We start from the raw sequence: 115,343 nt of genomic DNA on the forward strand, positions 1-115,343 counted from the left end.
TAATTCTGCCAGCGAATAAATTTCATGCATCAGAATTTCTTGGTGCAGAACTTTATCCGGATTAAAAAAAACGTGGTCCATCCCTATAGCTTTAGCACCTGCCATATCTGCTTCTATACTGTCGCCAATAAAAACGCTGTTTAGAATGAAAGCATTTGTCTTATCAAGAGCATATTTGAAAATTTCACGGTTAGGCTTTTGACTTCCTGCCATTTCCGAGGTAATAACATATTTAAAGAAAGAGATGATTTTGGAATGGTGAAGCTTTTTATTCTGTACTTCCTCGAACCCATTAGTAATAATATGTAAAGAATACTTCAGCCTTAAGTATTCCAGTATTTCAATAGCTCCGGTATGCAGATGGGTTTTTGTAGGCAGAATTTCGAGGTATTTTTCAGAAAGATTTTTGATTAGAATTTCATCCTGCACTTCAAATTCTTTGAGGGTGCTTCTAAAACGTATGATGCGTAAATGTTCCCGCTCAATCAGCCCGTTCCGATATTGATCCCAATAAATAGTATTGTGATGATAATACCTGGAGAGAAATTCATCCCGGCCAATACCCTTTTTATCCAGCCGGAACTCCTCATAAATATCGGTCAGCGTTTCTAAAGAATTTTTTTTAAAATCCCACAACGTCTCATCTAAATCAAAAAAAATATGCTTGTATTCTCTCTGGTTCAAAGCCTTAAATAAGTTATAAAAGTATGGGAATAGAATATCACGGCAGAAAAAATAGTACATCTATGTACCTTCCTATTATCTGGAACCGATACGTAATAATTTACACTATCATATATATTTGGGCGACGGTATTGCATAGTGCTTAATATCGTTTCTTATTATCTTCATAAATTATCAGGCAATCTAATTTTATTATTTTTGCGCTTTAAATGGTCAGATGGCCGAGTGGCTAGGCAGAGCTCTGCAAAAGCTCATACAGCGGTTCGAATCCGCTTCTGACCTCTTAGAAGTCTCGCATTTAAACAATTCTCCCAGGGTTAGCTGGGTTTAAACGATTCCATGGGCAGGTATAACCTTAATCTACCATCAATGGTTATTTCATCAATATGGCCGGATACTTTTCTATCATCACTAATAAAGTGAAGGTGCATTTTGGTATCATGTTCTGCGAGAACGCGATACTGTTTCGTACAATAAAAACCAACAACAGTAGTAGTTACATTTTCGCTTCGCCCTTTCAACCCTGAATTTTTTACTTTCTTATTGGTTATTTCCTTATCGCCAGGGCTCCAATCGCTCACGCGCCAGTTAAGAGAAGACACCGTTCCTTTCAATAGAAAAGGAAAAGCTACCTCAGTATTCAAGCCGCTCTTAACAGAAGCATCATTTATAAATTTTTCCAACTGCGTGTATGTTTTTACGGCAGCCGGAATTTCTATTTCATTCCAATTTTGCACCTGGGCGTAAACCAGAAGTGTAGCAGTCGTATTCCAGGATGAATCAATATTTACCTGGTTATTTGTAATATAAGAAGTAAATGGTCTGCTGTTTTCAATTACAATAAATCCCTTTAAGTTCGTAACTGAACCCAATGCATAAACATTAGGCTTATCCTGCAATTCTTTTAATGCAATATGCTCCGCCATATTACCCTTCTTAATTAAATCCTCGATTTCACCTACTGTTGTAGCATTGTAACTTTTAGAAGTGTTACAATTAATGTGAATCAGTACAACGAAAGTTATCAATAAGTAAATCTTCACCTGGCTGCAATTCATGAATAAAATTTGAGTCAAAGATGTCACGATTTTTTAAAAAATAGGATTTCGGCAGGCACGAAAAATCATTTGATTTCCAACTTCTTATTCTTGTTACTTACCCTTACACTTTCTTACTTATATTCGCCAGAAGCATTATTTTATGGAGTATAAAAGATTGGGTAATTCGGGACTTCCTGTCAGCATATTATCATTTGGATCATGGCTAACGTTTGGACAACAAATTGACGATAGTGTAGCAGAAAAGTGCATGAAAATAGCCTATGATCATGGCATCAATTTTTTTGACAATGCAGAAGTATATGCGAGGGGTGAATCGGAAAAGGTGATGGGTAAGATTCTGAAAAATATGAACTGGAACCGGGATTCATATATGGTGTCCAGCAAGGTTTTTTTTGGAACAGGAAATCTTCCTACTCAGAAAGGACTGCACCGTAAACATATAATGGAGGCATGCCACGCTGCTATGAAGCGTTTAAAAGTAAATTACCTCGATCTGTTTTTTTGCCATAGGCCTGATCCTCAAACTCCGATTGAAGAAACAGTGTGGGCAATGCATTCGCTTATCCAACAGGGTAAGGTTTTCTATTGGGGCACATCAGAATGGAGTGCAGAACAAATCATAGAGGCTCATACAGTGGCAGAAAAGCACCATTTAATGGCTCCCACCATGGAACAACCCCAATACAATATGCTTCACCGTCAGCGCTTTGAAGCAGAATATGCTCCTTTATATGAGCGCTATGGCATGGGAACTACCATTTGGTCTCCTCTCGCTTCAGGAATTTTAACAGGCAAATACAACAATAGCAAACCTGGTAGCACACGTCTTTTTATGAAAGGCCTGGAATGGCTGAAGGAACAAAAGCTGAATGACGAAAATGTTTTGGGGAAAATTAAGCTACTTAGCGCTTTTGCGCTGGAAATTGGAATCAGGATGCCTCATCTTGCAATAGGTTGGTGCCTGAAAAATTCTAATGTAAGCACCGTAATCCTTGGCGCTTCAAAAACAAGCCAGCTTAAAGAAAATCTGGATGCCCTGGAAATACTTCCTAAACTTACCGATGATGTAATGGCCCGGATTGAGACAATTTTACAGAATAAGCCTTAGTCATTATAGAAAAAAAACATAATTTAATAATTACAAGGAGAATTTCAGCACTACTAAAATCCTCAAGCAATCTCAATACTTTTTGAAAAAGATACTTCTCTTCCATGCTCTTATCCTTTGCACCTTTTCAGTTTTTGGACAGGTAACTGATGATTTCTCCGACGGCAATTTCAGCTTTAATCCGGCTTGGGCAGGTGATACGGATAAATTTATAATTAACTCTCTTTTTCAACTACAACTGAGTGCACCTCCTCCTACTTCTACTTACGATACGGCTTACCTGCAAACTTCCAACAGCAGGCTTTTGGGTACTGAATGGCAATTTTTCACAGCCTTTAATTTTGCACCTTCCGATCAAAATTATTTAAGAGTATACCTGGCAAGCGATCAGAGTAATTTAAAAGATTCATTAAATGGTTATTTTCTTCAGTTTGGGTCACGACTGGATACAGATGCCATTGACCTTTATTTGCAAGACGGAACTATTGAAAAATTGATTGCCCATGGCATAGATGGTCATGTCGCCAATCCTGTTTCTATTACGGTTAAGGTTGTTCGCGATGAATCGGGTAACTGGTCGGTCTATTCTGATCTTTCAGGTGGAACAATTTTTTCATTAGAGGCAACCGGAACTGATACCACCTTTATTACTACTAATTACTTTGGATTTTTGTGCCGTTATTCAAGCACCCGGGCAAGTGGTTTTTATTTTGATAACGTTTATATAGGTCCACCTGTGAGCGATACAATAGCTCCTTCAGTGTCCTCGCTTATCGTGCAATCTTCTAACCAACTGGATGTCATCTTCAGTGAACCAGTAGATACAGCATCTTCAGAAAATTTATTCAACTATATCGTAAATAATGGGGTAGGAAATCCGATTTCTGCAGCAGGCGATTCTTCTAACCCGGATGTAGTGCACCTTACTTTTGGTATTAATTTCCCTAATGGTTTAATTGATACGCTGGTGATATCAGGTGTTAAGGATTTTGCAGGAAATATAATTAATGACACCGCTGTAGGTTTTTCTTTTTACACTCCTAAGCAGAATGATATCATCATTAATGAGATTATGGCTGATCCTGATCCACCTATCGGACTACCAAATTCAGAATATACTGAATTATATAACCGAACATCTTATCCAGTTAACCTTGCAGGCTGGTCATTTAGTGATTCTACTTCATCCGTAATACTTCCACCCTTTGTTTTGCCGCCAAACGGATATGTTCTTCTCTGCAGTCAGAGCTATGTTTCAGCATTTTCCGTTTATGGTGCCGTAATTGGACTTTCTTCTGCTATAAGTCTGAATAATGAAGGTGATGTGTTAACACTTTCTGATGCCAGTGGATTAAAGATAAATTCCGTAAGTTATAATGCAACATGGTATCACGACGCAACTACTACAGGAGGAAGATCTTTAGAATTGATCGATCCGGGAAATTTTTGCGGAGGCTTTACCAACTGGAGTGAGTCAAAAGATTTGAGCGGGGGAACTCCTGACCGGCAAAATTCTATTTATGCTAGTAATCCGGATACTGTGGCTCCACAGCTTCTGGAAGCGGTTATAGTCAGTTTAACGGAGATAGATCTGTTTTTCAGTGAGGCATTGGATAATTCAAGTGCCTCGGATCTCACCCATTATTCTATTAGTCCATCGGAAACTCTAATAAGCGTAATTGCAGGAAATACTGATTTTTCTCTTGTAAAGCTTTTTCTGGGAACTCCCTTAGACTCCAGCACTATATATACAATTTCCATACACAACATTTCCGATCTGTGTGGAAATATAAACGATGGAATTTCCAATGCATCGCTTGAGCTGGCAATACCTGCTTCAATTTCCATTGGAGATTTAATTATAAATGAGATTCTTTTCAATCCGAAAACGGGCGGATATGATTACGTGGAAATTTATAATAAGAGCAATAAAATTTTTGATCTTAAGGATTTGCGTATTGCCACTACGGATGCTAATGATTCGCTTCTTGATATAATATCGCCTGTTCCCAACGGATATTCGTTTTTCCCTCAGCAATACGTGGTATTTACAGAAAATCCTGACGCAGTGAAACTACAGTATGCAGCACAAAACCCGGAATGGTTCATTAAAACTCCAATACCATCATTAAGCAATACAGAAGGAGTAATGGTACTTTTAAATTCTTCTTTGCAGAGAATAGATCAGCTGCATTACTATGAAAGCTGGCAGTTTCCTCTACTGGCCAGCGATGATGGAGTTGCACTTGAACGCATAAGCTTTAACGCTCCCACTCAAGATTCTTCAAACTGGCATTCGGCAGCATCAACTGCAGGTTACGGCACCCCATCGTATAAGAATTCAGAATATTATTCTCCGGAAGCAACTAATGCAATTTCGATTACACCGCAAGTTTTTTCTCCGGATAATGATGGGTTTAATGATATAGTATCTGTAAATTATCAATTTGATAAACCTGGGTATACTGCTAATGCTACTGTTTATGATGCGCAGGGGAGAAAAATAATTGATATTGTTAAAAATCAAATAGTTGGGCAATCAGGCAATTTTACATGGGATGGTATTGATAACAATGGTGAAAAATCGAGGTTAGGTATCTATATAATATATTTAGAAGTTTTTGACTTGAATGGTAACGTGAAGCATTATAAAAAAGCGTGCGCGTTAGGAGGTAAAAAGAATTAAAAAATATTAGTTATATATATTATATATTATTGTCATAGTACTATCAGGTTTTGCAAACAATTGATCAAATACAACTTTAATCCCTCCTTTGCGTAAAACAAATTATTTATTTTCTAAATCATTGTATTTAATTAACTATCCTTGATTCATTCACTACTTGTTGTCGATGATGACATTCCTTTTACTACGGTCGTCAAAGATTCTCTGGAAAAGGAAGGTTATAAAGTTCATGCTGTTCATCATGCCAATGCGGCTCTTAGTATGTTGGATGATAATTCAAACAACATTGAAGTAATGGTGCTCGATTGGAGCATGCCGGATATTTCAGGAATCGAATTGCTAAAAAGAATAAAAAAACAAAAGCGGTTTGAAAACCTTCAGGTGATCATGCAAACGGTTATGGATAGCCCTGAAAATATACAACAGGGTGTAGAGGCGGGGGCCTTTTTTTACCTCGTAAAACCTGTAAAAACCGAATTGCTTCATTCCACCATACGCGCGGCTCTTTTGGATTATAATAGAAATAAAAACTTGCTTCAGCATCTTCGTGAAACAGAGACGGCGCTTCACTTCATGGAAGAAGGGGTTTTTCGGTTGCGTACGGTTTCAGAAGGAGATAGCCTTGCTGCTCTTATAGCCAGGCAATGTCAACGGCCTGAGGAAGCTATTTATATATCTGAATTATTTGCAAACGGGGTGGAGCATGGGAACCTTGGAATCACCTACGATGAAAAAACGGCACTTATAGCAAAAAATCAGCTTGCTGCCGAAGTGAATCACAGACTTTCTCTCCGGGAAAATCTGAATAAATTTGTGAACGTAACCCTCAAACGTCGGGATGGAAAACTTTCTATTTTAATTGAAGATGCGGGAAATGGATTTTATTTCGATAAATTTCTTGTCTTTGATGACGCACGTGTATTTGATAACCATGGGCGAGGAATAGCCATCCTTAACTCGCTTTTATCTCTTCACTATATCGGCAAAGGAAATAAGGTTGTTGTAGAATTACCGCTTGCAGAACACCTGCAGGAACAGTAATAATAAAGCCTTTTTCTACTTTTGGATGTTTTTGCAATTATATCTCCATAGTCATTCCAGGGTATTTTATTGCAATACATTAAATAACACATAGGCACCGATTCTATTATTATCGAAAATTTTTTTTGGCCTACCTGAATAACTTAACGCTGATATGCCGGTGAACAATACCCTATGAAACGCATTGCTATATTAGCTTCAGGTGCCGGGTCTAATGCAAATACCATCATTGATTATTTTCGTTACCATCAGGATATTAAAGTTCAGTGCATTATTTGCAATAATTCAAAGGCCGGGGTAATTGACATAGCCGTTAAAAATAAAATTCCTTATTATGTTATTTTGAGAACAGACTTATATGAAACAGACACTGTAATAAATCTGCTTACAGAATTAAAAATAGATTTAATAGTGCTTGCCGGATTTTTATGGTTGATTCCCGATAAAATTATTAAAAGGTTTAAAGCAGAAATTATAAATATTCACCCGGCCTTACTTCCAAAATATGGAGGTAAAGGATTATATGGATCACGGGTGCATGAAGCGGTAATAAACGCAGGAGAGAAACAAACAGGCATTACAATCCATTTTGTCAATGAGCAATATGATGAAGGGGAAATTATTTTTCAGGAGCATTTTCCAATTACTGAATCAGATAATATTCATTCGGTTCAAATGAAAATACATGAACTTGAACATATATGGTATCCCAAAATTATTGAGCAGTTACTTTCAAAAAAAATTAAATTTAAGCCTTGCACCTAGCCTGTATATGCCTGTTAAATAGAGTATATCTTACTGTAATGATTTACCGCTTTGTATCTTTGTAGTTTAGCTTCCTCCCATAAATAAAACAACCATGATTTTATTACTTCGGAAATTACTTATAGCATTTTTATATTTTTTAGGTATTGGAATTACCGGGGCAAATGCTTTTACAGTAAACCAGCTTCAATCCTTATATCAGGATGGGCAGGTATTTCTTACATGGAAATCTCCTGATAAGACCAATTTAAGGTATAATGTATACCGATCTTCTACTCCGATAAACACAAAAAATGATCTGAAACATTCGCAATACATTGGCGATGTGCGTGACAGTTCATCCAGAAATGTTCGTCTTTCATCAGTTAAAGGAAAAACTGTTTTTATTAAGTTGAAGGCAGATGCAGCACCTCTTAAATCCAACAATGGGTTATATGTTATTACGTGCACTTCTTCCGGGTCTTTTTATTATGCAGTAACTGTTATCACTTTGTCAGATAACTTTGAAGATAAAACCATTAATCCCGGATCTAATAGCTTATCGGTTGGTGTAATGGAAATGGTAGCAGACCCGCAACCAATTTACCAGGATTCAGCAATTTGGAAAACAGGAGATGTTGCAAAGTACTATGCTCAATTTGCCACTAATCAAAATACACCTCATTACCCTGCAATGTGTAACCAGGGTTCTTATGTTTATAATTTTTATGTAATTAAACGGGGAAATTTCATCCATCAACCGTTATTTGTTTTTTATGAAGGATTGCTGGAAAATTCTATAAAAGGTAATGGACTGGGTCAGTTTGAAAATAAGACGATTACCAATTGCACTATTATGGGATGCGATGATTGGTTACCGGGCCCGGATAATGGTACCGGCCCGCAATCCGGTGATAAAACTTTCTGGATTGGTTATCATGAAAACTTCGATATGTATACGGACAGCAACCCGACTTCGAAGACAGGAACTATCCGAACGTATACACAAACCAGGCTCATTCACACCATACTCTGGGCTGATAAATATTTGTCTGTTGATAGCAATAAAGTATACCTGGTTGGGGTATCGGCAGGCGGATTTGGAGTGCTGATAACGGCCAACATAATTCCTGATAAAATTGCTGCAGTATATGCAGTAGTTCCTCCCGTACATGGTGGAACATCCACTGATGAAGACACACAGCTTTATGGTACTGCTGAAGCAAACCTGCCCACTGATGTTTTAAATCCCGATACAGGTGATTCAATCCGCATATGGGATCTAATGGAGCTGCGACATATGGTAGATGTAAATAAGAGAAGAGGTCTACCCATATTATTTACGGTTCATGGAAAAAATGATGAGACTATTACCTGGACAACTAAACCATCATTTTACGATTCACTGAAGGTCAGCCATCAGGGTACTACTTTTTTTTGGGATCAGAGAGATCATGATGGAAAAGGTGCTAATTTTTTAGATAATGAAACTACTCCAGCCTTCTATTTATACAATAGCACAAAATCGTTCCCGGTTTTTTCAAACTGTTCTATAAATCAAAATCCAGGCTCTGGTGATCCTGCGAATGGTGATCCTTACGGTGCCATCAATGGCTACCTTGATTTTGATTCCAGCATAGTAGATCAGCCCTGCACGTGGTCCGGCAGAATATTTTTAAAAAAAATGTATGTTAATGGTGTAGTCCAGCCTGCTTATAAAAATTGCACAGCAGATATTACTTTACGGAGGCTGCAGTATTTTGTACCAATTGAGGGTTCAACGGTAAAGTGGTCCAATTATAATTCTGTTAATAAAAGAGTACAGCACGGCTCTCTGGTATATGCGGGGGGGGCGATTACAATTACAGGCATTAAAATTACAGATGCCGGAAATAAGATAGAGTTTGATATTTCAAATTGCAGTCGAAATTCTGAACCTAAAAGAAGCGTTAACCTTAAAGATTATAATACACCAAGCAATTTAATAGGAGAAAATACTTCATCTTTTTATATTATTCCTATTATAACAGGTGCTGTAATCCGGTTTAACATTTCAGACGCGGACAATCTTGAATTTAGGATGTATGATGTTATGGGAACATTGTTGTGGAATAAATCCCTTTATGTTGTTCCCGGTAAGGGGGAATTGACGTTACCGCGCCCCGGTTCAGGAATGTATTTCATTGAAATAAAGGGAACTTCAATTGCATTGGTACAAAAAGTGATTTTTTAAAGAGGTACCATAAATGCACAGGTTTAATTCAAAGTTCTGCTATACTTTCGCCGCCGGATTCTAAATGCTGAAACAAAGTTTTATTAAGCATATTCCTAATCTTTTTACCCTCGGAAATCTTTTCCTGGGCTGCCTCGGTATCATCTTCACATTCAATGATCACATTTTTCCTTTGCAGGTAAATGAATTGGATGAAGGCGGAAAAAATGTTTCAATCATCTTTGGATTCAATAATCGTTTGTACTTAAGCTCTTTTATGATATTCGGAGCCGTGGTACTTGATTTCCTTGATGGATTTTCAGCCCGAATATTAAAGGTACAGTCTCCAGTAGGAGCACAGCTCGATTCACTTGCAGATATGATAACATTTGGCCTTCTGCCTGCGTGTATTTACTACCAGTTGCTGAATGCCGCCTTTCAGCTTAGGCCAAACGCTTTATTTATTCCGGAACTTTATATGATGCCGGCATTTTTAATTGCTATTTGTGCTGCGCTCAGGCTTGCCCGGTTTAATGTGGATGAGCGGCAGGAAATTGAATTTCTGGGCCTTGCTACTCCTGCATGTGCATTGTTTACTGCTGCTTTGCCTCTTATCATTTTTACCAATGCATTTAACCTGTCTGTTATCATCCTTAACCCGTGGCTATTGTATACCCTGATTATTATCTTTTCCTGGCTAATGGTTTCAAATATTCCTATGTTTTCTCTTAAGGTAAAATCATATACATGGAGAGGAAATGAAGTAAGGATAATTTATTTACTGATCAGTATAATAATGATAATCGTTTTTAAATATGCAGGCTTGGCAGCCTCTATTGTATTCTATATTCTTACGTGCATTGTTCAATACTTTTTTACTAAAAAACCAGGCATGAAATATTTTTAACGTATAACAGTAATTTTACTATAATATGATTTACAGGGCCGACATAAATATAATGCCATTGAAAGAGCTTCTTGATCCACAGGGCAAAGCCGTTCACCATGGCTTAAATAATCTGGGCATAAGCGAAATAAATGATGTTCGGATTGGCAAACACATCCAGCTAAATATGGATGCTGATAATTTGGACAAGGCAAAGGAACTAACAGAAGTTGCCTGTAAAAAATTATTAGCAAATCCTGTTATGGAGTATTTTGAGTTTACAGTGCATGAGTAACTTCGGCCGAATAATTATTGGTGCATTTGCAGGCTGCTTTTTTACCTTAAGTGTACATCCGCAATCAGCACTTATACTACGGGCACATGCTATTATTGATACACTTACCTCATCAGGCATGCATGGTAGAGGATACGTTGATTCGGGTGAATGGAAGGCAGCTCAGTACATCAGTACCCAATACAGGGAGCTGAGTCTTTTGGAATTTAATAAGGATTATTTTCAAAAGTTTTCTCTGGACGCAAATACTTTTCCGGGCACAGCATCTGTTACTATCAACCATCAAAAATTATTTCCTGCCAGGGATTTCCTGATTGATCCGGTATCATCAGGTACTTATGGAAAGTATAAGACATTAGCCATTAAAAATAATTCTGCTGATACATCTGATGCTGTGGTCAAAAGGTTAATATTAAATCTTAAACATAAAAGATTAAAAAATAGGGTTGTTACATTTCAAAAAGAAGATTTTACTTCAGATCAATTTATTAGTCTCAAGAAGAACCTGGTTGGGGCAAATTGCCTGGGAGCAAGGGGCTGCATTGAGTTCTCCAATGAAAAGCTTACCTGGGATGCCTCTCAAAAAGTGCTTCCCTTTTTTTATCTGCAGGTAAAAGAGAATCAGCCGGAGCAAACAAAGGTTTGTGTAAAAGCAAATTTTGAAAATAAATTTCTGAATGATTATCCAACACAGAATGTAATTGCATATGTAAAGGGCACATACTATTCCGATTCTTTTCTTGTCTTCACAGCACATTATGATCATCTGGGTGAAATGGGCCACGGTACCTATTTTCCGGGAGCAAACGATAATGCCAGTGGTATTGCGATGTTATTGTGCCTGGCTAATTATTTTTCAATACAGCCACCCAGATACTCGGTTGTTTTTATGGCATTTAGCGGTGAGGAGAGCGGCTTAGTGGGTTCACATTTTTATGTTAATCATCCACTGTTTCCCCTAAGCAAAATCAAGTTTTTAATTAACCTCGACATTGTTGGAACTGGAGGAGAAGGTATTAAAGTCGTAAATGCTACACTTTTTGAAGATCAATTTAACAAGCTCGTAAGCCTTAACGACAGTCTTCAATTCTTAAAGGTAATTTCACCCCGCGGTAAAGCTGCCAACAGCGATCAATATTTTTTTTCTGAAGCCGGCGTGCCCTCTTTTTTTATTTATACCATGGGAGGCATTTCGGCTTATCATGATATCAATGATCGCCCGGAAACGTTACCACTTACTAAGTTTGAGGAGCTTTATAATTTACTAATTGTTTTTGCAGGGTCCTTTTAATACCATAAATATTTACGAAATATAGAAGTCAGAAATGCTTTTTATCGTTCCTACCCCTATTGGTAACCTAAATGATATTACACTTCGTTCCATACAGGTTTTAAAAGATGCAGATGTAATATTAGCAGAAGATATGCGCAAATCAGGAATTTTGCTCAGGCACTTTGCTATTGAAACAAAAATGTTTTCCTATCATCAGCACAATGAACATGAGGTAACGCCCCTGGTAATTGAAAGAATGAAGAACGGTGAAAATTTTGCCCTGATCAGTGATGCGGGTACTCCAGGAATTTCTGACGCAGCTTATCTCTTAGTTCGGGCATCGCTTAAAGAAAATATAGAAGTAAGCTGTTTGCCGGGGGCCACTGCATTATTACCGGCGCTTATTTTATCAGGCCTGATAACAAATGAATTTACCTTTATCGGATTTCTTCCTCAAAAAAAAGGCAGGCAGACTAAGCTTAAAGAATTATCTGAGGAGAAGAGAACTTTAATTATTTATGAATCGCCAAACCGGTTACAAAATTTGCTCCTTGGTTTAATGGAATACTGTGGAGGTGACCGCAGGGTTAGTGTATCACGTGAGCTTACTAAAAAATTTGAAGAAACAAAACGCGGATCGCTACATGAGCTTAGCAAATATTATAGCACAAAAAATGTAAAAGGAGAAATAGTAGTGGTAGTAGAGGGAATTCAGAAGTAACAAATAAACAGGCTTGATAAAATTGAATAATTATTACTTCCGAAATTTAAAATAATATACTTGTCAAGGATTCAGAAACTTTTACTCTCCATATCGTGTGGAGTATTGCTCTCACTGGCCTGGCCGCCTCTTCCATGCTTTCCATTTTTGTTCCTGGGCCTCATTCCAATTTTATGGCTGGAAGAAATCTGTGCTGATTCTGCAAACGGCCATTGGAGTTTCTTTGGATATAGTTACCTGGCATTATTAATCTGGAACGTATTGACCACATGGTGGGTAGGTAATACTATTATTGGAACCGGAGATATTTCAAGTGTATTTGCCGGTGTATTTGCTAATACGGCAAATCCTTTTCTTATGTGTATTCCATTAATTGGCTACCAGCAAACAAAAAAACATCTGGGTGAAAAGTTTGGATGGATTGCTTTAGCTGGTTATTGGATGACCTTTGAATTCATTCATCTCAGGTGGGATTTAACCTGGCCCTGGCTTAATCTCGGAAACGGATTTTCCCAATATCCGCAAGTTGTACAGTGGTATGAATACACTGGAACTTTTGGAGGAACTTTATGGATTTGGATTATGAATATCTCAGGTTACGTTATTTTACGTGATTTTCTTTTGAAAAGAAATGTATCGATCAGGCGGAAAAATATAACAGGTTATTGCCTGCTGCTGTTTTTACCTTTATCTATTTCTGTTCTTCTCTATTTTTCATATCGGGAAAAAGGAAAGCCGCAGCATGTGGTAGTGGTGCAACCAAACATAGATCCCTACAATGAAAAATTTGATTTTACCACACTTAATAAGCAGCTTCTTACGCTGATTGAACTTTCACGAAAAAAGATAAGTCCGCAAACAGACTACCTGGTATGGCCTGAAACAGCTATTCCCCAGGGAATCTTTATTACAGATATAAAGGATGATCCCAGCATTCACACAGCGCAGCAATTTTTAAATGCTTATCCCAGGATTAAATTAATAACCGGCATTAGTGCATATGCAAAATACACCTCCGCTACAACATCTACTGCGAGATACTCTTCTGAAGGAAATTTTTATTGGGATGCCTTCAACTCTGCCATACAGCTAGATACGTCAAAAAAATATCCCATCTATCATAAATCAAAGCTGGTACCAGGGGTAGAAAAGATGCCATATCCTCAGATATTTAAATTTCTCGAACCTCTCGCTATTTCTATGGGTGGAGCCAGCGGAAGCTTGGGAGAACAAAAAGACCGGGGTGTTTTTTTTTCAACAGATTCTGTTGGCGTAGGACCAGAAATTTGTTATGAATCCATCTATGGTGAATATTCAACAGAATATATTCGTAGAGGCGCTAATTTACTATTTATAATTACGAATGATGGCTGGTGGGGAAACTCAGCAGGACATAAACAACATTTGGAATATGCACGGTTGCTAGCAGTAGAAACCAGGAGGGATATTGCACAATCAGCAAATACAGGAACTTCTGCTTTTATCAACCAGCGGGGAGATGTGTCACAACAAACAGCATGGTGGAAACCTGCAGTAATTGAATCGACCTTATTTGCAAGTGATGAACAAACGTTTTACGTAAAAAATGGAGATTATATTGGACGAGCAGCCATAGTTATAACAACTATTTTTATACTTACAGGCTTGTTTAAAAAAATAAAAAAATATAATATTTTTTCGCATTCTCATGATCTTTAAAGATTGGAACCCCTGTTCTGATTATCGGTAACAAATAAATTTTCCATTTCTTTCACTCCTTTATGAACCTGGAAGCGATTTGCAAAAAAGCAATTGAGGTTGCCCTTACGGCAGGTAAATTTATTGCTGCAGAGAAAAAAAAGTTTAAGCGAAGCAATATTGTAGAAAAAGGCGATCGCAACCTGGTTTCTTATGTTGATCTGGAAGCAGAAAAAATAATTGTGAATGGATTAAGACCGATTTTACCTGATGCAGATTTTATTACGGAAGAGAAAACAATAGTAACCGGAAGCGAATCACTGCGGTGGATCATAGATCCTCTCGATGGTACAACTAATTTCATTCATGGTGTACCAGTATTTTGCGTAAGCATTGCCTTGCAGCAAAATAATGATTTGCTGATAGGTGTAGTATATGAAATTAATCTGGATGAATGCTTCTACGCCTGGAGAAATGGAGGGGCGTTTCTAAACGGAAATAAAATAGCAGTCACGGAGACCAACCTTCTTCGTAATGCGCTTACAGCAACCGGTTTTCCGTATGAAGGATTTGCCGAAATGGACCGCTATTTTTTAACTCTCAAATCTTTGTTTAGCAACAGCCGTGGAGTCCGGCGTATTGGATCCGCAGCAATCGATCTCTGTTATGTTGCATGTGGTCGTTTTGATGCGTTTTTTGAATACAATCTAAACGCCTGGGATGTGGCGGGAGGGGCTCTAATTGTGAGGGAAGCCGGAGGAATGGTAACAGATTTTAGTGGGGGATCAAATTATATTTTTGGAAAAGAAATCATTGCAACAAACCAAAAACTGTACGAGGCATTTAAAAAAGAAGTGACTTTTCCTCCTTCCTAAAATAGCTGCAATACTCAGGCATCGCCTTATCCTATAAATATTTTTATTCTGAAGAATTGCAATTCCTGTAGTGGCAGCCCCTGATGTATTCAGAAATTATACACCATAGAAATACCACTTTCTTTTCCCAGAATCGGAGATAAGACAAGTCGCTCATCACTTACTTTATGAAGGGCAGGAACCAGGTAACCTACTGTGGCACCTACTACATAACCTGCAACTACATCACTGGGAAAATGTTCCCCTGCTTTATAACGTGAGAACGCCACAAAGGCCGGTACTACTGCAGCAGCAGTCCATACATAAGGGGTTAACTTTGAATAAGGCCGGAAATCAGTAAAAATCCTTGCGCCAAAAAAACAGGCTGTGGCAGCAATGGTAGTATGGCCACTAAAAAAGGAATTTTGCTGCCGGTTGCCAAGGCGAACTGAATTCGGAACAGAATCATTAAACGTTAGGGGACGACGGCGATTAATTGCACCGGATGTTATTGAGTAAAGACCGGCTCCAATTGAAAGTGTTTCAAAATACATAGCCAGAATGGTAGGAGCATGACCACTGACCCGCTTATCTATAAATGAAATGAGAGGCAATGACATTGACGTGTACAGTAATACATCACTGGCTACCAAAAAACTTTTATCATGCTGATGAATGGCACTTTTATCGAAAGATGGAATATGATCTATTACCGATTGATTGTTTAAATCCGAAACAATAAGTTTTGCTTTATTTCCATTTAGAACTTGCCCAACAATAATAAGGGCAAAAGAACCTGCAATTACTCCTCCATCAGAGGCTAAATGCATTCGATACAGATTCGGAATAGAAACCTTAGTGTTTCGAATAATTACCGGAACCGAAACTTGTTGTGCAAAGGAAAGATGGAAACCAAGCAGCTCAAAACAGACTATCCATCCAAAGAAAATTTTGTACAATGAGTTTTTAATTTATTGAATAATAGATGATGCAATTTAGCGCTAAGCAATTAACTATAACTAAAAAGTTCAGAGAAACTGCAGTATCTGTCGCAGCTTAATTTCTTTTATTTGTTAATAATTGAAAATGGTCAATTACGAGTCAATTCGACCTGCAGGGTAAGAGAATATGACATGAATTAATCCTTTTCTTCTTTCAAAAAGTTACCGTTAGAATCGAAGACAATATCTTTTCCCTTAACTTCTGCCTCATAGCTTTTCATGCCATTCGCATCGGTAATTTCTGACGCTTCTTTAATTTCTGTTCCGGAATAATTGGCTGAGATATAGGAGGCAACTGCCGCAGGTAACTCTTTAACAGCAATCTCCCTTTCTGTTTCCATCAAAGTTCCATTTGCGTCATATGTAACTGCTGCTTCCATTTTATTAATCTTGTATTCTGCTTCGTAGTTTCCGTCTTCGTTGAACCAAACATAATCTTTCAGGTTTGGATACATTTTATGAAGATTTGAAACAACTGTAGCCGGAACCTGACTTTCTTTTATTTTTTGTGCATCGGCACAACCAGCGAAGCCTGCAACAATTAAAAGCGATAAAATCATTCTCATAATGTAAATTTTTTAGTGTGTAAAATTCAAATATAATTCTGAAGGAATTTTGTATTGCAGAAATATCTTAACAAAATTAAGGCAATGCAAAAGCACTTTTCAAAAGTTCTGTACCTCTTTTAAGAACGAAGAATCAAATAACTTCACTGATAGTATTCACCCCGGCTTACCAGAGGTACAGACCACAACAAACTAAAAAAGTCAGGAAAAAATTACTACTTATTTGTCCCAATCAATTCTTCGCGCTCATTCCCGCCTTGAGTTACAGTAGTCAATATTTGTCCGATACCGGGAGCATACCATTTGTTTTCAACTACTCCCTTTTCCAGCATAGTGATCTCCTGAGTATGGAGGCAGTTATTGTATGTACCAAGGCCAATTGTTACCGTTTCATTAGTGCTTATCACTTTTGCCTGATCTTCGGCCTGGCCAGGAAGCCATTCCTGCCGGTAGGTCTGTCCGATATTGGCAGAAGGATTACTCAACATAGTAACACCTGCTTTTGCGCCATCAACACCAGCAGTAAATGAGCCTGCTGTACTAAAGGTTCCATCTTCCTGAAGGCTTTTAGTGTCTTCTCCAAAATACCACACGTCACCGTTTATATCTTGTGCATAATAGTCGTAGGTGTCTTCAGTAAGCGTCCCTTTTGTGGTAACCACATCATGTATTACTTCACAGCTAATTCCCTCAACAACCTTTACATCATGCGTCGTTGTTACATAGATGTCTTCAACAACGGTGTCATCTACTACGTTTTGATAAAAAAAAGTATCACCTGGTGTTAGCGGAAAATATTGGTTATTAATTCCGACAACAAAGTTCTTAGGATCAATCCAGAACTCCGGGTAGCCTGAAAAACCCGGAGCTAAGGTTCGGGCAGCGGTTTCTGATACAGCATTCGTTGAATCACTTCCTGGAATTAAACTATTTTTTTGACATGATGCCATGATGGCTGTAAGGAAAACCACGATAGCCAGGGTTTTAAAGTTTTGCATGTTGATTAATTTTGCTTTAGTTAAATTATTATTAATTATCCTTCTCTCTTTATCATTTTATAAATGAGACTACTGTTGCAAATTTTAGATGAGATTATGAAGAAATCCTGTAGCCGATTCTTAAGTGAAAAATTGCACTATTATAACTTCACAAAACCATATCTAACCAGTTTTGCATTTTCATCCTGCAACAAGCCAATTTCCGGAGCATATACCTTATACTCTATTTCTCCAGGTTCGAGTGGTGTTGTTTCCTGAATGCGCAAACAGCTTTTAAAATTTCCTGCTGGCACTTCATACGACTCACCTATGCTGATAACTTCTTTTCTATCCATTGCCACTTCAGGAGCAATTTCCTGGAAAAATCGTGAACCGAGTAGAGGTAAGCCAGGCATTTCCAGCCCTGCTTTGTTTTGTTCCCCTGCAATCCACTGTCCTTCGTGATCAGTGATCTTTCCATCTTTGTAAATGTCCACTTCTTCACCGAAGTAATAGATGCTTCCGGTCTCTTTGCAGAACGCAAAGAAGTTTCTTGATTTTTCAATTAAGCTCCCGTTCACTGATTCATCTTCTGTTACAATTCTTGTTTCTACGCTCCCGACCCTTCTTGTTTGGTTGGTTACGGTAATAATGAGGTCCACTTTGTCTTTACCATCCATTCCCTGATACACCATTTGATATCCCGGCTCCAGAATGCTGTAAGTATTTCTTCCCGATGAAACAAATGTGCATTGATCCTGCTGCAGCGTTGTGGTGAACGGTTTCGGATTGTCCTTATCCGGCTGTTGCGCCAAGGTTGTGACTATTGCAGCAAAATTCAACAGGCATGTAAAGAAGATTTTCATGGTTGCTTTCATAGTTTAAAATTTTAGCTGTTAAATGATGGGGGTAAATTTGAAATCTCATTCTAAAGAAATCCTGTCTGCTCTATCTGCTGAATATTTTTTTTTACTTCAAGATTTCTTCAGAATTCCGGATAACCTTTAAACTATTAGTCAAAAAGCCCCTGAACAAATGAGCCGATGAACACCTTGAAAATCTTTGTATTGATATTGTTGCTACCGATAGTAGCCTGGTCTCAATCAGAAGATAATGAGGTAGAGTTAAAAGGTCCTGTTGCTGTGGCGCCCGTTGTTCTTGATTCATTTCAGAAAGCATATCCCGGAATGAAAAATCCTGTATGGGATTATGGTGATGGCTTTTTTGAAGTAGTGTTCAATAAAAACGGAGTTGATATGACAGTGGATTATGATGTATACGGGAGGGTGCAGGAAACAGAATCAGAAATTGGTATTGAATCATTGCCGCAGCAGGCACGGGACTACATTTTTAAAAATTACAGCGCTTTTAAATTGACCAGCGCGTCAAAAATTGTAAGTGCTAACTACGATCTTAATTATGTGGCCCAAATAGGAAAGGAAGGAAAATTCTGGGACATCACCTTTGATCGCAACGGCAAGTTTATGAAGGAGGAAATAGCAGACTAAGATATAAATGCTGAATAGTGAACTTCCAAACTATCAACTAAGCCAATGAAAAAAATGCAAACGTTGTTGCTAAGCATTCTCATAATTTCAGCTACAAAATCATTCGCGCAAACAAGTGGCACTGACTCCACTTCACACTCAATCAACACTGATTCAACTTTACATTCCAGCTATCTCAAAATTTTTATTGATGGAATTCCCGACTGGCAGGATTATGTGAAAGTAAAAATGTGGTACGCTGATTACGTGCGCGATCCAAAACTTTCTCAAGTGCAGGTTGTGATTTCACTTCAACCTACAGCTTCAGGCGGACAGCGCTACTCATTGTTTTTTCTTGGCAGAGAAAGATTCGACGGGAAGAATGACACGCTCTCTTATACAGCCGCGTTGGAGAATACCAAGCGACAAACGCGCGATGAACTTACCAACGTGATCATGATGGGGTTGATGCCCTACTTCGCATTGAATGGTCAGGGAAAATATTTTGGCTTTGAATATACAGATATGCAACAGCGTGCACAGAAATCATTTGACAAGTGGAACTATTGGATTTTTACGCTCGAAGTCAACCCCGACATTGCTGTGGATGCAAGTGGGACCGGCATTGCCGGAGATGCAGTGGTAAGTGCGGCACGTGTTACTGACGACTGGAAAATTCGTTTCACCGGTGATGCAATTATCGATTACAATAGCTTCAAAACCGATACGCTGACTTACAAAAGCACGGAACTTATCAAGCTATTGAATTCTCTTGTGGTGAAAAGCGTGAATGATCATTGGTCCCTTGGTGCTGAAGCCGGATATTACTCTTCCAGTTTCAGCAATATCAGCTCGCAGTTTCAAGCTGCAGTTGGAGGAGAGTACGATCTGTTCCCCTATAATCAATCAGTGAATCACCTGCTCACCTTTCGTTACCGGCTTCAACCGTTCTATACTCTTTATAATGATACTACCATTTACAACAAAACAGGTGAGTTTCTCCTCAACCACATTTTTGACGCAACATATACGAGAGTAGAGCGGTGGGGCAATTTCATATTTGATTTCACTGCCAAGGAATACGTAAACCATCCTGATCAATTTCGTCTCGATATAGTTGGAGCGATAGAAGTTCGCCTTGCGCAGGGTTTATTTCTGAATCTGCTTGGCAACTATTCCTATATCAGGAATCAACGCGACATCAGCAATGTAGGGTTATCACCTGAAGAAATTGTTTTGCAGCACCGGGAACTGCAAACCAATTACAGCTATGGTTTAACAGTTGGTATCAGCTATACTTTTGGAGCCATCTATAATAACATTGTGAACCCGCGTTACGAAAGCGGTATCATCATTGATCCGGAGATAGCTAATATTTTAAACCTCAATCTCCTCGGTCAGAAATAGATTCAAGGTTACCTACTTTTTCGTGCGAGATAATCAGCCATAGCTTCAGCTGATATTTTTATTCTTTTACAGGTATGCCGTCTTCCTTGAATGCCACTCCTTTTTTAAGTTTCCCGTTTTTTATTGCTGCTTCATAAATAGTTCCATTTTTTTCGGTCTGGGTTATATCTGCTTCGGTAATGATCCAACCGGGATATTGTTTCTGAATTGCTTCCGCCACAGCTTTTGGAAATTCACTGGCTTTAATTTCTTTTTCTGTTTCTACCCATTTTCCATCAGAAGTAAAATTTGCAGAAATATTTTCTCCTTTAAATACAAATTCTGCTTCCCACTCTTTTAAACTTTCTTTCCCCCAGTGTAGGTTGGTTGCATTTGGAAATTTTTGCTCAAATGCCTTTTCAACCGGCGCCGGAGCCAGAAGTGGTTTCTTTGCCGGGGGCACAGCTGGTGTTTGTGCAGTGACCGCGCTTGCGAAGCAAGTAACAAAAAGGATATTAATCACTTTTTTCATTTTAGTTAATTGGTTTATAAAATACTATTAAATTATCATTGGTTTTTCACTGAATCTTCATTTAGCAGTCCTCTTTAGGCTGTTGTCCCTGCCTCCGAACTTCCATTCAATACCAGGTCGAAAGAGAACTGCATTGTTATTATCATAGCTTACACCAAAGGACAGGAGAAGTTCTTTTTTTATATAATATCCGTAACCTATTGCACCCACCGTTTCACCTCCTGAAAGTTCTGAGTTACTTGTATTTTGGATTATTCCAACTCCTTCCGGAATATCGGCGCCGCCAAAGGCAGAAGTGTTTCCATATACTTCAGCAAACAGTATGCTCTTTGGTGAAGCTGTGAAAATGGATCCAAATGCATAGTTAAACAGATCTGTTGCACTAACTCCAGGAGGCTTTCCTAGAAATGTATAACTAAGATTGAGGCTGGTAAAAAATTTCCCGGTTGTCTTACTCAAAATTATAAATGGAGTGTAATCAGTTTTTCCAGTTCCAATCAAATTGTTTTTTGCAGTTGGAATTTTCACTTCCCCTGAGATAGAGATAGAAGGTAAAATTCTTTTCTCTGAAACTATTTGATAAAACAATGTTATCTCCAAATCACCAATTCCTTTAGAATGCGGTCCTGTTTTAGGAAGAATACTTGTGAAGCCTACAGGTTCTACCAACAATGTAAATTTTTTAAAGAGCCCATATTCAATTGCCAGAGGTAATGCGGTTTCTGTTCCTTCTTTAGAAGTTTGAAATTCTAAACCCGTTCCCACTTCAAATTGACCAGGTTGTAAGGGTTTTGATTCTTCAGTTTCCAGAACTTGTGCGTGTAGTTTTCCTGGCAGCAATCGAATTACGATTGCAAAACCTAAAATTATATTTCTTGTGGTCATGGCCGTGTTCTGAACAGAGTGCGAAGATTAGACCGTTTACAACGTTAAAAGTTGTATACTGCCAAAATAGAAATTAAAAATAGCTTAGAATTCTGGAGAAAATCTGGAGTATAGTCTCCACTCTTTCTAATACAAATTGTTGAAATACTCGGGGAGATAAACTGTTTTTTTTGACAAGAAGTCATCCACACAGAATATGATGGCTAAAGTTTCAAAGTATTATTTGATCTTCTGTAAAAAAGAAGCAGACTTAAAAAACTAAAAACATGCTTAAAATGATATGGTAATGGTATGAATGTTTTTATTTGAGATAAATTCTATATCCATATTGTAGCTCATGCAAATCTTTTTTACTAAGGCAAGGCCCAAACCCAGTGAATCTGAAGCCGGATTGTTTTTAACAAAGCGTTCAAATAATTTTTCAGGAGAAATTTGTAATGCTGATCCTGAATTACATATTTTAAATTGTTTCTGCTGAATAGCAATAGTTATAAAGCCGCCTTCATTATTATGCTTGATGGCATTGCTCAGTAAATTATCAAATAGCAAATCAGCCAACGAAGCGTTCATATCCAGACAGGCTTTATTATCAAACTGCATGGTAACTGTAATTTTTCTTTGTTGAATTAACTCCTCCAGAGAACTTAGTTTATTTTCTAATAAAGATGTAAGATCAATGTGTTCGGATCCGGTAAACTGATAGTTTTCAATTTTGGTGAGGGTGAGCAAAACAAAGTTTAACCTTGAAAGGCGTGAGACTGCCTCATTAATTTGCTGTAATGAATGCATTTGATCTTCAGAAATAGTATCAGACTGAATAAGTGTTTCAATCTTTCCGCGAATAATAGAAAGTGGTGTTTGAATTTCATGAGAAGCATTCTCCGTAAATTGTTTTAACCGGCTGTAATCACTGTAAATTCTTTTCGTCATTGTATTTAAGGACTGGTTGAGCTCTTCAAATTCCTTAATACCTGTATGTGAGAATGACGGCCTGGTTTCCTTAATCAGATTAAAAGATTTCAGCTTATCGAGGGTATCATTAAAAGAAGACCATATATTTTTTGCTGTAAGGCGGTTTATAAAATAAAAGACTGCAAACAGAGTAGTAATAAAAATGAGCATATATATTAAGATGCTGGTGATTAAATCATCAGCTTCAAACTGCGACTGGCTTACAGAAATGCAATATGGTTCATCTTTAAAAGGCAGCAAAAATGAAAGCTGGCGATAGGGTACATTTTCCTGTTCTTCAATGTCATAGATAAGCGTGTCTTTTAATTGTTCTGTAACTTTTTCTCCCGGTTTCACTTTTCTTACTTCAAGACGATTACCTGCAAATGATTGTGCAACCGGTAATTCACCATTTTGCTGCACAAATTCGATAATCCTCGTTTTTGCATCAGTCACATTTTCATCAACCTGGCAATAAATAACATATCTCAGTAAAAAATAAAAGAGATAGCTGCACAAAACAAACAGGATAACTGAGGTGAATAAAAAATTACGGTTGATCTTTGTAAGCAGCTTCATATGTGAAATTTATAGCCGATGCCATAAATAGTTTCTATATAGTCTTTCCCTTCTCTGTCCAGTATTTTTTTTCTCAGATTTTTTAAATGAGTGTAGATAAAATCGTATGAGTCAACCGAATCAATCTGGTCACCCCACAGATGCTCTGCAATCGCTTCTTTTGTAAGTACGCGGTTCTTATTGGATATAAAAAACAACAGTAAATCATACTCCTTCTTAGTGAGGGTGATCACGTCTTCATTTACCGTAACGGTAAATTTTTCCGGAAAGATTTTTATTTCTCCTGCGGTAATTTCTTTTTCTCCTTCAAAATTTCTCCTTCTTATAAGAGATTTAATGCGGGCATTTAATTCAGAAAGATGAAATGGCTTGGTTATGTAATCATCTGCGCCCAGATCTAAACCGGAGATTTTATCGTCCAGTGAATTTTTAGCAGAAATAATGATGATACCAGTTTTTGTATTCGTTTTCCTGAAGTCCTTTATAAGACTTAAACCGCTGCCCCCTGGCAATGTAATATCCACAACAATGCAGTCATATTGATGAAGGCTAATTTTTTCATCACCGCTATAGAAATCGGTGGAAGCGGCTACTACGAACCCTTCCTTGCTTAAATACTGAACAATGGATTCAAGCAGTGCTTTTTCATCTTCAATAACCAAAACCTTCATATACACAAGAATTTTTAATGGTTTATGAAAGTCACTTAAAATTTAAGACCGGTCTTCTTCAACCAAAAGGCTGGTATAGGTTTTTATAGCTTTCAATGCCAGCGCTGCGGAAGCAACTAAAACAAATGCTATCAGTACAGGCTTATCTGCACCAAATTTTCCGTATCGTTTATAGAATATAAGACTGTCTATATAAAGGTAGCTGATACTTGCAGAAAGCCATCCGGAATATTCACGCCTCAGAACTGTTTTCAAGGAAAATCCTGTATCGGGTTTTGTGTAATGATGGCTTGAAGGAAGGAATGCCGGTACACGGCTTGCCCAGGTAATAAACTGATCTCCGAATTTTTTTTCCAGAAACTGTTCTTCTGCATACATAATTCTTTCATAGTACATCCAGAAAATGCAGATTGAAATTACTATTAACGCAATATTCACAGAATAAATCATAAGGCCGCACCAAACTAAAAAATTAGCAACATATAGGGGATGCCTTACACAGGAGTACATACCGGAGGTATTAAGATGTTCCGCAATCTGGCATTCTATATTTCTGCCTGACGTACCCTTTGGAGTGGTAGCCACCACCTGGGCACGTATTACAAATCCTGCCACTGTAAATAGCAGAGATACAAGATCAATAATGGTGAGTTCTATATCACTTTTATAATTATAACTTGTGGTGAGAATAAACGGAGTAGCAATTATTAAAAGAAGGATAGGAAGCTGACCACGGTGCCTGAAAAGCCAGTCACCCTCTGACTTCAATTGATTCCTAAGGTTCAAAATGGAAATTTAATAACTGATCTTTTTGATCAGGGACAAGATATATTGAGATTCTGAAGGAAAACTGAAGGATGTGCAGCGACTTTGCAAGCTCTAATTAAGCCGCTCATCGTCCACCTGCTCCAGCCAGTTTTTGACATCACTTACCACTTCATTTAGGGTAGCCTCTTCAAATGGTGATTTCAAATTTGCAACTTTAACCAATTCAAGAAAAGATTTGCTTCCGCCTTCCCTGCACAAGCGAATATAATCACTCATTGCAGCTTCCTTGTCTTCCTCAGATTTTTTCCAAAATTGGTATGCACAAATCTGAGCAAGGGTATAATCGATGTAATAAAAAGGATGTTTGTAGATATGTGCCTGGCGATGCCAAAAACCACCTCCCTCTAAATACCTGCTCCCATCGTAATCACGGTGAGGCAGATATTTTTTTTCAATTGCCCTCCAGGCAGCATTACGCTCTAGAGGCGTGGCTTCCGGATTCTCGTAAACAAAATGCTGAAATTCATCTACAGAAACCCCATAAGGTAAAAAGAGCAATGAATGACTCAAGTGTGCAAACTTATATTTATCGGTCTGCCCATCGAAAAATAAATTCATCCATGGCCAGGTAATAAACTCCATGCTCATAGAATGGATTTCAGCAGCCTCAGATGTAGGAAAAAAATATTCTTCCAGTGCTAAATGTCGGCTGCAAAAGGTTTGGAATGCATGACCTGCCTCATGCGTCAGTACATCGATGTCCTGTGAGGTACCATTAAAGTTGGAGAAGATGAAAGGTGCACGCATTTCGCTAAGGAAAGTGCAATAACCTCCGCCCGCCTTATTAGGTTTATTAACAAGATCCATCAACTCATTATCCATCATAAAACGGAAAAACTCCCCGGTCTCGTCCGAGAGCTCAGAATACATTTTTTCTGCATTCCCGATAATCCAATCAGGCGATCCCTTGGGTTTTGCATTTCCTGTAGTAAAATCGAGCGGCTCATCATAATGCAGAAGTTTATCCAGATTTAACCGCTTACGCTGCCGTTCCTTAAGATCGCTTGCTATCGGGACAATTTTTTTCTCTATTAAGTTACGAAAATGCTCCACCATGCCCGCATCATAATCTGTCCGATACATTCGCATATACCCAACCGTCAGAAAATTTTTATAGCCAAGCTTCAATGCTATTGTATGCCGAACCTTGACAAGCTGATCAAAAATATTATCTAACTGCGAGGCGTGTTCAATAAAAAATTCCTCCGTCTTGTGGTGTGCAGCTTTTCGTATGTGCCGGAATGTAGAAACCTTATAGGGAACCATTCCTGACAGGTTCAATTCTTTTCCGTCGAAATCAATAGAAGCGGACGCAATTAATTTTGTATATTCAGTCGAAAGTTCATTTTCTCTCTGAAGTTCTTCAATAATAGAAGTGCTGAAAATCTTCGTAGTCAGGTTTGCAATTTGGAAAAGCTGCTTTCCATATTTTTCTTCCAGCAATGTCCGAAATTTCGAGTTCAGTAAGCTTTTATAAAATTCCGTTACCAGGTTAAGATATAATGGTTGGTGGTTGTCAAAATAGTTCTGCTCCTGCTCATAAAAAGAATCTGAAGTATCGATGGTGTTTCGAATGCTTGCAACATTGCTCATGGTTTCGAAACGTGATCTAAGAACGTATATCTGATTAATAATATCTATCTGTTCTTCAACTGCCCCGGAATGGTTAAACCGCGCTAAGAGGGTTTCCATTTTTCCCTTTAACTCCACTAAATCAGGCCGTTCATAGCTGATCTGACTGAATTTTGTACCAGAACTATTCATACGGCAAAATTAGATGGTTCCACGGGCATTTTTGTACAATAATTTCTATTCTCTTACCCATTCTTTTTGAACATAGACTTTTTCAATAATACCATGGATGGAGGGATGTAGTTTACCTACACGTACCTTTAATGCATTTATTGCAGGAAAGGTTTTATTTAACGTATTAATAATACGGTTGCAAACTGTTTCAAGCAGTTCCATTCTTAGCAGCATTATTTCCTTTACTAAAAAATACACTTGTTCATAATTGATGGTACTCTCTAATGCTTCTTCATGAAAGGTGCTGTCTGAAATTTCCAAATAAATATCCACCATTATTGTATTTTTTAGTACCTGCTCTTCCTGATAATGGCCAATAGCAGCATTAAACCTTAAACCTTCCAGGGCAATTAGAGTCATTAGAATAAAACATCAAATATAGCTACATCCTGCTATGGGATTAATTACTCGGCAATGTAAGCAGGGGATGTATTAAGATTGTAATTGTCAGATGTCCGCAAATAGTTCATTCTCAATTGCACATATAGTTAAATCCATACACCTAATAATTAAACTTTCTGCGGTTAAATTTCAGAATCACACGATTGCATTCTACTTTTGCACACCCAAATACCTATTTGTTAGCTTCCTTGTTATACATTAATATATCCCTAAAGTTTTTACAACATGCGTGACGATCAGTTCCAGCATCCGGATTATTTTTTAGTTGATGAGTTATTGAGTGAGGAACAAAAGTTAATCCGGGATAGTGTGCGTTTATGGGTGAAAAAACAACTTTCTCCAATTATTGAGGAATATGCACAGCGATCCGAGTTTCCTAAGCAACTGATAAAAGGATTGGCGGAACTTGGTTGCTTTGGCCCTACCATTCCGGTTGAATATGGAGGCGCCGGTTTGGATTATATCTCGTATGGCTTGATGATGCAGGAGATTGAGCGTGGCGATTCAGGCATTCGTTCTGCGGCATCTGTGCAGGGTTCGCTGGTTATGTTTCCCATTTACGCATACGGAAGCGAAGAACAGAAAAAAAAATATCTTCCAAAACTAGCCAAAGGAGAGTGGATGGGTTGCTTTGGATTAACGGAACCGGATTATGGTTCCAACCCTTCTGACATGATTTCCAATTTTAAGGATGCGGGTGATCATGTAGTTCTTAACGGGGCAAAAATGTGGATCAGCAATGCACCCTTTGCCGACATAGCAGTTGTATGGGCAAAGGATGAAAGCGGAGAAATCAGGGGATTGGTGGTAGAGCGGGGCATGCGCGGTTATACTACTCCTGAAACGCATGGCAAATGGTCACTCCGTGCATCAGCAACCGGTGAGCTGGTTTTCGACAATGTACAGGTGCCAAAGGAAAATATTTTTCCTAATGTAAAAGGTTTAAAGGGCCCTCTGGGCTGCCTTACTAAGGCGCGATATGGAATTGCCTGGGGTGCCCTGGGAGCAGCAATGGATTGCTATGATTCTGCTTTAAGGTATTCAAAAGAAAGAATTCAATTTGGAAAGCCCATCGGTGGATTTCAGCTGATTCAAAAAAAATTAGCTGAAATGATAACGGAGATTACGAAAGCGCAATTGCTGGTTTGGCGCCTCGGAGTATTAATGAATGAAGACAGGGTTACCCCTCAGCAGGTTTCTATGGCAAAGAGAAACAGCGTTGAGATTGCAGTCAATATTGCCCGTGAAGCTCGTCAGATTCACGGCGGTATGGGAATTACCGGAGAATATCCGATCATGCGCCATATGATGAACCTTGAATCTGTTCTCACTTATGAAGGAACACATGATATTCATCTTTTAATTACGGGAATGGATGTAACCGGGTTCAATGCCTTTAAGTGATTACCCCAGATTTAAACTGAAAATTACTCCATTACCAGTAGCACCTACACCGAATGCTATTCCATACAATAAGCACAAGATTTCCAAATGCAATGAAACCTGTTGCAAAAGGTGAGGTCATGAACATCACTGAAGAGGCTGTTTGAAATATCATAGCTGAATATCAATCCGCCACCATCAATCCCGCAGACGATGCCATTCCATACAGTTTATTATTAGAAGCCTGCATTACACTTGACGTAGGATATTAGCCGGTAATCGTATCAAATTCATGAAGTTTTATACAGATATTACCAGAAGATTAAAGCTTAATAAAACTCCCACTCCGTAGGTGCTCACCATTAGTGGTTAAACCATATAGCTTACCATCCTTAGCTTTTATAAGGCTGCCACAAATATTCCCCTAAAGCATATTGGCCACCGGAAACTGTGATGCCATATACTAAGGAACCATCATCAGGCAACAAATTGCAAGAGGAGAACCACTGCTAAAGGAATAAATTTTTTCAAACTCCCTGCCATCCCCGTTGATTTTGATAATAGTACCTATTCCATAAGCGCCTCCCAGTTGCATGGTTCTGTAGGCTTCCCCATAATTGAGGGGTTTGCCCATGTAAAGAAGCTGATAAAGCCAATAGTGTAAAAACATGGAAAGATTTCTTCATTATTAAAATATTAAAAATGAATTCTTAAAACTTCTTATGATGCTTGCAAAAAATAAGAACATTTCTAATTATATAAATTCAATAAAGATTATGCTGACCAATTTCTAATCTGTGATTCTAACAATTGCATTTAATTCTTTTTACCAGGCAGCATTGGTACGAATTTGAATTGATCAAAGACTTCTTCTTTGATTTCAGAGGAAGAAATCTTAATAAGCCTGGTCATGCTTTGAATATCTCCGCTCCCGATCGGGATCACCAGGATACCGCCAACATTTAGCTGTTGAATCAATTTTTCAGGTACAAACGGAGCTGCAGCAGTAACAAGGATCTTATCAAATGGAGCAAAGGTTGGCAATCCCTCATATCCATCACCATAAAAACATTTAATGTGAGAATAGCCAAGCGCCTTAAGAATTATTTTTGATCTTTCATATAAGGGCCTCAATCTTTCTATGGTAAGAATTCGGGCCTGCATCTCTGAAAGAATGCAAGCTTGGTATCCGGAACCGGTTCCCACTTCAAGAATTTTATCCCCTTTTTGCACTCTAAGGAGCTGTGTCTGGTATGCTACCGTATAAGGTTGAGAGATGGTCTGTCCCTGGCCAATCGGAAAGGCATTATCCTCATAGGCCCGTTCAATAAAAGCACTATCAAAAGCAAACAAATGCCGCGGTACATTTTCCATAGCCTGCAGTACTGCTGTATCGCTTATGCCACGACTCCTTATTACTTCCATTAATTTTTTTCGCATGCCTTTGTGACGAAAGGTATCTGCCTGATTAATCATTACTTCTTCTGATGTAGAAAGCAAAGTTATAAGGAATATAGAGCTTCTGATTTACTGTAACGGTCTGTTAATTAATTTAGAATAACCTGATGAAATCCAGTTAAATTGCCGATGACTCATTATTGAATCTGTATATCTTCGCCATCATCATTTATAAAATAATCCACCATCAACCTTATGACACCTATCAAATTCGGAACAGACGGATGGAGAGCCATTATTGCCCTCGACTATACGGTTGAAAACGTGATGCGGGTCTCACAGGCTACCGCGCTATGGCTAAAAAAAAATTATGAGCAACCTAAAATAGTGATCGGTCACGATTGCCGTTTCGGCGGCGATCTGTTTGCAAAAGCTGTGGCGCGCATTATGTGTGCGAACGGTATAAAAACTTTTCTTGCAGAAGGGTTTGTATCAACGCCTATGGTTTCTATGGGCGCAAAAGTTTTTGGGGCTGGAATAGGCGTAGTGATCACAGCAAGTCATAATCCCCCGTCTTATAATGGGTTTAAGTTGAAAAGTGAGCATGGCGGACCGAGCTCTCCGGCTATAATTTCCGAAGTGGAAACAATGATACCGGCTTTAGTTGATATTCCTTTGGTTTCTATAGATGATTACGAAACGGATGGATTATTGGAATACGTGGATTTGGAAACCATGTATGTAGATGCAGTACGAAAAAGTTTTGATCTGGATGCCATAAATAACAGCAGCGTAATGGTCGCTTACGATGCCATGTATGGTGCAGGTCAAAGAGTAATTCCCCAAATCCTGAAAAGTCCCATATTGCTTCATTGCGATTACAATCCCTCTTTTAAAGGTATTGCGCCTGAACCGCTGGACCGCAACCTGGCCGAACTGGCCTCACTGATCCGTAACAGCCCGAATAACGTATGCGGCTGGGCAACAGACGGCGATGCAGATCGAATTGGGATGTATGATGAAGACGGCAATTTTGTGGATGCCCATCACATTATCCTCCTTTTGATCCATTACCTCCATAAATACAAGGGCATGACCGGTAAAGTGGTTGTTGCATTTTCTGTTTCTGATAAGGTAAAAAAGATGTGCATGAAATATGGTCTGCCGGTGGAGGTTACCCGGATTGGTTTTAAATACATCAGCGATAAAATGGTACAGGACGATGTATTGGTTGGAGGCGAAGAGTCGGGAGGCATCGCCGTTAAAGGCCACATCCCGGAGCGCGATGGTATCTGGGATGGATTGATCCTTTTGGAATTTATGGCGAAGACCGGTAAAACCATGAAGCAGATTATCGGTGAAGTATACGACGTAGTAGGCAGCTTTTCTTTCGACCGGCTTGATCTTCATCTCGATGAATCACTTAAGCAGCAGATTATACAGAACTGCAGGGAAAATAAATATGCTTCCTTTGGAAGTTACCAGGTGCGGCGTATAGAAGACATTGACGGCTTTAAATATCATTTCGATAACGATCAATGGATCATGATACGCGCCTCAGGAACAGAACCTTTGCTTCGTGTTTATGGTGAAGCCGCTACGCGCGAAGAGGTGACAGAGCTTTTACAAACAGCAAAGAAAGAATTGCTGGGGTAAAGATTATTCTATTTTTTAACCTTTTTTAAAATTATTTATGAAGAATTCTTTACTTTATTTTTCTCTATTCCTGATACACAATGCTTCCTTTTCACAAGGCATAATGACCCCTGAGCTAATGTGGAAACTGGGAAGAGTTGCAGGTGAAGCCCTGAGCCCTGATGGTAATAATGTGATCTATGGCGTCACCTATTATGATATGGCTGCTAATAAGAGCGAGCGGAACCTCTATACAATATCTCTTAACGGAGGCGAGGCCAGACAGATTACCACCACAATGGGAAGTGAATCTGGTGTACAGGTAACTCCATCTGGTAAAATGGGATATATATATAAAGGGCAATGGTGGGAATCAAACTGGGATGGCAGTGCACCTAAACAGATCAGCAATGTGGAAGGAGATATTGATAATGTAAAATTTACCACTGACGGTAAATATGTTTTGTATACCAAAGAGGTTAAGGTCATTAGTAATTACCACGACCGGTATTCTGATCTTCCAAAAGCAGAAGCTCACGAGGCCGATGATTTAATGTATCGCCATTGGGATGAGTGGGAAGATGGCAGCTACAGTCATATTTTTTACGCCTCTTATTATGACGGTCAATTCAGTGACGATAAGGATATCCTGCAGGGTGAACCCTATGATTCACCTCAAAAGCCCGATGGCGGGCCAGAAGATATTATATGGGATGGTTTGGGCCAGGGAATCATTTATGTATGCAAGAAAAAAAAACTGGTAAAGAATATGCATTGAGCACCAACACCGATCTGTATTATTACAATCTCTCAACAGGTAAAACAACAGATCTCACCTTAGAAGGAAAAGGGTATGATACTAACCCCGCAATGTCGCCAAAAGGTACCTGGATCGCGTATACGAGCATGGCAAAAGAAGGCTTTGAAGCAGATAAGAATGATCTGATAATTGCCAATCTTTTATCAGGAATGCGCATTAACGTAACAAAAGACTGGGACGGTACCGTAGGATCCATTCAATGGAGCAATGATGCGAAGAAGATTTATTTCCTTGCTGTAACTGAAGGCACTGAACAAATCTTTGAAGCGACATTACAGCCGGATGCTACAAAAAATTCCGTAAAAGATATAAGGCAGGTTACCAAAGGTGATCATGATATCACAGATTTTACAGGAGAATTAAATTCAGTTATGGTCGCCTCGAAGCAGGATATGAACCATGCGGCGGAATTAGTCAGGATAGATTTAAAGTCAGGAGAAATATCTCCTCTTACACAGGTTAATAAGTCAGCTTATGAAGGGATAAAGACAAGCCGCATAGATAAGGTATGGGTAACCACTTCCGATAATAAAAAAATGCTCACATGGGTCATCTACCCACCTGATTATGATGCCGGTAAAAGGTATCCTGCATTACTGTACTGTCAGGGTGGGCCACAATCCGCACTTTCACAATTCTATTCTTTCCGCTGGAATTTTCAGGTTATGGCTGCCAACGGATATATTGTAATAGCCCCCAATAGAAGAGGAATGCCGGGATATGGAGTACAATGGAATTCTGCTATCAGCGGAGATTGGGGTGGCCAGCCTATCCGTGATTATTTATCTGCGGTAGATTCAATTTCAAAGTGGCCTTCAGTAGATAAATCAAGAATTGGGGCAGTAGGAGCAAGCTATGGCGGCTATTCCGTTTATATGCTGGAAGGTGCAGGAAACGGCCGGTTTAAAACGTGTATCGCTCACTGTGGATTATTTAATCTGGAGAGCTGGTATGGATCTACAGAAGAGCTGTGGTTTGCAAACTGGGATGTGGGTGGACCGTACTGGAAAAACCCGGAGCCAAAAAGTTACCTCGAATCCAATCCTGTAAAATCTGTTGACAAATGGAATACACCCATTATGATTATAGAGGGTGAAAGGGATTACCGGGTTCCTTATAACCAGGGATTGGAGGCTTTCCAGGCAGCACAGCTTAAAGGTATTAAAAGCCGCCTGCTGGTTTTCCCGGATGAAACTCATTATGTATTGCAACCGCAGAATAGCTTGCTTTGGTATCGTGAATTCTACAGGTGGCTTGATGAAACATTAAAACAGTAAAAAATATAACTTCCCTGGAATTAATTTTAATAAATATTGTTTAAGACTTCCAACAGTGTATAAAAAACATGCTCCATTTTTAGATTTCAACCATTAAACTATATTACTTTTCTATTGTCTGTAAACGCTTATCACAAATTAACTGAACACTCATGTTCGGTTCTCATTTTAACTTCTTTCAAACTAAAATTATTGTAATGACTTTGAAAAATTTCTCCCGAATAATGTCTCTAAGTGTGGCGCTCCTTTTATGCAGCCATTCTATATGGGCTCAATTTCAATATGTTAATCCCAAACCCGGGTCTTCGATGCACCATGTTGAGACAGGGATTATCTTGCGAAATGGCGCCTTAATTGATCCTTCATCTCTGCAGGCTTCCCTTTTTTCTGTAGTTGGTTCTAAGAGCGGGAACCATGCAGTAAAAATTATTTTAGCAGACGACAGTAAGACTGTGCTCCTTAATCCAATTGTGGTTTTTAAGCCTGGTGAAACCGTAACCGTAACGGTAAAAAGTGGCATGAAAACGCTGCAGGGATTGACGATTACAGGCACTACTTTCACTTTTAAAATAGGAGATACCGGAAACCCGGAAACTCAGGCAAGAATTCAAAATGCTTTAGCCCAAATTCATACAGAAGAAATGGGAGCTCCACCGGTAATTTCACGCACTAATTCACCTGCTGATTGGCATCATGCCTTACCACCTTTTGATATCTGGGTTAACAACAATCCCGCACCCGGTCAGATTTTCTTCCACAATTTTAGTTTTTTCCTAACAGGTACATCTCATTACTGTATTATAGAAAATAACGGAGATTCTGTATATGGAAAGTGGGATACCATCAAGGGAAACAATTTTACACTCAATGGTAATAACTACCTCACGTTATATAATGATACATTAATGGCATTCCAGGTTTTGGATTCAAATTATAACTCTATTGATACTTTTCAGATGGGGAATGGCTATAAAGCGGATGTCCACGAATTCCTAATTTATTCAAACGGTCACTCTTTTCTTGAAAGCTACGATGCGGAACCATTTGATATGACTATTTACAATCCTACCTATAATCCGGACGCAATAGTGACCGGGGCCGTAGTTCAGGAATTGGATAAAAATAAAAATGTGATTTTTCAGTGGAGAAGCTGGGACTACTTCCAGGTAACAGATGATACACATGATCCGCTAACTACGAGTACTATCGATTATGTACACCTCAATTCAATTTATCCGGATACGGATGGAAATATAATTGTTTCATGCCGGTCAATGGATGAGGTAACCAAGATTAATCATACTACCGGAGGACTTGTATGGAGATGGGGTGGGAAAAATAATCAGTTCACCTTTGTTTCGGATGCGGAAAAATTTTCACATCAGCACGATGTAATTCGAATCACTAATGGACATATTACCATGTTTGACAATGGTAATTACCACAGTCCGCCACAATCATTTGCAAAAGAGTATCAGTTGGATGAAGTAAATAAAGTAGCTACTCTTGTGTGGAAATATTCACGTAATACTTCTGCAGGACCTGTTTATGGTAATGCCATGGGAAGTATGCAGCGGTTAGCAAATGGCAACACCTTAATTAGCTGGGGCCTGATATATGTCCCTGAATTTCCTACCGCAACGGAAGTTGATATAAATCAAAACGTGGTTTGGGAAATGCGCCTGGATGATACTTATACAGATGCTATTTACCGCATTCATAAATTTACCTGGGATCCCTGTTCCCGCCCTACTACAAGTACTATGAGAGCCACGAATATTACAGCTACAAAGGCTCAGCTTTCATGGGGTGCCGCTACGAACGCTTCCAGCTATTCTTTAAACTACCGGCTTCAGGGTGCTACAAACTGGATTGTAAAGAGCCCTAGCAGTCCTAATAAAACGGTTAAAAAACTTACCCCCGGAAGCACCTACGAATGGAGAGTAAGATCAACCTGTACCAATCCGTCTGCACAATCAGGATATACGGGCATAAAGACTTTTAATACATTAGCCGGCAGAGATGTTGTTCTTACAGAAAATAAAGAAAGTAACGTTTATATTTATCCTAACCCGGCTGCAGGACTTTTTACGATTCATTTTAATGTAGATCAGGATGGTCCTGTACAAATAAAAATTTATGATATAACGGGTCGCATAATTTATTTTATTAATAAAGATATGAACGTTGGAGAGCAGGCACTCAAAGTAAATCTTGATGGTGTAACTGCGGGGATGTATGTGGCTGAAATCAGAACAGCGTCAGGTAAGTTTACACAGAAACTTGTTATTGAATAGTCTTAACGTGATACAAAGAAAAAGGGGCCCTGCTGCCCCTTTTTTTTGTGTGAATATTTTCGGTGAGAGAATCTTTTTCCTTATTATTTACGTCTACTGATAACCCGGGATTGATCATCAGTATTCTAAATTAATTTAATATTAAATTGAATTAACTAAATGAAATTGGTTTTTTTATGTATGCTATTAAGCGTCTGGAAACCCATTGAGTTTCAATCAAATGATTTGTACTTCCCCCGGAATGTTCAGCAAGCATTTGAAAAAGGCACGCGTTCTTCTGATGGCAGACCTGGTGAAAATTACTGGCAAAATAGTGGGGACTATAACATCAATATTTCTTTCGATCCCAAAACACTTTTACTTAGCGGAAAAGAAACCATAGTATATCACAACAACAGTCCTGATACACTCCATAAAATAGTAATACATCTTTATCCTGATTATTATAAAAAAGGCCTGCTCCATAATTATCCCATTGACGAAAAAGATGAAAATGAGGGTGTAACAGTAGAACAGTTATCCATAAATGGAGAAGAATTTGATTTGGGCCTGAAGGGAAACTCGGAAAGACTCGGCACTAACCTGACCATTTTTCCTGTTAAGAAAATAGTGCCAGAGAGCACAGCAAGCGTTCAAATTACATGGCATTATACGGTGAATAAAGGTTCCCATAACCGGACCGGCGAAGTTGATTCATCTTCCTTTTTTTTGGCGTACACCTTTCCGCGCATAGCTGTTTATGATGATATTGATGGCTGGGATACCTGGAGCTACATTGGTTTGCAGGAATTTTATAACGACTGGGGAAACTTTCAGGTCGAAATCTCAATGCCCGCTGGTTTTGTAGTTTGGGGTACGGGCGAACTGATGAATGCAGGGGAAGTTTTTGATAAAAAGATCTTTGATAAATACCAGGCTGCTCTTCACAGTGACCGGGAAATAGATATAATAAATGCAGCCGACTATAAAAACGGACCGGTTACCGGAACAAACCAGCAACTTACCTGGAAATTTTCTGCAAAAGATGTAACTGACTTTGCCTTTGCATTGAGTGACCATTATTTGTGGGACGGTAGTTCTTTAGTGGTAGATAAAAGATCAGGCCGAAGGGTCTTTATCGATGCAGCTTATAACAAAGATTCAAAAGATTTTAAAGAGGTGGCAAGCGTTTCCAGAAAGTGCATAGACATTATGAGCAACACTTATCCCGCTGTTCCCTTTCCCTTTCAACACGAAACGATATTTAACGGTCTTGATGAGATGGAATACCCAATGATGGTAAATGATAATTCTACTGATTCCCGTAAGGATATGGTTCAGCTGACCTCACATGAAATATTCCATTCTTATTTTCCATTCTATATGGGTATTAATGAAACAAAATATGCATGGATGGATGAAGGGTGGGCAACTATAGGAGAGTCCATAATTTCTCCAATGCTGAATGAACCTGAGGACGAAGGAATTTTTATGCGTGAAAAATATGAGACTATTGCGGGCACTGATGATGAAGTTCCAATGATTACGAATTCTGAACTCCAAACTCAAGTTTCCTATAGTACCAATTCTTATGGAAAACCAGGAATTTTCTATTGGACACTTCAAAACCTGCTCGGAGATGAAATCTTTTTTAGGGCATTACATGAATACATTAATCGATGGCATGGAAAACATCCGGTACCTTATGATTTTTTCAATACATTCAATGATGTTTCGGCACAGGATTTAAGTTGGTTTTTTAAGCCCTGGTTCTTTGAATCAGGATATCCTGACCTGACCATAAAGGAAGTATCGAAGATTGAATCAGGTTCCTTAAATGCTTCTGAAAAATGGAATGTATTGATAGAGCGAAAAGGCAGCATTCCGGTACCAGTGTATTTAGAGTTCATCCTGCAGAACAATGCGATTGTTAAATTTAATAGTACCGCTGCAATATGGCAAGATGGTAAAAAAGAATTTACGGTGGAAGAACAGTTACCAGGCAAACTAAAAGAGATAAAACTTGGCAATTCATTTATTCCGGATACGAATAAAAAGGATAATGACCGGATAATAAATAATAAATAAAGTAGTACTATTCAATAGTCATAAAACGATACTTTAAAAAATTCTGAAACTTAATCCACGCTATGGTGACTAATTTAATTGCAAAAACAAGCAGAACTATCAATGCATCCACCAATAAAGTTTGGCAGGCATTAACCGATCCGGCGCTTATAAAACAATATCTTTTTGGCACAGATACAACATCTGACTGGAAGAAGGGAAGCAGCATTACTTATTCAGGAATATGGAAGGATAAGCCTTATACAGATAAAGGAAGGATAGTTGATATAGTCCCGGAAAAATTATTGCATACCACTTATTTAAGCGGAATGAGTGGTAAAGAAGACAAGCCAGAGAATTATGCAAATGTGATCTATGAAATTGAATCGAAAAATGAAGGTACCTTTATTACTATTTCGCAGGATAATATCGACAATGAGGATCAGCTAAAGCACATGCAGGAAAACTGGACAATGGTGCTGGACGGAATGAAAAAACTTCTTGAAAAATGATTTTCCCCAATCAATAAAAGCCCGTTCTATCGCAATTTAAATAACGGTTAAATACCGCTCAGGTTATGCAGCCATCCAGCACTTCTTTTTTGCAATCACCACTGAAAACTATCTTAACATCAGGCTTTTTAGCAGGTACTCTGGATTTAACAACTGCTTTAGTAGTTTATTCTGTTATGCTTCAAAAAGTAACAGCGACCAGGCTATTGCAATCCATTGCAAGTGGTGTATTTGGAAAAACAGCATATGATGGCGGAAGTGAAATGGTGATTTTTGGCATTGTCCTGCATTTTATGATTGCATTTTCTTTTGCCATCTTTTATTTTTTTATATATCCCCACATTCCATTTCTGAAAAAACAAAAAATTATTAGTGGTTTGTTATATGGATTGTTTGCGTGGATTATTATGAACCTGATAATTCTTCCTTTGGTATTCTCTCATTTATCTGTAATGACACCCAATTCCATAGTTATCGGAGCCACTATACTGATGATTATGATTGGTTTACCCATATCAATTGTTACAAGCAAGTATTATAATGCTAAATCTGAACCGGGATTAGAGAGTTGATCTTTTAGTATTTTAATTATCCTCAATAATCCGTATCTAAAATTCTTTTGCTTCTTAATCGTATATCTGATAAAGATATATTGGTTTCTATTTTCTTTGCATTCTCTTAATCCAAAAAAAAAAATTCTATGGAAATTATTCCCTTGCTTCTGAAAGAATTTGATCAGGAAGCACAAACAACCCGTAAAATGCTGGAGCGGGTGCCAAATGATAAGTACAGTTGGAAACCTCATGAAAAAAGCATGACCATCCAACAACTCGCTACCCACGTTGCTGAATTGCCCTCATGGGTTACGATGGCACTTAACACAGAGGAGCTGGACTTTGCCAAAACTCCCTATCAGCAATCTGGTATAGATAATACGGAGGACCTGCTGAAGCATTTTGAAACTGCCCTCGCCAGCGGCAAAGCTTCACTAAGCAGCGCTTCCGAAGATCAATTGCTCCCGAAATGGACACTGCGCAATGGCGAACAAGTATATACTGTTCTTACTAAGTATGAGGTGATACGGCATGCACTTGCCCAAACCATTCATCACCGTGCTCAATTAGGAGTTTTTCTTCGTCTCTTAAACGTACCGATACCGGGAACATATGGACCCAGTGCAGATGAACAGCTTTTTTAAAAGACAGTAAGAGGGACTTTTGATTTTGTAAAGTCCCTCTTATTCAAAAGTTAAATTAAAGTACCATTTATTTATTCATCCATAAAAATGGATTTGATATTTGTGAATTCATGCATTCCATATTTGCTTAATTCACGGCCATAGCCTGATTTTTTTATCCCTCCGAAAGGCAACCTTGGATCACTCTTAACCAATGCATTTATAAATACATTTCCTGCATTAATATCCCGGGCCAATTTTAATCCCCGATCCTGATCTTTAGTCCATATTGAAGCGCCAAGGCCATATCGGTTTCTGTTGGCTAAGCTTACAGCTTCTCTTTCGTTTTTTGCTTCTATAATTGAAGCAATGGGCCCAAAGAGCTCTTCATCAAAAGAAGGCATTCCAGGCTGCACATGATCCAGTAATGTGGGTTGAAAATTATTTAGTTGACGTGTTCCGCCTGTTATAACAATAGCTCCATCCTGAATAGACACTTTTTGCTGGTTTTCCAATTTTTCTGCGAGGTCTTGCCTGGCAATAGGTCCCATGGTAGTGGATTCTTCCAATGGATTACCCTGGTTAATATTCTGAACGCCCTCAATAAGTTTTTGTAAGAAGGCATCTTTTATTTTTCCCAGTACAATAAAGCGTTTTGCGGCGATGCACGATTGACCGGCATTTTGCATGCGGGATTGCAAAGCAATTTTTGCAGCTTTACTCAGGTCTGCGTCCTCTAAAACAATCAGAGGGTCGCTTCCACCCAGCTCCATCACAGATTTCTTAATATGCTTTCCAGCAAGTGAAGCGACTGACGATCCAGCAAATTCACTGCCTGTTAATGTAATACCCTGAACAATGTTGTGAGCAATAATTTTTTCTGTCACGTCAATATCCACAATCAGACACTGAAATAAACCCTCAACAGCTCCGCATTCCTTAAAGATTTTTTCAATTTCTATAGCACAGCATGTTACGTTAGGCGCATGCTTCAACAAAATCACATTACCCGTCATAGTAGCTGGTGCAGCAAATCTGAAGACCTGCCAGAAAGGAAAGTTCCAGGGCATTATAGCGAAAATGGCTCCTATGGGTTGAAAACTAACCAGGCTTTTTCTTGCGGATGAAGCAATGAGTTCATCCTTTAAAAAACCTTCACCATGATCTGCATAATAGTCGCACGTCAATGCACATTTTTCAATTTCCGCTCTTGATTCATTTAATATTTTTCCCATTTCGAGCGAAATAATGCTTGCATAGTATTCCTTATTTTCACGAAGTTTTGTTGCCACACGGTGAAGTAATTCTGACCGATTTGAAAAAGGGCTGATTTTCCAAACTTCAAATGCTTGTTCTGCCCTTTCTAATTTATTTTCAATTTGCCCATTATTGATTAATTCATGTTCCGCAATTAAGGACTGATTGAATGGATTTATAGATTTAAATATTCTCATGCTCTTCGAAATATAAAAAATTAAAGGTTTGGATAAGCTTATTAAAATTTGGGTTAACCTGTTGCTCAGCCTAAAAAAATAGAATGAGGAATTATTGCTTTTTATATGCAATAATTCCTCAGGAATGATTATACAAGTAAGACTGAAGTTATTTCAACCAGGCCCCAACTTCTGTTTTAATTTCATCAGCTGTTTTGCCTGTTTTTTGCTGAAGTCTTCCCCACATTTGCTCGTCTTTACCTTCTTCATATAGAAGATCATCATCTGTTAAATTAGCATACTTTTCTTTTAGTTTGCCCTTGATTAGATGCCATTTGCCTTTTAATTCAAGATTTTCCATAATTAATAATTTAAAAGTGAAATTAAATTTTGAAAGATTACTAATGAATATTCCATAGCCATTTTTACAAACATTACAAAGCTAATAATCAGTAGCTAAAATAATATATTCTATACTAATAAAAGCAGCACAGAACGAACTTCGTGATTAAAAGATTGTATAAGTATAAGTAGATAAATATGAGGTCAATTCTTTTTAATAATAAATCATTGCTTTATTCATTCCGGATTCTTTTAGGGAGCCTTATCGTATGGTGGTCACTAAATTGCTTACACGATAATAAAAAAATATGGGCTGTTATTTCTGTTATTGTAGTATCGGATCCGGACTTTGATACATTGCGCGTTTCAGCTATTTCAAGAATTGTAAATACATTAATGGGCTGTTTGATTGGTCTTCTGTTTATGTATATAGCAGGAATTAATCTATGGTCATTAATGACGGCTATTACTGTTTCGGTGCTGATAAGTACTTCCTTTAAAAAATACCCCTCCAGTTGGAAACTGGCGCCTGCAACAGTAGCAATACTGATGGTGCCTGCAATAACAGATAAGGAAAACTGGTTGCTTGCAATGCAGGTGGCTATGGACCGGACAGGTGAAATCTTATACGGCTGTTTTGTTGCATTAATGCTTGGCATTATTTTAACATCAATACGGAAACGATTAGAAGAAAAGTATACTTCTTAAAACTTTCTTCTTCTGATTTATGTTATGAATTACATACTACGTTCGATAGTGAGCATATGGAAATAATTCATTGCGGCAAAAGTGGATGGAGGATGAATGAAATAATGGATAAAGGATTGATAAAAGCTATTGGTGAAGAAATTTAGCTTTGGTATGAATAAAATGTTTGAGGTTAGCTAAAACCAATGTATTATTTATCATTTTCTTTAAGTAAATCTTCGAGGTCGAGACTGTGAGTGAACATGTGCAGAGAACCGTCCAGGTGTTTAGGCCATTCATCTCCTGGGCGATCCCAATATAATTCCACACCATTCTTATCAGGATCATTAAGATACAATGCTTCAGAAACCCCGTGATCTGCTACACCTGTAAAAGGGTAATTTGCCATTAGCAATCTGTTATAAATTATTGCCAGATCTTTTCGGGTAGGATATAAGATAGCTGTATGAAATAAACCTACTGAATTAACCGGCGAGGAAGGGGAATTTTTACTGTACCAGGTATTTAACCCGATATGATGGTGGTATCCTCCTGCAGAAATAAAAGCAGCGTCGCCACCATAAGTTGCCATTAATTCAAATCCCAGTAAGTCACAGTAAAATTGCAGGGAACGCTTTAAATCAGCCACTTTGAGATGGACATGACCTATATGGGTTTGATCAGGAATTTTGTAATTATCCATTGAATATTTACATCTGCAAGTACTGTATAATTATACTACCATTGAATTAATATCTGGTCATTCTTATTTTTAATAACAGCAGACAAGGTGTTTAATAGTGGCTTGTCTTTTATATTCACTTCCATCATGGGGAAATTGCCTGTCTTTACACCTGTTTCGGTTCCATTTATCTTTACCGTGTTTTTCATTTCCTGAAAGCCATGAAAAATCAGCTTCAGATTTTTGAACTGAGAAGAATAGGAGCCCTGTACTTTATCCAATACTATTTGATGCTTTAAAGGATCGAATACCATATTACGTTTAACAAAAACACCATTTTCATAATCGAATCTATCGCCTGCATCTTCATAATAAATAAAACTGCTTGTGTTTTGAGAATAATAAATGTGAAGGAAAAGAGTATCGGATGGTAATTGAACCGTTGTTTGAACTGGAGATTGCATGGGAATAAAACTTCCCGCTTTTACAAATACCGGTAATTTTTCAATCGGTGATTCATAATACATTTCATTATTGCCAGTGTATTTCATGTTATTGTAGAAGTCATACCATTCACCTGCAGGCAGATAAACCTTCTCAGAAAAATGGGAACTTGGGCATGGAACTACCAGCAATGACGATCCGAATAAGTATTGATTTTCGTAATTGCCCTGATAAATTTTTTCATCATTGGTATAGTTAATTGCAAGGCTGCGCTGCACCGGCATACCTGTTACAGTTGATTCATAAAATGCGGAATAAATATAAGGAAGCAGGTTATAGCGAAGTTGTACGTAGCTGCGAACCACTTGTTCCATGTCCTCACCGTAGCTCCACGGTTCAGAGTCCCGGGCTCCGTACATCTTATGGCTTCGGTAAAATGGGCAGAAGGCTCCAACACTCATCCAGCGGGTATATAATTGCGGTGTTGCATCACCACCAAAGCCGCTTACATCGTCACCTGCGAAAGATACTCCGCTTAGTCCAAGAGAATTTACCATCCGGACTCCAAGAAGCATGTGCTCATCTGTAGGCAGGTTATCTCCGGTCCAGATAGCAGTGTAACGCTGCAGGCCAGCATAACCTGCGCGGGTAAGCACAAAAGGGCGCTTGCCGGAGAGTAATTTTTTCTCCCCTTCATATGTCGCACGTGACATCTGGAACCCATAAAGATTGCGATCCATTTTATGGGTGGTAGAAATGCCATCATTATTGAAGACAATATTATTGGGTATCAGCTGCCCCCAGGTAGCTATCTCGTTCATATCACACCATACCCCGTCAATCCCTTCATCAATATTTTCTTTGAAAAGTTTGCCCCACCATATTCTTGCTGAAGGTTTCGTGAAATCAGTAAAAACACACCATCCCGGCCATACCTCGCCACTATAAACAGTTCCATCAGGATATTTAATGAATGCGTCATTTTTTAATCCGTCCTCATATGGAGCGTAGTTTTTTTCTACTTTAATACCGGGATCGACAATCACAATATTTTTAAAGCCCAGCTTATCCATTCTATCCAGCATCCTTTTTGGATTTGGAAAACGGATGGAATCCCAGGTAAAAACTTTATAGTTCTGCATGTAATGAATATCGAACCAGATAACATCGCACGGAATTTTTTTATCCCGAAATGTTTGTGCAAGACTTAATACTTCGCTCTCAGGAAAATAGCTGTACCTGCATTGCTGAAAGCCTAACGACCATAAAGGAGGCATTGGCATTCTCCCGGTTAACCACGTATATGATTCAATAATTTTAGATACATTAGAATTGCAGATCATGAAATAATTCATATCTCCTGCTTCGGTAGAAAAAAAAGAAAAACGGTTCTGCGAGGCACCAAAGTTAAAGTGGGTTTTAGATGAATTATCGAGGAAAATGCCATACACCAGGGAATCATGGTTGCCTATATAAAAAGGTATTGTGGAATAGAGTGGATCGTTACGGCTGTCGTATCCAAAAAAATCAGTGTTCCAGTTTTCGTAACCCCGGCCCCGGCGGTCAAGGTCTCCTGTTTTCTCCCCCAATCCTAAAAAGCGCTCTGAAGGAAATAGTTTTTTGTAAGTTGTAATTTCATTGTCTATCCACGAAGTTCCAAAAGCATCATCATCCGCATTTATCAGTTTCCCTTCTATGTTATACAACGCTAACCTTACAGGTCTTTTAGTGATAATTAATTTAATTGAATCCGTTTCCAGAGCGTAGTTGTCATTATTTTCAACCATGGAATATTTTACTCCTGATTCGGGATTTGCTATTACGGCATAGGAAAAATCGCTGAACTGTTCATTCCTTGTAATATCAATTTTTATAACATTGGCTGAATAAACAATGACTTTGACATTCCCATTATCCGTGTGAATAATGATACCATTCTCTGTTTTTACAGAAGAATTACTATTGCCAAGGCTTTGACTTAAAGACTGTGCTTCTGCAATGGTGAAAATGGAAGTAAAAGAAATAAGGAGAATGGCAAACTTCATAGTAACGTGTTTGCTCAAACCTACATGATTAAGGTAAAAAAACAAAAGGTTATAGATTGACTTTTTAAATACTAATTAGCTATAATCATTTTAAATGGATATCCTATGACATCATAGAAATATAAAATATAAGTGTTTATTTATTATTTACCATTCAAAATCAATAGTGATATTTTTCTTATAATTGATGTTCAAAATAAATTTAAAAATCTAATACTCTTTCAGCATGGAACATAAATTTTACACAAGATTTATTCCCTTACTGTTAATCATTTTTTTGTCATTGTTTAATCCTGCATTTGCACAATACGCAAGTATCAGCGGGAAAGTAATAGATGAAAAGGGATCCTCTGTATCGTTTGCCACGGTTCAATTGGAAGGCACTCAATACGGTTCAAATACAGATGATGCTGGGAACTATGAACTCAACAGTGTACCACCCGGCAGCTACACACTTAAAATAACTTATGTTGGATATGCCGATTATACGCAACCTTTAACAGTAGGGAACAGCAGGCAAGCCATCAATATTACCATGAAAGCTGATTATCTTTCACTAAATGAGGTGGTAGTGGTTGGCTATGGAACCAGGCAGGTGAGAGACCTTACCGGTTCAGTCGCATCTGTATCATCCACAGATTTTCAAAAAGGAAATGTTTCTACGCCTGAGCAATTAATACTGGGTAAGGTGCCAGGTATAGAAATTACTTCCACCGGAGGTGCACCTGGTGCGGCTAACAGGATACGCATTCGCGGAGGAGCTTCTTTAAATGCAAGCAATGATCCATTGATTGTTATCGATGGTGTACCTGTAGACAATACCACAAAATCTGATGGCACCTCCTCTATATCGGGTTCGGCAAATCCCTTAAACCTGATTAACCCGAATGAGATTGAAAATATTACAGTCTTGAAAGATGCTTCTGCAGCTGCAATTTACGGATCCAGAGCAGCCAATGGTGTTATCATTATTACTACAAAAAAAGGTGCTTCGAACTCCCGGTTTGGCATTCAATTTAACTCCAATAGCTCTGTATCTCATTGGACCAATCTGGTACCCGTTTTCTCCGCTGAGGAGTTGCGTAATCTTATCAATGCAGGCGGTAACGAAAAACAAATATCCTTTCTAGGAGATGCATCTACCAATTGGCAGAAAGAGATCTACCGGACAGGTTTCAGTGCGGATAACAATCTCACGTTTACCGGAGGCATAAAATTTTTGCCTTATCGACTTACAGCAGGCTTCCTGCATAATGAGGGTATTTTACAAAGGTCTCAATTGGAGCGAACAAGCGTTTCGCTTAATCTGAGTCCTTCCTTTTTACAGGACCATTTAAAAATTGAATTGAACTCTAAATTTGGTTACACCAGCAATTTCTTTACTGACCAGGGTGCTATAGGCTCAGCCATTACATTCAACCCAACTGAGCCGGTCTATTCAGGAAATAACTTTTACGGCGGATACTTCGAATGGCTCGATCCAGTCACTTTACAGCCGAATGTGCTTGCACCTAAAAACCCGGTAGGGTTAATTTATCAAAAAGATGACAAAAGCAATGTTTACCGTTTTATAGGCAATTTAAATGTTAACTATAAATTTCATTTTTTACCGGAGCTTAAGGCAAACCTAAACCTGGGTACTGATTTATCCCGCAGCAATGGAACCGTATTAGTTCCTGATTCTGCAGCTTCATCTTTTTACAGCCACGGTTCAAGCACCAGGTATAAACAGGAAAAGGACAACAAGCTGTTGGAGTTTTATTTAAACTATGCGAAAGATTTAAAAAGCATCTACAGCAACATTGACTTTACTGCAGGATATTCATACCAGGATTTTATAACCAGCAACCCTTCTTATGCATCTCTTAATGCTTTGGGTGATACCGTTACTCCAGCTGGAATACCCTTTAAGACTCAGAATACCCTAATCTCATTCTATGGCAGGCTGAATTATACGTTATTGGACCGATACTTATTAACTCTAACCCTGCGCGATGATGGTTCATCTCGTTTTAGTCCTTCTAACCGTTGGGGTCTGTTTCCTTCCGCGGCACTGGCCTGGAGAATAAGTGATGAATCTTTCTTCAAAAACTCAGCAGTGCTTTCAAATTTAAAATTACGGCTGGGTTATGGTGTTACCGGGCAGCAGGATATTTTTGTTGACTACCCTTATATTGCGAATTATCAGCAGGGTACCAGCACGGCCCAATATCAATTTGGAGATCAGTTTTATTATGTGTTACGCCCCGATGGCTTTGACGCAAATATTAAATGGGAGCAAACAGTAACCTATAATGCGGGACTGGATTTTGGATTTGGGAAAGGGAGAATAAACGGAAGCGTGGATTTGTACGATAAGCGTACATCAGATCTTTTAGCAATAATTCCTATTCCGGCCGGTACTAACTTCACCAATAACATCTTAACAAATGTGGGCAACTTAAAGAATAGGGGAGTAGAGGTTGCTCTGAACTTTGTTCCATCAGATTCAAGGAATTTTACCTGGGAAATTGGCGGTAATGCTACCTTTAATAAAAATGAGATTACAAAGCTTACAAAGGTTAAGGATTCCACAGATATTGGAATTCTTGTTGGAGGAATATCAGGTACAGGAATAGGAAACACAATACAAATTCAATCGGTTGGATATGCCATTAATACATTTTACGTCTACAGACAGAAATATAATGCGGATGGAACCCCGGTAATTCCTACAGGTAATGCCGCTACTGATACCCTGGCCTTTGTAGATAAGAATCACGATGGAAAAATAACGCCTGATGACAGGTTCCAATTAAAGAATCCGGAACCAAAAGTTTATCTGGGATTTTATTCCAACTTTAATTACAAAAACTGGAGCGCAGGCATTCAGCTACGGGCTGAACTGGGAAATTATGTCTACAACAATGTAAATTCTACCAATGGAGATTCGGCAAACTTTGATGTGTCAAAAAATTATTTAAACAATGTGGTCGAAAATTACAACGAAACACATTTCAGAAAGGCCTTAATATCTCAAATTGAGTCGGACTATTATCTCGAAAAAGCTTCTTTCCTCAGATGCGATAACATCAATTTAGGCTATGAATTCAGAAACATAGTGAAGAACGGCTCTTTAAGAATCTCAGCTATTGTTCAGAATGTATTTGTAATTTCGAAATATTCAGGTCTTGATCCTGAAGCATCTGGTGGTATTGATAATAATATTTACCCGCGCCCCCGAATTTTTTCTCTTAACTTTCTTCTTAACCTTTAAAAATTCAGGATATGAAACTAATTTTTTCAAAAGGTTTTATCTTTTTTTCAATAGCTGTATTTTCTTTTACATCCTGTACAAAGGATTTAAACCGCGAGCCTTTTTACGGTTTAAATACGGCCACTGTTTATGACGATCCTGCAAACTACATTCATGTACTGGCAAAGTGCTATGCAGGGTTAGCAATCTCAGGTGACCAGGGTCCGGCGGGAAAGCCTGATATCCTGGGAATTGATGAAGGGTTTTCACAATATTTGAGAGTTCTTTATAACCTGCAGGAATTGCCTACCGATGAAGCAGTATGCGCCTGGAACGATCCCGGGATACCTGAGTTGCATAATATGAGCTGGAACTCAGATAATCCTTTTACAAAAGCAATGTATTATCGCATATACTTTCAGATTCCTCTTTGTAATGAATTGATTAGACAATCGGACCCTGCTACACTTAAGAGCCGTAGTTTTTCAGAGACTGATATTAGTGCGATATCACTTTACCATTCAGAAGCACGCTTCCTTAGAGCATTGAGTTATTATCACGCCATGGATTTATTTGGGAACGTTCCTTTTATAACGGAAGAAGATCAGCCGGGTGCATTTTTCCCCAAACAAATTTTGAGAGCCGATCTTTTTAAATATATAGAAAGTGAATTGAAAGATATAGAAGAGACATTGGCAGATCCTATGCAAAATGCATATGGGCGTGCTGATAAAGCTGCTGCATGGTCACTTCTTGCCAGGCTGTATCTGAATGCAGAAGTATACACCGGTCAGGCCAGGTATGCAGATTGTATAACCTATTGCAATAAGGTTATCAACGCAGGTTACACCCTGGAACCTAAATATCAAAACCTTTTCCTGGCTGATAATAACCTCTCCCGCGAGATTATTTTCCCGATTACTTTTGACGGATTAAATACACAGACTTATGGAGGTACCACCTTTTTAGTTCATGCTCCTGTAGGTGGAAAAATGGACCCTAAAGCCTTTGGCATAAATGGAGGATGGGGAGGGTATCGCACTACCAGTGCTTTTGTAGCTCAATTTCCGGATACCCTGGATCAGCGCAATACCTTTTTTACAAACGGTCAAACTTTAGAAATAAACAGCATATCTGCCTTCACAGACGGCTATGCAATTGCGAAGTGGAAAAATGTGACTTCAACGGGAGTACCGGGCTCCGATCCTACAGGAAATTATGTAGATACTAATTTTCCATTATTCAGGCTGGCAGATATTTATTTAATGTATGCGGAATCAGTTGCACGGGGTGGAGGAGGTGATATGGCCACTGCAATAAATTTGGTAAACCAGCTGCGGGAACGTGCGTATGGAGATGCCACACATGATGTTGCTTCTATTGACCCGCTTTTCATTTTAGATGAACGTGCAAGAGAATTATATTGGGAAGCAACACGCCGGACTGATTTAATACGGTTTGGGCGCTTTACAGGTGGCACTTATATATGGCCATGGAAGGGCGGTGTTAAAGAAGGAACATCTGTACCCGATTATCTGAGTCTTTTCCCATTACCTGCTGCAGATATAATAGCCAACAACAACCTGCAGCAAAACTTCGGTTATTAATAAATACAATGATTAGAAAAAACATAGGAAACCGGCATGTTGCCGGTTTTTTTTATCTTAATGGTTAACGATTTACTTATTTTCTACGAAAATGAGAACTGTTTTATTGCTGCTACTTTGTCTTTTTATGTGGTTTAAAAAATCCGTTGCACAACCCACTCTAAACACCTCCGATATATTTTATGAGATCTTTGTTCGTTCGTTTTATGATTCAAATGGCGACGGAATTGGAGACCTGAATGGAATCACTAAAAAACTTGATTACCTGGCTGAGCTGGGCATCACCGGGATCTGGATTACTCCGGTTAACCCCTCACCATCCTACCATAAATACGATGTTACAAATTACTATGACATAGATCCGGAATATGGAACGCTGAGCGATTTTAAAAACTTTATAATTCAGGCCCACCGCCGGAATATTAAGGTAGTGATGGATTTAGTCTTAAATCATACAAGCGTAAAGCATCCATGGTTTTTAGCTTCCGGTAAAAATGATCCACTTTATAAGGATTATTATATATGGTCTTCCGATACAGGAATCACTTCAAAACCAAATTGGTTTATAGCACCGCAGGATTCACCTATTTTGGGAACGAAACAGGAAAAATATTTTGGATTTTTTTCCAGGGGAATGCCTGATTTGAATTTTGACAATCCCAAAGTGCGAGATGAATTAATTAAAGTGGGGGAATGGTGGCTTACGAATACCGGCATTGATGGATTTCGTTTAGATGCGGCCCAACACATTTACGAATCTGAAAAGCCTGCAAAAAATAATGAATGGTGGCTGCAATTCACCGATTCATTAAAGAAGATAAAACCAGATGTAATCACCATCGGTGAAATATGGAACAGGAAATCTCTAGTCGCGACCTATTTAAAGCCTCTTACAGGTGCATTTAATTTTGAGTGCTCCTGGAACATTTTGCGAAGTCTTATAATGGAAAAAAATGATTCTCTTATTGAAAACCTTTTAGAGACCTATAAGATCTATTCAAAATATTCTAATACCTACATGGATCCGGTATTTCTCAGCAATCATGATAATAATCGTGTCCAAAGCGATTTAAAAGATAATATTGAAAAAGCTAAACTGGCTGCTGCCATCTATCTTACATTGCCTGGAACTCCCTTTATTTATTATGGTGAAGAATTAGGCATGCGCGGAAGGAAACCCGATGAGCTTATTCGGGAACCATTTCTATGGGATGATCAAAACCAAGATCCCGGCGAAACCGCATGGGAGACACCGGTATATTCTATACCTGATAATGTAAAACCTCTGACCAGTCAGCGCGATGATGCTTCGTCAATGTACAATCACTATAAAAAGTTGCTTGACCTGAGAAAAAAGATAAATGCATTAAGTTCCTCGTCATTAAAAAATATAACTACTGATTCTGCAAAATTTTTAATTTATTACCGAGGCCAAAACAAAGACCAGGTGATAATTATTCATAATTTATCTTCGTCTGTATTAACACTTTCCCTTTCGGAGCTCTCTCATTATCCCCTGCTTTTATATCAGTCAAAACAGATTAAAAATAAATCGTCTGCCAGGCTTACCTTATTTCCTTATTCAACCGTAATACTGGGTCAGAAATAATTTGGATATTTTTGCGGCTATTTGCCAGTGTTCATGAAGGCTCCTTAGTTCAATGGATAGAATGTGAGTTTCCGGAACTCAAGATATAGGTTCGATTCCTATAGGAGCTACTTAGTTAGAAGATTATATAGTATCCACTTATTTTTAAGGCGACTGCTTTCCACAGATTGTGGTGAATATTTCTCAAAACACTGACAGCGCTATCAATGCACCTATCTTGTTTTTGGCATACTATTGCCAGATTCAGATTTCTGTTTAATTATTTTTTTCATACTAAACCGAACGATCATGAATAGTCTTCTTTATGTCATCGCAGTGATTTTAATCATTGGATGGGTAATTGGTTTTTTTGCATACAGTGCAGGATATTTAATTCACATCCTGCTGGTTTTAGCTGTAATAGCAATCCTGATCAATGTTATTCGCGGAAGAAATCCGGTTGATTGATTAAAGTTTAGACACTTCCTCATATTATTTAATATTCATAATGAGCAGGAGTAAATTCTGCTCATTATTTTAGTATGCCTGCTAACAGCATTTAGCTTTTAAGAAGATTAAATTCGCGCAGTTTATTGTATAAAGTTTTACGGTCAATATTTAATATTTCCGCAGCCTTGGTTTTATTATAGTTTACCTGTTTAAGGATTTTCTTTATGGTTTGATATTCGGCTTCCCTGGCTGCTGATTTCAATGAAGTTTTGTCTGTTATAATATGGTCGCTTTCTCCTTCAGGAATTAGGGTATTTACATTCTTGAGCGCGATCTCAAAAGGAAGGCTTTTTATATGGACCATCCCGCTGCCTGTAAGCAAAACCGCACGGCGAACCATATTACGCAATTCTCTTAGATTCCCTGGCCACGAATAATTCAGAAATATTTCTTTTACTTCATCATCAAATCCTTCAATATTTTTTCCCAATTCTCTGTTGGCCTTCCGCAGGAAAAAATGCGCAAAATCCATAATGTCTTTTTTTCTTAAACGAAGGGGAGGCAAATCGATGCTGAATTCATTGAAGCGATGATAAAGATCTTCCCGGAATTTTCCTTTTTTAAAGGCTTCCTGAAGGTTTTCATTGGATGCGATTATAATACGAATGTCTACTTCAATTTCTTTTATACCTCCGATCCGTTTGATCCTTCTTTCCTGCATTACGCGCAGCAGAGTGGCCTGAACATCATAAGGCAAATTGGCAACCTCATCAAGAAAAAGAGTCCCTTTATTAGCCAATTCAAAATGCCCGGCCTTACTCATAATAGCCCCGGTAAAAGATCCCTTTTCATGGCCAAATAGTTCACTACCGGCTAATTCTTTTGTAAGGGTTCCGCAGTCCATTGCAATAAAGGGATGCGAACCTCTGCTGCTCATGGTATGAATCATTCTTGCCAGAACCTCTTTACCGGTTCCGCTTTCTCCGTAGAGAATTACACTATAATTGGTTGGGGCCACCAATTCAATCTGCTTGTAAATAGCATTGGATTCAGGGCTGGAGCTTTTTAAATATTCTTCATCAAGGACTACAATACCGTCTGTCTTTTCTTTCTTTTCTTCTTTAGCACCTGTGAGAATGGTTCCGTTCTTTTTTTCAATATCTTCCGAAGGCCTGATTTCCAGAGCCTTTTTTACCAGGTTCAATACTTCCTCCGGAATTAAAGGTTTTGTGATATAATCAAAAGCCCCTAGTTTCATTACATCTACTGCAATTTTTATGTCGGAATATCCGGTAATAATAATAACTGGTACGGCAGGTCGTATTTCTTTAATCTTTTCCAATATTTGTCTTCCGTCCATATCTCCTAATCTGAAATCACTTAAAACCACATCGTAGGGCTGGAGGGTCAATTTTTCTATTCCTGTTGCACCGCGCTGAGCAGTTTCAACCTGATAGCTATTTTTAGTAAGAAAACGGCTTAATAACAAGCAGATTTCCACGTCATCATCTATAATCAGAATTGAATTCATGATCGGCAAAATAACTTTAAAAATTATAAATAGACGTTTTGAAAAAAACTACAGTGTATAGATCTGTATAAGCTGCTGCACATAAATTAATTTATGTTAATTATTAATAACCATTCAGGCGATGTAATTGCAGCAATGACTTCATTTAACACAAAATAATGGTTTTTGTTAAACGACTGAAAGCTTGTTTACAAAAAGCTGGTTAAAGCTTGTGAGGACTAAATTCTATAGTAATAATAAAAGACGTTCCTTTTTGTGAACGGCTCTCAACGTTAATGGTTCCTTTGTGATTATAAATAATAGTTTGTGTGGTTGTAAGTCCCAGGCCCATTCCACCTTCCTTGTTAGTAAAGTAAGGTTCAAAAATCATATTTAACTGCTCTGAATCTATGCCTTTACCATTATCCTTTATAATTACTTCACATTTTCCGTCTTTTGGCCTTGTGGTGACTGTGATAATTCCCTTATCTTTTTCCACAGCTTCAACAGCATTTAGAATTATATTCAGAAATGCAATTTCAATTTTTTCCTTGTCAATATATACATCACAGATTTCGGGAGAAAACCTTTTAATAATCTTTACCCCTTTCAATTCAATACGGTCAGAAGCAAGGTCTAAAGCCTGTTCCACTATTTTATTAATCGATATATCTTCGAATTTAAGCTCTGAAAATTTAGTGGATTCAAGCAAATTGGTGATAAGATGATTGATACGATCGCAATTTCTTTCCGCAATATTGAACAGGAGAGAAATAGATTCATTAGCTTCTTTAATTTCATCGCGTAGCTGGTACAATGCTAACTTTACATTTGTTAATGGATTTCTTACTTCATGGGCAATTACCAGGGCAATACGACCTGTAATTGCAAATTTTTCTATTTCTCTCAGATTTTTTTCCTGATCAATAAGCTGTTGCTGTGTCTTCAGCTTATTAATTGAATAGCGTATACTTCTTTCAATAAGGTTCGAATCAATTTTTCCTTTTATCAGGTAATCTGAAGCTCCGGCTTTCATAGCTTCTATATCTACTCTTGAATCACCCTGCCCTGTAAAAAGAATAATAGGCAGATTAGGATTATAATCGTGAATGTATTTAAGCAAATCAAGCCCCGTATAAATTCCCAGGCGGTAATCAATAATACATATATCGTAACTGGAGAGAGGTGAGGAAATTTTCTCTATTGCTTTTTCATAGGAAGGTGCCCAATCAATAGCGTAGTGCTGTTCCGTAATTTCATTTAAAAGATCTTGCAGTAAAATTAATTCATCCTCATCATCATCCACAAACAAGATCCTGATTACATCATTCATAATATTACTATAAATCAGGCTGCAGGCGCTTTACTTACCCGTTAAGGTCGCTTGTTTCTTCCATATGGCTAATGGCTTCAGAAGAAACTAAATGGTGAAGGGGAAGAGTAATAATAAATACCGCACCCTCGCCGGGCTTACCCTCTGCAACGATGGTGCCGTGATGAAGTGATACAATTTTTTTACATATGGCTAATCCTATGCCGGTACCTTCATATTCACTTCTGCCATGAAGCCGCTGAAATAGCTGAAAGATTTTTTGAGCATATTGATTATTAAATCCAATACCATTATCCTCCACATAAATACGGCAACTGGAGTCATTATTTAATTGATCTTTAGTAATTATATTGCCGGTTATGCTTTTCAGGTATTCTGACCGGATAAGTACTTTTACCAACCGGTTCGGGCTACTGAATTTAATTGCATTGATAATAAGATTTTGAAATAACTGACGCATTTGAGTTTCTATGGCATCCAGTACAGGCAAAGATTCCAGGGTTATGGTAGCTTGTTTTTGCTGGATAATTACTTCTAAGTCAGATAGGATCTGAGGCAGTAAAACATTCAGATTAATTTCTTTTAATTCAGCTTCTTCTTTTCCAGATCGGGAATAGGTAAGCAAGTCATTAATAAGAGTCCGCATCCGGTCTGCGGCAATGCTGATCCTGTCCATATAGCTTATTGATTCTTCATTTAAGGAAGACAGTGCCTTGCTGCGGAGCCGATCTATAAAAGCTAAAATTTTTCTTAAGGGTTCCTGCAGGTCGTGTGAAGCCACATAAGCAAACTGTTCCAATTCCTTATTATTCCTGCGCAGCGCATTCATTGAATTTTCCAGATCATTCTTCATCTTTTTAGATTCGGTAATATTTGTAATAGTAATTGTAAAGCCATCACCCAGCTTAGCACCGATTATGTGATACCATTTTTTTCTTTTTTCTGATTGGGAGCTGTGCTCGATATTGATAGGAACTCCCGTCTCGACCACATTTACATATTTGTCAAATAATCCATCTTTCAAATTTTCAGGATAGAGCTGCAACATTGTTTTACCTTCCAAAGCGCGGGGTAAGGAGGGTAATAAGTCATAAGATGTTTTATTGGCCTGTAGCAGACGAAAATCAATTATTTTACCGGTATGGTTACGGAGAGATTGAAAGGATTGAATACCACTTGGGGAGGCATCAAGAACACTTTTAAGCAATTCTTCCAGCGCCGCTCTTTTATTTAATTCTGAAATTATTGTAACCAAAGCAACCAGTAATATAGATAACACCATTATCGTAAATATAATTATGGTAATGCGTGTTTGATGAGTTGCTGCTTCCTGTTCTTTATTCCGCTGTTTCATCAATACATTTTCTTCCTTTTCAGCGCTGTCTATTATTGCTCCCATTTGGTCAAGCAATCTTTGACTTTGATATATTATAGCATAACTTTCTTTTGATGATGCTTGTGAAGTTTCCTGATCCAGAGATTGGGAAAAAGCATTCACTCTTTTTTGTATATCCTTTTTTAACGTATCCAGTAAAAGCAGTTGCCTGGGATTATCGCTTACTATGGTATCTAATTGCTTCACCCGGTGCTCCATAGAGTCCCGTGAAGCCTTAAATGCACTCATAAAGCTAGTATCGCCCGTGATCAGGAATCCCCTGTAATTTGTTTCAGCATCAATCAGGTTCGATCTGAGTATTTCAAAATTTCGTAGAGCCAAGTGTGTATGCTGAACCATTTTTTCATTAGCCTCCATTTTATTAAAGCTATCCCAGCTAAGGAAGATGATTACATTTATTACTGTCAGCACAAATAAAAAAGCAATCAAAACCCTGCGGATAAGACTATACTTGTCTTTTGTGAGATCAGCAAATAAAGTCTTATAGATAGCCATTAATAAAATAAGTAATTAAAAATCTCAAAATACCGCTTCCTGTGAAGTAAAAAATTATTCTGATTGATTATTAAATAATCAATTGAGAAATTCAGAATAAATGTAAAAAGGAGGCGATAGGGGTATTAAGGTTGGGAGAGGAGAGTTGATAAATGCCTCTGAATTGATTAAATCAAATTTAGCTATTCACATCAGGCACTTGCGGACTATTGGTGTTATTTTCTCCAGCGAATTTAGGATTTGTGTTCTTCATAATTTCTTCTACGCGTGCCATAAATTTCATAATCTTATTATCACCGTAAGCCCCATAAGCATCTGATACCATGCCTTTAACGCCATCTCTGGTTTCTAAGGCATAAAGAATTGAGTTATCAGCCGGATCACTTTCTCCTTCAAAGCGGTAAAAATCCGTTATTTTAACTTCCTCAGGTGTATAATACTTTTCGGAATTTAAAGCACGCAAACCGTACTCATTGATCATAAAATTTTCAGTAAAGCCCTGTATATGTAATTTATTCATACACGAAGCCATTGAACGCATTTCCGTTTTTTCTATTTCAGAATCCATAATGTGATTTTTGGAAAAGGCATCTCCTAAGCTACGAAAGGAGATGCCTTTAAAAATTATATAATGGTTGAGCCAGAGCTTGAATTACCTTCCGTATCATCTTGGTTGCTATCATCATCATCATCCTCTTCTTCTTCAATATCCTCTTCTTCAGTGTCTGTATCATCTTCACGTGTTTCATTGTATATAGAATTCCTGCTTTCATTTCCTATACCGGGATTTTCTTTCCGTGAACCGGTGTTTTTATCTTCAGGATCTCCCATAGTGGATTTATTATCTGCAGTAACATCATTTTGTTTTTCACGGGTGGGATCATTTTGTTTTTCTTTTGTGAAATCATTATCACGTTCCTTCTTTATTGGCTGTTCCGTATAGGAAGACTGTTGACTATTTTCCTGTTGGTTTGTACCTTGTTGACTTTGGGAATTCGTCTTTGAATCATTATTTTGGTTCATATTTTTAGATTTAGGTTAAGATTATTAATGAAGAGAAATATCGTGCCTCCTTTATTGTATTCTGATTACAGGAAAGTTAGAAAAAAATCCATCCTATATTGAAAGGACGGGGAAATGTTTTCCTCACCAATGGGAAAAGCATTACCGGACTAAGATCAAATAAAGCATTACTTATTTATTATCAGCATATCCTGAATGTCGTATGCTTCATTGGTTACAATTAAATCTAATCCTTTAATATGCCTTATGAACTCATCCCATACAATATTGAGCTTAAATTTTCTAACCGGAAGTTTATCTTTGGGATAATTGGATTGTTCCTGCTTTAATTTATCAATCGCAAATAAAGTAAGAATTAATTTTCCTTTTTGCACAAATACCTTTAATGCCATAGCTTCATATCTGTCCGGATTATAGTTAGCCAGCTTTGAAGCAAACATATTGAAATCATGGTTCAACAGATCGAGCGAACCAACACCTGTAAGGTCATGTTCTTTAGTTTCGATTGGCTGCCTTTTCTTCATATTATAATTTATTTAGGGTTTTGCAAACACAGAACCACACAATATGTTAATATTTCAATTTGAAATATTTTACTGATTACTGCTAATAATTTATATGGCATGTAAAAATAAACTCAAGTTGGGAAAATTTTTCCCTTTATTTATTTTAACAAGATAAATTGATAAATACGAAAGTATATTTAATACCGATACAGTCAATATGCGTGTAATCAGAATAAATGGGAAATCTGAATTTCATTTCTGGCAAGACTTTTACATAAGGTATTGACTAACTTTAATCTAAAACCACTTAACTATGAAGAATTCAAATGCATTGGCAGGAATACTCATCGGCATGATTGCCGGCGCTGCCATAGGGATTTTATTTGCACCCGATAAAGGTACAGAAACAAGACGGAGAATAACACGCAAAGGAGGAGATTTAGCAGAGACTTTAAAAGACAGGTTTAGTAACCTGGTTGACAGTGTTATGAATAAGTACGATGATATGCGGGATGATTTTGAAGATGAGGCAGAAGATGCCGGATCTAATATGTCTTCACCCATGAACGGATAGACTACGGATCTGCTTGATTAAGAAAAAGGTTCCGGTGACTTCCATAGAAAACAACCAACATGCAATCAATAATAAATAAGACAGGTGATTATATTGAAACCCGGATAGAATTACTGCGGCTAAAAACTGTGAGTAAATCTTCTGAAGTGGCTTCCATGATTTTGGCGAATGCTGTTATACTTATCCTGGCGATGCTATTCCTTTTAACTTTTAACATAGGAATTGCCTTTTGGATCGGTGATCTTTTAGGTAAGTATGCTTACGGGTTCCTTATAGTTGCTGCATTTTATGGAGTGGCCGGATTTCTTTTTTATATATTTCGAAACCAGTGGATAAAAGAACCAGTCAACAATTTCATTATTCGTAAATTTTTAGAATAATTCAATGGATACAATTACATCTCCCTCAAAAGAGCTTAAGGATAAGATTCTGGAGTTTGAACAGAAGAGAACTGTTCAGGAGAATGAATTAAAAGAGGAGATTCATTCATTTATTGAAAACCTGCGCCCTTCCAAAATCATTAAGAACGCAGTAAATCATATTATTCACCCAGGTAATTCAGAAACAAGCATTATTCCTGCCTTTGCTCAGCGGGGAGCAAATTTTGTAACTCAGAAATTATTTCGTGGTGCACCCCAGGGTAAGTTTTTTAAAATGGCAGGAGCGGTATTAAAATTTGCCGTCGCTAATGGAATAAAAAGAAAGTTAAGTTCCATACTCAGAAAATAATATCCTTCTCTATATTGCACACAAATTCGCTATTTTAAGTAAGTGATTGAACCTCACGAATAGACTTCCCGAAGATGTATGCTTTATAACGAGAATCAGCGAAAGCTGATAATATTGGGTATTATTATTATACTGGGTATTTTCCTGTTAATATCCCTTCAGGATTTCTTTACCGCATTTTTAGGTTCTATAATATTTTACACCCTGTTTATAAGAGTTTTCGTTTTCCTTACGAAAAAAAAAAGAATTGGAACCGGTCCCTGGCAGCTATCGTAATTATTGTCCTTACTTTTTTTATACTCTTGCTGCCTTTCTTTTCCATCTCCTGGATGTTGCTTCAAAAGATAATTCAGTTTAAAAATAACCCTGAGGTAATCAATGCAACCATTGCCCGTCTTGATACTTATTATGGGTTCTCATTTCAACCAGCCCGATCTCGTTCCTAATACCCTGGATAAGCTTCAGGACTGGCTTGTGGGAGCATTCCCCATTGCGATTATAAGATTGATTGGAATTTTTTTAAGGGTTTTGGTAATGTATTTCGTACTGTTCTTTTTGTTTATTCATCATGAAAATTTCGAAGAAACGTTATTGAAATACGTCCCCTTTCCTGAAAAAAATGCTGTTCTGCTTTCTGATGAATTAAAGAATATAACCTTCGCAAGTGTAGTCGGTCATGGTATGATTGCATGTACGCAGGGTTTATTATTGGGTATTGGATTTCTGATATTTGGAATTTCAAACCCTCTGTTTTGGGGAGTAATTGCAATGCTTCTTGCATTCATTCCATTAGTAGGGCCCCCGGCAATTTTTATACCTGCAGGATTGGTAATTATTTCATTAGGCAACGTATTTAGCGGGATTGGTATTATTATCTACGGGCTTATAGTAGTTGGAGTTATCGAGTATTTTATACGTTTTTTTATTTCTCAGAAATTAGGAAAAATTCATCCATTAATAACAGTAGCCGGTTTAATTATTGGCCTGCCTCTTTTCGGTATCATTGGATTGGTTATAGGTCCTTTGCTCGTATCTTATTTTTTTCTTTTTATAACTCTATATGAATCCGATTATGTAAAAAAAATTACAATTAGAAGAAAACCAAGGTAACTGAGGAGATAATGCTTTACTGAACATAGTTTTAATTCTAATGTCCTTTGACATAGTCTGGACTTTAGGGTATTTTTTTCTACACATTGCTAAAGTTCTCTACAAATTGGTTGATGCTTTAAATATTCATTCTTTGAAACAAATCGGTATGATTTTGTCATCATACATAAAAAAATATATATGGACGAAATAGAAAAAACCGTTGCCGCACTAAACGATCTTATCAGGATCAATAATGACCGTGTAGATGGATATGAGAAGGCTGCTGCTGAGGCTACCACACAGGATATTGATCTTAAAACCTTATTCAATCGTTTTGCTGCAGAAAGTAGAAAATATGCCAACGAGCTTAAGACTCAGGTGATTGATATGGGAGGCGAAACGGCTAAAGGAACAACTGGTTCCGGAAAAATTTATCGGGTATGGATGGATGTAAAAGCTACCTTTACGGGAAAAGACAGACATTCTATCCTGAGTTCCTGCGAATTTGGTGAAGATGCTGCTCAAAGGGCATATGATCTGGCTCTTTCATCAGATGCGGACCTGGAAGCGGGAGTTCGGAAAATAATTGTTTCTCAAAAGGAATCTTTAAAAGCAGCACATGATGCAATTAAAAATTTAAGAGACATCAATAAATAAAACATCAGGAATACTAACTAAAAACAAAATTTTTAACCTAAACCAATCGTGTTATGAAAAGTGCGTTTAAAATGCTAAACCTTTATGTTTTTCTTTTCGCCGGCTTACTTTCTTTTACATCATGTCAAAATACTATGAAGAAAGATGAGAGTAAGGATATGGCAGAAGATCAGAACAAGGATAAATTCGATAAAAATAATGAGAAGAATGCCCAGTTAATGGTTGACCTTGTTTCCAATCAGTACTATGAGATCCATTTGGCGCAGTATGCTCAGCAAAAATCTACTAATTCGGAAATTAAAAGCCTTGCAACGATGATGGTAGATGATCATACGGCAATGCTTAACCAGCTTAAATCATTGGCGGCTCAAAAAACAATCAGTATTCCTAATGAGGATTCCACGGATGTAAATAATAAAACTCATGACTGGAATAATGATAAACCTAACGATTTTAATAAGGCCTGGACTAATGAAATGATTGATAACCATAAAGATGCTGTCAATAAAATGCAAGGTGCAATTGACGATAACGATACTGATATTGATCTTAAGAATATACTCACTAATGGAATAACTAAAGTGCGAATGCATTTAGATAGCTTGAATGTATGCCATGATAAGTTGGATAAGATGAAGTCCTAAGGGTTTTTTAAATTGATTAATAATGAAAAGGCGCGGAAACATTCCGTGCCTTTATTTTTTACAAACTATTGATTTATAAAGATAATAATTTTGGGAATCAGCTTAATTAGCAAAAATGTGTGATCAGTTAGTATCTAAAAAGAACAGTCAGGGATGAAGACTAATTTTTTTCCGGACCACGAATCATCTTGATCAGGATAGATATTAATCCTAATCCCAATAAAAGATGGATTATTGCACCAACGTGGTAAATAAAAAATCCAATTGCCCAGCCAGCCAGCAGAATTATTGCGATTAAATAAAGATATCCACCTCTCATATACAACCTTTCAAAAGAAGATTAAAAAAACATGCCATTAATTATCGGTGAACGTTTTATGGTATTAAGTTCCCTTTTTTTCATTCTTTACCACGCTTATCTCACCACAGCTCTCATGGTAAATTTCCTTTATCTCATTTAAAGACTGGACATTACCTTGTAATCGCAATCCTTCCATCAGATCATTTTTACTAAGTACCCCTCGTTCCATTTCTTTCCATATAATTTCATTCTCTTTATATAGAAGGCGGGACTCACCTTTGAATATTTTTTCTACTAACTTATTCTTGATGCTTAACCATGCACACAGGCGATGGAGAAGAACTAAAATAAAACTAGACACCACTACAGACCAAAAAGGAGAAGCGCCTACTACGCCACGTGCTAATACAGCGCCCAGCATAATGGTAATCATGCTCAATGAAAGAAAAAACATCACAACCATCCTCAAGCTCATTTGTAAAGGAGTGAGATGCTCTCCTTCACCAAATAAATCTGTTATATCTGCCATGATTTATGTTATTATGAATTATCACTTTGAAAGTTCGTGCCAATGTTACCAAATTCTTAATCGTAAGATTAAAATATTGCGAGTTTTTTATAACCAATCAGTACTGATTCTGTTATCTTTAGATTAGACATCTTATTTCGAAAATATAGGTACGAATTTCTCTTAGTTTAGACAGAATAATAATTATGCAAAAATCTAATCCTAAGAAACAGATCCGAAAACCTCAGCAACAGGATCGACCCGGAAAGGAAACAGAAATGGAACCAGTGCCTGATTTTGATAATAAGGGTTATCAGGCAAGCGGAAAGTTAAAGGGCAAAGTGGCGTTGATTACCGGAGGAGACAGTGGCATTGGTCGTGCAGTCGCTATTCTCTTTGCTAAAGAAGGAGCTTCGGTTGCTATCGGTTACTTTAATGAACATGAAGATGCCGCGATTACAAAGAAAAAAGTGGATGAGTATGGTCAGAATTGCATTCTGATAGCCGGGGATCTTAGCCGGGAAAGTTTATGTAAAAAAGCAGTGGCTTTAACAATAAAGAAATTTGGAAAGCTTGATATTCTTATAAATAACGCAGGTATGCATTATCCCGCAGAAGATATTAAGGACATTACTTCTAACCAATTAATGAAAACTTTTTCTACCAATTTTTTTTCAATGGTTTGGATTACCCAGGCTGCTCTTGAAAGCATGCAAAAGGGCGGTGTAATTATTAATACTGCATCGGTAACAGCGTATCGCGGCAGCTCAAATTTGATAGATTACTCGGCTACTAAAGGAGCAATTGTTTCGTTTACCAGGAGCCTTTCCGCAAATTTGATTGAAAAGGGAATTCGTGTAAATGGCGTTGCGCCGGGTCCTGTTTGGACTCCCTTAATTGTTTCAAGTTTCGATGAAAAAAAAGTAGCTACTTTCGGAAGCGATGTTCCAATGAAACGTGCCGGTGAACCTGTTGAAATTGCACCTTGTTACTTGTTTCTTGCCTCCAGTGATTCATCGTATATGACGGGTCAATTTCTTCATCCGAATGGAGGTGAAATTGTAAATGGATAAATTAAAAATATGGCGATAATATTGGGTGACGATATCCAGCTTGATAAGCGAACTATTAAATCGGCAATAAAAGACGTAACGAAGAGTGCCACAGCAGTGCACCTGATTTATGTCAGTGACCAGCGTTCTGGTTATAAGCGCATACGGAATGGCAAAATTTTTTATTATATAGATGGAGAAAAAAAGGTGAACGAAGCGGACTTGTTAGACCGCTTTAAGAAGCTGGTAATTCCTCCGGCCTGGGATGATGTATGGATCTGTAAGCTTCCCAATGGCCATTTACAAGCCACTGGAGTTGATGTTAAAAAGAGAAAACAATATCGTTATCATCCGTTATGGGGCATGGTCCGGAATCACACCAAATTTTACCGGTTGCTGGATTTTGGAAAACAGTTGCCTTCTATTCGGTTAAAGCTGGAAAAGGACTTATCCCTGCCGGGTTATCCCCAGGAGAAAGTGCTCGCTGCTATTGTGAGCCTTCTGGAGCGCACTAATATTCGTATTGGAAACGCTTTTTATGAAAAGCTCTATGGATCGTTCGGCTTAACAACGCTTAAAAATAAGCATGTTGCTGTTAATGGCTCTCAACTGCAATTCATCTTTAAAGGGAAGAAAGGCGTAAAGCATAACATATCTTTAAAAAGTAAAAAGCTTGCAAAAATTGTGAAGGGATGCCAGGATATTCCAGGCAAGGAGCTCTTTGAATTTTATGATGGTCAGGGCAAAGTGCACGACATTGACTCGGGCATGGTGAATGACTATATACGTACCATCTCAGGTGGTGATTTTACGGCGAAAGACTTTCGAACGTGGGCAGGTACCGTACATGCATTGATTGCATTTAAAGAATTAGGAGCGTATGAAACGGTTCATGATATGAAACAAAAAATCCCCGCTGCACTTGATATGGTGGCAAAGCAACTTGGGAATACCAGAACAGTTTGTAAAAAATATTATGTGCATCCCATAATTGTTCAGCTTTATGAAGGAAAAAAGTTAGATAAGTATATTAATGAACTAAATTTGATTGAAGAAAACGATAATAAAACAGGGATAACTTCTGAAGAAAAAATTTTGATGAAAATTCTTGAAACAAACTAACAGCTATGAGATCTATCTGGACCGGCGCCATTGGATTTGGCCTTGTTAACATCCCTGTAAAACTTTACAGTGCTACTCAAAACAGCGAGCTGGATCTTGATATGCTCGACAAGAAAGACGAGTCGAATATCCGTTTTCAACGGGTAAATGCAACTACCGGAAAAGTGGTGCCGTATGAGAACATTGTACGTGCCTATAAATATAACGATCGCTATGTAATTCTTAACTCTGAGGATTTTGAAAGTGCTAATGCAAAAAAATCGAAAGTAATAGAGATCGAGGATTTTGTGCAGGAAGATGAAATAGATAGTACCTACTATGAAACGCCTTATTATCTGGAACCAGACAAGTCTGGTGTAAGGGCTTATGCTTTGCTTCGTGAAGCCCTCAAAAAATCTGGCAAAGTAGGCATTGCCACTTTTGTGTTAAGAAGTAAAGAGCATCTCGCTATTCTGAAACCAAGCGCTAATGTGATTGTGCTTAACAGAATTCGTTTTTTTGAGGAAATCAGAGATGAATCAGAATTAAATCTGCCTGGTAAGGATGAAGTAAAACCGAAAGAGCTGGAAATGGCAATGTCGCTTATTGGTCAGCTATCATCCAAATTTGATATTGAAAAATATAAAGATACGTATACCGAGCAGCTGATGAAAGTAATCAAAGCTAAGGCAAAAGGTGCTAAGATTGTGGCTCCGAAATTAGAGGTAGTGCATCGAACCGGGGACCTCATGAGCCAATTAAAAGAGAGCTTATCCAGCGGTAAAAAGAAAGCATCATGAGTCTTGCGAGCTACAAGCAGAAAAGAAACTTTAATCAGACTTCCGAACCGGAAGGAAAAATAGTTTCCTCAAAAAAAAAACTAGCATTTGTAATCCAGCGCCATAAAGCTACCCGTCTTCACTATGATTTTCGCCTTGAAATGGATGGTGTATTAAAGAGCTGGGCTGTTCCCCGGGGCCCTTCTATGAATCCTGCAGATAAAAGGCTGGCCATGATGGTTGAAGACCATCCTTACGATTACCGGACTTTTGAAGGAACTATTCCGGCGGGAAATTACGGCGCCGGCATTGTAGAAATTTGGGATCAGGGAACCTATACTCCGGTAGATGAAAAACATAATCTAATTACTGAGAAAGCCATATTACAGAATCTTGAAAAGGGAAATATAAAATTCAGTATCCAGGGAAAAAAATTGAAAGGAGAATGGGCCCTTGTAAAAATGAAAACAGCAGAAAATAACTCCTGGCTGTTGATTAAACATAAGGATGAATACGCAACGAGTGAACCGTATGATAGTGAAAAGCTAACGCCAGCATCTTCCCTTATTAATAAAGAATTAAAAAAGGTAGTATCAGCAAAGACTAAGGAATAATGCATCGATGAAATACTTCAGAATGGCTGAAAATCAAATACCATTATGAGCAGGAGGCCATCATTATAGGATTTACCACTCCAAAGGGTGGAAGAAAATATTTCGGATCGCTGTTATTAGGTGTGTATAATGCTGGAAAGCTAATATATGTTGGCCACGCCGGAACAGGGTTCAATGATAAGAGTCTTAAAGAACTGTTTGAAAAAATGAAACCATTAACCACTGAAAGATCTCCATTAACTACCCGGGTTTCTTCCAACGGACCTGTAACGTGGGAAAGCCTGTATTAGTCAGTAATATCAAATTCTCAGAATGGACTCAGGATTGTCAAATGCGCCATCCTGTATTTTTGGGATTGCAAAAAGATAAAAGTGCAAAAGAGGTTGTAAAAGAAATATAAGAAGGTAATGTTCAGGATTTGCATCCAATGAAAGTTATTCATTTCGCAAACGTTGCTTTGAAAGCTAAGTTTAGTATTAATCTTTTATTTATAAAGATTAATCACTTTTGTTAATAGCGCTCTTGTTTAATTTTACAAAATGCAGGTTGTAGCTTATTATCTCGCTTTGCCATTCATTTATTTGATATCCATTCTTCCTTTTCCGGTTCTTTATCTGTTTTCTGATCTGTTATTTACCGTCATTTATCATATTATTGGATATAGAACAGCAGTAGTTTACCAAAACCTACGAAATGCTTTTCCTTCTAAAAGTGAGCAGGAAATAACGACTATTGCAAGGGAATTTTATCAGCATTTTTGTGATCTTTTGATGGAATCCATTAAGTCATTAACGATCTCGAAAAAAGAGATAATAAACCGGTGTCAATTTGCTCCCGGGTCTATGGCTGTATTTAATAATTTCTTTTCAGAAGGTGTAAATGTAATTGCTTTGATGGGCCACTACGGTAATTGGGAATGGGCTGGGTTAAGCATGAGTAGTCAGTCTCCCTATCAATTGAATGTAGTATATCGCCCTTTGACTAATCACAACTTCGATAAATTAATCTATAATCTACGGAGCAGGTTTGGGGCAAGACCACTGCCAATGAATTCCGCCATTCGGAAAATGCTTAGCAATAAAAGCACATTGTCAACTACTGTTTTTATTGCCGATCAAACTCCACCAAGGGAAACAGAGCTGTGGATGAAGTTTTTAAATCAGGATACGCCTGTTTTTCAGGGTGCTGAATTAATTGCGGCTAAGCTTAAATATCCGGCAGTCTATGCGGGGGTTAAGAAAATAAAGCGCGGCTATTATTATATATATATTGAAACACTGGATAACCATCCTGAACAACTACCAAAGGCGGCCCTTACGCAACTTTTTAATCAGCGGTTGGAGAAAGATATTATAGAAAAGCCCGCTACCTGGCTCTGGAGCCACCGAAGATGGAAGCATAAGCGAAATGTTCCGGTTTCAACATTATAGATTATTAACGATCAGTAAATTTATATCCCACACCTCTTATAGAATGAAAATATTTTGGTTTGCGGGAATCAGGTTCAAAGTATTTCCGAAAGGTTAATATAAAATTATCAATGGTTCGGGTGGAGGGAAAAACATCATAGCCCCACACTGTTTGCAAAATTTGTTTTCTCGATACTACTTCATTTTTCCGTTCTACTAATAATTTCAGCAGCGCAGTTTCGCGCTTGGTGAGGCGAATTTCTTTTTGATCTTTTCCTTTGGCAGTAAAAGTGGAAAAGTTAATCTCATTGTCGCTGAAGTGAAAGGTGGAACTATCTTTTTCCATTTCAGTTCCTTTAAAGCTGTGCCGGATTAATACCCGTGCACGAAAGAGCAGTTCTTCAAGGTTAAATGGTTTGGTCAGGTAGTCATCAGCCCCAACTTTGAACCCGTTAATTTTATCTTCACTGGTATCTTTGGCTGTTAAAAATAAAATGGGCATTTCACTGTTTGTAACCCTGATTGTCTGGCAAACCTGATAACCATCCAACTCCGGCAACATAATATCCAGAATCACCAAATTGAATCGCTGTTGAGAAAATTTTTTAAGCGCAAGCGGACCCGTATTGGCTTCTTCCACTTCATATCCCTCCAGCTCCAGGTTCATCTTTATAACATCAAGGAGATTTTCCTCATCTTCTACGAGCAGCACACGTGGTTGTAGCATAAATTGATTGTTCTTATGAATAAATTATTATACGCATTAATTTTTTAGCAGCAGTTAGTTTACAATTATAATGCTTTTGGAAGTGATACCTCGAATACTGATCCATTAGGCTGATTATCCTTTACACTAACTTTTCCCTGATGAAGTGCCAGAATACGGTCAACTATGTATAAACCTAATCCCGTACCTCGTGCTTTACGCGTCTCCTCATGACCAACCCGGTAAAATTTCTGAAAAATTTTTTTCTTTTCACTATCCGGAATCCCAAAACCATTATCAGCAACTGTTAACTGGGCCCGGTTATTCTCTTCTGAAAGTGAAACCCGGATAAGGTTTCCTTCAGGAGAGTACTTTACAGCATTCTCCACCAGGTTGGTGACTACACTGGTTAATCCCATTCTATCTCCAAGCACCATTACGTCAGGGAGGATGTTAGTTTCAAAAACCCTGCGTTGCGAAATTGCTTCTTTGGTTTTCTCCACTACTGATTTCGTAATATCACTTAGGTCACAGGCATCTTTTCCCATTTCAAAAGTATGGTCTTCAATTTTTGTAGCAAGCAGTAAATTTTCTACCAGACCCTGCAAGCGGTCCATATCCTGAACAGAATTATTTAATAGAATCTCATATTTTTCTTTTGCCAGGTTAGGATGCTTCAATAAAGTTTGTAAGGCTACTTTGGAAGAAGCAATTGGAGATCTGAGCTCATGAGTAATGGATAACAAAAAGTTCTTTTGTTGTCGGTTCACACGCACTTCATGTCTGAGGCTTTTAGTAGTCTTCCAGGTTACAATAAGAAGGATAATCAGAAATACAGAACCTTCTCCAAAAATCATTATAATCTTCCGATGCTGATCCTGATTAATGCTTGCAAGCTCCGTTTGATGGTTGCTGTTAGGGCGCGCAATAAATTTTTCATTTAACTCCGTTAATTCTTTTTTTTCGTTATATGCCTGGCTTGTGATTCGGGCCAATAGAATAATCCACCAGCCAAATGCAACGAATATATATCCGACAAGGAGGTAAAAAATTAATAAGGGACGTCGGTTCATGGCGAGAGGTGAAAACAAGTTACTGGATTACATAATATAATTTATGTGTAAAAAATAAGTTATTGAATATGATGGTTTAATGACATTTCTAATTTTCTGAAATGAGTGGCAACTGAATAAAAAAGGTAGTCCCGTTATTTTTTTCAGAAGAGAACGAAATGCTGCCACCAAAATTTTCTATAATATTTTTTGTAATGGCCAATCCCAGTCCGGTGCCAGAAGACTTAGTGGTAAAGTTTGGTGTAAATACTTTTTTTTCTTCATCTACTGAAATGCCAATACCGTTGTCACGAATAGATATAATAAGATGACCGTTGGAATTTTCCGTTACTACATCCACCTTGCCGGCTTTTTCAGGAGGTATTGCCTGAACCGCATTTAGTATCAAATTATTGAACACCCGAAGCAATTGCTTTTTGTCGGCTGAAACCATAGAATGCTCTGCATACGAATGAAGATGCACGGTTATCCCTTCCTGTTCCTTATAGAGATCATAGCTGGAATTCAGCACCTCATTCACATCTACATTTTCAATTTGAGGCTTTGGCATTTGTGCAAAATTTGAAAATTCAGTTGCGATATGACTTAAATTGTCGATTTGTCCAATAAGTGTTCGCGTTACTTTTTGAGTCAATTCTTCCAGATGTGGTAACTTTTGTTCGTAGGCACGCTGCAAATGCTGAATGCTTAACTTCATCGGAGTTAATGGATTCTTTATTTCATGCGCCACTTGCTTTGCCATTTCTCTCCAGGCAGATTCCCGCTCCGACTTTGCTAAGAGAGCGGCGCTGCGCTCCAGCTCCGCTATCATTTTATTAAACTCCTCCACTACACTTCCAATCTCATCATTGGCAAGCCATTCAATAGGTTCATTGGCCGCACCAACTTTTACTTTTTTAAATTTTTCGCCGATAATAGCCAGCCTCTGAGTAATGAGACGCGAAATAAATGGGGCAAAAAGCCCTGCAAGTATGGTTGCAAAAACAAGAATGTTTACAAGCGTAACAAAGAAGAACCCGACCTGCTCATTCAATTGCTGACCGGAGTTAAAGTAGGGTATATGAACAAAGAGCATAAGGTTTCCATCTTCATCACGAATGGCCTGGTAACCCGCAAAATATTTGAGACCTCCTACTTTTTCTTCTTTTACCAGGCTAACATCATTTTCGTCATTCATTTCATAAAACGCTACAGGATTTATTTTTTTTGATATCAGTTCTTTTTCAAAAATACTGGGCTGTGAAGAAGCTATTTCAGTACCACTTAAATCAAAAATATTAACATCCACCTGCTGGATACGGGCCAATCCATTTATGCGCTTCTTTAAAACAGAATTAATGTCCTGCCAGTCAGTAGCCTTAAGCATTGCTTTTGAATTTAATACCGTAAGCATGGACTCATTTACTTCCTGAAGCTTTTGAGAAACACTTTGTTTTGTAAGATTATCGAATTGCATGAGAAAAAACTGCCCGGTTATTAATCCGATTATCAGGATCAGAGCAAAAATCATGACCATAAAGAAACTCTGTATAAGTGTTCTGAGCGGGGATGTACGGAGCAACTGGCTAATGGAAATTTGAAAAGCTCCTTCAGCAACCGTATTGATAATTAAAATGATGAGTGTTAAAACAAACATCACTACAAATAAAAATGAAAAGTGAGAGGTAAAAGAACCGAGCCAGTCTATTTTTTTAGAAACAACAATTATCATATGGTCACCGGAGTTATATACCAGGTGACTGCTTCCTTCATCATTTATATATTGTGACTCCCGCTTTGGATCAATCGACCAGTCCAAAAGGTAATCGTAACCGAAGTAGCCCCCTTTATCGAGCAATTGGTCATTATGGTAAACAGCATAAGAGTAATCGGGAAAAGCAATAGGAAGCTTATCCTTTTCATCAAGTAACAATTCCGGGTATACTGCTGCACCTTTATATGCATTAGTGGTAAGCTGAACAAATAGTTTCCCCAGAAAATGATCACCCTCTTCAATCCTGTATTCTGCCAGGTAGGTGATGTTTCCATTAGGCGAATAGGAATAATATAGCGAAGAATCATCAGGCACTGGTGCCATCCCTGATTTTACAATAGATTCTGAAATATAGGCGCTGTTATCACTCCCCAACTCAGGGAGCTGGTCGCCGTAAGCATCAAGTGGAAAAAATGCAACCTGATATCTGTTGAATCTTTCCTGAAAATATCTTTGCTGAAGATGGCTGCTGAATGACTTTTCATCTATCAGTTGGTTTCGAAAACTGCTGATTAAGATTTTGTCGTTTGAAATTTGTGGCTTCAAATCACTTAATAAGAATTCGGAGACAGCATCTTTGGTATTGATCAGTTTTTTAGCATACGTAATTCGGGTTGCTTTCTCTTTCTGATCGCTGTACAATTGCAGCATCATTGCGCCGGAACCTGACATAAATACCATCATTAAAAAAAGCGTCCCGAATTTCAGATGAAAATTTCCGCGGTAATAAAAAAAAGGAAGAATCAGAATAAAGATATTTATCCATACTACGATCCATAGACCTGTATCCAGGAGGTCTTTTAATAAATAATACCACACTCCGGTGAAGCTGCAAATGCAAAGGATGATAGAGGCATCTAATTTATTTATTGGATTTACATTAAGCAATCCGATTATTTTTCCCGAAATAAGAAAAAGGCAGATAAAAATTATTGCAATACACAGCACGCCCACGATGCTGTAATAATCAGGATCAAGCGGATTAAGAAATGAAAACTGTATTTTACTATCACGCACTAGTGCCCGAATCGTATCTACAGTATAAATGGTAAGAAGAAATACAATAAGGTATCCTGCAAGATGGATAAGATAATTTTGAGCAGAAGAAATGCTGAGTCGAACATGTAATTGAAGGTGTTTAGTTAAATGGATACATGCCCACAGCAGAAATAACAATTGTATAAGTAAAGCTCCGATGGATGATGCCACGCCGGAAGAAGCGAAAAGATCCGGATCAAACAATCTCCAGTTACGTACTCCTCTTGGCAATAAAATTTGCTGCGATAAAAAAACTGAAAGCAGTAAAAACAGAGCAAGCAGAATTAATGGACGTAGAAATAAATATTTCTCTGTAGGCAATAGTTGGAGCAACCAGCCAAAAGAAAAAATCAGAAAAAGAAACCCGGCAATAAAAAGAAGGAGGGAACCTAACAGTGGATGGTTTTCAAAGTTGACGTCATCCACACTAAGGTAAAACAGAGTTTTACCATATGCATCGGTAATAGGTAAGCAATCTTTGTCTGCCGATGGAGAAATTCTAAAATAATTGGCAAGAGGAAATAAGCCGGAAAACTGCGGCTGTAAATAAGTATTAGTCACTTCATACTCAAACTTTACAGGAATTATTGCCAGCATGCTGCAGGCTATTGAATCACCCGGTAGTAATAAGGTTTTTGCATCTACTAAATAGTAACCGTTTCTAAACTTTTGAAAGCTAAAGCCAGGTGAAAAACTTGCGGAAGCTTTGGTAGGAATTATATCATTACTATTCCAGAAGATAAGCGAATCTCCCTGATAAAAAAGAAGTTCATAAGGCAACGAATGAAGTTGATTAATATCATTCCAGTAACGCTTCGCTACAATTAGCTTCCTGATTACGGAATCCGAAAATTTTGTATCGAGCTCCTTTTCAAGCTGATTTGTCTTATCGGTGATACCCTTTGCTGCTTTCTGCAATTCAGTTTTTTTATTATTGAAAAACCCGTATTCGTAAGAGCAGAAAACACATCCCACAGCAAGCAGTAAAAGGTATAAATGATATTTTTTTTCGTAACGCACAGAAAGGAGATAAAAAATCCATTCGAAATTACAATATTCAAATGAGGGGTTTAATCTCTCTTCACTGAACGATATGCAGAGATTTCTACTGTAGTAAGTACGATTCGGAAAGAATTGTTTTTTATTTTTATCCACTTTGTGACAATTTTATTTTTGTCATTCACCTATTGGTTCTCTCTTAACAGCATAAAAAAATGCATTTTATTAATTCAGTTGATTTTGCGAGACAGATAGACACTGCTGATCCTTTAAAAAAATATCGTGAATGCTTTCATGTACCCAGGACAAATGATAAAGAAGTAATATATCTGGCCGGTAATTCCTTAGGCTTGTTGCCAAAGTCAGCCCGTGAATATGTTGAACAGGAATTTATGGATTGGTCGAAATACGGTGTTGAAGGTCACTTTACAGCTAATAACCCGTGGTACTATTATCACCATTTTTGCGAAAACGCCTTAGCAAAAATTACAGGTGCACAAAAAGTGGAAGTAGTAGCAATGGGTTCTCTAACTGCTAACCTTCATCTTTTGATGGTCTCCTTTTACAGGCCTCAGCCGGACAGGTATAAAATTCTGATGGAAGCCAATGCATTTCCATCCGACCAATATGCAATTGAAACACAAGTAAGGTATCATGGTTATGATCCGCAGAACGCAATCATTGAAATAATGCCCCGAGAAGGAGAAACCATTTTGCAGCTGGAGGACATCCTATCTGTTATAGAGCAAAACAAAGATCAGCTCGCCTTAATTATGATTGGCGGTGTTAATTATCTGTCGGGTCAACTATTCGATATGCAAGCAATTACTGAGGCGGGTCATAAGGCAGGCGCCTGCGTCGGGTTTGACCTTGCTCATGCAATTGGAAATGCGGAGCTGCACCTTCACGATTGGAATGTTGATTTTGCATGCTGGTGCAGCTATAAGTACCTGAACAGCGGACCCGGAGGTGTTGCAGGTATTTTTGTCCATGAAAAACATGGTAATAATTCTGATTTGCCGCGCTTTGCAGGATGGTGGGGCAATGTTGAAACTACCAGGTTTAGAATGGAAAAGGGATTTTACCCGCAAAAAGGTGCGGCCGGATGGCAACTCAGTAATGCTCCGGTTTTTTCATTAGCAATTCATCGTGCCGCTCTGGAAATTTTTATGGATGCGGGCTTGTCTAACCTTCGAAAAAAAAGTAAAGCCCTTACAGCCTATCTTGAATTTATAGTAGAGGATTTCAATACACATCATCCCGATAGAACCCTTAAAATAATTTCTCCCCGGAATGCTGAAGAACGCGGATGTCAGTTATCGCTTGTTGATACATCGGGCGGAAAAGAAATTTCTAATGGATTAAAGGCAAATCAAATAGTAGCGGATTGGCGTGAACCTAATGTAATTCGTATGGCCCCGGTACCTCTCTATAACTCTTTTGAAGACGTCTGGAAAGTTGGAGCTTTTTTAAATACATTATAATTGGGAATCATGATTCATAAAGACGTATCTATTATTGGTGCAGGTCTGGTTGGTTCTCTGCTTTCCATTTATCTGGCCCGCCGCGGATATGCTGTTTCTGTCTTTGAGAGACGTCCCGACATGCGGAAAGAAAAAATAGCTGCCGGCCGTTCTATAAACCTCGCTTTAAGCGACCGAGGCTGGCGTGGGTTAGATAATGTTGGTCTTAAAGATGAAGTAACAAAAATTGCCATTCCAATGTATGGAAGGATGGTACACGGAACAGATGGTAAACAAAATCTTCAGCCATATGGAAAAACAGATCAGGCAATATATTCCGTTTCCAGAAGTGCCTTAAACAAACTGTTACTGAATGTTGCCGAACAACAGCCAAATATCCGGATTAATTTCAATAATAGAGCTGACAGGATAGATCTGGACAGGCGGGAAATTATATTTAATGTGCAAACCTTTTTCATTGAAAATAATACCAATTTTTCCGCCAGTACCTCTTCTCAAAAAGTACAATCATTTGACCTGCTTTTCGGTGCAGATGGTGCTTATTCTGCTCTACGCCATAGCATGCAATTTACCGATCGCTTTAATTATTCTCAATCATATATTGAACATGGATATAAAGAATTAACTATTCCAGCCGGAATTAATGAGCATCATCTTCTTTACAAAAATGCTTTGCATATATGGCCCAGAAAAAACTTTATGCTGATTGCATTGCCGAATCTTGACGGAAGCTTTACCTGCACACTGTTTTTTCAGTTTGACGGATCACTCTCATTTTCAACATTAAAAACGGAAGCTGACATTCAGCATTTCTTTGAAGAATATTTTCCGGATTGTATTCCATTAATGCCTGCTTATAAAGAGGATTTTCTAAATAATCCGGTAGCATCTCTTGTTACTGTAAAATGCTTTCCATGGACCTCGGAAGATAAAGCCAGCCTTATTGGAGATGCCGCGCATGCTATGGTGCCCTTTTTCGGTCAGGGTATGAATTGTGGATTTGAAGACTGCACTGTGCTGGATGATTTAATCTCCAGGCATGGAGAAAACTGGCAGTTGATCCTATCTGAATTTGAGAGCTTACGGAAACCAAATGCAGATGCGATTGCAGAATTGGCATTGAATAATTTTATTGAGATGCGCGACCTGGTTGCCGATCCGCATTTTCTTAAAAAGAAAAAAATTGAAAAGCTTCTAACGGAAAAATATCCACAGGAATTCATCTCACCCTATTCTATGGTTTCCTTCAGCCACATCCCGTATGCTGAGGCTTTGCGCAAAGGAAAAGCTATCAAAGAGCTTTTAGAGAAACTGGCAAATGAAGAACATATAGAAACGGCAATTGAAAGACCGGAGATTTCAGAATGGATGAAATCGTTCGCAAATAGTTAATTCTCGGAAGGGTTTCCAATCACATTATCCGTTGATTGCTGGATGTCTTTTAATTTTGGAAGATCATTTACTGAATTAATACCGAAGTAATTCATAAAAAAAGTACTTGTGCCATACAAAATCGGCTTGCCTAATTCTTCACTTCTCCCAAGGATGGTGATCAACTCTTTTTCCAATAATTTATGAATGGTATAATCGCAATTCACGCCTCTTATTTTTTCAATTTCTGTTTTGGCAATTGGCTGACGGTAAGCAATAATGGAAAGTGTTTCCAGCGCATTGGTGGAAAGTCTTTTATTGAGTTTATGCTTTAAAAATTCACTTACTGTTGGCTGAAAAGCCGGCTTGGTTAGAAACTGATAGCCACCTGCCAGCGGCACTATTTCAAAGGCAAATTCGCCTTCATGGTATTTTTGAATCAGGATTTCCACGTGTGATTCAATTTCTTCTTTACTCAACGATAATCCAACCATCCGAACCAGGCTTTCCTGCATGTCTTTAAGAGACACTGGTTGCTCAGCAACAAAAATCAATGCTTCAATATGTGATTGTAAACCCTCCATAAATATTTATAAATTATTAGAATGCCCCAATTCTTATAGCAGTGGTTGCGGGATATGGCTCTATTTTTTCTTCTTTACAATACGAGGTTTATGAACAGTTGTATCTGAGGTGGCCGGTACGTTATTTTGTTGCGTAAAGGTTGTTCCTTTATTGCTAAGAAGTGCAGGGTTTCTTTTAAATTCTTCCCTGTTTTTTCTAAGATTGTTTGCCAGGTGGCTGGTGCTGGTATCTTTTGGTAATAGCTGACTTGCTTCATCTAATTTAACAGTTGCCGAATCTACATTCCCGTTTCTCATATCATTTATAGCACTTTGCTTTAATGATTCAGCCTTATTTATCCTTCTCACAGGTTCCGTATTTTCAACATTCGCAACAGCTTTGTTTATGGAAGGGTCATTAAATTGTTTTGCTGTATTTATTTGTTTTTGAACCGAGCGCATAGCTGCAGGATCACCTGTGGATGCTTTTTCAGCGAGCTCAGTAGCCTGCTCTTTAAAATTAACTGCAAATGTTTGAGTAAGCAATGACCGCACACTATCTTTAAAACGCCTATCGTCGAAAACCTTTTGAACAAATCCCAGTTTAAGATCTAATTTCTCTTTATTAAAATTACTGTCGCCCATTACTTCTTTCATCAGATTATCAGCAACTCCTATCTTTTGAAATTCCAATTGATGCTCATTGAATTGATTCGTAAAATAAAACCCTATAATACCCAAAGCTATAGGCAATGCTGCCTGAAAAATGAAATGCAGCCAATCCGGAGTTTTCTTAGCCTGATTTTTTTGAGCAAGCAACTGGTCCAGCTTTCGGTTAAGCTCATCTAATTTGTTCTCATCCATCGATCTTGATTTTCGGCAAATTTACATGATCAGAACTACTCTGAAGTATATTAGCCTAATCCGGTAACGATATTCATCTTAACGCTTCATTAACAATTATTTAGTTCGCGTTAACAATGTTAGACTCCGCATATTATTTAAAATCCTGATTTTTGTATTCTTAAATCAAAAAAATTATATGGCTGTTTTTACCCGCCCATTTCTAAAATGTATTTTATCATTTTTGCTGTTTCTTGTTATCATGGATGTTCAGCCATTAATCGCAGGCGGACCGTGGGTATTAGGTAAAGGTCAATCTACACTGAGCCTTGGTTTTAGCCGTAAGGTTGGGAAGGAGAGATGGAGCGCTACTATAAAGGGTGTCACAGAAACTCCAACAGATTTTTCAGACGATGTTGTAAAATATTCTCTTATTACACCTGCTGATTCAACAACTGTTGATGGCAAATTTCACGATTTTCGTTACTATTATTTTCAGGCTGCTATAGGCATATGTAAAAATTTGGAATTGGACGCTACTATTAACTACCTCGTGGGCCGCGAAGCAAGCAGAACAAATCCGTATACAGGAAAGCTTTATCAGTTTGATGGTCAAACCGGACCTAATTCACATTTTGCCATTTGGGAAATAAACAGGGGTTTTACCGATTCCTGGCTTGGTTTAAAGTACCAGTTTCTTCATGGTAGCTGGCCGATGGCATTGGAAGTTAATTCCAGGTTTCCTGACCTGTATAATCAACCCGGCGTAGCATACTCAAGATACAACTATCAATATACGTCGGCAACAGATCCTGTGACAGGAAAGGTTGTCAGAGACACGATTATTGAGCCAAGCAGCGAGTGGCGCGGACTATTAAAGCGGGATTTTGCCGGTATTATACACATTGGCCATTCCTTTTTACAGGACGGTTCATTGTATACTCAAGCCTATGCCGGATACAATATTCGCCAGGGTGCTTACGCAGATCAGATCATGTTTAATATAAATGCAGGTTATAATTGGAAAGTTCGACAGAATATTAATATTATTCCAAATCTGCTGTGTGATTATATCGGTGGAATAGGTAATGGTGGTCAGCCGGATATTACAGACCGGTTCAACAACGTATACAAAAATTTTAATTTTAATAATTCAAAGACGTTTCGTGGTTATGCGAGTGTAGATGCAATTTTTAATAACCGCTTAGATGCAAAGGTGGGTGCAGGAAAATGGCTGTGGGGAAAAGGTGCCGTAGATTATACGGAAATGTTTGTGCAGGTAACCTATTTAATTGACCGAAAGTGTAAGTAAAATTTTCCTTAGACTACCCCGTAACATTTAAGTAAGTATTCCACAAATATTCTATTAGCCAGACCACTGATTGCTGATATCCTTTACGGCTATCTAACAACCATCACCGTTCCCTTTTTTTCTATCTTTTGATTGTCACTGGTTGAAACAGAAATGAAGTAGGCATACGTTCCCTGTTGTACAACTATACCATTATATTTTCCATCCCAGCCTGCTTCAGGATCCGTAGAGGAAAATATTTTTAATCCCCAACGGTTAAAGACAGTAAGCTGATAGAAGGTAATATTTCGAACATTCAATATAGGCTTGAATAGCTGGTTATTTCCGAAGGGAGCAAATGCATTAGGAGCATAAATTTGAGAAGGTGGCTTTAGGCATAAAATATTGGAGTGACTTGCTACCTGGTCTATAGTTCCATTAGGGAAAATTGCGGAATGGAGTGCTTCAACGTAATAACATACTGTATCCCCTAATGTTGAATTCGATTCCTGATATGTGAAGGCAGAGTTGCTTAGTGAAGCCACCAGGGAAAAGCCATTTCCTTCATCCCGATAAATATTAAAGCCTGTAACCGTACTAAAATCAATAACAGACGAATCCCAATTCAGGTAGTTTGTAAAGTCACCAAAAGAATAACCACTTAATAAAATGCTTTTCCCCGAGGAAGAAGTATAGAGCATATTGCAGCTATCTACTGTTATAAGACGGTAGTAAAAGCTCTGATAATCTGGATAGGCTGAATTATCAGAATAAATATTTATTCCTGACAGATCCGGAGAAGGTGGTATAGTGGCAATAGGTTTATATGAAATTCCATCAATGCTTCGGTCAATTTCAATATTCAGAATATCAGCTAAAGGATCCAATGAATAATATACATCTACCTGACCTGGCTGTGCTACGGTTACGTTCCGGATATAGAAATCGTTTGGCAATTGTACCACATTAGGAGTAGTGCAAATGGTATTGGACGCGGAAGTAAACGGCCCCGAGGCTTGTTCCGCAATAACTGTCAAACAGATCAGATCTCCATCGTTAAAATTCCGTATAGTATCCGTATTAGCTGTTGGAGGTAAAGAATCTACCAGAACAGGTGCAGTGTTATTTATACCCATATATACCTTGTAATTTTGAACACCATTAGGCCAATTGTCATAAGAGTTCCAGGCAATCGAGATGTAGTGCTCACATCGTTCAGTGTTTTCAGTTAGAAATATAGTACGGTGAAAGGATGTATTAATCGGCCCCGTGCTGAAACAGCTATCGATTGCAGCTATGTCATAATAAAGTGAACCGCTTCCCGGATCGTTTATAAGATCAGTGTATGTAGTATTGGCACTGCCATAGATAGTATCAATTGGTTGGGAAAAAGTGTCAGCTAAGTCAAATAAATAAATGATATAGCCATATGTTTCAGGAGAAATACTGGGCTTCCAGTTAAGCTCAACTTTTCCGTTAATAACGGTAACATAATTAATTTCCGGGGGCACCGGATCAAGATTGTCAATGGTATCAGAGTTCAGTGTGGGCAAGCCACATGTATAACTACTGTTCATGAAGTAGTAGTAAACTGTACGGTTTCCGTTACCAACAGGGTCAGTATAAAAGGTAACAAGAGAATCATATTCTGTATGAATTAATGTAAAGGTTGGATCAATGGAAGTGCTGCGGAATATATTGTAGGAAAGAAACCGGCCACAGGAATTGGTAGTATTTGTCCAATCGAGTCTAACGTCTTGATTATTTAATGTTCTTACACAATTCAGAGACGGAGGATTAATAAACTGAGATCTTGCATTGTAAAAAATAATCAGCATCAAACTTATTAACAAATTCCTTTTCATAAGCCGGCGTATTAGTTGCGGGGATTATTTCCAACTACAATTTCCAGCATTGAACCCGGATCAAAATATTGAACCGCCAGTTGAAGCAATTCTTCTGAAGTAACACTTTTAATTTTTTCAATCATATTATAGAAAAATGATTCTTTTAATTCATACACTTTTAATCCCCGGACTATATCTGAAACATTAAATGGTCCATCAGCATCAGCCAGGAAAACACCCAGCATATAATTTTTTACCAGCCGGAGCTCTTCCCCGGGTATCATCTCCGTTCTCAAACGATTCACCTCCTTATAAATTTCGTCTACAGCCTGCCAAACCACTTCATCACCTACTTCTGTGGTTATATATAGATGAGCATCGTGTAAATAGGATGAAACACCAGAGTGAACGCCATAACAAAAACCATGGTCTTCTCTCAGATTTTGCATCAGCCTGCTCCCAAAATATCCGCCCAGAACTGTATTCAAAACCCTCAGGGAAACATAATCAGGATGCAGCTTATTTACCATTTTTTTCCCTATTCGAATGCCGGACTGTACAGCATCTTTTTTTTGCTGGAAAACATTTGATGCCGGCACTTCAGTAAAGTTCTGATTATTAGGTGAAAAGTACTTAGCATAAAGACCTCCAAAATAATTATCAATTTTAGCGATTATGCTTTCATTCACATTTCCGGATGCGAAAACCATCTTTAACCCGGAGCAATAACGTGACTGATGAAAATCTTTTAATAGCTTAAAATTGATTTCAGAATAGTCCTTAGCTTCTGTTGTATATCCATTGGGATGGTTCCTGCCATACAGTTGTTCGTTAAAAATCTTTTGAGCAAGGAAATCCACTTTCTCCATATTTATTAAAAGCCGCTGGCTGCTATTCTGGATATAAGTGACTAATTCCCTTTCAGGAAATATGGGTTGATAAATTATTTCCTGAAGAACGGGTAATACATGATCAAGATGCTTCGTAAGGGTATACATGGTAACAGAAGCATAATCCACTGAAGCATCAGTATGAATAGAAGCCCCGTAAAAGTCAATTGTTTCCGCTATTTGCTGAGCTGTTTTGTTAACAGTGCCTTCTGTCAGCATTTTACTGGTAGTGGAAGCTACAGCACGTAGCGGTTCAGTCCACCTTCCGGCATCAAAAAGCAATTCAATTTTTAAAACTTCCTGTTCTCCTCCGGCAACCATATATAAAGGCACTCCATTCTTTAAAAAATATTCACCTATTAAGGGTAGGTTAATAGATTCGATGTCACGTATTAAAGGAGCAGTCGATCGGTCTATAGTAGTAGTCATAGCCGCTAAAATACAATAAAGCGATGTCGGAAAAATGGAGTTTATTGACCTGACCGGCTCATATTACTGATGAACAATCAGCAATTCCTTTTTAAAAGACTGATTTTCAGCATATAATTTCACTTGGTAAATTCAACCCGTAAATTTATGGTAGCTACAGTAAGTTTATAATTCCTTCCCAAAGGCAACCATTAGCCACTTCTTTACTATTCTTCTTAATTCGTCTATATTGGTTAATCTGCAATTCATTGTGTATGGAAGCTCAAAACCAATCTCCACTTCATTATTGCCGGAATTGGGATAAGGATCAAAAAGTATAGAGGATACCGGCTCCATGTTATCTGTGGCAGTAACAGCTTCCGCCATAAAATGAAAAGTTCCTTTAGGAGCCACCAATGGTTTTGTTGACATGTGGTTATTATATGATTTTGCTTCCAGGTAATAATAGATAGTGGATCCAACCCGGTTGGGGTAGAATAAAAGCAGTGAATAGCACCCAGCTGTGAAATAATAGGGGCAAAACCGTTATCACAGTCAATGCCTACAATGTTGTAGCTGAGGATTTCAAAATAATTTTAACTGAGATCGGAATTATTAGATACAGATAACGTTATACCTCCATTTGTAATCCAGGGGACTTAACCAAGCACTATTCACATCAATATAATATTTTATACTTAGTACGTATTTATTATACAGTTATAATCTCGGCAACTACCAAATAGAGTCTGAAAGAGCTTAAGTATGTCAAAACTATGTTTAAAGTTATTGTTCATAGTACTTCTATCATTTATTTCAATGGATCTCATGGCACAACAGGATTTGAGAATAAAAGAGCTTCAGGACAAGGTTATTGCACCAGGGCAGACTATCAGGAATATGGAATATGCAAAGGTAAATGGACAATCCTTGCAGCTTGATCTGTATCTTCCTGCTAGTAAAGACTCTTTTCCCGTAATCGTATTTATACATGGTGGTGGATTCACTGCAGGCGATAAAAGCAGCGCAGCGGCATATGCTCCATTCTTTACTGCCAGGGGATTCGCGATAGCATCCATCAATTATCGTCTTGCTCCGGCTGCTATTTTCCCGGATCAGATTTACGATGTAAAAGGTGCTATCCGTTTCCTTAGGGCACATGCCACTCAGTTTCATCTCGACCCTGACCGGCTTGCTGTTTTTGGTACATCTGCCGGAGGAGCGCTCGCGTCTTTAGCCGGGGTTTCCTGTGATGTTGCAAATTTGGAAGGGACGGTGGGAGGTAACAGCAAATATTCCAGTTGTGTACAGGCAACTGTAAATTGTTTTGGCTCTTTCAGCTACGAGAATATGATGAATACGGGTTTTGCCCCCTCCCGCGAAATTCATCTGGAGGAATTGTTTGGATGTAAGGATATATATTCAGAGGCGTGCAGGGAAAAAATTAAAATGATGGCGCCCGAAAGCTATATCGATAAAGCAGATGGTCATTTTCTCATTCTTCATGGTGAAAAAGATACAAGTGTGCCTCTGCAAAACAGTATTGATTTTGATAAAAAATTAAAAGCCGGTGGAGTTTCCTCCATTTTAATTACTGATCCGCATTTTGGTCACGGAGAAGGAATTATTAAGGCTCATTTTTCTGAAATCATTGCCTTTTTAACGAAGGCATTACAGTGATTAGTTGTTAGAATAATAGTAGAGGGTAGAGCAATTTGATTCTCTGAAAATTTCTATGGCGATATTTTGTATCTCTTCTGCAGTGGTATTCAAGTAATAGGCTGCTTCTTCATTCACCAGGTTTGCATTTCCCAGTAATTCACAATAAGCAAGGTTCATGGCTTTATTCAGCACTTCCATTTCAGAAAAAGCAATTTGAGATTCAACCCTATTTTTAATTTTCGTAAGCTCCTGATCATTGATAATCTCAGCTTTGATTTTTATAACTTCCTCATTAATAGCATTTTCGGCCTCTTCCATTTTAACTCCTTTCACCAGCTTTCCTTCAATCACCATAAGCCCCGGATCAATTGATCCCGTATGGTAGGCATGTACTTCAGAAAACATTTTTTTCTCTTTTACCAAAGCCTGGTAGAGCCGGCTTGATTTTCCACCTGATAAAATATCACTGAGTAAATCTGCGGCATAGTAGGTATCATCCATGCGTCCGGGCATATGCCATGCTTTATAGATGGCATCAAGTGGTACATTCGAATGCAAGGTAAGTGAGCGTGGTTCGGTTTGAACAGGTTCCACGGGTAACTGACGATGAAAATCTTCCCCTTCGGGAATACTTTCAAACCATTTTTCAGCCAGGGAAAAAACATCTTCAGCCTTAACATTGCCTGCTACTACCAAAATGGAGTTATTAGGCCGGTAATACCGGAAGAAAAATTTTTTCACTTCATCAAGAGAAGCCTGCTCGACATGTTCCAGTTTTTTTCCAATAGTCGGCCACTGGTAGGGATGCTGCCTATAAGCAAGAGACCTTAATTGGTGCCATACATCACCATACGGCTGATTGATGTAGTGCTCTTTGAACTCTTCACACACCACTTTCCGCTGCACATCCAGTGAATGATCATCAAAATTTAAGGAATTCATTCGGTCGGATTCCAGCCAGAAGGCAGTTTCAAGGTTTATTGCTGGGAGCGATTCATAATAGTTGGTAATATCGTTAGACGTAAAAGCATTGTTTTCCCCGCTTGCCTGTTGAAGAGGTTCATCAAATAAGGGTACGTTTTCTGAACCTCCAAACATAAGGTGCTCAAACAGATGCGCGAAACCAGTATGGCTGGGATTTTCATCCCGCGCACCTACATTATACAAAATATTCACTGCCGCCAAAGGCGTAGCATGGTCTTCATGAACTATTACTTTTAATCCGTTACTTAGGCGGTGGCTTTTAAAATTGATCATGTGAGATGATTAATTGAATTCGGGCAAAGATAAGGCAGATCGCAGGCAATATTATAAAAGGCTTTATAGACCACTTAAAAGTCCCTTTATCTCTTGTTTTGCACTTCATCTCAATTAATTTCCTAACCATTTCCACTCTATCTTTGTTGTTCTACAGATGAATGCAGAGCAACTACTAAACCGAGCATTAAATTTTGAATTCCTTTCAGCGGAAGAAGGATTATTTCTTTTTGAAAATGTTCCCACTCCTGAACTGATGGCAGTAGCTCATTCTCTCCGAATGATTCAAAAGCCTAAAAAGGTAGTTACCTGGATCATTGACCGTAATGTGAATACAACAAATGTTTGTATTGCTAACTGCAAATTTTGCAACTTCTACCGAAGACCGGGACATACGGAGGAATATATTACCACCATAGATCAGTATAAGCAGAAAATTGAAGAAACGTTTCGCTACGGAGGTGATCAGCTGTTATTACAAGGCGGTCATCATCCTGATTTAGGGTTAAGGTTTTATGTGAAACTTTTTAAAGAATTGAAATCACTTTATCCCTCGCTTAAGCTCCACTCACTGGGACCTCCTGAAATAGCGCACATTACTAAGTTAGAAAAATCAACACACAGTCAGGTACTCAAGGCATTGATTGAAGCAGGCTTGGATTCATTGCCCGGCGCAGGTGCTGAAATCTTGAATGACCGGGTACGAAGGTTAATTTCAAAAGGAAAGTGCGGCGGACAAGAGTGGCTAGACATTATGCGCGCAACCCATCAATTAGGACTGACCTCGTCTGCAACCATGATGTTTGGCCATGTGGAAACATTATATGAGCGGTTTGAGCACCTGGTTCTGCTGAGGCAGGTTCAGTCAGAAAAGCCTGAAAGCTCAAAGGGCTTTATCGCCTTTATTCCCTGGCCGTTTCAGGACCAGGGGACTTTGCTTCGTAAAATTCGCGGGGTCAGAAACCAGGTAACGGGCGATGAATATGTACGTATGATTGCTTTAAGTCGCATCATGCTTCCCAATATTTTGAATATTCAGGCATCCTGGCTTACGATTGGGAAAGAAGTAGCCCAGCTTTGTCTTCATGCAGGTGCAAATGATTTTGGTTCCATAATGATTGAGGAAAACGTGGTAAGCGCCGCTGGTGCTCCGCACCGGTTTACTTCTAATGGTATTCAGCAAGCAATTCGGGATGCCGGGTTTGAACCGCAATTGCGAAACCAGCAGTATGAAAACAGGCTGATCCCTGTTTCCACAGAACAGCAATTAATCAATTATTAATACAATTTTTTTCTTTTTTCTTACCAAAAAAGCAAAACCTAGCCCCATACTTCGTCAAGAAATGTTTTATTAAAAAAAAGCATAACAAAATTTTATATTTTCAACTAATTGATTGTTAATTTTTTATTTTAATTTTTCTTACCTGTTTTTTTATTTTGGTTTACTTGAAAGAAAGAGGAAATGTTTATATTCATCACAGTTGTGTAAGTTTTTAAAACATCTGAAAACAATTCACTTAATTTCGCCGTACAAAAGCTACCTATAAATAGTTACCCCCAAAATACCAAACCAAGTAAATACCTAATATTTAAATTAACATGCTTAAAAAACGCCATTTTTTTAGCGCTGCACTACGTGTGTTTATAATAATTGCAACTTCAACGTTTTCCCTCGATGCTCAAAATGTCCAGCTCATGCTGGGCGTTCGTCAGCCACTCTCACTGGATTACATTGGCTATAATGGAATGAACACCACCCACAGTGGTGAATGGTGGAATGAACCAGACCTGATGAGTCATGTGCCATTATTAAAAGCAAAGACGCTCCGTTATCCCGGGGGCAGCATTGCCAACTGGTGGGATTGGAAGAAAGGCTGGTTCATTGATCGCAAAGATCTTCCTCAAAAATATAAAGACCTTGCCCCAAAGGCCAACACGCTGGAAAACTTCAAAAAAACACTTGACAGCTGCCATGCTACTACCGTTTATGACTTAAACATGATGACCTCAACCGTCAGCGACCAGATTAAAATGCTAATGCATGCTCAATCTATAGGAATGGATGTTACCTACATTGAGCTTGGCAATGAGTTCTATATCCTGGGCACAGACAATGGAGAAGGCGATGGAGATTCTTCTTTACTGATGCAGGAATTTCCTACAGCAAATTCCTATGGAGACACGTGCACCATCTGGATCGATTCTATCCGCCGTTATTTTCCCAACGCGAAAATTGCTGCCCAGGGTACCTTTAACAAGACCGGTGAAGACCGCAGGGAAACATGGGATGAGCTGATGGCAACCACACTAAAAGGCGAAGATGCTGTTACTTATCATACCTATTATGGTGGTGAAAATCCAAAATGCAATAACCCCGGCCAATACTTGTCATCCGATATTCCTGAATTTCTATGGCGTCCATTTGATGCCTGGAACACCTTATATACTAAGGACCTAAGCATTTTACGTAAAGGAGATGAGGCATGGATTACAGAATATAACCTCGATGATTTTCAAAAACCTGTGCATGGCTCCTGGGGTCATGCCCTGTTCCTTGCGAACTTCAGCATGCAATTTTTGCAGGATGCACGCATTACCATGATTGAATGCCATGATATGAACGGCAGCGCTGTTCATGGTACTTATTTCGAGAGTACCGGTGGGTTAAGTTTTACAGGTGATAAAGGTTATATTTCTCCACCTAATCCACCAAAAACTACCGCCTGGGATCTTACTGCAGCAGGAATATCCATGAAGGTACTAGGACTTGCTATGGATAAAAACAACTATACTGCACCGTTATACTTCGGCACTTCCCCTACAATCACCTTTAAAAATGAAGAAGGCGTAAGCATTACATATCCGGCTTTATTTGGATTTCACTTCTGCAACAGCAACTCCTCTGATGCTGTAATTTTAAATCTTTCCAGTAAGACCTATAAAATTACCACTACCGACATTTTTCCTCAGGGTGGGACCTATGAGCGTTACGACGCAGACCCGCTTTCATATCCCGCTAAAGAGTCACAGGTGAATGATGTTACCGGTAACCTTTCCTCAACCCCTGTTACATTGAAGCCCTATTCGATTACCCACATCACATCAAACAGTGTTCCGCCGCCGCCTCCTCCGACTGCTTTGAAAATCAAGGTTAATGGTCCTTCGCTTTTCTGTGAAGGCGACAGCGTACAATTAGATGCAGGACCGGGGTACGTCAACTACAAGTGGTCAACGGGAGCAACATCACAGAAAATATGGGTATATGATGAGGCTGATTATTCTGTGAGAGGCTATACAAACCAATTTGGCTATGCGGTGGCAGATACAGTAAGCATAAGTGTGAATCCAAAACCAAAGGCACCCCATGTTAATCCCTCCTCAGGTAAAAGGATATTCTGTGAAGGAGGTAATGTAGTCCTCAGTCCGAGCTTCGACCTATCGGGCTATGACGTACTCTGGAATAATGGCCTGACTACGCAATCGATCACGGTTACAACAGGTGGAAATTACTGGCTTACTATTACCGATGAAAATGGATGCAAAGCCAATTCCGATACTGAAGCTATTACAGTAAATCCGCTTCCAAAGCCATTGATTACTGCTAAAGGTCCTACTGCATTCTGCTTTGATCAAAGTGTTACGCTGGATGCAGGAAAAGGATATAAATCTTATAACTGGTCGAATGGAAAACATGGTCATTCCGTTTCCATCAATAAGCAAGGCCATTACACTGTAACGGTGAAGGATAATAACAGCTGTTCCGGGACTTCTGATTCAGTATACATTGAAGTATGGAACCGTCCTGATCCTATCATTACAGTATATGGTCCTGATGAATTTTGTGAAGGAACCTCACCAACCTATTTGTTGACGCAATGGAACTATAACATGCAATGGCAAAAAAATGGAGTAGGTATTGAGGGAGCTATTGAAAAGAAATATTATCCAACTGAAAGCGGGAATTACAGTGTAATAAGCATGGACAATCATACATGTACCAAAATCTCTGACAGTACCCCTATTACTGTAGATCCGGCACCATTAGCAGAAATTACAATTTCCGGTTCAATCAATTTATGTTATGGCCAGACAACGATACTTCAGGCAAAAACTGGCACTGGTTATCAGTATCAATGGCAATTAAACGGCGTGGATATTTTTGGAGCAATACTTTCCTCTTTCGTGGCCATTGCTCCCGGAGACTATACGTATACGGTAACTGATTCGTATGGTTGTTTTGCCATTGCTCCCGCTGTAACTATTACGTCTTATTGCAAGAATGGCTCTGTATCAGCATCGAATGAAAGTAAGGCCGGATTGATGATCGTGTTTCCAAACCCTGCTCAATCTAAAATTCATGTACAACTGTCCTTGAAAGCGCTGAACAACCGAGCTTGTCATTTAGAGATCAGTAATCTTTTAGGAGAAGTGCTGTTCGAAGAAGAAAAAATGGCCGAGGGAAATTCATTTTCCGATGATATTTTTCTGACTCCACTCTTCTCAGAAGGGCCTTATCTTGTAAGAATAATATCGGGGGATGAAATTTACCACAAGGAATTTATAGTGGTTGCAAAGAAAGATTAATTATCTGTATGGCGTGCTAAAAGATTTTAAGTATGGTATGGCATGCCATTACATACAGTTAGTCATTGATTAGTTAAAACAGATTAATGTATCTGCCTTCGTATTATACTAAATATTCCCGTGCTATAAGTCATTCACTGGCTACACTAAATTATTAGACTGTATCAGCAGCGAACAATACTTTATCAGGTGTATAATTACCAGCATCAAAGTAACTCCTGTTAACTGGTGATTTCAGATTCTCTTCAGAATCAACCTGCATTTTTGCATAATGAACATCATGCTGTAAAAGCATTATTTTGCCCGATGCAAAAATTATAAATTTTGCTTTTCATCAGCTATGATTTTTTGGAAGCGTACGATAATATTTTCCTGTATTTATTTTTTTTGGAATAATGCAACCTTCTCACAGTCACGTGATCTGGATTTTTATGTGAAAACGGCAATTCAGAACAGTCCTCTGCTTAAAGACTATCAGAATCAAATCCGAAGCAACCACATTGATAGTTTAATTCTCAGGGCAGGTATGAAGCCCCAGATTGCCGGCACGGCGGGTGCATACTACCCTCCGTTGATAAACGGTTATGGCTATGATCCTGCCATTACCAATTATGGAAGTTACAGTGCTTTATTGGGGATTAGAAAAGATTTATTTCGGGGGGGAGAATTTAATAACAGATATTTTTCCTTGCATTACATAAGTGATTCCATATTATATGCAGCCGGGGTTTCAGAAAGGGATTTAAAAAAAACAGTCATTGCACAATACATTATCGCATATGGGGATTTGGAACAAATGCATTACCATTCGGAGTTGCTGCAGTTCTTAGGAGATGAAGATCAGGTTCTGAAAAAAATTACGGAACAAGGTATCTACAGGCAAACTGATTATCTAACTTTTCATGTACTGTACCAGCAACAACAGTTGCAATTGAAGCAACTTGAAATTCAGTATAAACTGGACTATGAAATTCTTAATTATATCTGTGGATTAGTGGACACTTCCTCCATTATACTATCAGATCCTTCCTTAGTCAACTCTTTACTTCCTACACTCAATCAATTGCTGTTTTCAAAACCCTTTATAAGAGATAGTTTGGCCTTGCATAATAGAGATTTGCTTATTGATTTAAACTACAGACCCCGACTAAGCATTTTCGGGGATGCTGGTTATGAAACCTCTTTTACCTTTCATTCTGAAAAAAATTTTGGAGTCAGCTTTGGAGCAAATTTTACTATCCCTTTATATGATGGAAAGCAGCGCAGGCTGCTGCATGAAAAAATTCAACTGCTTGAAGATACCAGAACCCGGTATCGAGATTTCTTTGTTTCTCAGTATCAACAGCAAATAAGGCTGCTCACGGAACAGCTTAAGAATACTGAAGATCTTATACGGGATTACCATGACCAGTTAAAGTTTTCTGAAGGGTTAATTGAAGCAAATAAGAAGTTAATTGCTACAGGCGATGTTCGCATTTCGGATTTTTTGCTTGCAATAAACAATTATATGGTCGCAAAAAATGCCTTACTTCAATTCAATATCAGCCGTTATCAGGTTATCAATCAATTAAATTATTGGAATAGCCCAGTTCAATGAAAATTATAGATTCCTTTTTCATAGTCTTTTTTTGTATGGCGGCTTCTGCCTGCAAAAACAGTAAAACAACAGAAGAGTCTTCCATTCCGGAAGGTACTCCTGTTTCAGTTACTTCCATTGCTTATGATACTCTGGAAGAAATTTCGGAGCTAAACGCCACCTCGGTATATCTTATTAAAACACCCATAAAATCTTCCGTAAATGGATACATTCAAAAAGTGAATGGAACTCTTGGAAGCGCGGTCCGTATAGGCCAGCTTTTATTTGTTTTGAAAACAAAGGAAGCAAACAGCCTGGGAAATTCTATAAATGCTCTCGACACCTCATTTCACTTTTCAGGAATTGTTACCGTCAAATCTCCCAATACCGGTTTTATCGTTCAATTAAATAATCAGCAGGGAGATTATGTGCAGGATGGCGAACAGCTCGCGGTAATTAGTGATGCCGGAAGTTTTTATTTTATGATGAATGTTCCTTACGAAGAAAAATTTTTTTTACCTGGTAATAATAAACTTATACTCGAACTTCCGGATGGTGAAAAAATAGATGGAGTTCTGCAGTCTCCTTTACCCGTGATGGATTCGGCATCGCAAACAATAAGCTATAAAATCAAAGTGAACACTAAACAAACCATTCCTGAAAAGCTGATTGCTAAAGTAAAGCTGGTAAAATATTTTAAACCAAATGCAATTTCACTTCCGAAAGGCACTATTCTTTCTGATGAAACCCAGCAGGATTTTTGGGTAATGAAGATGATTAATGATTCCACTGCGGTAAAAGTGCCTATTCACAAGGGAATTGAAAATGATACCAGGATTGAAATTCTTTCACCCTCATTCACCGCCGGAGATAAAATTTTATTGACCGGTAACTATGGATTGCCGGACACTGCAAAGGTTACGGTGGTAACACCTGATTAATGCAGCCGGGAGTCTAATCAATATGAAAAATTACCTGCAGATATATAAAAATCCAGTAACAGTGATTATCGCAATCATTATTATGGGAGGTGTATTTGCTTATACCAATATGCATACAGCATTATTTCCTGAAATAACTTTTCCAAAGATAAAGGTGATTGCAGATGCAGGTAAACAACCGGTAGATCAGATGATGATAACGGTAACCCGACCTCTGGAAAACACGATCAAGCAGGTACCGGACTTGCAGGATATTCGAAGCATCACCAGCAGAGGCAGCTGTGAAATCAGCGCATATATGGACTGGAATGCAAACATTGATTTAAGCCAGCAGCGAATAGAATCGAAAATTGCTGAAATAAAAAATAACCTTCCTGCTGATGTACACATTACGGTGGAACGAATGAATCCGTCAATTCTCCCGGTAATCGGTTACACGCTCGAGAGTTCGAATCGTTCTCCTATTGAGTTGAAGCTTCTGGCTATTAATACTATTAAACCTTTTCTTTCTCAGGTATCCGGTATTTCGGAAGTGAGGATTATTGGTGGTCAGGATAAAGAATACAAGGTAATGCTGAACACTCAAAAAATGAGTACCCTGGGAGTTACTCCTGACGCTTTGAGTACTGTTTTTTCTCAAACAAATTTTGTTAAGTCGAATGGATACCTATCTGATTATCGCGTGCTTTATCTCACTACAACCAATGCACTGGTCGATTCTAAAGAAAAACTTGAGAACCTGGTGGTCACAAACAGTGGAAGACGAATAGTTACCTTAAAGGATATTGCAGACGTGCAGATTGGACAAGCCAGGCAATACATAAAAATAAATGCCAATGGTAAAGAGGGTATACTCGTTGCTGTGGTAAAGCAACCCGGCACTAACCTGATTGACCTTTCCAATGAGATGGACCAGAAGCTTAATGACTTAAGGAAAACACTTCCTAAGGATGTTACTATAAAACCCTATTATCTCCAGGGAGATTTTGTAAAAGATTCTATTAAAAGTGTACGCGATAGTTTATTGGTCGGGTTACTACTTGCCATATTGGTAGCCGTAATTTTTTTGCGCTCGCTCAAGTCCAGTGTTACCATTTTTATAACCATCCCGGTAACCCTTTGCCTCTCCCTTATGATTTTATACTTAATGGGGCAGACCTTTAATATCATGACTCTTGGTGCAATAGCGGCAGCAATCGGACTTATTATCGATGATGCAATTGTTGTGGTGGAACAAATTCACCGAACCCATGAAGAGCATCCCGAAGATTCAGGCGCCGCACTGGTTAGCAAAGCGCTTCATTATTTATTTCCTGCAATGGTTGGTTCTTCTTTAAGCACCATTGTAATCTTATTGCCTTTTATGCTTATGAGTGGTGTTGCGGGCGCTTATTTTAAGGTAATGACTAATTCGATGACTGTCATTTTAATCTGTTCTTTTTTTGTAACCTGGATTGCTTTGCCCATTATCTATTTGCTATTAACGAAAAAGGAAAAGAAGCGTCATACCGCCGAAGTATTACCGGAAGATTGGGAGGCTATAAAAAATAATATTTTACAGGAGAAAGAGGAAAATATTTCTGTTGGGCATAAAAGGCCGCGTCCTGTTAAAACACAGCGATGGGTTTCTTACTTCATAAAAAGACCGTGGATTAGCATGCTGATTTGCGGCATTCTGCTGGTATCCATTATACTGATTCTTCCTCACTTACAAACAGGATTTCTGCCCGAAATGGATGAGGGCAGTATTGTTTTGGATTATATCTCGCCAGCAGGAACATCCCTGGAAGAAACCGATCGAATGCTACGCGAAGTTGAAAAAATAATTGTAAAAATCCCTGAGGTGCAGGCTTATTCAAGACGGACCGGAACTCAAATGGGCTTTTTTATCACCGAACCTAATAACGGTGATTACCTCATTTCTTTAAAGAAAAACAGGACGCGCACTACTGATGAGGTAATTGAAGATATAAGAGAAAGAGTAGAGGCAACGCAGCCTGCCCTTCAGATTGATTTCGGACAGGTAATTGGTGATATGCTTGGGGATCTTATGGCTAGTGTTCAACCGATAGAAGTGAAGGTATTTGGAACGGATCGAACCACACTGCAACAACTCTCCAAACAAATTGCATCTGTTGTGGAACAAGTACCGGGAACGGCAGATGTGTTTGATGGAATTGTTATTGCCGGACCTTCCGTAACCATAACACCAAATGCTTCTGCAATTGCTCAGTACGGTTTGTCAGCCCTGAATCTGCAATACCAGCTTCAAAATTCCCTGGAGGGAAATGTTGTTGGAAATGTTTTTGAACATGAGCAGTTAACCCCTGTAAGAATGCTGTATTCCAGTAAAGCAGGCAATAGTCTTGAAGACATAAACGCCCTTCAGATTTTTCTCCCTTCAGGTAAGCTAATACCCATAAACGAACTGGCCGTTGTTACCGTAAATGCCGGGGATGCCCAAATTGAACGGGAAAATCTTGAAAGTATGGGGGTAATTACATCACGCCTGAACAATAGAGATCTGGGAAGTGTAATAAAAGATATTCAAAAGCAGATCACATCAAAAATTTCACTTCCTTCCGGCTATCACATTGAATATGGAGGTACTTACGCTCAGCAAAAGCAATCTTTCAATGAATTGCTGGTGATTTTAATACTGGCATCATTGCTGGTGTTTTGTGTAATCCTATTCCTGTTTAAAGATTTGAGGGTTGCTTTAATTATAATCAGTATTTCCATTTTGGGAGTTGCGGGAAGTTATCTGGCCCTTATAATTACCAATACGCCTCTGAATGTAGGAAGCTATACAGGGCTTATTATGATTGTAGGAATTATTGGAGAAAATGCAATTTTTACTTTTTGGCAGTTCAGGGAATCGCTTAAAGAAAAATCACTGGATGATGCAATCATTTTTTCCATTTCTACGCGCCTTCGCCCTAAGCTTATGACTGCACTCGGTGCCATTATTGCGCTGATGCCTATTGCCCTGGGCATCGGAGCAGGGGCGCAGTTACATCAGCCATTGGCAATTGCAGTAATCGGAGGTTTTCTTGCAGGTCTGCCCTTGCTCCTTATTGTGCTTCCGTCGATGATACATTTAATACTCAAAAATTACAAAAGCACTGCTGTTTTTTCGGGCCCTGATTCAGGTGTCTAAATATCATCCATATCCTGCTGTTCCATTAGCACAAAAATTCTAGCTTAGAACAATTTTAAATCTTTATGCGTTACATTACATCGCTACTGTTTAAGTTTATAAAAACTAAAATAGGCAATGAAAGTTGCCCCTTATTTTTGCGAATGTTTAAATTATTTACTTTATAATGTACTTTCAAATATTGCATCTTAGCGCCTGTAACAGGTATTAATAAAATAGATATCAATATGGCAGTAAACCCAATTCCACCAGGATTTCACAGCATCACTCCTTACTTTAGCGTGAATGATGCCAAGCAGTTTATGACGTTTTTAAAAAAGGCTTTTAGTGCTGAAGAGCATTTTCGAATGAACCGGCATGACGGCACTATTGCACACGCTTCCATGCAAATAGGAGATTCAATGATTGAAGTAAGTGATGCCCGACCAGAATTTCCTGCAGTGTCAATGTCGGTACACTTGTTCGTAGAAAATGTAGACGCTGTTTATAATTGTGCTGTTTCAGCGGGCGCTGTTTCTGTTATGGCTCCTATGACTCAATTTTATGGTGACCGTGAATCGTATGTTAAAGATCCGTTTGGAAATAACTGGTATATTGCCACTCACGTAGAAGACGTGCCTGAAGATGAAATAGAGCGAAGGATGAAGGCCCAGGACCAATGATGCTAACCACATTTAGCATCATTCAGGTACAGCATTTTGTAATCAATGTGGTCCGATACAAGCGTAATTGATAAAGATGTTGTTAACCGGATTATTTTTGATTAAATTTAAAAATTGCTGAACAGAGCTATTGCTTTACAAATTTTTTCATCAGCACAGTTTTACTGTCAGCTAGTTTTATAAAATAAATTCCTGCGGGAAGTTTCTCAATATTTATAGACACGTTATTTACTTTATTCGGAACTATATTTTCTGAAATTATCTTTATTCGTTCCCCTTTCATATTCACGATTTCCAGGTTGTTAGAATTTTTGCCTGACACGTGGCAGGTTACACCTATAACATTTGACGATGGAACGGGGTAAACATCAATAAAATCTACAGACTGTGACTCACTGTTTATATTGGTAAGCGTATTATAAGCAGACAATATCCAAAGGTCCGGATCAAAGACTGCGTTTGTCGGGCTAAATCCTAAATTAACAGAAAAGCTTTGGCCGGAAAATGTGTTCTGTAAAACTACAATCGTATCATGTGAGGCGTCCGTAAATTCTACCGGTACCGGCATTGAAAAGAAAGACACAGAAGGATGGGAGGTTGTTTGTTCAATTGTAATATCTACAGAGGTATCGGTCGGGTTCCATAAGGTATAATAAGAAGGATAGCCTTCACCATAATACCATTGATTAAAAAAGTCAGAAAGGTCTTTGCCGCTGGCCAGTTCCATATTTCGTTGCAGGTCAGCAGTTCGCGCATAACCATAAGAAATAGCGGCATCGGTTAAATAATACTTTAAACCCTGAAAGAAAGCAGAATCACCAACCACCCACCGCAGCATGTGAAGTACATAAGCACCTTTAGCGTACGTTAATCTACCGTCAAAAATTCGATTGATTTCAGTAGTATCATTACAAAATACTGAACCGCCGGCATTACTTACTATGTAGCCGATCTCCTTTGCCTTCCAGGAATACCAATCGGACTGATACAGGAATTCATTTGTTAGTCCTTCACAATAGGTAGCAAAACCTTCATTCAGCCATATATCGCTCCAGCTGCCGCAGGTAACCATATCACCAAACCATTGATGTGCACATTCATGGGCCAGCAAATCAATTCCAAACCCTGATACAAACGTCATAGTCTGATGTTCCATGCCTCCTCCCCAGCTAAACTGAGCATGGCCGTATTTTTCTTTTGAAAAAGGATATTGAATAAATAAACTGTCGTAAAGCCGGATAACATTTATAAGCTCATGTGTTCCGGACCGGGCCTCACCCAGATTTTCAGGATATACATAGTTCAGCATCTGAAGTGAATCACCATTTAATAGCGGAACATAGTCACTGTAACTGGAATAATTAGTTACCGCAAGTGCTACCAGATATGCAGCAATAGGGTAACGGCTTTTCCAATGATATGATTTGTAATCACCAATCTGAACTTCAGAAATCAGCACACCATTGCTGCCATCGCGATAATCTCTAGGACAAGTAACTATTATATCAATAGAATCTATTTTATCATTTAAGGATTGCTTGCATGGCCACCAGTCTTTTGCTCCAAACGGCTCTGATAGAGTCCAGATAACAGGCACCCCACTGTGTGTGGTTTGAGAAAAGGAACCAAAGCCGGAGCCGGTGGGTATGCCTTCGTAATAAATGCTTACAGAATCTAAAATGCCATTAGTTATAGCGCAGGTAAAAAGATTGCCAGAACATCATCGCTACGTTGCGCATATCCGATACTGGAATTGTGATACCGGATGGAATCTATTTGCAGGTTGTAAGAGAAATCAAAATCCAATTCAGAGAAGTCATCTGTTTTCGGCACAAAATAAGTAGCTACAGAACCTGAAATATAGTATACATTAGGATCTATATTCCATTCACAGCGGTGATATTTAACATCATAGTTATCTGCTATTGTTTCTGAGGATTCTGACAACCGCAAAGCAATACGTTTTTCCGATTCCACTATCGTATTAAGATTTGGTGACAGCGGTACCTGTGCATGGATATACGATACTAAAAAAGAAAAAATAAGAGCGGTAAAAAATGATTTCACAAACAGAGGAGTTTAACAAGTCAATTAAAGGTATGAGTTTTTGGAAGACGATATTTTTGACGAATAAAAATAAGATAACAGCCTGTTTATTCTGCCTTTGGTGGGTTACTTATTTGATAAATACCGGTTTAGAAAGAACCTTTAAATTTGCTTTTATTTAGAATTAAGATGAAAATAGCATTACTGATATTCCTGATAATGCCAACCCTGGCCTTTAGCCAATACCAAGTGCAGTTCCAGGAAATCAGTTTTGTACAAGCACTTCAAAAATCCAGTGTAACTCATAAGCCTGTTTTTTTTATGGGCTATGCCTCCTGGTGTGAGCATTGCAAATACATGAAAGAGCAGGTGTTTACCGATTCCGCTGTAGCAGGATTTTTAAATCAGCATTTTGTTTCATTTAAAATAGATATGGAAAAAGGCGAAGGCATCGCACTCGCAAAAAAGTTGGCTGTTAAATCTTTACCAACGCTGATATTTTTAGACAGCAGTGGTAATACCCTTTATCGCATTGTAGGGGAATGGAAGAAAGATGATTTCTTAATCCAGGCAAAAAATGCACTTACGCCGGAACTGCAATTGCCTTATCTAAGGAAACAATATGAATCCGATAAATCCAATCCTGAAAAATGCTATCCCTACATCCGTGCCTTGCGGAGAGGAAATATGGATGTTCAGCAAGTGGCCGATGAATATTTTTTAACACAAAGCGATTCACAATTGTTGAGTGAAATAAACTGGAAAATACTTGCAAATGGAGAATTCGATATCACTTCTCATCCTTTTAAATTTCTTATCGCGCATCAGAAAGAATTTGCAGCAATTACTTCACCGGAGCGCGTAGAAAGAAAGCTTTTAGGTACAGTTGCTGAAGTGCTCAGTCCTTTAATTACCAATAAAGATTCGTTGAAATATTTTGAATTAAAATCTGCAGCTGTTGCTATTCGTGACTATAAAATAGATTCACTTCTTTTCACAATGGATATCACCCTTATGGAAAGTACCGGTAACTGGAGTGGATATCAAAAAGTAACTTCTGAATCCGTAACAAAATACCTTTGGCAGGATTATGTACAATTAAAAAATATCTGTGATCAGTATTTGAAACATATAACAGATCTGAAAGCACTCATTGCTGCAACAGAATGGGCATCGAGAACAGTACAGCTGCATGAGGATTACGGCACCTGGTTACTTTGTTCACGATTGTATTTGAAGGCAGGAAAAAAACCAGAAGCTTTTCAAATGGCTCAAAAAGCCAAGAATACAGCAGTTAAAAATGGATGGAGCACTGACGAAGCTGATGTGTTACTTAAGCAAACTCAATAGTAACAGAATTTAAAAAATTTTTTTCATCAATTACAGTTTGCTCCCTGGTTCACCCAAAGCTCCAATTTTTGTAATGCAGTATCCGCTATTTGTGTGGGCCCAAGGGAATAGGAGGGAGGCATGCCTCCTGAAGGGCTAAAAACACGGCTTTGCAATGAACCGTTATTTACTTTGTCTATCAGTCCTGCACAAGTAGTAAAATCCCCATTTGATCCCTGGTTGCTGTTTGTTACGTGACACTGCTGGCCGCCTGTTCCGTAACAATAAACCTGAAGAATAGGCACAATATCTTTAGAGAAGCTTATAACCGTATCTTCAATCAGCACTTTAGGAGCAGGCATGGCTGTTTTATCATTGGAACAACCAATAAAAAATAAACACGCACAAGCAACTACAAATAGATATTTCATGAAAAATATTTAAATGGAATACTTAAACTCATTGAAAAAATCAAACTTACATGAACTGGGACATAGTATTTTTAAAATGATAATCTAATTATCACAATTGTGTCATTTAATCTTAATTAATATCATAACAAATAAAGAATATGGCGAATTCAATGACTTTATCAGCTGTTTCTGAACAGGGCGGCGGTGTATTGTATATTATCTGTTGAAAGTTATGAGCGCTCAAAACAGTAAACAACTGCTGCTGGTTTATTTTATAACTCTTACTCTGGCAAGCAAAGGAGAAACGCCGGATTTTCATTTTGAAAATTTTACCACTGAAAACGGACTTTCTAATAATGAAGTCAGTTGCTTCTACCAGGATAAAAATGGCTTTTTATGGATTGGAACTAAATTTGGCCTGAACAAATTTGACGGCAACCAGTTTCAGAGTTTTTATCATAATCCGAATGATAGCAATTCCCTCTCGGGAAATCAGATTGTAGATCTATTGCAGGATGAAAACGGTGTATTCTGGGTTGCTACTAAAGATGGAGGTTTAACGCGGTACGATCCCCTTGCACAACATGGCAAACAATTCGATCAGTTTATCAACAGTCCTGAAAACCCTTTGTCTTTTCCTACGAACCGTCTGAATTGTGTTTTTAATTATAGCAGCAAATATATTATGGCAGGTGCTGAAGGTTTTCCTATTGTTTTAATAGATAAAAAATCATTAAAGGTGGTGCGATGGACTGCGGTGATGGATACTTCCGATTTGTTTTCCTTATTTAATGCAGATATCAAACAACAACTATTGTGGTCTCCATGGGTTCACAAGATCAAGCGACAAAATGATACGCTATTTATCAGTTTCCTTTCCGCAACTATAGTGTATCGTATTGTAAAAAATAGGCTGTATAATCCAAAGTATAATCCTTCCATAGAGGCAGATCCTTCAGGAATATTGACAATCCCTGATTTTTGTATAGATGGAAAAAAAATTTGGTGTACAAGCTGGAAGCAAGGGTTATTTCTGCAGCAAGATTCTTTTTTTAATGATCATTGGACTATCAGTACAAAAAAATTTGGTGACTTTAATGATGTCGCAAAAGCGGTGAGTAATTATAATCAACAATATTTATTAGTTGCCTCAGCCTCCACAGGATTATATTTAATCGATAAAAACAATGGTAAAAAGATTTCTTTCAGGAATAGAAAAAGTGAGCCGTACAGTCTGGCTTCAAATCAAACTACCTCATTATTTAAAGACCGTGATGGCAATTGGTGGATTGGTACTTTAGAAGGCTTTTCACGCTTTGATTCTAAGCAATGGCAAATAAAAATAACTCCCATTCTTTCAGATGCCTTTCCTGATTTTACATCGTTCAGCATTTTTGAAGATGATGAAAACATTTTGCGGATCTGCACAAGTGACGGAATTTATAAAAAAGCTTCGGGTGAAAAATCTTTTCATCTTGTCCCGTTTGAATTTAGAAATAAGCTGCTCAGTACCACGCTAATCCATGAATATGCACCTGGCGAATTTATTTTAGGAACGGAACTTTCTTTTTTCAAATATTATCCGCGCAGTGAAACTATTGAACCAGTTCCGGAAGACAAGCAATTTAATTTCCATACAGGGCTATACGATTTTGGAACCTTCCAGATTCGAAGCATGGTATCAGATACTCTTCATCAGCATCCGGTCCTGATGTATGCTCCACTAGGATGGGGACTTGGTCTCTACGATTTGGTAACAAAGGAACGGTTCGATTTTATTGTCAACCATTCGATAAAAAATTCTATTGGAAATAATCTTTCCAGAAAAATTATTAAAGATAAAATGGGAGTCATTTGGGTTGCAACTTCAGGAGGGCTTTTTAAATGGAGAGGTCAATCTGAATTAATCAATGATTTTGATTCATACTTCCACATACCGAATGATTCTTCTTCTATTTCTTCAAATGACATATCGGATATTTTTGCAGATGCGAATAACCACCTATGGATAACTACGATTGGCGGAGCACTTAATGAATTCGACGGTAATCGATTTACATGCTATCGCGCTGATCTGCCACAATCAAATCTGATGTATGGCATATACGCCGATAGAAGCAACCGTTTCTGGATACCAAGTGCCGCTGGCTTTGAAGTTTTTGACCGTGCGGAGAAGAGATTTTTTCATGTGCGGGTTTTCAATAGCACCATAATGCTAAGGCCCCCGGCCCAAATTATGCTAGATAAGAACGGTACTATGATGTATGCTGCAAAAAATTTTCTGGTTTCGTTCCAACCTGACTCTTTAAGATTTGATAAGACGTTTCCCAAAATTTATCTCACAGATTTTAAAGTGATGGACCAAAGCATTTTTCAGACTTCTGTATACTCGAATTTGAGATTGCCCTACAATAAAAATTTTATTACTATTGATTTTTCATCACTGCAACTATCACACTCTTCCCAGGTTAAGTATCAATATCAGCTTGCAGGCTTAAACGACGAATGGTTTTTTGAAGATGCAGATGGAAAAGCAAATTTCATGAGTTTGCCCCCGGCAAATTATACATTTAAAGTAAAGGCTGCCAATGCTGAAGGTAAATGGAGCGATGCCCTTAACCTTGTTTCTTTCACCATATTAAAACCTTATTGGCAGGAATGGTGGTTTTATATGTTAGTGCTTGCAGTGATAATATTTATTACCTGGTATATTATTTCCCTGCGTTTTCGTCAAATACTACGTCTTCAAACAGTCAGAAACCGCATTGCAAATGATCTGCATGACGATGTTGGTTCTGCCTTGAGTACAATCAGTCTTTATACAGAAGTAGCTCAGCTTAAATCGAGTGATGAAATAGGATTAAAACAAATCCTGACTAAGATATCCGCCACAAGCCAGGAAATGCAGGAGAATATGAACTTTATTGTGTGGAGCATTCAGCCACGTAACGATCGTTTCGATCATATGGTGCTGCGGATGAAGCAATATGCAATTGAGGTGCTTCAAACCAAAAATGTGCAGGTTCAGTTTGAATACGATGAAAAAGTACAGGCTATTAAATTTTTCGCCGAGCAGCGAAAAGAAATCTTTCTGATATTTAAGGAAACCGTTAACAATATTTCAAAGTATGCCAATTGCAGATCAGTTTCCATTTGCCTGGAAAGAAATGGAAATCAATTTAGGATGACTATCAGTGATGATGGCTCAGGATTCATCTATAAGGATAAATATGCAGGAAATGGACTGCACAGCATGAACGAGCGGGCTCGCACCCTGAATGGAATAATAAATATTCGCTCAACTCCCGGAAAAGGTACAGTAGTGGAATTACAATTAGTAGTATAGGCTTATTGCTCTTGATTGTGACCCGCAAGATTTTGCAGGTGAAACATAAATTAATCCATGGCATTTTTGCATTTCAATCATGAGCATTCGTGTAACTATTTTCGAAGACAATCCTACCCGGCGCGACGGATTAAAGTTACTGCTGGACAGTTCGCCAGGCTTCGAATCAGCGGGGGCATTTGAAAACTGTAATAATGTATTAAGTGATGTATTAAGCACGCAGCCGGATGTGGTACTGATGGATATAGAATTACCAGGCATAAGTGGCATTGACGCCGTACGTAAAATTAAGGAAGAATATCCTGCCATGGCCGTTATGATGCAAACGGTATTTGATCATGATGAAAAAGTATTTCAATCGATTCTGGCGGGTGCCACCGGTTATATATTAAAGAAAACTCCGCCTGTTAAACTGCTGGAAGCCATACAGGAAATTTATGAAGGAGGCGCCCCCATGACCCCGGAAATTGCAATGAAAGTCTTGAAATTTTTTAGGAATAAAGAAGCTCAAAAAATACAAGTGCACTACTTGTTAACTGAAAAGGAAAAAGAGATTCTTACCGGACTGGTGGACGGCTTAAGCTATAAAATGATTGCAGACAGACTCAGTATCAGCTATCATACAGTCAACTTTCACATTCGTAATATTTATCAAAAACTACACGTACATTCTGTGAGTGAAGCTGTCGCAAAAGCTATAAAAGAAAAGATTGTCTGAATGAAAATATATAATTGCATAATAATTATATATTCAATAAAGGTATTCTTGCATTTATAGCTACTGCTAATACAACCTGCAACACATCTGATCCTATCCATTATAAATATCCATGCCTTACCTGCGAGATTTAGTAGTTGTAAAATCTGACCCGCAGAGATAGGTTTGTAGAAAAATTAAAAAAGATAAACATGAAAACAAAATACCTACTTCTGGGCATGATGTTCTTTTTACTGTGTGCAAATACTTTTGCTGCGGAAATAGAACCCAATGACACCAAGGCGAAAGCTACTAAGCTGAATCTTAATGGCAGTAATACAGGGGCAATCAATCCTGTAGGGGATGTTGATTGGTGGCAGGTAGCCACTACTTCTGATGGGCAACTGAATGTTACTCTTACATCAACGAATGGTTTATATTGCTATGTTACCATATATGATAACAACGGCACTACGTTGCTTGCTTCTAATTATACGAATGGTACGGTTACCATTTCAAAGGATGGTTTAGCTCCCGGAACTTATTTCATTTATATCTATCCCTATTACTCAGATCAGATGCCATCTTATACGCTTTCAAATGTATTTACACCTGCTGCTTTAACCAACGATCCTGAGCCAAATGATACCTATACAAATGCAAGTAACCTTCCATTAAACAAAAGCAAAACAGGACATATTGGCTTTTATTATAATCAAAAAAGAGATACGACAGATTTTTGGAAAATTACAACCACAGGTGACGGTTTAGTAAGACTTAGTCTGACCTCGCAGAACGGACAGTATGTTTATTATCAACTATTCGATGCTGATGGTATCACGAATCTTCATAGCAGCTATACCAATGGATCTCAATCGTACGACGTTGTTGGTCTGGCGGCGGGAACCTATTATGTTAAAATATTTTGCTTCTACAGTGATGGCTTTGCTCCTTATACTCTTACTGACAGCCTGATTCCTCCTGTGCAGGCTAATGACCCTGAGTCAAATGATTCAAAAAAGAATGCGGTCACCTTGAATTTAAACAGTACCGTTACCGGGCATATAGGATATTATGCAAACCTACAGCGGGATATGGAGGATTGGTATAAGGTTACAACCAATAAAGATGGTATGATTTCAATCACGTTTACTTCTAACAATAACCAGTATGTGTACGCATACCTGTACGATAATGATGGTAGCACACTGATAGGTGGAAATTACACCAATGGTACTTTTACCTTCAATACGGATGGTCTTATGGCAGGTACATACTATGTGAAAATTTTCCCCTATTACTCCGATGGATTCGCACCGTATACGCTCACAAATTCATTATCCAAGTATGCAAATGCAGATGATGGCATTTCGAATGATGTTGCGAAAAAAGCCGCCACCTTACCGGCAAACACTACTACTCCTGGTCACGTAGGTTTTTATTATAAGAATTCCCGTGATTTAATAGATTGGTGGAAGATCAATTATACCGGGAATGGTGATTTAACAGTAACTATGAATGTAGAACCATGGCTAAGCACTGGTGGAGTTCCCTACTCATATCTTCAGATTTATGAAGACACATTAGCAGCGCCCATCTTTAACCAGTACAACAATTCCGGAACTGTTACGGCAACTCTTACAGGCTTGTCTAAGAAATATTACTATGTGGCAGTATTCCCTTTTTACAACACTGAATGGTTTTCATACAATCTAACTCCAACATTTACTCAAAAGAACTGTGCCTCAATTAGCCTGGTACAAGCTACTTCAAATGGTTGTTCCAACAGCAGTCTGGAATACCAGGCAAGTGGAAGTCATGCACCCTATTCGGTTCAATTATACCGGTATGGAAAGCCGCTGGGATCTCCCATAGTAGTAAATAATGGGAATTCCTTCACATTCGATAATCTGGCCCCTGGCAATTATTACGCAACAGTTTACGGTGATGGAGCAACTGGAAGCTGCTCCAGCACAACACCTGTTACTACTATTATGCCTGTTATAAAAGGGGAAACTACTTCTGGAATAACGTCAACCAAAGCAACGCTCAAATGGAACACAATTTCTTGTGTCGTCGAGTACAGTGTTCAATACCGGGTGGAAGGAACTTCTTCCTGGACAACGAAAACAACAAACGGCAATGTGAATTCGTATCAATTAAAAAACCTGACTCCCAGCACTACTTATGAGTGGCGGGTGGCAGGTGTAGATATGGGTAATGGTGAAACAGCCACGGGAAAGTATTCTTCCATTACTACCTTTACAACGTTAGCATCTAAAAATGAAAACCTTCTGTCAACAGGAGGAGATAATTTAATAACTTCTTTGTATCCCAATCCTGTTTCAGATGTAATCAACCTTTCCATTGAACACGGTTCCGGACAGTTAAACCTCTCTATCGTTAATAATATTGGTCAGGTCATGGCTCAGCGTATCGTTCAGGCAGATGCTGCTGGCACTATTGTAAGCTGGAATGTTTCTGAATTCCCACAAGGAATATACCTGGTGAGAATTACGAATGGCACTTCAATAGAAACAAGACTGTTTAATAAGCAGTAACAGAATGTATCTCAAAAAAAACGCGGCCCGCAAGCCGCGTTTTTTTTTGCTTAAAGCTACCCGCCATATTCTTTATTTCTTTATCGATTTATGCTCCTTTTGAAATATAACCTGAATAGGGATCAGTTTAGAAAAGCTGGTTAAACTAATCAGAGTGTTGCATCTTTGTAACAGCAGTAAACAATTATTTGACTGATGAGAACAGTTTTGATTCTTTTTCTTCTTTACTCTTGTTCTTTTCAGTCTCCTCGGTCTGACAACACGTTGGCTTCTCATTTTCCTTCCGGGGAAAAAATTAATGGCGCAGGCCTGGTAGCCCCCTATTCCATGATTGATGAAAGTGCCCTTGATTCACTTAGCAGTATTCACACAAATTATGTATGCTTAATGCCGTTTGCATTTGTGAAGCCGGACGAGGCGGCAATCTATTACAACGGCAACCACCAGGCATGGGGTGAAAGCCCCAATGGCATTGCTTGCTGTATTAAAATGGCTCACGACCGCGGAATGAAAGTTATGGTGAAGCCGCAGCTTTGGGCGCACCATGGTGAATATACAGGTGATATTAAATTTTCAGATGTATCAGCATGGGAGAAATTCGAAGATGGATATTCAGATTATATACTGCAATTGGCCAAAGTTGCAGATTCCTCTCATGCAGATATTTTTTGCATCGGTACAGAATTGAATTGTTTTGTTGCCTCTCAAAATCAATACTGGAGTGGACTTATTGATTCGGTTCGAAAAATCTATCATGGTCAGGTCACCTATGCTGAAAACTGGGATTGCTATCAGCGTATTCCTTTTTGGAATAAGCTGGACTACATTGGTGTGAATGCCTATTTTCCCCTTTCAGATCATTCAACTCCTGAGGTTGAAGATCTGAAGCAGAAGTGGCAACCCTGGCTGCTAGCAATGAAATCGTTATCAGGCAAAAATCAAAAACCGGTTCTGTTTACTGAATACGGTTATCGAAGCATTGATGGCTGTGCCAAAGCCCCGTGGGAATTTTTTACTTCGGGAAAAACCAATTACACAGCACAGCAAAATGCCTATGAAGCCATGTTTGAAACCTTCTGGAATCAGGATTGGTTTGCAGGCGGATTTTTCTGGAAATGGTACGATAAGCTGGATGATGAAGAATATCCAATAGATCAGGACTTCACTCCGCAGCAGAAGCCTGTTTTGCAGGTTATTCGTAAATGGTATGAAAAAAAATCCTGAGAGAGCAATATCTGTTCATAGCAAAATCTTCTGCCGGGCATTTCTGTAAATTAACCTTTACGCCAGGAATTTATCTTTGCATTTTTTCAGCAATTCATTGTAAACTTTTTTGCCGCTATGGAGATGGAGAAGATTTATAATCCTTCCGGTATAGATGATAAGTGGTACCAGCGCTGGATGGATGCAAAGCTATTTCAATCAAAGCCCGATGAACGTGAACCTTATACTATAGTAATTCCGCCGCCGAATGTGACCGGTGTATTGCATATGGGCCATGCGCTGAACAATACCATCCAGGACATCTGTATCCGCCGTGCACGAATGATGGGAAAAAATGCCTGTTGGATTCCGGGAACTGACCATGCCTCTATTGCTACAGAAGCAAAGGTGACGGCAATGCTGAAAGTACAAGGGATCAGCAAGAAGGATCTTTCACGTGACGAATTTTTGAAATACTGCTGGGAATGGAAGGAAAAATATGGAGGAATTATTTTGCAGCAGCTTAAAAAATTAGGCTGCTCACTGGATTGGAACCGAACAGCCTTCACCATGGATCCGGATTACTCCCGCGCAGTAATCGGGGTTTTCATCGATCTGTATAATAAAGGATACATCTACCGCGGTGTTAAGATGATCAATTGGGATCCTAAAGCAAAGACAGCACTTAGTGATGAAGAAGTTATTCACAGAGAGGTAAAATCGAAACTATATTACATACGGTACAGCCTGGATTCGAATTCAAATGATGGTGACCAAAAATCTGTAAATGAGACTTTGAATATTGGACAGGAGGAATACATTACCATTGCGACTGTTCGGCCGGAAACTATATTAGGAGATACTGCAATCGCCGTTAATCCAAATGATCCTCGGTTCCAGCACCTCCATGGCCGGTTCGCTTTTGTACCCCTGATAAACCGCAGAATCCCAATCATTTTTGATGACTATGTGACCATGGAATTTGGGACCGGCGCGTTAAAAGTTACACCTGCTCACGACATAAATGATTACAACCTTGGTTTAAAGCATCAGCTCCAGGTTATCGATACATTAAATGATGATGGCACGTTGAGCAATGCTGCGCAGCTTTATACGGGCGAGGATCGCTTCGAAGCACGGCGAAAAATTGTTCGTGATTTAGAAAAAAGCGGACACCTGGAAAAAACGGAAGACTACGTTAACCAGATCGGTTTTTCCGAGCGAACAGAGGTTGTGATAGAACCACGTCTATCCTTACAGTGGTGGTGCCGGATGGAAAATATGGCTAAGCCAGCTCTTAAAGCAGTATTGGATGAAGATATTAAGTTTTATCCTGCAAAATTTAAAAATACGTATCGCCACTGGATGGAAAACATTCACGATTGGTGCATCAGCCGGCAGCTGTGGTGGGGACATCGCATACCGGCATGGTTTGCGCCAGACGGAAATCTTGCAGTGGCGGCAACGGCTGAAGAAGCAGCAGCAATTTTAAATGTAAAGAAACTGAATCTGGAAGCTACAATCGAAAATTCACAGTTCGCTGATCCTGTTTCTTACTATGAAGCCAGACAGTTGCGGCAGGATGAAGACGTGCTCGATACGTGGTTCTCATCCTGGCTGTGGCCTTTCGAAGTATTTAAGGGATTAAGTGATCCGGGAAATGAAGAGGTGAAGTATTACTATCCCACAAACACGCTCGTAACCGCTCCTGAAATTATCTTCTTCTGGGTGGCGCGCATGATCATGAGCGGGTATGAGTATATGGGGAAAAAGCCATTCAGCGAAGTGTACTTCACCGGCATAGTACGGGACACCTTGGGAAGGAAAATGTCTAAATCACTTGGCAACTCTCCCGATTTGCTGGCTTTGATTGATCAGTATGGGGCCGACGCTGTACGGTTTGGTATTTTAATTTCATCACCTGCAGGCAACGATCTTTTGTATGATGAGAAGCTGATTGAGCAGGGAAGAAATTTTAACAATAAAATTTGGAATGCACTGCGGCTGATAAAAGGATGGAGTATATCTGATAGCAATCCTCCTCCCGATTTATCACAGTCAACCGGTAATCAATTTTCAGTGGAGTGGTTCGAAAATCATTTGAATTTAACTGTAAAAGAATTAGAACGGCTGTTAAACGAATTTCAGATTTCTGCAGCATTAAAACTTTTATATGAATTGGTTTGGGTAGATTTCTGTTCCTGGTACCTTGAAATGGTGAAGCCCGGGTTTGAGCAATCAACTGATCAGGAAACCTACTCTAAAACAGTTGACTTTTTTGAGATACTAATGAAATTATTACACCCCTTCATGCCTTTTATAACTGAAGAGCTTTTTCATTTAATAAGGGAAAGAACGGAAACAGAATTTATAACCATTTCAGATTATCCAAAGTATATTAAAAAAGAAGGGTTCAACGAAAATTACGAAAGCGTACCATCGCTACCGATAAGTGAAACATTAAAAGAATTGGGTACAATAATTAAGGAAATAGTTACAGAGGTTCGTGAACAAAAAAATAGAAATAATATAAAGCAAAATGAAAAAGTGACATTGTATTATTTGGATGACCGCTATATAGTAAACAGTGACCTGCTAAAGAAGTTAGCAGGCTTAAGCAGCATTGAAAAAGTGACAGACATTCCGGAAAATTCGATCCGTTTTCTCTACCGGACGCAGGAATTTTTCTTGGCATCTCCCCGTGCAATTGATTTTTCTAAAGAAAGGCTGTTTTTAGAAAAGGAACTTACCTATCACCGTGGTTTCTTAGATTCGGTAATGAAGAAGCTTGGCAACGAAAAATTTAAATCGAAAGCTTCGGTTCAGATAATTGAAAATGAAAAGAAGAAAGCTTTCGATGCACAGGAAAAAATCAGGCTGCTGGAAGAGCGGTTGCATGTAATTATAAATTAACTTGAAAAATGGAAGTGATAATTAAAATTTGCTATTGTTGCTTCCGGTACCTTAATTCCTACGCTGCTGTTCCCATTTGAAATTGCAAGTACATAATTTCCTTTACGCAGAGACGCAATAAAACATAATATTTCAGTATAGTCACTTTCTGTTTGTTTCAAACCGTAAAAAGCTTGCATTGACCTGCTATTCAAATTACATTGATCTTCTGTTTAATTCACCTTTTCCCCATTAACATACGTAGCTAAAACTGTTGTTGAAAAAGTCTGTTCAATAGGAATGGTCATGATATCTTTTTCAAGCACCACAAAATCGGCAAACTTACCCGGCTCGAGGCTTCCCTTTTCATTTTCTTCGAAGTTTGCCATGGCTGCCCAAATCGTCATACCCTGTAATGCTTCATAGCGTGTAAGTGCATTTTCAGTTTGAAATCCATCCGGAGGAAATCCTTTTTTGTCTTTTCGTGAAACAGCAGCATAATAGCCATAGAGCGGGTTAATGTTTTCTACCGGAAAATCACTTCCATCGGCAATCCAACCGTTCTGAGCTAATAAAAATTTATAAGCATAAGCTCCCTTGATACGATAAATCCCAAGACGGTCAGCTGCCCAATACATATCGCTGGTGGCGTGTGTGGGTTGCACAGACGGGATGATATTATATTGATGAAACAGCTCAAAATCACCCGGCGCTATCACCTGGCAATGCTCGATGCGCCATCGCCTGTCATTTGGACCCCCTAACGCTTCTCCATAAATATGCAGCATCATCCGGTTCGCGGAATCACCTATAGCATGAGTGCACATCTGGAAACCGTGGTTATAGCAGAGTTGTGCCTGTTCCTCGAAATAATGTGTAGGCTTTTTTTGCAACCCTTTTGTTGCTGCATCGGTATAGGGTTTTAAGAGCAAAGCACCGCGGGAACCTAAAGCACCATCTGCATAATACTTAAATGCCCGGACATCCAGACGATCGGTTTTATAGGGACCATGTGCGAAATAATATTTTTTGTTTTCCTCATTGTCGGTGGCCATAGCATACATGCGTATCTTAAGGTTAGCGGTCTTTTGCAGGGAATCAATAATATCGATAATTTTTTTTTCCAGGCCGGCATCATCGAGGGTGGTTAATCCCACTGCAAAACAATTCCTCTGAGCTTGTAATAATGCAGCGCTGATTTCTATTGCAGAAGGCTTAGGAATTTTTGTAATCACTGAATCCATGGCGTTATCCAGAAGTACGCCGGTAGGTTTTCCATTTTTCAGAATAATTTCGCCACCAGGAATTTTAGATGCACCATCTATTTTAGTCATGTTAAGCACTGCCTGGTTTACAATGCAGGCGTGGCCGTCAATTCGCTCCAGGAAAACAGGGCGATCAGGAAAAAGTGAATCGAGTTTTTCCTTTGTTGGAAAATCTTTTTCTTTCCAGTCATTTTGATCCCATCCTTTTCCCAACAGCCAACCGCTTGAATTTGATGCTGCCTGTTGAAGTACTTTCTGAAGCACATCATCCCAGGAAGTAGTTCCGGTTAAATCTGCCTGTGCCAAGTTCATAGCATACTCAAAAAAGTGACAATGGGCATCAATAAATCCGGGGTATACGAATTGCCCTTTCAGATCCACCCTGTTTGTAGCTGTATATTTATTTGATAGATCTGCTTCACTGCCTACTGACAATATCTTTCCATCCCTAACCACCATTGCATCGGCAATTGAATCCTTTGGATTAAGAGTGTATATTTTTGCATGGTAAAAAAATATGTCGGCTGCAGGTTTATTGTTACATGACGATGCTAAGAGCCAAATCAGGAAAAGGATAGGTGGTCGCATTTCGAAAGATAAATACAAACTCCGATGTCCATTGACTTTAATTTGTGAAGACGGAGAACAAAACTTCATGATGAATTAAAAACAGAGTATTATTTTTAAATCTATAAATTTTCAAATGGTCTGGTTAAAAAAAATTGGGAGATGGTTATTATATGCAGCAGCAGTATACCTCTTGCTGATGCTGGCAGTTGTGGGGTTTGTACTGCTTAAGAAGAAAGAAATTCTTGGTTACGTGACTGAAACTGTAAACCAGAAAATTAACGGTACCTTTTCTATTGCAGATTTCCATATAACACCATTTGAAGATTTTCCCTACATCTCCCTTTTGTTAACGGATCCGGTTATCCGGGATTCCCTGTACAGTCAGCACCATCAGACATTGTTCGAAGCAAAAAAGATTTGCCTTGAAATAAATGTATTCAAACTGTTTAGCAAAACAGTGGAATTTCGAAGGGTCACCGTTTCAGATGCTGTAATTGCGATTTTAAAAACACAAACAGGATATTCAAATGCAAAAATTTTTAAGCCCCAGCCACCTTCAGACGGCCAGGCTAAAAACACGGCATTGTTTGGCATTGAGGACGTTGCTCTTCTGAATGTAAACTTTACACTGTCAGATTCCTTAAAGAATAAAAAATTCGGCATTCAATTCTTAAATGTGAAAGCCAATACACAGCATCTGGGATCTTCGCTGCGTGTTCACGCGCAGGGGGTGATACACTTTGAGGGACTCGGCTTTAACCTGGAGAAAGGAAGTTACCTTTTAAATAAAAATGCAGTAATAGATTTAAATTTAGACTATTCCTCATCACAGAAAAAGCTGATCGTGTTTTCGTCAAAATTGAACATTGAAAATAATGATTACAATTTGATGGGAAGATATTTTTTTAATGAGCCTGCACATTTTCAGATGAGGATAAGTGCAAAAGATGTGATGCTTGATCAGGCGCTTTCACTGATCACCCAAAATACTGCTTCAAAACTAAAAAATTACAGGATCGAGCAGCCGCTTACGTTTGCCGTACTCGTTTCGGGAAAACTGGCCAACGGTAGTAAGCCTGCCGTGGATTTACTATTTAAATCCCGGGAGCCAACCACCATAATGGTAGGTCAAAACATGCTTTCGTATTCTGAACTGAACGGTATTTTCACGAATCACTTCGATTCCGCAATGGAAAATACAGACCAGAATTCTGTTTTTATGCTACCTGATTTTTCGGCTTCTTATCTTGGAATTATACCATTACGCTCCCGTATTGTTATCGCCAATCTTGCAGATCCAAGGCTCTTCATGAAAGCCCATGTAGATATGTCGCTACCTGATTTAAATGAAATAGTGGACTCTTCAAAGTTAAATTTCCTAAATGGAGAAGCACATGTTCAGTTTAAATATACCGGCAAGCTTGTTAATTTTGTTGATACCGTGAATAATAGACTGGATGCAGATCTTAGCGGTTCTGTGCATTTAAATGACGCAGACGTTGAATATGTTTCCAGGCATTATGATTTCAGTGGTATGAATGCTGTTATTCACTTTGATAAATCCACGCTTACACTGGATTCGGCAAGCGTAGCTTTAAATGATAATCCGTTAAGAATTGAAGGCATTGTTGAGAATTTAATTCCTTCATTTTTTATTCCGGAGAAAAAACTGCTTGCAGATTTTAAAATAAGTACTCCGGTTTTAAATCTCAATAAGATTATAACTCCAGGAAGCTTTAAAAAGAAATCCCGAAAAAATATAGCTGCAAAAGATTCGTCAAAAGTTGTAAAACAGGAAAAGAAACGCGCAGCATTGGCCGATAAAGGAACTCCGTTACCAGTATCTGTAAGAATTAATGAACTGCTTGATAATATGGTATTCCTGATTAAGCTGAATGCCGACCAATTGCAGTACAGGAATTTTAAGGCAAATAATTTTGAAGGTGGACTCGAGTTCGGTTCGGATTACATCCATTTTAACAATATAAATATGAATACAGCGGGTGGCTCGTTTACGCTCCATGGTAATTTAACAAATACCGATCGTCCCAATGCTGCTTTAAGTATTACTTCAAGCCTTTCTAATGTGCGAATAAACGATCTGTTATATTCCTTCGATAACTTCAGTCAAAGTACCATAACTAACAAAAATATTGAAGGCCAGCTAAATGCCCAGATACTATTCAATGCGGGTATGCGAAAAGATTATACAATTGTGCCAAAAAGTATGAATGGAAGAATTTTCTTCAGGTTAAAAAATGGAAAATTACTGGACTTTACTTCTCTGAGCCAAATATCAAAATACGTTTTTAAAAACCGGGATTTCACCAATATTGATTTTGCAGTTTTGCAGGATACGGTTATTTTGAAAGGGCAGGACCTGCATCTTTCAAGAATGCAAATTGAATCCAACGTGCTTACTTTTTACGTTGGGGGTATTTATAGTTTTGCCGACAATACCAATCTCTCCATTCAAATTCCTTTAAGTAACCTCAAAAAGCGGGATGAAGATTATGTTCCGAAGTATTCAGGCAATAAGAAAAGAGCAGGGATTAGCGTATTTCTAAAAGCAACGACCAAGGATGGAAAGATTAATATAGGATATGATCCTTTCCCTGATAAAAAATTGCAATAATCAGGTTATCTTATAATCAGATTCCTGACTTGTTTTTCGCCAGCCTCGTTCTGTATAACCAGTAAATATAAACCGCTAACCTTTACCGGTAGTCCAACATTATAGGTACCCGCGCCGATACATTTTTGCCTGTAAAGCTCAATACCATTTAAATCAGTAACTACCATTAACATATTATTTTCCG

The 115,343-nt window shown here is 38.4% G+C and carries 95 protein-coding genes, 2 tRNA genes and 1 pseudogene (2 of these 98 only partly in view); 57 read left to right on the forward strand and 41 right to left on the reverse strand.

Going from position 1 to position 115,343, the window contains the following annotated elements:
* A protein-coding gene (locus tag H0W62_00710; protein MBA3647067.1) for a noncanonical pyrimidine nucleotidase, YjjG family crosses the window boundary here: on the reverse strand, positions 1-684 show its 5' portion. Its footprint begins 15 nt before the window's first position; 684 of the gene's 699 nt are visible here — the first part of the coding sequence; it begins with the start codon at positions 682-684; its stop codon lies off the left edge, out of view.
* A gap of 211 nt (positions 685-895) precedes the next feature.
* Between H0W62_00710 and H0W62_00715 the strand changes: the two genes are divergently transcribed.
* Positions 896-966, forward strand: a tRNA-Cys gene (locus tag H0W62_00715).
* A 35-nt stretch (positions 967-1,001) separates the two neighbouring features.
* Here the strand turns inward: H0W62_00715 and H0W62_00720 are convergent.
* A complete protein-coding gene (locus tag H0W62_00720; GenBank protein MBA3647068.1) occupies positions 1,002-1,760 on the reverse strand; it encodes an acetolactate decarboxylase in 759 nt (252 codons plus the stop codon).
* Between the two features lie 124 nt (positions 1,761-1,884).
* Between H0W62_00720 and H0W62_00725 the strand changes: the two genes are divergently transcribed.
* The 11 genes from H0W62_00725 (at position 1,885) to H0W62_00775 (ending at position 15,263) form a co-directional block, all read left to right on the forward strand.
* The gene (locus H0W62_00725) at positions 1,885-2,853 is read left to right on the forward strand and encodes an aldo/keto reductase (protein ID MBA3647069.1); all 969 of its coding nucleotides are present in this window, start codon (positions 1,885-1,887) and stop codon (positions 2,851-2,853) included.
* A gap of 82 nt (positions 2,854-2,935) precedes the next feature.
* On the forward strand, positions 2,936-5,539 hold the full coding sequence (locus tag H0W62_00730; GenBank protein MBA3647070.1) for a lamin tail domain-containing protein: 2,604 nt from the start codon (positions 2,936-2,938) through the stop codon (positions 5,537-5,539).
* 141 nt (positions 5,540-5,680) lie between these two features.
* Complete coding sequence (locus tag H0W62_00735; protein ID MBA3647071.1) at positions 5,681-6,580, forward strand: response regulator; 900 nt, start codon at positions 5,681-5,683, stop codon at positions 6,578-6,580.
* A gap of 174 nt (positions 6,581-6,754) precedes the next feature.
* The gene (gene purN / locus H0W62_00740; protein ID MBA3647072.1) at positions 6,755-7,345 is read left to right on the forward strand and encodes a phosphoribosylglycinamide formyltransferase; all 591 of its coding nucleotides are present in this window, start codon (positions 6,755-6,757) and stop codon (positions 7,343-7,345) included.
* A gap of 94 nt (positions 7,346-7,439) precedes the next feature.
* On the forward strand, positions 7,440-9,557 hold the full coding sequence (locus H0W62_00745; GenBank protein ID MBA3647073.1) for a prolyl oligopeptidase family serine peptidase: 2,118 nt from the start codon (positions 7,440-7,442) through the stop codon (positions 9,555-9,557).
* A gap of 64 nt (positions 9,558-9,621) precedes the next feature.
* On the forward strand, positions 9,622-10,443 hold the full coding sequence (locus H0W62_00750; GenBank protein MBA3647074.1) for a CDP-alcohol phosphatidyltransferase family protein: 822 nt from the start codon (positions 9,622-9,624) through the stop codon (positions 10,441-10,443).
* Between the two features lie 25 nt (positions 10,444-10,468).
* Complete coding sequence (gene purS / locus H0W62_00755) at positions 10,469-10,717, forward strand: phosphoribosylformylglycinamidine synthase subunit PurS (GenBank protein ID MBA3647075.1); 249 nt, start codon at positions 10,469-10,471, stop codon at positions 10,715-10,717.
* Positions 10,710-12,008 (forward strand): M28 family peptidase, encoded by a 1,299-nt coding sequence (locus tag H0W62_00760; GenBank protein MBA3647076.1) that lies wholly within the window; start codon positions 10,710-10,712, stop codon positions 12,006-12,008. Before purS ends, H0W62_00760 begins: the two co-directional genes overlap by 8 nt.
* Positions 12,009-12,042: 34 nt before the next feature.
* Positions 12,043-12,711, forward strand: a complete 669-nt coding sequence (gene rsmI / locus H0W62_00765; GenBank protein ID MBA3647077.1) for a 16S rRNA (cytidine(1402)-2'-O)-methyltransferase — start codon at positions 12,043-12,045, stop codon at positions 12,709-12,711.
* A 60-nt stretch (positions 12,712-12,771) separates the two neighbouring features.
* A complete protein-coding gene (gene lnt, locus H0W62_00770; protein MBA3647078.1) occupies positions 12,772-14,409 on the forward strand; it encodes an apolipoprotein N-acyltransferase in 1,638 nt (545 codons plus the stop codon).
* 62 nt (positions 14,410-14,471) lie between these two features.
* Entirely contained in the window at positions 14,472-15,263 is a 792-nt protein-coding gene (locus H0W62_00775; GenBank protein ID MBA3647079.1) for an inositol monophosphatase, read from the forward strand.
* 89 nt (positions 15,264-15,352) lie between these two features.
* Here the strand turns inward: H0W62_00775 and H0W62_00780 are convergent, their stop codons facing one another.
* The 4 genes from H0W62_00780 to H0W62_00795 form a co-directional block, all read right to left on the reverse strand.
* Entirely contained in the window at positions 15,353-16,201 is an 849-nt protein-coding gene (locus tag H0W62_00780; GenBank protein ID MBA3647080.1) for a phosphatase PAP2 family protein, read from the reverse strand.
* Positions 16,202-16,380: 179 nt separating this feature from the next.
* A complete protein-coding gene (locus tag H0W62_00785) occupies positions 16,381-16,809 on the reverse strand; it encodes a PepSY-like domain-containing protein (protein ID MBA3647081.1) in 429 nt (142 codons plus the stop codon).
* A gap of 215 nt (positions 16,810-17,024) precedes the next feature.
* Complete coding sequence (locus tag H0W62_00790) at positions 17,025-17,807, reverse strand: hypothetical protein (GenBank protein MBA3647082.1); 783 nt, start codon at positions 17,805-17,807, stop codon at positions 17,025-17,027.
* A 140-nt stretch (positions 17,808-17,947) separates the two neighbouring features.
* The gene (locus H0W62_00795) at positions 17,948-18,664 is read right to left on the reverse strand and encodes a hypothetical protein (GenBank protein MBA3647083.1); all 717 of its coding nucleotides are present in this window, start codon (positions 18,662-18,664) and stop codon (positions 17,948-17,950) included.
* Between the two features lie 165 nt (positions 18,665-18,829).
* On the opposite strand from H0W62_00795, the gene H0W62_00800 reads away from it, so the two are divergent.
* Together H0W62_00800 and H0W62_00805 are read left to right on the forward strand one after the other, a co-directional pair.
* Positions 18,830-19,294, forward strand: a complete 465-nt coding sequence (locus H0W62_00800) for a hypothetical protein (protein ID MBA3647084.1) — start codon at positions 18,830-18,832, stop codon at positions 19,292-19,294.
* Positions 19,295-19,339: 45 nt separating this feature from the next.
* On the forward strand, positions 19,340-20,680 hold the full coding sequence (locus tag H0W62_00805; GenBank protein MBA3647085.1) for a hypothetical protein: 1,341 nt from the start codon (positions 19,340-19,342) through the stop codon (positions 20,678-20,680).
* A 58-nt stretch (positions 20,681-20,738) separates the two neighbouring features.
* Here the strand turns inward: H0W62_00805 and H0W62_00810 are convergent, their stop codons facing one another.
* From H0W62_00810 to folB, 7 genes are all read right to left on the reverse strand, one after another.
* Positions 20,739-21,191, reverse strand: a complete 453-nt coding sequence (locus H0W62_00810; GenBank protein MBA3647086.1) for a PepSY-like domain-containing protein — start codon at positions 21,189-21,191, stop codon at positions 20,739-20,741.
* A 57-nt stretch (positions 21,192-21,248) separates the two neighbouring features.
* Complete coding sequence (locus tag H0W62_00815; GenBank protein MBA3647087.1) at positions 21,249-22,076, reverse strand: hypothetical protein; 828 nt, start codon at positions 22,074-22,076, stop codon at positions 21,249-21,251.
* A 270-nt stretch (positions 22,077-22,346) separates the two neighbouring features.
* The gene (locus H0W62_00820; GenBank protein MBA3647088.1) at positions 22,347-23,606 is read right to left on the reverse strand and encodes a HAMP domain-containing histidine kinase; all 1,260 of its coding nucleotides are present in this window, start codon (positions 23,604-23,606) and stop codon (positions 22,347-22,349) included.
* On the reverse strand, positions 23,603-24,277 hold the full coding sequence (locus H0W62_00825) for a response regulator transcription factor (protein MBA3647089.1): 675 nt from the start codon (positions 24,275-24,277) through the stop codon (positions 23,603-23,605). Before H0W62_00825 ends, H0W62_00820 begins: the two co-directional genes overlap by 4 nt.
* A gap of 42 nt (positions 24,278-24,319) precedes the next feature.
* Entirely contained in the window at positions 24,320-25,063 is a 744-nt protein-coding gene (locus H0W62_00830) for a DUF1295 domain-containing protein (protein ID MBA3647090.1), read from the reverse strand.
* Between the two features lie 93 nt (positions 25,064-25,156).
* Entirely contained in the window at positions 25,157-26,869 is a 1,713-nt protein-coding gene (locus tag H0W62_00835) for a M3 family oligoendopeptidase (protein ID MBA3647091.1), read from the reverse strand.
* 45 nt (positions 26,870-26,914) lie between these two features.
* The gene (folB, locus tag H0W62_00840; GenBank protein MBA3647092.1) at positions 26,915-27,271 is read right to left on the reverse strand and encodes a dihydroneopterin aldolase; all 357 of its coding nucleotides are present in this window, start codon (positions 27,269-27,271) and stop codon (positions 26,915-26,917) included.
* A 267-nt stretch (positions 27,272-27,538) separates the two neighbouring features.
* Between folB and H0W62_00845 the strand changes: the two genes are divergently transcribed.
* On the forward strand, positions 27,539-28,717 hold the full coding sequence (locus H0W62_00845; GenBank protein ID MBA3647093.1) for an acyl-CoA dehydrogenase family protein: 1,179 nt from the start codon (positions 27,539-27,541) through the stop codon (positions 28,715-28,717).
* Between the two features lie 442 nt (positions 28,718-29,159).
* Here H0W62_00845 and H0W62_00850 read toward each other — a convergent pair whose 3' ends face one another.
* Positions 29,160-29,330, reverse strand: a complete 171-nt coding sequence (locus tag H0W62_00850) for a hypothetical protein (GenBank protein ID MBA3647094.1) — start codon at positions 29,328-29,330, stop codon at positions 29,160-29,162.
* A 182-nt stretch (positions 29,331-29,512) separates the two neighbouring features.
* Complete coding sequence (locus H0W62_00855; GenBank protein MBA3647095.1) at positions 29,513-30,172, reverse strand: protein-L-isoaspartate(D-aspartate) O-methyltransferase; 660 nt, start codon at positions 30,170-30,172, stop codon at positions 29,513-29,515.
* A gap of 177 nt (positions 30,173-30,349) precedes the next feature.
* Between H0W62_00855 and H0W62_00860 the strand changes: the two genes are divergently transcribed.
* The 7 genes and pseudogenes from H0W62_00860 (at position 30,350) to H0W62_00890 (ending at position 39,879) form a co-directional block, all read left to right on the forward strand.
* Positions 30,350-31,750, forward strand: a complete 1,401-nt coding sequence (locus H0W62_00860) for a phosphoglucomutase/phosphomannomutase family protein (protein ID MBA3647096.1) — start codon at positions 30,350-30,352, stop codon at positions 31,748-31,750.
* Between the two features lie 37 nt (positions 31,751-31,787).
* Positions 31,788-33,826 (forward strand): annotated as a pseudogene (locus H0W62_00865) (S9 family peptidase).
* Between the two features lie 197 nt (positions 33,827-34,023).
* Complete coding sequence (locus tag H0W62_00870; protein ID MBA3647097.1) at positions 34,024-36,123, forward strand: aryl-sulfate sulfotransferase; 2,100 nt, start codon at positions 34,024-34,026, stop codon at positions 36,121-36,123.
* Between the two features lie 159 nt (positions 36,124-36,282).
* Positions 36,283-38,190 carry a M1 family metallopeptidase gene (locus H0W62_00875; protein ID MBA3647098.1) on the forward strand — a complete coding sequence of 636 codons (1,908 nt, stop codon included), beginning with the start codon at positions 36,283-36,285 and terminating at the stop codon, positions 38,188-38,190.
* Between the two features lie 62 nt (positions 38,191-38,252).
* Positions 38,253-38,681, forward strand: coding sequence for an SRPBCC domain-containing protein (locus tag H0W62_00880; GenBank protein MBA3647099.1), 429 nt, complete (start codon positions 38,253-38,255; stop codon positions 38,679-38,681).
* A gap of 89 nt (positions 38,682-38,770) precedes the next feature.
* Positions 38,771-39,253 (forward strand): DUF1440 domain-containing protein, encoded by a 483-nt coding sequence (locus H0W62_00885; protein ID MBA3647100.1) that lies wholly within the window; start codon positions 38,771-38,773, stop codon positions 39,251-39,253.
* A gap of 128 nt (positions 39,254-39,381) precedes the next feature.
* Entirely contained in the window at positions 39,382-39,879 is a 498-nt protein-coding gene (locus H0W62_00890) for a DinB family protein (GenBank protein MBA3647101.1), read from the forward strand.
* 71 nt (positions 39,880-39,950) lie between these two features.
* Here the strand turns inward: H0W62_00890 and H0W62_00895 are convergent, their stop codons facing one another.
* On the reverse strand, positions 39,951-41,312 hold the full coding sequence (locus H0W62_00895) for an NAD-dependent succinate-semialdehyde dehydrogenase (protein MBA3647102.1): 1,362 nt from the start codon (positions 41,310-41,312) through the stop codon (positions 39,951-39,953).
* A gap of 148 nt (positions 41,313-41,460) precedes the next feature.
* On the reverse strand, positions 41,461-41,652 hold the full coding sequence (locus H0W62_00900) for a CsbD family protein (protein ID MBA3647103.1): 192 nt from the start codon (positions 41,650-41,652) through the stop codon (positions 41,461-41,463).
* Positions 41,653-41,831: 179 nt separating this feature from the next.
* Here H0W62_00900 and H0W62_00905 point away from each other — a divergent pair, with 179 nt between their 5' ends.
* On the forward strand, positions 41,832-42,341 hold the full coding sequence (locus tag H0W62_00905; GenBank protein ID MBA3647104.1) for an FUSC family protein: 510 nt from the start codon (positions 41,832-41,834) through the stop codon (positions 42,339-42,341).
* Positions 42,342-42,531: 190 nt separating this feature from the next.
* Here H0W62_00905 and H0W62_00910 read toward each other — a convergent pair whose 3' ends face one another.
* Positions 42,532-43,023: a VOC family protein gene (locus tag H0W62_00910; GenBank protein ID MBA3647105.1), complete on the reverse strand. Its 492-nt coding sequence runs from the start codon at positions 43,021-43,023 to the stop codon at positions 42,532-42,534.
* A gap of 35 nt (positions 43,024-43,058) precedes the next feature.
* Positions 43,059-45,491, reverse strand: coding sequence for a glycoside hydrolase family 31 protein (locus tag H0W62_00915; protein ID MBA3647106.1), 2,433 nt, complete (start codon positions 45,489-45,491; stop codon positions 43,059-43,061).
* A 226-nt stretch (positions 45,492-45,717) separates the two neighbouring features.
* Between H0W62_00915 and H0W62_00920 the strand changes: the two genes are divergently transcribed.
* The 5 genes from H0W62_00920 (at position 45,718) to H0W62_00940 (ending at position 52,389) form a co-directional block, all read left to right on the forward strand.
* Positions 45,718-48,747: a SusC/RagA family TonB-linked outer membrane protein gene (locus tag H0W62_00920; protein MBA3647107.1), complete on the forward strand. Its 3,030-nt coding sequence runs from the start codon at positions 45,718-45,720 to the stop codon at positions 48,745-48,747.
* Positions 48,748-48,758: 11 nt separating this feature from the next.
* Complete coding sequence (locus H0W62_00925; GenBank protein ID MBA3647108.1) at positions 48,759-50,333, forward strand: RagB/SusD family nutrient uptake outer membrane protein; 1,575 nt, start codon at positions 48,759-48,761, stop codon at positions 50,331-50,333.
* A gap of 91 nt (positions 50,334-50,424) precedes the next feature.
* Positions 50,425-51,942, forward strand: coding sequence for an alpha-amylase (locus H0W62_00930; GenBank protein MBA3647109.1), 1,518 nt, complete (start codon positions 50,425-50,427; stop codon positions 51,940-51,942).
* 38 nt (positions 51,943-51,980) lie between these two features.
* Positions 51,981-52,052 (forward strand) — tRNA-Arg (locus tag H0W62_00935).
* A gap of 178 nt (positions 52,053-52,230) precedes the next feature.
* On the forward strand, positions 52,231-52,389 hold the full coding sequence (locus H0W62_00940; protein MBA3647110.1) for a lmo0937 family membrane protein: 159 nt from the start codon (positions 52,231-52,233) through the stop codon (positions 52,387-52,389).
* 91 nt (positions 52,390-52,480) lie between these two features.
* Here H0W62_00940 and H0W62_00945 read toward each other — a convergent pair whose 3' ends face one another.
* From H0W62_00945 to H0W62_00970, 6 genes are all read right to left on the reverse strand, one after another.
* Positions 52,481-53,902 (reverse strand): sigma-54-dependent Fis family transcriptional regulator, encoded by a 1,422-nt coding sequence (locus H0W62_00945; protein MBA3647111.1) that lies wholly within the window; start codon positions 53,900-53,902, stop codon positions 52,481-52,483.
* Between the two features lie 202 nt (positions 53,903-54,104).
* Positions 54,105-55,214, reverse strand: coding sequence for a response regulator (locus H0W62_00950; protein MBA3647112.1), 1,110 nt, complete (start codon positions 55,212-55,214; stop codon positions 54,105-54,107).
* A gap of 34 nt (positions 55,215-55,248) precedes the next feature.
* Positions 55,249-57,105 (reverse strand): CHASE3 domain-containing protein, encoded by a 1,857-nt coding sequence (locus tag H0W62_00955; GenBank protein ID MBA3647113.1) that lies wholly within the window; start codon positions 57,103-57,105, stop codon positions 55,249-55,251.
* A 178-nt stretch (positions 57,106-57,283) separates the two neighbouring features.
* Positions 57,284-57,673, reverse strand: coding sequence for a hypothetical protein (locus H0W62_00960; GenBank protein ID MBA3647114.1), 390 nt, complete (start codon positions 57,671-57,673; stop codon positions 57,284-57,286).
* A 56-nt stretch (positions 57,674-57,729) separates the two neighbouring features.
* Entirely contained in the window at positions 57,730-58,128 is a 399-nt protein-coding gene (locus tag H0W62_00965) for a hypothetical protein (GenBank protein ID MBA3647115.1), read from the reverse strand.
* A 167-nt stretch (positions 58,129-58,295) separates the two neighbouring features.
* Positions 58,296-58,652, reverse strand: coding sequence for a hypothetical protein (locus H0W62_00970; GenBank protein MBA3647116.1), 357 nt, complete (start codon positions 58,650-58,652; stop codon positions 58,296-58,298).
* 295 nt (positions 58,653-58,947) lie between these two features.
* On the opposite strand from H0W62_00970, the gene H0W62_00975 reads away from it, so the two are divergent.
* The 6 genes from H0W62_00975 to H0W62_01000 all read left to right on the forward strand — a co-directional run bounded on the left by H0W62_00975 (position 58,948) and on the right by H0W62_01000 (position 62,330).
* Entirely contained in the window at positions 58,948-59,208 is a 261-nt protein-coding gene (locus H0W62_00975) for a YtxH domain-containing protein (protein ID MBA3647117.1), read from the forward strand.
* Between the two features lie 59 nt (positions 59,209-59,267).
* Positions 59,268-59,588, forward strand: a complete 321-nt coding sequence (locus tag H0W62_00980) for a phage holin family protein (protein MBA3647118.1) — start codon at positions 59,268-59,270, stop codon at positions 59,586-59,588.
* 4 nt (positions 59,589-59,592) lie between these two features.
* Entirely contained in the window at positions 59,593-59,937 is a 345-nt protein-coding gene (locus H0W62_00985) for a hypothetical protein (protein ID MBA3647119.1), read from the forward strand.
* A 378-nt stretch (positions 59,938-60,315) separates the two neighbouring features.
* The gene (locus H0W62_00990) at positions 60,316-61,047 is read left to right on the forward strand and encodes an AI-2E family transporter (GenBank protein ID MBA3647120.1); all 732 of its coding nucleotides are present in this window, start codon (positions 60,316-60,318) and stop codon (positions 61,045-61,047) included.
* Between the two features lie 180 nt (positions 61,048-61,227).
* A complete protein-coding gene (locus H0W62_00995) occupies positions 61,228-61,686 on the forward strand; it encodes a PA2169 family four-helix-bundle protein (GenBank protein MBA3647121.1) in 459 nt (152 codons plus the stop codon).
* A 53-nt stretch (positions 61,687-61,739) separates the two neighbouring features.
* Positions 61,740-62,330 carry a DUF4142 domain-containing protein gene (locus tag H0W62_01000; GenBank protein ID MBA3647122.1) on the forward strand — a complete coding sequence of 197 codons (591 nt, stop codon included), beginning with the start codon at positions 61,740-61,742 and terminating at the stop codon, positions 62,328-62,330.
* Positions 62,331-62,490: 160 nt separating this feature from the next.
* Here the strand turns inward: H0W62_01000 and H0W62_01005 are convergent, their stop codons facing one another.
* Entirely contained in the window at positions 62,491-62,649 is a 159-nt protein-coding gene (locus H0W62_01005) for a lmo0937 family membrane protein (GenBank protein ID MBA3647123.1), read from the reverse strand.
* Positions 62,650-62,713: 64 nt separating this feature from the next.
* On the reverse strand, positions 62,714-63,160 hold the full coding sequence (locus H0W62_01010) for a DUF421 domain-containing protein (GenBank protein MBA3647124.1): 447 nt from the start codon (positions 63,158-63,160) through the stop codon (positions 62,714-62,716).
* 185 nt (positions 63,161-63,345) lie between these two features.
* Here H0W62_01010 and H0W62_01015 point away from each other — a divergent pair, with 185 nt between their 5' ends.
* The 6 genes from H0W62_01015 (at position 63,346) to H0W62_01040 (ending at position 68,115) form a co-directional block, all read left to right on the forward strand.
* On the forward strand, positions 63,346-64,212 hold the full coding sequence (locus tag H0W62_01015) for an SDR family oxidoreductase (protein ID MBA3647125.1): 867 nt from the start codon (positions 63,346-63,348) through the stop codon (positions 64,210-64,212).
* Positions 64,213-64,221: 9 nt separating this feature from the next.
* A complete protein-coding gene (locus tag H0W62_01020; GenBank protein ID MBA3647126.1) occupies positions 64,222-65,313 on the forward strand; it encodes a DNA topoisomerase IB in 1,092 nt (363 codons plus the stop codon).
* A 5-nt stretch (positions 65,314-65,318) separates the two neighbouring features.
* A complete protein-coding gene (locus H0W62_01025) occupies positions 65,319-66,092 on the forward strand; it encodes a Ku protein (protein ID MBA3647127.1) in 774 nt (257 codons plus the stop codon).
* On the forward strand, positions 66,089-66,685 hold the full coding sequence (locus H0W62_01030; protein MBA3647128.1) for a 3'-phosphoesterase: 597 nt from the start codon (positions 66,089-66,091) through the stop codon (positions 66,683-66,685). Before H0W62_01025 ends, H0W62_01030 begins: the two co-directional genes overlap by 4 nt.
* Before the next feature lie 122 nt (positions 66,686-66,807).
* Positions 66,808-66,975, forward strand: coding sequence for a hypothetical protein (locus H0W62_01035; protein MBA3647129.1), 168 nt, complete (start codon positions 66,808-66,810; stop codon positions 66,973-66,975).
* 249 nt (positions 66,976-67,224) lie between these two features.
* Positions 67,225-68,115: a lysophospholipid acyltransferase family protein gene (locus tag H0W62_01040; GenBank protein ID MBA3647130.1), complete on the forward strand. Its 891-nt coding sequence runs from the start codon at positions 67,225-67,227 to the stop codon at positions 68,113-68,115.
* A 4-nt stretch (positions 68,116-68,119) separates the two neighbouring features.
* Here the strand turns inward: H0W62_01040 and H0W62_01045 are convergent, their stop codons facing one another.
* The 3 genes from H0W62_01045 to H0W62_01055 all read right to left on the reverse strand — a co-directional run bounded on the left by H0W62_01045 (position 68,120) and on the right by H0W62_01055 (position 73,819).
* The gene (locus tag H0W62_01045) at positions 68,120-68,821 is read right to left on the reverse strand and encodes a response regulator transcription factor (GenBank protein ID MBA3647131.1); all 702 of its coding nucleotides are present in this window, start codon (positions 68,819-68,821) and stop codon (positions 68,120-68,122) included.
* Positions 68,822-68,886: 65 nt separating this feature from the next.
* Positions 68,887-69,873 carry a GHKL domain-containing protein gene (locus H0W62_01050; protein MBA3647132.1) on the reverse strand — a complete coding sequence of 329 codons (987 nt, stop codon included), beginning with the start codon at positions 69,871-69,873 and terminating at the stop codon, positions 68,887-68,889.
* Between the two features lie 88 nt (positions 69,874-69,961).
* A complete protein-coding gene (locus H0W62_01055) occupies positions 69,962-73,819 on the reverse strand; it encodes a HAMP domain-containing histidine kinase (protein ID MBA3647133.1) in 3,858 nt (1,285 codons plus the stop codon).
* 59 nt (positions 73,820-73,878) lie between these two features.
* On the opposite strand from H0W62_01055, the gene kynU reads away from it, so the two are divergent.
* Positions 73,879-75,147 (forward strand): kynureninase, encoded by a 1,269-nt coding sequence (gene kynU / locus H0W62_01060; GenBank protein ID MBA3647134.1) that lies wholly within the window; start codon positions 73,879-73,881, stop codon positions 75,145-75,147.
* Between the two features lie 12 nt (positions 75,148-75,159).
* Positions 75,160-76,539: an FAD-dependent monooxygenase gene (locus tag H0W62_01065; protein MBA3647135.1), complete on the forward strand. Its 1,380-nt coding sequence runs from the start codon at positions 75,160-75,162 to the stop codon at positions 76,537-76,539.
* Here H0W62_01065 and scpB read toward each other — a convergent pair.
* Together scpB and H0W62_01075 are read right to left on the reverse strand one after the other, a co-directional pair.
* Positions 76,536-77,102 (reverse strand): SMC-Scp complex subunit ScpB, encoded by a 567-nt coding sequence (gene scpB, locus H0W62_01070; protein MBA3647136.1) that lies wholly within the window; start codon positions 77,100-77,102, stop codon positions 76,536-76,538. The genes H0W62_01065 and scpB overlap by 4 nt on opposite strands.
* Positions 77,103-77,162: 60 nt before the next feature.
* A complete protein-coding gene (locus H0W62_01075; protein ID MBA3647137.1) occupies positions 77,163-77,945 on the reverse strand; it encodes a hypothetical protein in 783 nt (260 codons plus the stop codon).
* 178 nt (positions 77,946-78,123) lie between these two features.
* Here H0W62_01075 and H0W62_01080 point away from each other — a divergent pair, with 178 nt between their 5' ends.
* The gene (locus H0W62_01080) at positions 78,124-79,236 is read left to right on the forward strand and encodes a hypothetical protein (GenBank protein MBA3647138.1); all 1,113 of its coding nucleotides are present in this window, start codon (positions 78,124-78,126) and stop codon (positions 79,234-79,236) included.
* Between the two features lie 89 nt (positions 79,237-79,325).
* Here the strand turns inward: H0W62_01080 and H0W62_01085 are convergent, their stop codons facing one another.
* From H0W62_01085 to H0W62_01095, 3 genes are all read right to left on the reverse strand, one after another.
* On the reverse strand, positions 79,326-81,053 hold the full coding sequence (locus H0W62_01085) for a gliding motility-associated C-terminal domain-containing protein (protein MBA3647139.1): 1,728 nt from the start codon (positions 81,051-81,053) through the stop codon (positions 79,326-79,328).
* A 38-nt stretch (positions 81,054-81,091) separates the two neighbouring features.
* Complete coding sequence (locus H0W62_01090; GenBank protein ID MBA3647140.1) at positions 81,092-82,381, reverse strand: insulinase family protein; 1,290 nt, start codon at positions 82,379-82,381, stop codon at positions 81,092-81,094.
* Positions 82,382-82,546: 165 nt separating this feature from the next.
* Entirely contained in the window at positions 82,547-82,792 is a 246-nt protein-coding gene (locus H0W62_01095) for a hypothetical protein (protein MBA3647141.1), read from the reverse strand.
* A gap of 396 nt (positions 82,793-83,188) precedes the next feature.
* On the opposite strand from H0W62_01095, the gene H0W62_01100 reads away from it, so the two are divergent.
* Positions 83,189-84,040, forward strand: coding sequence for an alpha/beta hydrolase (locus tag H0W62_01100; GenBank protein ID MBA3647142.1), 852 nt, complete (start codon positions 83,189-83,191; stop codon positions 84,038-84,040).
* Here H0W62_01100 and H0W62_01105 read toward each other — a convergent pair whose 3' ends face one another.
* Positions 84,041-85,279, reverse strand: a complete 1,239-nt coding sequence (locus H0W62_01105; GenBank protein ID MBA3647143.1) for an insulinase family protein — start codon at positions 85,277-85,279, stop codon at positions 84,041-84,043.
* Positions 85,280-85,436: 157 nt separating this feature from the next.
* Between H0W62_01105 and mqnC the strand changes: the two genes are divergently transcribed.
* From mqnC to H0W62_01135, 6 genes are all read left to right on the forward strand, one after another.
* On the forward strand, positions 85,437-86,561 hold the full coding sequence (gene mqnC / locus H0W62_01110) for a dehypoxanthine futalosine cyclase (protein MBA3647144.1): 1,125 nt from the start codon (positions 85,437-85,439) through the stop codon (positions 86,559-86,561).
* A gap of 317 nt (positions 86,562-86,878) precedes the next feature.
* Positions 86,879-89,863 (forward strand): T9SS type A sorting domain-containing protein, encoded by a 2,985-nt coding sequence (locus H0W62_01115; protein ID MBA3647145.1) that lies wholly within the window; start codon positions 86,879-86,881, stop codon positions 89,861-89,863.
* Between the two features lie 340 nt (positions 89,864-90,203).
* Positions 90,204-91,460 carry a TolC family protein gene (locus H0W62_01120; GenBank protein ID MBA3647146.1) on the forward strand — a complete coding sequence of 419 codons (1,257 nt, stop codon included), beginning with the start codon at positions 90,204-90,206 and terminating at the stop codon, positions 91,458-91,460.
* On the forward strand, positions 91,457-92,380 hold the full coding sequence (locus H0W62_01125; protein MBA3647147.1) for an efflux RND transporter periplasmic adaptor subunit: 924 nt from the start codon (positions 91,457-91,459) through the stop codon (positions 92,378-92,380). The genes H0W62_01120 and H0W62_01125 overlap by 4 nt, the downstream gene beginning before the upstream one ends.
* Positions 92,381-92,402: 22 nt before the next feature.
* Positions 92,403-95,540 carry an efflux RND transporter permease subunit gene (locus tag H0W62_01130; GenBank protein ID MBA3647148.1) on the forward strand — a complete coding sequence of 1,046 codons (3,138 nt, stop codon included), beginning with the start codon at positions 92,403-92,405 and terminating at the stop codon, positions 95,538-95,540.
* Between the two features lie 227 nt (positions 95,541-95,767).
* A complete protein-coding gene (locus H0W62_01135) occupies positions 95,768-96,202 on the forward strand; it encodes a VOC family protein (protein MBA3647149.1) in 435 nt (144 codons plus the stop codon).
* Positions 96,203-96,329: 127 nt separating this feature from the next.
* On the opposite strand, the gene H0W62_01140 is transcribed toward H0W62_01135, so the two are convergent.
* On the reverse strand, positions 96,330-97,799 hold the full coding sequence (locus tag H0W62_01140) for a T9SS type A sorting domain-containing protein (protein MBA3647150.1): 1,470 nt from the start codon (positions 97,797-97,799) through the stop codon (positions 96,330-96,332).
* 92 nt (positions 97,800-97,891) lie between these two features.
* Positions 97,892-98,269, reverse strand: a complete 378-nt coding sequence (locus tag H0W62_01145) for a hypothetical protein (GenBank protein MBA3647151.1) — start codon at positions 98,267-98,269, stop codon at positions 97,892-97,894.
* Positions 98,270-98,437: 168 nt separating this feature from the next.
* Between H0W62_01145 and H0W62_01150 the strand changes: the two genes are divergently transcribed.
* Positions 98,438-99,598: a thioredoxin fold domain-containing protein gene (locus H0W62_01150; GenBank protein MBA3647152.1), complete on the forward strand. Its 1,161-nt coding sequence runs from the start codon at positions 98,438-98,440 to the stop codon at positions 99,596-99,598.
* A gap of 26 nt (positions 99,599-99,624) precedes the next feature.
* Here the strand turns inward: H0W62_01150 and H0W62_01155 are convergent, their stop codons facing one another.
* Positions 99,625-100,008, reverse strand: a complete 384-nt coding sequence (locus H0W62_01155; protein ID MBA3647153.1) for a hypothetical protein — start codon at positions 100,006-100,008, stop codon at positions 99,625-99,627.
* Between the two features lie 214 nt (positions 100,009-100,222).
* Here H0W62_01155 and H0W62_01160 point away from each other — a divergent pair, with 214 nt between their 5' ends.
* From H0W62_01160 to H0W62_01180, 5 genes are all read left to right on the forward strand, one after another.
* Positions 100,223-103,336, forward strand: a complete 3,114-nt coding sequence (locus H0W62_01160) for a hypothetical protein (protein ID MBA3647154.1) — start codon at positions 100,223-100,225, stop codon at positions 103,334-103,336.
* Positions 103,337-103,415: 79 nt separating this feature from the next.
* Positions 103,416-104,054 carry a response regulator transcription factor gene (locus H0W62_01165; protein MBA3647155.1) on the forward strand — a complete coding sequence of 213 codons (639 nt, stop codon included), beginning with the start codon at positions 103,416-103,418 and terminating at the stop codon, positions 104,052-104,054.
* Positions 104,055-104,245: 191 nt separating this feature from the next.
* Positions 104,246-106,594 (forward strand): T9SS type A sorting domain-containing protein, encoded by a 2,349-nt coding sequence (locus tag H0W62_01170; GenBank protein MBA3647156.1) that lies wholly within the window; start codon positions 104,246-104,248, stop codon positions 106,592-106,594.
* 195 nt (positions 106,595-106,789) lie between these two features.
* Positions 106,790-107,818 carry a hypothetical protein gene (locus H0W62_01175; GenBank protein MBA3647157.1) on the forward strand — a complete coding sequence of 343 codons (1,029 nt, stop codon included), beginning with the start codon at positions 106,790-106,792 and terminating at the stop codon, positions 107,816-107,818.
* A 117-nt stretch (positions 107,819-107,935) separates the two neighbouring features.
* A complete protein-coding gene (locus H0W62_01180) occupies positions 107,936-110,710 on the forward strand; it encodes a valine--tRNA ligase (protein MBA3647158.1) in 2,775 nt (924 codons plus the stop codon).
* Positions 110,711-110,922: 212 nt separating this feature from the next.
* Here H0W62_01180 and H0W62_01185 read toward each other — a convergent pair whose 3' ends face one another.
* Positions 110,923-112,542 carry an amidohydrolase gene (locus H0W62_01185; protein MBA3647159.1) on the reverse strand — a complete coding sequence of 540 codons (1,620 nt, stop codon included), beginning with the start codon at positions 112,540-112,542 and terminating at the stop codon, positions 110,923-110,925.
* A 115-nt stretch (positions 112,543-112,657) separates the two neighbouring features.
* Between H0W62_01185 and H0W62_01190 the strand changes: the two genes are divergently transcribed.
* Positions 112,658-115,159 (forward strand): hypothetical protein, encoded by a 2,502-nt coding sequence (locus H0W62_01190; GenBank protein ID MBA3647160.1) that lies wholly within the window; start codon positions 112,658-112,660, stop codon positions 115,157-115,159.
* Between the two features lie 5 nt (positions 115,160-115,164).
* Here the strand turns inward: H0W62_01190 and H0W62_01195 are convergent, their stop codons facing one another.
* Positions 115,165-115,343: the end of a T9SS type A sorting domain-containing protein gene (locus H0W62_01195; GenBank protein ID MBA3647161.1), read on the reverse strand. 979 nt of this gene lie beyond the right edge of the window; 179 of the gene's 1,158 nt are visible here — the last part of the coding sequence; its start codon lies off the right edge, out of view; the stop codon is at positions 115,165-115,167.

This window comes from Chitinophagales bacterium (genome assembly GCA_013816805.1).
In the GTDB taxonomy this organism is placed as follows: Bacteria; Bacteroidota; Bacteroidia; order Chitinophagales; family UBA10324; genus MGR-bin340.

Excerpts from the sequence above, each read along its gene's own strand:
- H0W62_00750 (MBA3647074.1), top strand. The coding sequence starts at position 9,622 with ATGCTGAAACAAAGTTTTATTAAGCATATTCCTAATCTTTTTACCCTC.
- H0W62_00850 (MBA3647094.1), bottom strand. The coding sequence starts at position 29,330 with ATGGGCAAACCCCTCAATTATGGGGAAGCCTACAGAACCATGCAACTG.
- H0W62_01020 (MBA3647126.1), top strand. The coding sequence starts at position 64,222 with ATGGCGATAATATTGGGTGACGATATCCAGCTTGATAAGCGAACTATT.
- H0W62_00970 (MBA3647116.1), bottom strand. The coding sequence starts at position 58,652 with ATGAAGAAAAGGCAGCCAATCGAAACTAAAGAACATGACCTTACAGGT.
- H0W62_01050 (MBA3647132.1), bottom strand. The coding sequence starts at position 69,873 with ATGAACCGACGTCCCTTATTAATTTTTTACCTCCTTGTCGGATATATA.
- H0W62_00980 (MBA3647118.1), top strand. The coding sequence starts at position 59,268 with ATGCAATCAATAATAAATAAGACAGGTGATTATATTGAAACCCGGATA.
- H0W62_00905 (MBA3647104.1), top strand. The coding sequence starts at position 41,832 with ATGAGGTCAATTCTTTTTAATAATAAATCATTGCTTTATTCATTCCGG.
- H0W62_01045 (MBA3647131.1), bottom strand. The coding sequence starts at position 68,821 with ATGCTACAACCACGTGTGCTGCTCGTAGAAGATGAGGAAAATCTCCTT.
- H0W62_01190 (MBA3647160.1), top strand. The coding sequence starts at position 112,658 with ATGGTCTGGTTAAAAAAAATTGGGAGATGGTTATTATATGCAGCAGCA.
- H0W62_01030 (MBA3647128.1), top strand. The coding sequence starts at position 66,089 with ATGAGTCTTGCGAGCTACAAGCAGAAAAGAAACTTTAATCAGACTTCC.
- purN (MBA3647072.1), top strand. The coding sequence starts at position 6,755 with ATGAAACGCATTGCTATATTAGCTTCAGGTGCCGGGTCTAATGCAAAT.
- H0W62_00845 (MBA3647093.1), top strand. The coding sequence starts at position 27,539 with ATGCGTGACGATCAGTTCCAGCATCCGGATTATTTTTTAGTTGATGAG.
- H0W62_01130 (MBA3647148.1), top strand. The coding sequence starts at position 92,403 with ATGAAAAATTACCTGCAGATATATAAAAATCCAGTAACAGTGATTATC.
- H0W62_01115 (MBA3647145.1), top strand. The coding sequence starts at position 86,879 with ATGCTTAAAAAACGCCATTTTTTTAGCGCTGCACTACGTGTGTTTATA.
- H0W62_00900 (MBA3647103.1), bottom strand. The coding sequence starts at position 41,652 with ATGGAAAATCTTGAATTAAAAGGCAAATGGCATCTAATCAAGGGCAAA.
- H0W62_00930 (MBA3647109.1), top strand. The coding sequence starts at position 50,425 with ATGAGAACTGTTTTATTGCTGCTACTTTGTCTTTTTATGTGGTTTAAA.
- H0W62_00860 (MBA3647096.1), top strand. The coding sequence starts at position 30,350 with ATGACACCTATCAAATTCGGAACAGACGGATGGAGAGCCATTATTGCC.
- H0W62_00820 (MBA3647088.1), bottom strand. The coding sequence starts at position 23,606 with ATGAAGCTGCTTACAAAGATCAACCGTAATTTTTTATTCACCTCAGTT.
- H0W62_00960 (MBA3647114.1), bottom strand. The coding sequence starts at position 57,673 with ATGGATTCTGAAATAGAAAAAACGGAAATGCGTTCAATGGCTTCGTGT.
- H0W62_01175 (MBA3647157.1), top strand. The coding sequence starts at position 106,790 with ATGAGAACAGTTTTGATTCTTTTTCTTCTTTACTCTTGTTCTTTTCAG.
- H0W62_00925 (MBA3647108.1), top strand. The coding sequence starts at position 48,759 with ATGAAACTAATTTTTTCAAAAGGTTTTATCTTTTTTTCAATAGCTGTA.
- H0W62_01160 (MBA3647154.1), top strand. The coding sequence starts at position 100,223 with ATGAGCGCTCAAAACAGTAAACAACTGCTGCTGGTTTATTTTATAACT.
- H0W62_00785 (MBA3647081.1), bottom strand. The coding sequence starts at position 16,809 with ATGAGAATGATTTTATCGCTTTTAATTGTTGCAGGCTTCGCTGGTTGT.
- H0W62_00940 (MBA3647110.1), top strand. The coding sequence starts at position 52,231 with ATGAATAGTCTTCTTTATGTCATCGCAGTGATTTTAATCATTGGATGG.
- H0W62_00985 (MBA3647119.1), top strand. The coding sequence starts at position 59,593 with ATGGATACAATTACATCTCCCTCAAAAGAGCTTAAGGATAAGATTCTG.
- H0W62_01015 (MBA3647125.1), top strand. The coding sequence starts at position 63,346 with ATGCAAAAATCTAATCCTAAGAAACAGATCCGAAAACCTCAGCAACAG.
- H0W62_00915 (MBA3647106.1), bottom strand. The coding sequence starts at position 45,491 with ATGAAGTTTGCCATTCTCCTTATTTCTTTTACTTCCATTTTCACCATT.
- mqnC (MBA3647144.1), top strand. The coding sequence starts at position 85,437 with ATGAATGCAGAGCAACTACTAAACCGAGCATTAAATTTTGAATTCCTT.
- H0W62_00760 (MBA3647076.1), top strand. The coding sequence starts at position 10,710 with ATGAGTAACTTCGGCCGAATAATTATTGGTGCATTTGCAGGCTGCTTT.
- H0W62_00855 (MBA3647095.1), bottom strand. The coding sequence starts at position 30,172 with ATGATTAATCAGGCAGATACCTTTCGTCACAAAGGCATGCGAAAAAAA.
- H0W62_00775 (MBA3647079.1), top strand. The coding sequence starts at position 14,472 with ATGAACCTGGAAGCGATTTGCAAAAAAGCAATTGAGGTTGCCCTTACG.
- H0W62_00990 (MBA3647120.1), top strand. The coding sequence starts at position 60,316 with ATGCAACCATTGCCCGTCTTGATACTTATTATGGGTTCTCATTTCAAC.
- H0W62_01100 (MBA3647142.1), top strand. The coding sequence starts at position 83,189 with ATGGCACAACAGGATTTGAGAATAAAAGAGCTTCAGGACAAGGTTATT.
- H0W62_01105 (MBA3647143.1), bottom strand. The coding sequence starts at position 85,279 with ATGATCAATTTTAAAAGCCACCGCCTAAGTAACGGATTAAAAGTAATA.
- H0W62_00975 (MBA3647117.1), top strand. The coding sequence starts at position 58,948 with ATGAAGAATTCAAATGCATTGGCAGGAATACTCATCGGCATGATTGCC.
- H0W62_00815 (MBA3647087.1), bottom strand. The coding sequence starts at position 22,076 with ATGACCACAAGAAATATAATTTTAGGTTTTGCAATCGTAATTCGATTG.
- H0W62_00745 (MBA3647073.1), top strand. The coding sequence starts at position 7,440 with ATGATTTTATTACTTCGGAAATTACTTATAGCATTTTTATATTTTTTA.
- H0W62_00725 (MBA3647069.1), top strand. The coding sequence starts at position 1,885 with ATGGAGTATAAAAGATTGGGTAATTCGGGACTTCCTGTCAGCATATTA.
- H0W62_01185 (MBA3647159.1), bottom strand. The coding sequence starts at position 112,542 with ATGCGACCACCTATCCTTTTCCTGATTTGGCTCTTAGCATCGTCATGT.
- H0W62_00880 (MBA3647099.1), top strand. The coding sequence starts at position 38,253 with ATGGTGACTAATTTAATTGCAAAAACAAGCAGAACTATCAATGCATCC.
- H0W62_00810 (MBA3647086.1), bottom strand. The coding sequence starts at position 21,191 with ATGAAAAAAGTGATTAATATCCTTTTTGTTACTTGCTTCGCAAGCGCG.
- rsmI (MBA3647077.1), top strand. The coding sequence starts at position 12,043 with ATGCTTTTTATCGTTCCTACCCCTATTGGTAACCTAAATGATATTACA.
- H0W62_00920 (MBA3647107.1), top strand. The coding sequence starts at position 45,718 with ATGGAACATAAATTTTACACAAGATTTATTCCCTTACTGTTAATCATT.
- H0W62_01165 (MBA3647155.1), top strand. The coding sequence starts at position 103,416 with ATGAGCATTCGTGTAACTATTTTCGAAGACAATCCTACCCGGCGCGAC.
- H0W62_00795 (MBA3647083.1), bottom strand. The coding sequence starts at position 18,664 with ATGAAAGCAACCATGAAAATCTTCTTTACATGCCTGTTGAATTTTGCT.
- H0W62_01135 (MBA3647149.1), top strand. The coding sequence starts at position 95,768 with ATGGCAGTAAACCCAATTCCACCAGGATTTCACAGCATCACTCCTTAC.
- H0W62_01150 (MBA3647152.1), top strand. The coding sequence starts at position 98,438 with ATGAAAATAGCATTACTGATATTCCTGATAATGCCAACCCTGGCCTTT.
- H0W62_00955 (MBA3647113.1), bottom strand. The coding sequence starts at position 57,105 with ATGGCTATCTATAAGACTTTATTTGCTGATCTCACAAAAGACAAGTAT.
- H0W62_01075 (MBA3647137.1), bottom strand. The coding sequence starts at position 77,945 with ATGGATGAGAACAAATTAGATGAGCTTAACCGAAAGCTGGACCAGTTG.
- H0W62_01095 (MBA3647141.1), bottom strand. The coding sequence starts at position 82,792 with ATGTCAACAAAACCATTGGTGGCTCCTAAAGGAACTTTTCATTTTATG.
- purS (MBA3647075.1), top strand. The coding sequence starts at position 10,469 with ATGATTTACAGGGCCGACATAAATATAATGCCATTGAAAGAGCTTCTT.
- H0W62_00875 (MBA3647098.1), top strand. The coding sequence starts at position 36,283 with ATGAAATTGGTTTTTTTATGTATGCTATTAAGCGTCTGGAAACCCATT.
- H0W62_01080 (MBA3647138.1), top strand. The coding sequence starts at position 78,124 with ATGGCTGTTTTTACCCGCCCATTTCTAAAATGTATTTTATCATTTTTG.
- folB (MBA3647092.1), bottom strand. The coding sequence starts at position 27,271 with ATGACTCTAATTGCCCTGGAAGGTTTAAGGTTTAATGCTGCTATTGGC.
- H0W62_00995 (MBA3647121.1), top strand. The coding sequence starts at position 61,228 with ATGGACGAAATAGAAAAAACCGTTGCCGCACTAAACGATCTTATCAGG.
- H0W62_01010 (MBA3647124.1), bottom strand. The coding sequence starts at position 63,160 with ATGGCAGATATAACAGATTTATTTGGTGAAGGAGAGCATCTCACTCCT.
- H0W62_01005 (MBA3647123.1), bottom strand. The coding sequence starts at position 62,649 with ATGAGAGGTGGATATCTTTATTTAATCGCAATAATTCTGCTGGCTGGC.
- H0W62_00890 (MBA3647101.1), top strand. The coding sequence starts at position 39,382 with ATGGAAATTATTCCCTTGCTTCTGAAAGAATTTGATCAGGAAGCACAA.
- H0W62_00965 (MBA3647115.1), bottom strand. The coding sequence starts at position 58,128 with ATGAACCAAAATAATGATTCAAAGACGAATTCCCAAAGTCAACAAGGT.
- H0W62_00805 (MBA3647085.1), top strand. The coding sequence starts at position 19,340 with ATGAAAAAAATGCAAACGTTGTTGCTAAGCATTCTCATAATTTCAGCT.
- H0W62_00945 (MBA3647111.1), bottom strand. The coding sequence starts at position 53,902 with ATGAATTCAATTCTGATTATAGATGATGACGTGGAAATCTGCTTGTTA.
- H0W62_00870 (MBA3647097.1), top strand. The coding sequence starts at position 34,024 with ATGACTTTGAAAAATTTCTCCCGAATAATGTCTCTAAGTGTGGCGCTC.
- H0W62_01085 (MBA3647139.1), bottom strand. The coding sequence starts at position 81,053 with ATGCTGATTATTTTTTACAATGCAAGATCTCAGTTTATTAATCCTCCG.
- H0W62_00825 (MBA3647089.1), bottom strand. The coding sequence starts at position 24,277 with ATGAAGGTTTTGGTTATTGAAGATGAAAAAGCACTGCTTGAATCCATT.
- H0W62_00790 (MBA3647082.1), bottom strand. The coding sequence starts at position 17,807 with ATGCAAAACTTTAAAACCCTGGCTATCGTGGTTTTCCTTACAGCCATC.
- H0W62_00910 (MBA3647105.1), bottom strand. The coding sequence starts at position 43,023 with ATGGATAATTACAAAATTCCTGATCAAACCCATATAGGTCATGTCCAT.
- H0W62_01040 (MBA3647130.1), top strand. The coding sequence starts at position 67,225 with ATGCAGGTTGTAGCTTATTATCTCGCTTTGCCATTCATTTATTTGATA.
- H0W62_01155 (MBA3647153.1), bottom strand. The coding sequence starts at position 100,008 with ATGAAATATCTATTTGTAGTTGCTTGTGCGTGTTTATTTTTTATTGGT.
- H0W62_00835 (MBA3647091.1), bottom strand. The coding sequence starts at position 26,869 with ATGAATAGTTCTGGTACAAAATTCAGTCAGATCAGCTATGAACGGCCT.
- H0W62_01170 (MBA3647156.1), top strand. The coding sequence starts at position 104,246 with ATGAAAACAAAATACCTACTTCTGGGCATGATGTTCTTTTTACTGTGT.
- H0W62_00895 (MBA3647102.1), bottom strand. The coding sequence starts at position 41,312 with ATGAGAATATTTAAATCTATAAATCCATTCAATCAGTCCTTAATTGCG.
- H0W62_01125 (MBA3647147.1), top strand. The coding sequence starts at position 91,457 with ATGAAAATTATAGATTCCTTTTTCATAGTCTTTTTTTGTATGGCGGCT.
- H0W62_01120 (MBA3647146.1), top strand. The coding sequence starts at position 90,204 with ATGATTTTTTGGAAGCGTACGATAATATTTTCCTGTATTTATTTTTTT.
- H0W62_01180 (MBA3647158.1), top strand. The coding sequence starts at position 107,936 with ATGGAGATGGAGAAGATTTATAATCCTTCCGGTATAGATGATAAGTGG.
- H0W62_01090 (MBA3647140.1), bottom strand. The coding sequence starts at position 82,381 with ATGACTACTACTATAGACCGATCGACTGCTCCTTTAATACGTGACATC.
- scpB (MBA3647136.1), bottom strand. The coding sequence starts at position 77,102 with ATGGAGGGTTTACAATCACATATTGAAGCATTGATTTTTGTTGCTGAG.
- kynU (MBA3647134.1), top strand. The coding sequence starts at position 73,879 with ATGCATTTTATTAATTCAGTTGATTTTGCGAGACAGATAGACACTGCT.
- H0W62_01000 (MBA3647122.1), top strand. The coding sequence starts at position 61,740 with ATGAAAAGTGCGTTTAAAATGCTAAACCTTTATGTTTTTCTTTTCGCC.
- H0W62_01025 (MBA3647127.1), top strand. The coding sequence starts at position 65,319 with ATGAGATCTATCTGGACCGGCGCCATTGGATTTGGCCTTGTTAACATC.
- H0W62_00950 (MBA3647112.1), bottom strand. The coding sequence starts at position 55,214 with ATGAATGATGTAATCAGGATCTTGTTTGTGGATGATGATGAGGATGAA.
- H0W62_00800 (MBA3647084.1), top strand. The coding sequence starts at position 18,830 with ATGAACACCTTGAAAATCTTTGTATTGATATTGTTGCTACCGATAGTA.